Origin of the sequence: Streptomyces malaysiensis subsp. malaysiensis, assembly GCF_040653035.1 — a bacterium.
GTDB lineage: Bacteria > Actinomycetota > Actinomycetes > Streptomycetales > Streptomycetaceae > Streptomyces > Streptomyces malaysiensis.
In genome coordinates this window covers 224961-340303 of the sequence record NZ_JBEZNG010000009.1, presented here as the reverse complement: position 1 = coordinate 340303, position 115343 = coordinate 224961, and the positions used below count along the sequence as shown (strand labels likewise).

At 71.8% G+C, this 115343-nt stretch carries 87 protein-coding genes and 1 pseudogene (2 of these 88 cut by a window edge); 43 read left to right on the top strand and 45 right to left on the bottom strand.

All coding sequences use genetic code 11. The features are described 5' to 3' along the window. Positions 1-110, top strand: partial view of a tetracycline resistance ribosomal protection protein Otr(A) gene (otr(A), locus tag AB0E24_RS21190; protein ID WP_359378894.1) — the end only. Its footprint begins 1852 nt before the window's first position; only the last 110 of its 1962 coding nucleotides appear in the window; the start codon falls outside the window, past its left edge; it ends in the stop codon at positions 108-110. Here the strand turns inward: otr(A) and AB0E24_RS21185 are convergent. Beyond that, positions 107-331 (bottom strand): IPT/TIG domain-containing protein, encoded by a 225-nt coding sequence (locus tag AB0E24_RS21185; RefSeq protein ID WP_359378891.1) that lies wholly within the window; start codon positions 329-331, stop codon positions 107-109. The genes otr(A) and AB0E24_RS21185 overlap by 4 nt on opposite strands. 607 nt (positions 332-938) lie before the next feature. Here AB0E24_RS21185 and AB0E24_RS21180 point away from each other — a divergent pair. Genes AB0E24_RS21180 through AB0E24_RS21160 form a run of 5 tightly spaced genes read left to right on the top strand, consistent with a single transcriptional unit; the run spans position 939 to position 8864 of the window. Continuing rightward, positions 939-2642 carry a S1 family peptidase gene (locus tag AB0E24_RS21180; protein ID WP_079258642.1) on the top strand — a complete coding sequence of 568 codons (1704 nt, stop codon included), beginning with the start codon at positions 939-941 and terminating at the stop codon, positions 2640-2642. Next, positions 2639-5080 (top strand): serine/threonine-protein kinase, encoded by a 2442-nt coding sequence (locus tag AB0E24_RS21175; RefSeq protein ID WP_359378887.1) that lies wholly within the window; start codon positions 2639-2641, stop codon positions 5078-5080. The genes AB0E24_RS21180 and AB0E24_RS21175 overlap by 4 nt, the downstream gene beginning before the upstream one ends. A 12-nt stretch (positions 5081-5092) precedes the next feature. Then, positions 5093-6634 (top strand): vWA domain-containing protein, encoded by a 1542-nt coding sequence (locus tag AB0E24_RS21170; RefSeq protein WP_359378884.1) that lies wholly within the window; start codon positions 5093-5095, stop codon positions 6632-6634. After that, positions 6631-7581, top strand: a complete 951-nt coding sequence (locus tag AB0E24_RS21165; protein WP_232638528.1) for a GlnX family signal transduction membrane protein — start codon at positions 6631-6633, stop codon at positions 7579-7581. The genes AB0E24_RS21170 and AB0E24_RS21165 overlap by 4 nt, the downstream gene beginning before the upstream one ends. Next, the gene (locus tag AB0E24_RS21160) at positions 7578-8864 is read left to right on the top strand and encodes an ABC transporter substrate-binding protein (protein ID WP_359378880.1); all 1287 of its coding nucleotides are present in this window, start codon (positions 7578-7580) and stop codon (positions 8862-8864) included. The genes AB0E24_RS21165 and AB0E24_RS21160 overlap by 4 nt, the downstream gene beginning before the upstream one ends. A gap of 43 nt (positions 8865-8907) precedes the next feature. On the opposite strand, the gene AB0E24_RS21155 is transcribed toward AB0E24_RS21160, so the two are convergent. Together AB0E24_RS21155 and AB0E24_RS21150 are read right to left on the bottom strand one after the other, a co-directional pair. Then, positions 8908-10806 carry a DUF8823 domain-containing protein gene (locus tag AB0E24_RS21155; protein ID WP_069864998.1) on the bottom strand — a complete coding sequence of 633 codons (1899 nt, stop codon included), beginning with the start codon at positions 10804-10806 and terminating at the stop codon, positions 8908-8910. 200 nt (positions 10807-11006) lie between these two features. After that, complete coding sequence (locus tag AB0E24_RS21150; protein WP_347231691.1) at positions 11007-13511, bottom strand: D-alanyl-D-alanine carboxypeptidase family protein; 2505 nt, start codon at positions 13509-13511, stop codon at positions 11007-11009. 255 nt (positions 13512-13766) lie between these two features. Between AB0E24_RS21150 and AB0E24_RS21145 the strand changes: the two genes are divergently transcribed. The 3 genes from AB0E24_RS21145 to AB0E24_RS21135 all read left to right on the top strand — a co-directional run bounded on the left by AB0E24_RS21145 (position 13767) and on the right by AB0E24_RS21135 (position 16237). Continuing rightward, complete coding sequence (locus tag AB0E24_RS21145) at positions 13767-14516, top strand: GOLPH3/VPS74 family protein (RefSeq protein ID WP_069865002.1); 750 nt, start codon at positions 13767-13769, stop codon at positions 14514-14516. A 382-nt stretch (positions 14517-14898) separates the two neighbouring features. Beyond that, a complete protein-coding gene (locus AB0E24_RS21140; RefSeq protein WP_069865004.1) occupies positions 14899-15792 on the top strand; it encodes a helix-turn-helix domain-containing protein in 894 nt (297 codons plus the stop codon). Positions 15793-16027: 235 nt separating this feature from the next. Beyond that, a complete protein-coding gene (locus AB0E24_RS21135) occupies positions 16028-16237 on the top strand; it encodes a DUF397 domain-containing protein (RefSeq protein WP_069865006.1) in 210 nt (69 codons plus the stop codon). 133 nt (positions 16238-16370) lie between these two features. On the opposite strand, the gene AB0E24_RS21130 is transcribed toward AB0E24_RS21135, so the two are convergent. Beyond that, the gene (locus tag AB0E24_RS21130) at positions 16371-17198 is read right to left on the bottom strand and encodes a hypothetical protein (protein ID WP_359378875.1); all 828 of its coding nucleotides are present in this window, start codon (positions 17196-17198) and stop codon (positions 16371-16373) included. A 187-nt stretch (positions 17199-17385) separates the two neighbouring features. Here AB0E24_RS21130 and AB0E24_RS21125 point away from each other — a divergent pair, with 187 nt between their 5' ends. From AB0E24_RS21125 to AB0E24_RS21115, 3 genes and pseudogenes are all read left to right on the top strand, one after another. Next, positions 17386-18168, top strand: a complete 783-nt coding sequence (locus tag AB0E24_RS21125) for an SDR family oxidoreductase (RefSeq protein ID WP_069865010.1) — start codon at positions 17386-17388, stop codon at positions 18166-18168. Between the two features lie 325 nt (positions 18169-18493). Continuing rightward, positions 18494-20065: a sodium:solute symporter family protein gene (locus AB0E24_RS21120; RefSeq protein ID WP_069865012.1), complete on the top strand. Its 1572-nt coding sequence runs from the start codon at positions 18494-18496 to the stop codon at positions 20063-20065. Positions 20066-20354: 289 nt separating this feature from the next. Continuing rightward, positions 20355-21794 (top strand): annotated as a pseudogene (locus AB0E24_RS21115) (glycosyltransferase 87 family protein). 6 nt (positions 21795-21800) lie between these two features. Here the strand turns inward: AB0E24_RS21115 and AB0E24_RS21105 are convergent. From AB0E24_RS21105 to AB0E24_RS21095, 3 genes are all read right to left on the bottom strand, one after another. After that, positions 21801-22925, bottom strand: a complete 1125-nt coding sequence (locus tag AB0E24_RS21105; protein ID WP_069865016.1) for an ADP-ribosylglycohydrolase family protein — start codon at positions 22923-22925, stop codon at positions 21801-21803. Between the two features lie 214 nt (positions 22926-23139). Further along, positions 23140-26151 carry a tetratricopeptide repeat protein gene (locus tag AB0E24_RS21100; RefSeq protein WP_359378866.1) on the bottom strand — a complete coding sequence of 1004 codons (3012 nt, stop codon included), beginning with the start codon at positions 26149-26151 and terminating at the stop codon, positions 23140-23142. A gap of 67 nt (positions 26152-26218) precedes the next feature. Continuing rightward, positions 26219-28831, bottom strand: coding sequence for a bifunctional FO biosynthesis protein CofGH (locus AB0E24_RS21095; RefSeq protein ID WP_102937577.1), 2613 nt, complete (start codon positions 28829-28831; stop codon positions 26219-26221). A gap of 325 nt (positions 28832-29156) precedes the next feature. On the opposite strand from AB0E24_RS21095, the gene AB0E24_RS21090 reads away from it, so the two are divergent. Next, positions 29157-30677: a CehA/McbA family metallohydrolase gene (locus tag AB0E24_RS21090; RefSeq protein ID WP_359378864.1), complete on the top strand. Its 1521-nt coding sequence runs from the start codon at positions 29157-29159 to the stop codon at positions 30675-30677. A gap of 33 nt (positions 30678-30710) precedes the next feature. Here the strand turns inward: AB0E24_RS21090 and AB0E24_RS21085 are convergent, their stop codons facing one another. From AB0E24_RS21085 to AB0E24_RS21060, 6 genes are all read right to left on the bottom strand, one after another. Next, on the bottom strand, positions 30711-31370 hold the full coding sequence (locus tag AB0E24_RS21085; protein WP_359378862.1) for an O-methyltransferase: 660 nt from the start codon (positions 31368-31370) through the stop codon (positions 30711-30713). A 97-nt stretch (positions 31371-31467) separates the two neighbouring features. After that, complete coding sequence (locus AB0E24_RS21080) at positions 31468-32367, bottom strand: SDR family oxidoreductase (RefSeq protein WP_435865305.1); 900 nt, start codon at positions 32365-32367, stop codon at positions 31468-31470. 7 nt (positions 32368-32374) lie between these two features. Continuing rightward, positions 32375-34117 (bottom strand): N-acyl-D-amino-acid deacylase family protein, encoded by a 1743-nt coding sequence (locus tag AB0E24_RS21075; RefSeq protein ID WP_206333081.1) that lies wholly within the window; start codon positions 34115-34117, stop codon positions 32375-32377. Positions 34118-34143: 26 nt separating this feature from the next. Continuing rightward, complete coding sequence (locus tag AB0E24_RS21070) at positions 34144-35271, bottom strand: LLM class flavin-dependent oxidoreductase (RefSeq protein WP_099014611.1); 1128 nt, start codon at positions 35269-35271, stop codon at positions 34144-34146. Between the two features lie 149 nt (positions 35272-35420). Then, complete coding sequence (locus tag AB0E24_RS21065; RefSeq protein WP_069865027.1) at positions 35421-36203, bottom strand: SDR family NAD(P)-dependent oxidoreductase; 783 nt, start codon at positions 36201-36203, stop codon at positions 35421-35423. Positions 36204-36217: 14 nt separating this feature from the next. Continuing rightward, on the bottom strand, positions 36218-37171 hold the full coding sequence (locus AB0E24_RS21060) for a TIGR03619 family F420-dependent LLM class oxidoreductase (RefSeq protein ID WP_069865029.1): 954 nt from the start codon (positions 37169-37171) through the stop codon (positions 36218-36220). A 211-nt stretch (positions 37172-37382) separates the two neighbouring features. Between AB0E24_RS21060 and AB0E24_RS21055 the strand changes: the two genes are divergently transcribed. Then, entirely contained in the window at positions 37383-38432 is a 1050-nt protein-coding gene (locus tag AB0E24_RS21055) for an AraC family transcriptional regulator (protein WP_069865031.1), read from the top strand. Positions 38433-38637: 205 nt separating this feature from the next. On the opposite strand, the gene AB0E24_RS21050 is transcribed toward AB0E24_RS21055, so the two are convergent. Next, on the bottom strand, positions 38638-39867 hold the full coding sequence (locus AB0E24_RS21050) for an amidohydrolase family protein (RefSeq protein WP_069865033.1): 1230 nt from the start codon (positions 39865-39867) through the stop codon (positions 38638-38640). A gap of 156 nt (positions 39868-40023) precedes the next feature. Here AB0E24_RS21050 and AB0E24_RS21045 point away from each other — a divergent pair, with 156 nt between their 5' ends. From AB0E24_RS21045 to AB0E24_RS21035, 3 genes are all read left to right on the top strand, one after another. Next, entirely contained in the window at positions 40024-42483 is a 2460-nt protein-coding gene (locus tag AB0E24_RS21045) for an ATP-binding protein (RefSeq protein ID WP_359378856.1), read from the top strand. A gap of 77 nt (positions 42484-42560) precedes the next feature. Then, on the top strand, positions 42561-45536 hold the full coding sequence (gene afsR, locus AB0E24_RS21040; protein ID WP_473965394.1) for an SARP-family global regulator AfsR: 2976 nt from the start codon (positions 42561-42563) through the stop codon (positions 45534-45536). Between the two features lie 378 nt (positions 45537-45914). Beyond that, on the top strand, positions 45915-46319 hold the full coding sequence (locus tag AB0E24_RS21035; protein WP_141729788.1) for a DUF1631 domain-containing protein: 405 nt from the start codon (positions 45915-45917) through the stop codon (positions 46317-46319). Positions 46320-46970: 651 nt separating this feature from the next. Here AB0E24_RS21035 and AB0E24_RS21030 read toward each other — a convergent pair. Further along, positions 46971-48566, bottom strand: a complete 1596-nt coding sequence (locus AB0E24_RS21030; RefSeq protein ID WP_359378852.1) for a FadD3 family acyl-CoA ligase — start codon at positions 48564-48566, stop codon at positions 46971-46973. A 116-nt stretch (positions 48567-48682) separates the two neighbouring features. On the opposite strand from AB0E24_RS21030, the gene AB0E24_RS21025 reads away from it, so the two are divergent. Genes AB0E24_RS21025 through AB0E24_RS21015 form a run of 3 tightly spaced genes read left to right on the top strand, consistent with a single transcriptional unit; the run spans position 48683 to position 51119 of the window. Then, the gene (locus AB0E24_RS21025; RefSeq protein ID WP_359378849.1) at positions 48683-49849 is read left to right on the top strand and encodes a lipid-transfer protein; all 1167 of its coding nucleotides are present in this window, start codon (positions 48683-48685) and stop codon (positions 49847-49849) included. A gap of 8 nt (positions 49850-49857) precedes the next feature. Further along, the gene (locus AB0E24_RS21020; protein ID WP_359378846.1) at positions 49858-50355 is read left to right on the top strand and encodes a Zn-ribbon domain-containing OB-fold protein; all 498 of its coding nucleotides are present in this window, start codon (positions 49858-49860) and stop codon (positions 50353-50355) included. Next, positions 50352-51119, top strand: coding sequence for an enoyl-CoA hydratase/isomerase family protein (locus tag AB0E24_RS21015; RefSeq protein WP_069865046.1), 768 nt, complete (start codon positions 50352-50354; stop codon positions 51117-51119). Before AB0E24_RS21020 ends, AB0E24_RS21015 begins: the two co-directional genes overlap by 4 nt. 45 nt (positions 51120-51164) lie before the next feature. On the opposite strand, the gene AB0E24_RS21010 is transcribed toward AB0E24_RS21015, so the two are convergent. The 4 genes from AB0E24_RS21010 to AB0E24_RS20995 all read right to left on the bottom strand — a co-directional run bounded on the left by AB0E24_RS21010 (position 51165) and on the right by AB0E24_RS20995 (position 56451). Next, positions 51165-51704 carry a hypothetical protein gene (locus AB0E24_RS21010; protein ID WP_231981335.1) on the bottom strand — a complete coding sequence of 180 codons (540 nt, stop codon included), beginning with the start codon at positions 51702-51704 and terminating at the stop codon, positions 51165-51167. 135 nt (positions 51705-51839) lie between these two features. Further along, positions 51840-52394, bottom strand: coding sequence for a hypothetical protein (locus tag AB0E24_RS21005; RefSeq protein WP_079258623.1), 555 nt, complete (start codon positions 52392-52394; stop codon positions 51840-51842). Positions 52395-52769: 375 nt separating this feature from the next. Continuing rightward, positions 52770-55427, bottom strand: coding sequence for a protein serine/threonine kinase AfsK (afsK, locus tag AB0E24_RS21000; protein WP_351380220.1), 2658 nt, complete (start codon positions 55425-55427; stop codon positions 52770-52772). Positions 55428-55656: 229 nt separating this feature from the next. Further along, positions 55657-56451 carry a VOC family protein gene (locus AB0E24_RS20995; RefSeq protein ID WP_079258621.1) on the bottom strand — a complete coding sequence of 265 codons (795 nt, stop codon included), beginning with the start codon at positions 56449-56451 and terminating at the stop codon, positions 55657-55659. A gap of 535 nt (positions 56452-56986) precedes the next feature. Between AB0E24_RS20995 and AB0E24_RS20990 the strand changes: the two genes are divergently transcribed. Next, entirely contained in the window at positions 56987-57634 is a 648-nt protein-coding gene (locus tag AB0E24_RS20990) for a TetR family transcriptional regulator (RefSeq protein ID WP_351380217.1), read from the top strand. Between the two features lie 370 nt (positions 57635-58004). Here AB0E24_RS20990 and AB0E24_RS20985 read toward each other — a convergent pair whose 3' ends face one another. Continuing rightward, entirely contained in the window at positions 58005-58487 is a 483-nt protein-coding gene (locus AB0E24_RS20985) for a nitroreductase family deazaflavin-dependent oxidoreductase (RefSeq protein WP_069865058.1), read from the bottom strand. Further along, complete coding sequence (locus AB0E24_RS20980) at positions 58487-59950, bottom strand: acyl-CoA dehydrogenase family protein (RefSeq protein WP_359378839.1); 1464 nt, start codon at positions 59948-59950, stop codon at positions 58487-58489. The genes AB0E24_RS20985 and AB0E24_RS20980 overlap by 1 nt, the downstream gene beginning before the upstream one ends. Positions 59951-60203: 253 nt before the next feature. Here AB0E24_RS20980 and AB0E24_RS20975 point away from each other — a divergent pair, with 253 nt between their 5' ends. Together AB0E24_RS20975 and AB0E24_RS20970 are read left to right on the top strand one after the other, a co-directional pair. Then, positions 60204-61382 carry a thiolase C-terminal domain-containing protein gene (locus AB0E24_RS20975; protein WP_359378836.1) on the top strand — a complete coding sequence of 393 codons (1179 nt, stop codon included), beginning with the start codon at positions 60204-60206 and terminating at the stop codon, positions 61380-61382. A gap of 202 nt (positions 61383-61584) precedes the next feature. After that, on the top strand, positions 61585-62277 hold the full coding sequence (locus AB0E24_RS20970) for a pyridoxine/pyridoxamine 5'-phosphate oxidase (protein WP_359378834.1): 693 nt from the start codon (positions 61585-61587) through the stop codon (positions 62275-62277). A 126-nt stretch (positions 62278-62403) separates the two neighbouring features. Here AB0E24_RS20970 and AB0E24_RS20965 read toward each other — a convergent pair whose 3' ends face one another. Both AB0E24_RS20965 and AB0E24_RS20960 read right to left on the bottom strand, forming a co-directional pair. Beyond that, positions 62404-62883 carry a Zn-ribbon domain-containing OB-fold protein gene (locus AB0E24_RS20965; RefSeq protein ID WP_232640014.1) on the bottom strand — a complete coding sequence of 160 codons (480 nt, stop codon included), beginning with the start codon at positions 62881-62883 and terminating at the stop codon, positions 62404-62406. Then, positions 62880-63332, bottom strand: a complete 453-nt coding sequence (locus tag AB0E24_RS20960; protein WP_079258616.1) for a DoxX family protein — start codon at positions 63330-63332, stop codon at positions 62880-62882. The genes AB0E24_RS20965 and AB0E24_RS20960 overlap by 4 nt, the downstream gene beginning before the upstream one ends. 185 nt (positions 63333-63517) lie before the next feature. Here AB0E24_RS20960 and AB0E24_RS20955 point away from each other — a divergent pair, with 185 nt between their 5' ends. The 4 genes from AB0E24_RS20955 to AB0E24_RS20940 all read left to right on the top strand — a co-directional run bounded on the left by AB0E24_RS20955 (position 63518) and on the right by AB0E24_RS20940 (position 68709). Beyond that, entirely contained in the window at positions 63518-64672 is a 1155-nt protein-coding gene (locus AB0E24_RS20955) for a flavin-containing monooxygenase (RefSeq protein ID WP_093704767.1), read from the top strand. 216 nt (positions 64673-64888) lie between these two features. Next, positions 64889-67138 (top strand): acetate--CoA ligase family protein, encoded by a 2250-nt coding sequence (locus AB0E24_RS20950; protein WP_359378830.1) that lies wholly within the window; start codon positions 64889-64891, stop codon positions 67136-67138. A 16-nt stretch (positions 67139-67154) separates the two neighbouring features. Beyond that, the gene (locus AB0E24_RS20945; protein WP_359378827.1) at positions 67155-67970 is read left to right on the top strand and encodes an enoyl-CoA hydratase/isomerase family protein; all 816 of its coding nucleotides are present in this window, start codon (positions 67155-67157) and stop codon (positions 67968-67970) included. Between the two features lie 103 nt (positions 67971-68073). Beyond that, the gene (locus tag AB0E24_RS20940; protein WP_232564659.1) at positions 68074-68709 is read left to right on the top strand and encodes a flavin reductase family protein; all 636 of its coding nucleotides are present in this window, start codon (positions 68074-68076) and stop codon (positions 68707-68709) included. A 95-nt stretch (positions 68710-68804) separates the two neighbouring features. On the opposite strand, the gene AB0E24_RS20935 is transcribed toward AB0E24_RS20940, so the two are convergent. Beyond that, positions 68805-70139, bottom strand: coding sequence for an MFS transporter (locus tag AB0E24_RS20935; protein WP_435865304.1), 1335 nt, complete (start codon positions 70137-70139; stop codon positions 68805-68807). 112 nt (positions 70140-70251) lie between these two features. On the opposite strand from AB0E24_RS20935, the gene AB0E24_RS20930 reads away from it, so the two are divergent. Beyond that, positions 70252-71289, top strand: a complete 1038-nt coding sequence (locus AB0E24_RS20930) for a GlxA family transcriptional regulator (protein ID WP_359378821.1) — start codon at positions 70252-70254, stop codon at positions 71287-71289. 21 nt (positions 71290-71310) lie between these two features. Here AB0E24_RS20930 and AB0E24_RS20925 read toward each other — a convergent pair whose 3' ends face one another. The 4 genes from AB0E24_RS20925 to AB0E24_RS20910 form a co-directional block, all read right to left on the bottom strand. After that, complete coding sequence (locus tag AB0E24_RS20925; protein ID WP_359378820.1) at positions 71311-72360, bottom strand: Zn-dependent alcohol dehydrogenase; 1050 nt, start codon at positions 72358-72360, stop codon at positions 71311-71313. A 21-nt stretch (positions 72361-72381) separates the two neighbouring features. Beyond that, positions 72382-73848 carry an aldehyde dehydrogenase family protein gene (locus AB0E24_RS20920; RefSeq protein ID WP_147968163.1) on the bottom strand — a complete coding sequence of 489 codons (1467 nt, stop codon included), beginning with the start codon at positions 73846-73848 and terminating at the stop codon, positions 72382-72384. After that, positions 73845-75266 (bottom strand): acyl-CoA dehydrogenase family protein, encoded by a 1422-nt coding sequence (locus AB0E24_RS20915; protein ID WP_359378816.1) that lies wholly within the window; start codon positions 75264-75266, stop codon positions 73845-73847. The genes AB0E24_RS20920 and AB0E24_RS20915 overlap by 4 nt, the downstream gene beginning before the upstream one ends. A 64-nt stretch (positions 75267-75330) precedes the next feature. Beyond that, complete coding sequence (locus AB0E24_RS20910; protein WP_069865086.1) at positions 75331-76242, bottom strand: SDR family oxidoreductase; 912 nt, start codon at positions 76240-76242, stop codon at positions 75331-75333. A gap of 110 nt (positions 76243-76352) precedes the next feature. Between AB0E24_RS20910 and AB0E24_RS20905 the strand changes: the two genes are divergently transcribed. Next, entirely contained in the window at positions 76353-77279 is a 927-nt protein-coding gene (locus AB0E24_RS20905) for a cyclase family protein (RefSeq protein ID WP_174883567.1), read from the top strand. A gap of 289 nt (positions 77280-77568) precedes the next feature. Here the strand turns inward: AB0E24_RS20905 and AB0E24_RS20900 are convergent, their stop codons facing one another. From AB0E24_RS20900 to AB0E24_RS20890, 3 genes are all read right to left on the bottom strand, one after another. Further along, positions 77569-78126, bottom strand: coding sequence for an ATP-binding protein (locus tag AB0E24_RS20900; RefSeq protein ID WP_347237317.1), 558 nt, complete (start codon positions 78124-78126; stop codon positions 77569-77571). 471 nt (positions 78127-78597) lie between these two features. Continuing rightward, on the bottom strand, positions 78598-79671 hold the full coding sequence (locus tag AB0E24_RS20895; protein WP_359378810.1) for an acyl-CoA dehydrogenase family protein: 1074 nt from the start codon (positions 79669-79671) through the stop codon (positions 78598-78600). 8 nt (positions 79672-79679) lie between these two features. Then, positions 79680-80843, bottom strand: coding sequence for an acyl-CoA dehydrogenase family protein (locus AB0E24_RS20890; protein WP_079258606.1), 1164 nt, complete (start codon positions 80841-80843; stop codon positions 79680-79682). Positions 80844-81111: 268 nt separating this feature from the next. Here AB0E24_RS20890 and AB0E24_RS20885 point away from each other — a divergent pair, with 268 nt between their 5' ends. Further along, positions 81112-82650, top strand: a complete 1539-nt coding sequence (locus AB0E24_RS20885; RefSeq protein WP_359378808.1) for an AMP-binding protein — start codon at positions 81112-81114, stop codon at positions 82648-82650. Between the two features lie 57 nt (positions 82651-82707). Here AB0E24_RS20885 and AB0E24_RS20880 read toward each other — a convergent pair whose 3' ends face one another. Together AB0E24_RS20880 and AB0E24_RS20875 are read right to left on the bottom strand one after the other, a co-directional pair. Then, on the bottom strand, positions 82708-85512 hold the full coding sequence (locus tag AB0E24_RS20880) for a serine/threonine kinase C-terminal domain-containing protein (RefSeq protein ID WP_359378805.1): 2805 nt from the start codon (positions 85510-85512) through the stop codon (positions 82708-82710). A gap of 157 nt (positions 85513-85669) precedes the next feature. Next, entirely contained in the window at positions 85670-87694 is a 2025-nt protein-coding gene (locus AB0E24_RS20875; protein WP_359378803.1) for a serine/threonine-protein kinase, read from the bottom strand. A 200-nt stretch (positions 87695-87894) separates the two neighbouring features. Between AB0E24_RS20875 and AB0E24_RS20870 the strand changes: the two genes are divergently transcribed. Next, positions 87895-89058: a serine hydrolase domain-containing protein gene (locus AB0E24_RS20870; protein WP_359378800.1), complete on the top strand. Its 1164-nt coding sequence runs from the start codon at positions 87895-87897 to the stop codon at positions 89056-89058. A 24-nt stretch (positions 89059-89082) separates the two neighbouring features. Here AB0E24_RS20870 and AB0E24_RS20865 read toward each other — a convergent pair whose 3' ends face one another. Beyond that, the gene (locus AB0E24_RS20865) at positions 89083-90789 is read right to left on the bottom strand and encodes a glycerol-3-phosphate dehydrogenase/oxidase (protein ID WP_359378797.1); all 1707 of its coding nucleotides are present in this window, start codon (positions 90787-90789) and stop codon (positions 89083-89085) included. A gap of 205 nt (positions 90790-90994) precedes the next feature. On the opposite strand from AB0E24_RS20865, the gene AB0E24_RS20860 reads away from it, so the two are divergent. Continuing rightward, on the top strand, positions 90995-92266 hold the full coding sequence (locus tag AB0E24_RS20860) for a nucleotide sugar dehydrogenase (RefSeq protein WP_069865106.1): 1272 nt from the start codon (positions 90995-90997) through the stop codon (positions 92264-92266). A 147-nt stretch (positions 92267-92413) separates the two neighbouring features. Here AB0E24_RS20860 and AB0E24_RS20855 read toward each other — a convergent pair whose 3' ends face one another. Continuing rightward, positions 92414-95026, bottom strand: coding sequence for a DUF6049 family protein (locus AB0E24_RS20855; RefSeq protein ID WP_359378794.1), 2613 nt, complete (start codon positions 95024-95026; stop codon positions 92414-92416). A gap of 275 nt (positions 95027-95301) precedes the next feature. Beyond that, entirely contained in the window at positions 95302-96459 is a 1158-nt protein-coding gene (locus AB0E24_RS20850; protein WP_069865108.1) for a rod shape-determining protein, read from the bottom strand. 89 nt (positions 96460-96548) lie between these two features. On the opposite strand from AB0E24_RS20850, the gene AB0E24_RS20845 reads away from it, so the two are divergent. Together AB0E24_RS20845 and AB0E24_RS20840 are read left to right on the top strand one after the other, a co-directional pair. After that, a complete protein-coding gene (locus AB0E24_RS20845) occupies positions 96549-96992 on the top strand; it encodes a hypothetical protein (RefSeq protein WP_100806509.1) in 444 nt (147 codons plus the stop codon). A gap of 230 nt (positions 96993-97222) precedes the next feature. Further along, a complete protein-coding gene (locus AB0E24_RS20840) occupies positions 97223-97915 on the top strand; it encodes a hypothetical protein (RefSeq protein ID WP_359378791.1) in 693 nt (230 codons plus the stop codon). Positions 97916-98039: 124 nt separating this feature from the next. On the opposite strand, the gene AB0E24_RS20835 is transcribed toward AB0E24_RS20840, so the two are convergent. The 4 genes from AB0E24_RS20835 to AB0E24_RS20820 all read right to left on the bottom strand — a co-directional run bounded on the left by AB0E24_RS20835 (position 98040) and on the right by AB0E24_RS20820 (position 102487). After that, positions 98040-99167 carry a GuaB3 family IMP dehydrogenase-related protein gene (locus AB0E24_RS20835; protein WP_069865113.1) on the bottom strand — a complete coding sequence of 376 codons (1128 nt, stop codon included), beginning with the start codon at positions 99165-99167 and terminating at the stop codon, positions 98040-98042. A 110-nt stretch (positions 99168-99277) separates the two neighbouring features. Next, positions 99278-100780, bottom strand: a complete 1503-nt coding sequence (guaB, locus tag AB0E24_RS20830; RefSeq protein WP_069865115.1) for an IMP dehydrogenase — start codon at positions 100778-100780, stop codon at positions 99278-99280. Positions 100781-100973: 193 nt separating this feature from the next. Then, positions 100974-101585, bottom strand: a complete 612-nt coding sequence (locus AB0E24_RS20825; protein ID WP_069865117.1) for a sigma-70 family RNA polymerase sigma factor — start codon at positions 101583-101585, stop codon at positions 100974-100976. A gap of 290 nt (positions 101586-101875) precedes the next feature. Further along, positions 101876-102487 carry a response regulator transcription factor gene (locus AB0E24_RS20820; protein WP_003948568.1) on the bottom strand — a complete coding sequence of 204 codons (612 nt, stop codon included), beginning with the start codon at positions 102485-102487 and terminating at the stop codon, positions 101876-101878. A gap of 408 nt (positions 102488-102895) precedes the next feature. Between AB0E24_RS20820 and AB0E24_RS20815 the strand changes: the two genes are divergently transcribed. After that, the gene (locus AB0E24_RS20815; protein WP_037952995.1) at positions 102896-103210 is read left to right on the top strand and encodes a WhiB family transcriptional regulator; all 315 of its coding nucleotides are present in this window, start codon (positions 102896-102898) and stop codon (positions 103208-103210) included. Positions 103211-103313: 103 nt separating this feature from the next. On the opposite strand, the gene AB0E24_RS20810 is transcribed toward AB0E24_RS20815, so the two are convergent. Then, positions 103314-104234, bottom strand: coding sequence for a LysR family transcriptional regulator (locus AB0E24_RS20810; protein WP_069865119.1), 921 nt, complete (start codon positions 104232-104234; stop codon positions 103314-103316). A gap of 79 nt (positions 104235-104313) precedes the next feature. Here AB0E24_RS20810 and AB0E24_RS20805 point away from each other — a divergent pair, with 79 nt between their 5' ends. Beyond that, on the top strand, positions 104314-105000 hold the full coding sequence (locus tag AB0E24_RS20805) for an MOSC domain-containing protein (protein ID WP_359378785.1): 687 nt from the start codon (positions 104314-104316) through the stop codon (positions 104998-105000). A 97-nt stretch (positions 105001-105097) separates the two neighbouring features. Then, positions 105098-105871 (top strand): SDR family NAD(P)-dependent oxidoreductase, encoded by a 774-nt coding sequence (locus tag AB0E24_RS20800; protein ID WP_069865122.1) that lies wholly within the window; start codon positions 105098-105100, stop codon positions 105869-105871. A 256-nt stretch (positions 105872-106127) separates the two neighbouring features. On the opposite strand, the gene groL is transcribed toward AB0E24_RS20800, so the two are convergent. The 3 genes from groL to AB0E24_RS20785 all read right to left on the bottom strand — a co-directional run bounded on the left by groL (position 106128) and on the right by AB0E24_RS20785 (position 109417). Continuing rightward, positions 106128-107747, bottom strand: coding sequence for a chaperonin GroEL (groL, locus tag AB0E24_RS20795; RefSeq protein WP_069865124.1), 1620 nt, complete (start codon positions 107745-107747; stop codon positions 106128-106130). A gap of 94 nt (positions 107748-107841) precedes the next feature. Continuing rightward, on the bottom strand, positions 107842-108150 hold the full coding sequence (gene groES / locus AB0E24_RS20790) for a co-chaperone GroES (RefSeq protein WP_014054228.1): 309 nt from the start codon (positions 108148-108150) through the stop codon (positions 107842-107844). A 304-nt stretch (positions 108151-108454) separates the two neighbouring features. Continuing rightward, the gene (locus tag AB0E24_RS20785) at positions 108455-109417 is read right to left on the bottom strand and encodes a polysaccharide deacetylase family protein (protein WP_359378780.1); all 963 of its coding nucleotides are present in this window, start codon (positions 109415-109417) and stop codon (positions 108455-108457) included. Between the two features lie 80 nt (positions 109418-109497). On the opposite strand from AB0E24_RS20785, the gene AB0E24_RS20780 reads away from it, so the two are divergent. After that, positions 109498-110679: a class I SAM-dependent methyltransferase gene (locus tag AB0E24_RS20780; protein ID WP_069865127.1), complete on the top strand. Its 1182-nt coding sequence runs from the start codon at positions 109498-109500 to the stop codon at positions 110677-110679. Between the two features lie 167 nt (positions 110680-110846). Continuing rightward, positions 110847-112310, top strand: a complete 1464-nt coding sequence (locus AB0E24_RS20775) for an acyltransferase (RefSeq protein ID WP_359378777.1) — start codon at positions 110847-110849, stop codon at positions 112308-112310. A 99-nt stretch (positions 112311-112409) separates the two neighbouring features. On the opposite strand, the gene AB0E24_RS20770 is transcribed toward AB0E24_RS20775, so the two are convergent. Continuing rightward, positions 112410-112877, bottom strand: coding sequence for an ATP-binding protein (locus tag AB0E24_RS20770; protein WP_069865131.1), 468 nt, complete (start codon positions 112875-112877; stop codon positions 112410-112412). Positions 112878-113035: 158 nt separating this feature from the next. Here AB0E24_RS20770 and AB0E24_RS20765 point away from each other — a divergent pair, with 158 nt between their 5' ends. The 4 genes from AB0E24_RS20765 to AB0E24_RS20750 all read left to right on the top strand — a co-directional run. Further along, entirely contained in the window at positions 113036-113887 is an 852-nt protein-coding gene (locus tag AB0E24_RS20765; protein ID WP_069865133.1) for a helix-turn-helix domain-containing protein, read from the top strand. 10 nt (positions 113888-113897) lie between these two features. Continuing rightward, complete coding sequence (locus AB0E24_RS20760; protein WP_069865135.1) at positions 113898-114110, top strand: DUF397 domain-containing protein; 213 nt, start codon at positions 113898-113900, stop codon at positions 114108-114110. A gap of 81 nt (positions 114111-114191) precedes the next feature. Then, positions 114192-115022, top strand: a complete 831-nt coding sequence (locus tag AB0E24_RS20755; protein ID WP_359378771.1) for an arylamine N-acetyltransferase family protein — start codon at positions 114192-114194, stop codon at positions 115020-115022. Positions 115023-115123: 101 nt separating this feature from the next. Continuing rightward, positions 115124-115343, top strand: the 5' portion of a protein-coding gene (locus AB0E24_RS20750) for a hypothetical protein (RefSeq protein ID WP_069865631.1). The gene runs 98 nt beyond the window's last position; only the first 220 of its 318 coding nucleotides appear in the window; it begins with the start codon at positions 115124-115126; the stop codon falls past the right edge of the window.

Genomic DNA, 115343 nt, shown 5'->3' with positions numbered 1-115343 from the left:
TGCACGGTTTCGAGCAGGTCCTGCCCCGGCTGACGCACGGCGAGGGGGTGTGGTGGTCCCGGCCGTGCGCCGACCGGCCGCTGCGCGCCGGGGCGGCCCCCGGGGCCTAGATCTCGGGCGGCCCCAGGCGGTTGTGGACGAGGCCGTCGCTGGTGCCGCCGGGCATGGTGACCGTCACATTCACCGGCCCGGCGGACCCGGGCGGGGCGACGGCGGTGATCTGGGTGGCCGAGACGACGGTGAACGACAGGGCTGGTGTCGATCCGAAGGTGACGGCGGTGACGCCCGTAAGGCATGGCGCATTGCCTCCTGGGATAAGGGGTCCTTGCACTATGAGCGCCCGATGAGGTCGCGTGGTCTGGTGCGGGGGGCACCTCCCAGCGGTAGCTGGGGGAGCATCGCAAGGCGCCGGAGAGCCCTCGTAGCGGAGCTACTAGGGCTTTTCGGCAACGCGGCGAGGTGCGGTGCCAGGCCGCGCGACCCGGGCGGGCATAGTGCAAGGACCCCTAAGGGCGGAGCGCGGAGGTGGACGGGACCGGACGGGCTGGACCCGCTCGCGCTCACGGAATCCGGTGCGCGGCAGCGGGCTTTGGGGCACCCGCCCGGTCCTCCTCGCGGTACGCCTGGCGCCCGGCTCCGGCGAGGGTGCGGCGCCCCAGCGCCGAAGGAAACCGGCGGGGGTTCCACCACACACTTTCAGTAATCCATCCGACGTAGCGCGCCACAAGGCGGGTGACGCTACGTCACCCGAATGGCCGGGCGCGTGCGACGGGCGGCGCCGTGCACCGTACGCGCCGGGCCTGCCGTCCCGCTCCGTACCACTCCGGCACGCCCCTATGCGGCCCCGGGCCCGCCCCTCACCCGTTCCCGTGACCGAAAAGACGGACGGGTCGCTTCCGTACGTCCCGGGCGTATGCTCTTGCCACATGGAGGCGGAAATGGGCATTACCGCCAATGCGACCTCCAGCGGGGGCACATGGCGGGTGAGAATCCGTAGTTCGGCCGGTGACGTCCTGGGCGCCGGAGTCCTTCTGGGCAGCGACACGGTGCTCACGTGCGCCCATGTGATCCCCGACGACGGGCTTCCGGTGCCCGCCACCGAGGTGCTGGTCGACCTGGTCGAGGTGGCCGACGCCGAGCCCGTCCCCGCGCGCGTCGCCGACGGCTGCTGGGTGCCCCAGCGCTCCGACGGATGCGGCGATGTGGCGCTGCTGCGGCTCGGCCGGCCGCAGCCCGCCGAGCACGCCGCGCCGCTCTACCGGCTGCCGCCGGTGCTCGGCCGGCCGGTGTGGATGGGCGGCTTCCCGAAGGGGCTCGACAACGGCCACTATCTGCGCGCGAAGACCGCCGGGCGGGTCGGCCCCCGCGCGGAATGGGTGGGGCTCGACCCCAAGTCGCGCCGGGATGTGGTCCGTAGGGGCTTCAGCGGCGCCGGGGTGGAGGACGAGGCCACGCGGCATGTCATCGGCGTGGTCGTGAGCCGCTACGACGACCCCGTCGACATCCCCTCCGCCGAGCGCCTCAGCGTCTCGTACATGATCCCGGTCGAGACGATCGTGCGCCATCTGCCGGTGGTCCACCGGTGGGTGCGCGGGGACCCCGGGGTGGACCGGCCGCTGGTCTCCCGGCTGACCACCGGCGTCCAGGACATCGGCTTCGCCCAGCGGCTCGCCGTATGGCTGCGCCGGGAGCCCCTGACCGGGCGCGCGGGCATCACCGACGTGGAGACCGTGGTCATCGAGGACGACGACCACGCGCGGTACGAGGCGCTCAGCCGCGCCATCACACTCGCCGACCGCGAGCTGTCGGGCGGCGGCCCCGACGACGCGGTCTCCGCCGCGCCGCACGGCACCGTACCGCCGCTGGGCAGTGTGGACCTGGCCATCGACGTCACCGGGCGCACCGACACCGAGGTCGCGCTGCGGGTCGCGGACCGGATGGATCTGCGCTCCCCCGGCGACACCTCCCCGCTCAGCCGGGTCCGGGCCAACGCGGTGCCGCTCACCATCGTGGCCGTCGGCGTGGACCGCGCCCGTGACCCGCAGGCGCTGGTCGGCTTCATGAAGCTGCTCGCCGACCGGGGCGGCCGGCTGATGCTGGTCTTCCGCGACCCCCACTCCCGGGGGCTGCGGCTGGCCGAGCGGCTGTTCCGCCCCGAGGCGGCCCGGATCGACGCCTGGCTGGACGAGCTCGCCGGGCGGGTGGCCCTCGCCGCCGGCCGTGAGCACGAGGCGGCCGGGCGCGGGGCGCGCCGCTCGTCGTCATCGGACGCCGAGGACGCCACGGCCCTGCGGATCAATCTGACCCGGCTGCGCTCCGACCCCGAGCTGCGCTCCCACCGCATCGTCGCCAAGCTGGCCGCGTTCGAGCATTCGGTCCGTACGGTGGCCGAGCGGGCCGAGGAGACGCTGCGGGTGATCGACGCCCAGCAGCCGGCGGTCCAGGAGCTGAAGTGGCAGCTGGTGTCGTACACCGCGATGCTCGGCAGCAAGGCCGAATCCGAGCGGGCGGAGCTGATCCCGCTGCACCGCGCGGCGGTGCGGATGCTGGCCGAGGTGCCCTGTGATCTGCCGGAGGCCCGCCGCGCCGTCGACCGGTTCGTGGCCGCCGTGCACACCTCGCCGGAGGGGGAGGCGCCATGACGAGCTGTGTCCGCCCGGACTGCCGCGGCGAGGGCCTGGGCCGGATCAACGCCCGGGGGTTCTGCTCGGAGTGCGGCCGCCGGGCCCTGCCCACCGCCCCCACTCCCCCGCCCGCCGCGCCGCCCCCTTCCTCGGGCGCCCGGCCCGGCGCCGCTCTGCTGTCCGGGTCCACCGCGACCACGGCCCGTGCCCGCCGCCGCGATGTGGCGCGGAAGTTCACCGTGCGGCCGGCGGGCGAGGATCCGCTGGCCCTGCCCCGGGTCGAACTGCCCTCGCTGCGCGACCTGGTGATGGACGATCCGCGTCCCCCGTCGCGCGGCCAGACCTGCGGCCGTGAGGGGTGCGACGAAATCGTGGGCGCGCCCTATGCCGGGCAGCCCGCGCTCTCCCGGGGCTACTGCCCGCGCTGCCGCCATCCGTTCGACTTCACCCCGCGGCTGAGCCCCGGGGATCTGCTGGGCGATCAGTACCGGGTGGTCGGCTGCGTGGGGTACGGCGGGCTCGGCTGGGTCTATCTCGCCGAGGACACCCAGCTGGACGACCAGCCCGTGGCCATCAAGGGCCTGATCAACAACGAGGACGAGGCGGCCCTGCGGACGGCGGTCGAGGAGCGCCGCTATCTGACCGTGCTCGACCACCCCGGCATCGTCCGGATCATCAACTACGTCACCCAGCCCGACCCCCGGGACGGCGCGCTGACCGGCTACATCGTGATGGAGTTCGTCGACGGGATGACGCTCGCCCAGATCAAGGACCACATCGCGGACGCCGTGCGGCCGTACGACGGGCCGCGGCTGTACGAGCACATCCTGGCCTACGGCTGTCTGGTGCTGCGCGCGGTGGGCTATCTGCACGGCGAGAAGCTGCTGTACTGCGATCTCAAGCCGAGCAATGTGATGCACCACGAGGACCGGGTCAAGGTGATCGACCTCGGCGCGGTGCGGCGGCTGGGCCAGCGGGACGGCGGACCGCCGGTGATCACCGAGGCGTTCGCCGCCCCCGAGGTGCTCGCCCGGGGCGCCTCGGCCCTCACCGAGCGCCATGACCTCTTCGGGGTCGGCAGGACGCTCGAAGAGCTCTCGGAGAGCGCCACCCGGCAGGCCCAGCGGCCGCCGGGCCTGGGCGCCGAGTCCTACCGCCGGGTGCTGGCCCGCGCCACCGCGGCCGACCCGGAGCGGCGGTTCGGGTCGGCCGCGGAGATGTCCGAGCAGCTGTGGGGCGTCCTGCGGGAGATCCACTCGCTGCGGCTGAGCCGCGAACAGCCGCAGCCCTCCACGCTCTTCGCCCCGACCTCGGCGCTGCTCGACTCCTCGCTGGGCCGGATCCCGGACCTGGAGCGCTGGCTGGACGGAGAGCCGCGCCCGCCGCTCGCCTCCGGGCTGCCCCGCCCCGGGCAGGTGCCGCTCGGGCTGCCGGTGCCGTTCCCGGACACGGCCGACCCCGGCGCCGCGCTGCTGGGCGTCCCGACCGACAGCGGGCCGCGGCGGCTGATCGAGCAGCTGCACGCCTTCCCCCGCCCCTCCGCCGAGATCCGGCTGCGCACCTGCCGCGCCTATCTGGAGCTGGGTGAACGGGAGGCGGCGGCCCAGGAGCTGGCGGTCGCCGTGGAGCTGATCGGCTCCGCCGCCCCGTACGACTGGCGGCTGTCCTGGCACCGCGCCCTGCTGCGGCTCGCGGACGGCGCGGTGGCCGACGCCCGCCAGGAGTTCGACGAGGTCTACAGCGCCCTGCCCGGGGAGTACGCCCCCAAGCTGGCGCTGGGCTACTGCGCCGAGCACCTGGGCGACCACGAGGCCGCGAAGCGGTTCTACGACGCGGTGTGGCAGCGCAACCGCTCCCAGGGCAGCGCCGCCTTCGGGCTGGCCAGGCTCCGGCTCGCCGCGGGCGACCGGGGCGGCGCGGTGGACATCCTCGGCGGGGTGCCGAAGGTCTCCCGCCACTACGACGCCGCGCGGATCGCCATCGTGCGGGTGCTGTCGGGGCGTTTGGGCCGGGCCGAAGGCGGCGCCGCCCTGCCGACGGCCGAGGACCTGGCGGAGGTGCGCACCCGGCTGCCGCGGCTGTATCTGGACGAGGGAAGGGAGTCCGGCCCGGCCCGCGACCGGCTGACGGCGGAGTCACTGGAGGTGACGCTGGATTGGGCGGAGCGGCAGTCCGGCTCCGACCAGCTCCCTGACCGGGCCCGTTCAGGGAGCTGGAGCAGTTGGGGGAGACCACGACGCCGCGGCGGGGGGCACCTCCCAGCGGTAGCTGGGGGAGAACCGAGCGCCGGAAAAGGGCCCTTGCCCATTGTCTTCGGTGAATGGGAGGACGAGAGCGCGCTGCGCGCGGAGCTGGAGCAGACCCTGCGCCGGCTGGCCCGGCAGGCGGACAGCCCCGAGGCGCTCGGGACGCTGATCGACCGCGCGAATGCCATCAGGCCCATGACCCGCGTCTGACAGGGGGATCAGATGAGCGAGGACGACAGAAAGCAGTACGGCCCGGACGGCGCGGACGGCGGTCCGGCCCTCACCCTGCGGGTGCACCAGAACAAGTACCTGCCCGTCTCGGCGGGCCGCACCGAGATGCACGCCATCGTCAGTGTGCGGGCCCAGGGCCTGGGCCCGGCTGCGGCCCGTACCGCCGCGTCGGAGGTCATCGTCATCGACTGCTCGATGTCGATGAGCTGGCCGCCGACGAAGATCGCGGCGGCGCGGCGGGCCACCGCCACCGCGGTGGGCATACTCCGCGACGGCACCCGCTTCGCGATCGTCGAGGGCACCGAACACGCCCAGATCGTCTATCCGTTCACCGGCGGCATGGCGGTCGCGGGGCCGGACACCAAGGCGGCCGCCGCCCGGGTCGCGGCCCGGCTGCCCGCGATCGGCGGCACGGCGATCGGCTCATGGCTGGATCTCGCCCGCCGGCTCCATCTGCGGCAGCCCGCCGCGATCCGGCACACCCTGCTGCTCACCGACGGCCGTAACGAACACGATCCGCCCGGCTATCTGGACCAGGTGCTGGACGCCTGCGCCCCGCATTTCACCTGTGACGCGCGCGGTATCGGCGACGGCTGGGACGCCGCCGAGCTGAAGCGGATCGCGCGGCGGCTGCACGGCAGGGCCGACGCGGTCCTGGAGGACTCGGCGCTGGCCGCCGAGTTCGAGGAGATGGTCTCCAGCTCGATGGCCAAGGCGCTGGCCGGGGTGCGGATCCGGATCCGCACCCGGTCGGGCGGCCGGATCGGCTTCGTCAAGCAGGTGCACCCCACCCGGGCGGACCTCACCGAGGAGGGCGTCCGTCCCGATGAGCGCACCTGGGAGTGGACCACCAGGGCGTGGGGCGACGAGACCCGCGAGTACCAGGTGTCCGTGCTCGCCGATCCGCTCGGCGATCCGATGGGCGAGGACGTGGAGCTGGCCGCCGTGGAGCTGGTGGTGGAGGGCGACACCGCGCTGCCGCTGCCCGAGCCGGAGTCGGTGCTGGTCCAGTGGACGGACGATATGGTGCTTTCATCCCGTATCGATCCCCGGCTGGCGCACTACGACGCCGACTCCGAGCTGGGCCACGCCATCACCGCGGGCTGTGACGCATACGAGGCGGGTGACCGGGAGCGGGCCCGCCACCAGTGGGGGCGAGCCGTGCAGCTGGCCCATCAGCTGGGCAGCGAGAAGATGCTGACCCGGCTGGGCGGGCTGGTGCACATCCTCGACGCGGCCACCGGCGAGGTGCGGATCCGCGAGCCCATCCGGCCGCTGGACCTCAACTCGGCGATCGTCGTGTCGGAGGAGAGCGTCCACTTCGTGGGCGCGGAGCGCCCGGAGCCCGCCGCGCCGCCCGCCGAGGATGTCATCTGCCCGGCCTGTCTGCGCCGGGCGCCCGCCACCGCCGGGTTCTGCCAGCAGTGCAACGCCCCGCTGAGCGGCGAACCGGACGGCGGGAGCGGCGCGGAAAGCACGGAAGGCACGGACGGCAGGGGCGGCACGGGCGGCGGCACGGACGGCGCGATATGAGCGGCGCCCACGCCATCAGCGGCACCCGCGCCTTCCTGGTGCGCCGGCTGATCGCCCTGCTCGTGGTCACGGCGGTGGCCGTGACCACGCTGCTGGCCGCGTACTACGGCGTCAGCCGCAACTCCAGGGCGGTGACCGACCGCTCCACCCCGGCGATACTCCAGGTCGCCGCCGCCATCGACGCGCTGACCGCCTCCTACGACGAGGCGCGGCGCAGCATCGCGAGCCCCACCGCGGAGTTCGAGGGGCTCAGCGAGGAGTACCGCGACAAGCTGTCGACGGCCAGGCAGAGCCTGGCCCAGGTGTCCAAGAGCACCATCGGCGGCGAATCGGCGCGCGGGTCCCTTCGCACCTGCGCGGCGCTGGTGACGTCCTATGGCGACACCGTCGAGCAGGCGTACGCGAACCGCGACAACCCGACGCTCAGGGGTGCCTATCTGGGGTACGCGGGCTCCATACTGCGGCACGGCCACAGCGGCATCCTGGACCGGCTGAGGGCGGTGCAGGACCGGCAGTTCGATGTGCTCGACGACCAGACCTCCTTCGGCTGGCTGCTGTCGTTCGCCTGGTGGCTGCTGGTGCCGGGGCTGTTCCTGACGCTGGCGGCGCTGCTGGTGCACACCCAGCGCTTCCTGCGGCACCGCTTCCGGCGGCTGGTCAATCCCTGGCTGGCGGCGGCGACCGCGCTGCTCGTCGCCCTGCTGCCGCTGGCCGTCTTCACGTATCAGACCCAGGACCGGCTGGAGTCGGCGCGGGCCAGCCTGACCCGGTCCGACATCGGCCGCACCGGCGGCCCCACCGCCAGGGAGGTCGCGAGGACGATGCGGAACGCGCATTGGCAGGCCGGTGCGGTCGGCTGGATACCCGTTGGCGGGGCCGTGCTGGCCGTGCTGATCCTGGTGGGTCTCCAGCCGCGTATCGACGAGTACCGGTTCCAGCCCCGATGAGCGCGGCGAAGCGGTCCGGCCACGCCACGGCCACGGTCCTCGGGCTGTGGATGGTGCTGCTGTGCGTCGTGGGCGCTGGCGATACGAGCGGCTGGCAGTCGCGCGGCAGTGTGAGCGTGCTCGCGTCGTGGACCGGCGACGAGGGCGCGGCGTTCCGGCATCTGCTGGACACCTTCACCCGGCACACCGGCATCCATGTCGACTATCAGGGCACCACCGCGCTGCGCGAGGTGCTGGCCTCGGAGGTGAGCTCGGGAACGCCGCCCGACATCGCCGTGCTGCCCAGCTCGGGCGAGCTGGCCGCCTACGCCCATCAGCGCCAGCTGATCCCGCTGGACGCGGTGATCCCGAGCCGGGAGCGCACGGCCTACGGACGGCTGTGGACCCCTCGGCTGAACTCCGACGGGCCGGTCTACGGCATCGCGGTCAAGGCCGACCTGAAGAGCATCGTGTGGTACGACCACGGCCGCCGCCCGGACACGCTGCCCGCCCTGGCCGCCGACGGCCGCCGGTGGTGCGTCGGCATGGGGGACGACGCGGCCTCCGGCTGGCCCGGCACCGACTGGATCGAGGATCTGCTGCTCCAGCAGCAGGGCCGGGCCGTCTACCAGGACTGGGCGACCGGCGGGCTGCCGTGGACGGACCCCCGGGTGGCGCGGGCCTGGCGGAGCTGGGGGTCGCTCTTCGGCAAGGACACCGCGCGTACCGCGCTGATCACCGACTTCCGGACGGCGGGCACGAAGCTGTTCGGCGCGGATCCACCGTGCGCGCTGGAGCACCAGGGGTCGTTCATCCGCGGCGGCTACCCACGCCCCGCCGAGGCGGACTTCGCCTTCTCCTCCGGGCTGCTCCCCGATACCGACGGGCGGTCCACCGCCCGGGAGGTGTCGGGGGACTTCGCCGCGATGTTCCGCGACACACCGCAGGCACAGGAGCTGATGCGCTACCTGATCTCGGCCGACGCCCAGCGGGCCTGGGGAAGGACGACCGCGGGCAGCAGCACCCACCCGTTCTTCGCCAACCGCGACGTCCCGCTCGACGCCCAGGGCGACGACACCGTGGACCGGAGGATCGCGACGACCCTCCGGGACTCGGCCACGCTGTGCCTGGACGCCTCCGACGCCATGCCCACACGGATGCGGCTCGCCTTCCAGCGCGCCGCGCTCGGCTACCTCAGCGACACCAGCCGGCCGCCGGACGGGCTGCTGCGCAGCCTGGAGAAGATCCGCCAGAGCCTGCGCGGCGCCCCCGACCAGCCCTGGCTGTCCACGGTCTGCGGCTGAGCCGGCTCAGCCGAGCCGGCTCACGGTCTTCCGCGGGGCGGGCTCAGGGAGCCATCTCCTCCGGGCAGGGCGTGCCGCGCGGCAGCTGGTACTTGCCCGTTATCCGGTAGACGCCGGCCCGGGGGGCGTGCAGCACCGTCCACTCGTCCTCCGGCTGGCCCTCCTCACCGCCCTCGGTCTGCTTGGTGAGGCAGCCCTCGCGGTTGACCGGCAGCCGGTCGTCCTTGCCCTTCGGCGCGTGGACGCTGTGCCCGTCCTCGTCCACCAGGCCCAGCCACGGCGAGTACGGGACGCGGATCAGCACCGGGCCCTTGGAACGGACCGACACCACCAGCTGGTCGGCACCGGCGCGCTGCACGGTGGCGGGCGGGTCGGCGATCTGCGTCGGGTCCTTGACCTCGTACAGCTTCCAATTGGCGTCCGACCAGACCTCGCGCAGATACGGCAGGCCGGTGCCGAGCAGCTCGGCCTCCTGCTCCGCCGCGGTGTCCGGGTCGTCCGCGGGCAGCACCACATAGTGCACCGCCCAGCGCTTGAGCCATTCGTGGTAGCTGACCGGGGTGAGGGTGTCCTCGCCGTAGAAGATCGGGTTCCGGTCGAGGTCGCGCTGGCGGTTCCAGCCGCGCGCCAGATTGACGTAGGGGGCGAGCGCGGAGGACTCGCGGTGGCTGCGCACCGGAACCACCTCGACCCGGCCCCTGTCGGCCTTCTCCCGCTTGAGCCGGTCGACCAGCGGCGCCAGCTCACGGGCCCAGGACGCCGAGGGGGTGGTGTGGATGACATCGTCGGCGGTCTTGACCCCCTGCCACACCGTGACGGTCACGAGCGCCAGCACCAGGACCGTCCAGCGGCGGCCGGCCGGCGTCGAGCGCAGCTCGGCGCGCGGCGGCTTGCGCAGGGAGGGCAGCGCGGCGATCAGCACCACTCCGCCGAAGATCATGCCGAGGCGGGAGATATTGGTGCCGACCTGGGAGGGAATCACCCACGTGAGCACCACCCCGAGACAGTAGAGCCCCGCCCCGACCCGCACCGTCGACCACTCGCGCGGTACGCAGAACAGCACGGCGCCACCGGTGATGAACGGCAGGATCACCGACCCGATGCCCATCGGCTGCTCGCCGGAGAACGGGAACAGCCACGCCGACAGGCCGACCACCAGCACGGGCGTGATCCCGAGCGCGTACGCGGCGGGGCGCCGCTTGGTCAGCCACAGACCGGCGGCCACTATGCCCACGAACAGCCCGGCCACCGGGCTGGACATGGTCGACAGCGCCGACAGCAGAGCGGCCAGCACAAACCGTCCGGTCTTGTGGTGCCAGTGCCGGGACCGCCAACGGCGGGGCCAGGCGAAGATCACGGCCACCGCCGCGAGCCCGAACATCGCGCCGAGCCCGAAGGTCACCCGCCCCGAGATGGCGTTGCAGGTCAGCGCCAGGGCGCCGTAGAGGGCGGGCCACAGCGGCCGCCGCACGGCACGGCTGCGCACCAGCAGCAGCGCGAGCAGCCCGGCGCCCAGCGTCCCCGCGATCATCATCGTCGAGCGGACCCCGAGGACCGCCATCAGATATGGCGAGATCACGCTGTACGAGACCGGGTGCATCCCGCCGTACCAGGCCAGGTTGTACGCCGAGTCCGGATGCTGGAGGGCGAACTCCGCCCAGGCGTCCTGCGCGGCGAGGTCACCGCCGCTGTTCGCGAGCAGCGCCACCCACAGCAGATGCAGCAGCGCGGCGGCCATCAAAGCGGCGATAACAGGATGACGCAGGGCAATCCGGGCACGCCCGAGCAGCCCGCCCGAAGCCTCCCGGTCGCTCCCGCGCTCCGCCTCCGCCGGGGCCGCCGGCTCGGCCGGCCAGCGCTGCGTGGGTACGCGTATTCGCGCGGCGGTGCTCTCCTCCGAGCCCCCGCTTTCATCAGCCCGTGTCGGATCCACGGTGGTCACTGCGGCTCTCCCCGTCTTCCCCCGAGGTCTGCCCCATCGTCCTCAACCCTGTGCGAGGTCAATCCGGTTCGCGTGCGGGTCCAGGCCCGGGACCCTCGCGACGCTAGCACGCGAGGGCGGCCCCGAGCCGTGTCGGACCCCGGCGGCGTTTCGTGCCGGGGCCACTTCACACGTCCTCCTTAGCCCACTTCCCCAGTGGGTCAGCCGATACGGGTCAGTTTCGCGCCGAACGACGGCTCGGACAGATCCTCCTGAAGCGCCACCGGCGCCCTGAGCTGTCCGGGGCCCGTGCCCACGGTCACCTCGCCGACGACCGTGCCCGCCTTGGCGGAGTGCGGCACCTTCTCACCGCCGTCGCCGATCTTGATGTCGACCGCGAGACCGGACCAGCCGACCGCCTTCAGATCCTTGGTGGCGACGACCGGTGTGGTGCCGCCCAGCCCATCGTCCACCTGGCCGACGACATCGCCCTTCTTGATGACGGTGGCCAAGGTGAGCGCGTCCTGCACGGCGGTGATCAGCTTGTAGCTGTTGGTCTGCGCCAGCTGGAGGCTGGCGTCCAGCGTGGTGGTCGCGCGCTGCTCGAGGACGACACCGAGGATCCGCTGCTGCTTGCCGTCGATCGTCCGCACCGCACCCCACATCAGCGCACCGCCGGCCGGGGTGGACGAACCGGTCTTGATCCCGATCACCCCGGGCTTCACCAGCAGATTGTTGTTGTTGTAGATCCGGTCCTTGAGACCCGGGATATCGGTGTTGGGCGTCGCCACGACCGCCCGGAACGCCTCGGACTGCATCGCCGCCTTCGCCAGCTTCAGCTGGTCGGCCGCGGTGGACTTGGTGGACTCCTTCAGACCGCTGGGGTCGGTGTAGGTGGTCTGCTTCATCCCCAGGCTCTCGGCCGCGTCGTTCATCTTCTTGACGAACGCGTCCAGCGAACCGGCGTCCCAGCGGGCGAGCAGCCGGGCGATGTTGTTGCTGGAGTTGATCAGCAGCAGCTGGAGCAGCTGGTGCTGGGTGAAGGTCTGCCCCTCCTTGACCGCCGCCCGCGACTCGTCGGCGGACTTCGCCTCCTTGGCCGCCTGGGCGTCGATCTCTATCTTCGGGCCCTCCGCGTCACCCTTCAGCGGATGGTCCTTGAGCACCACATAGGCCGTCATGACCTTGGTGACGCTGGCGATCGGCACCGGCTTCTGCTCCCCGGAGGCGCCCAGGGTGCCCACGCCCTCGACCTCGGCGGCGGACTGCCCCTGGTCGGGCCACGGCATGGAGAGCTCACCGCCGCCGAAGCGGTAGGTGGGGTCCGAGGTGAGCTTCAGCGATGGCTCCGGCAGCGGCCGCAGCGCCTGGACGACACCCAGGATGATCACAAGCAGCACGGCCAGCGGCGTCCAGATCTTGACCCGGCGGACGACCGTCCGCAGCGGTGTCTCCGGCTTGGGCGGCGTGTTGGTCAGCTGCGCCAGCAGGTCGAGCGGCGCCGGCTGCTTGCCGTCCTCCGTCACCGGCGGCAGCGGCTGCTGCTTGGTCCGCTCGGCCTCGGGGACCGCCGGCGGGGCGGCGGAAGGGGCCGGCGCGGAGGGCTTCGGCGCGGAAGGCGCGGCGGAGGGCTTCGGCGGGGCCGGGTCGTCGGGGGACCGCAGCGGGACGAACTTGCTGGTCCGCTCGTTGTCCGACTCGCCGACGGGCTTCTTGCCGGATGTCTTGTCGGCGGTCTTGTCAGCGGTCTTGCCGTCGACCTTGTCGGCGGTCTTGCCGTCCGCCGGGGCCGGGGGGCTGACCGCCTTGAAGGCGGTGGTCGGCTGGTCGACGCCCTTCTTGCCGCCCTTTCCGGGCTTCTCCGGGAGTACGCCGAAGGCGGCCGTCGGGCGGTCGATCGGCTTGCCGGAGGCAGTGGCGTCCGCGCCGGAGGCGGTGGCCTTGCCGGACGCGCCCTTGGACTCGCCCTTCTCGGCCTCCCTGGCCCCTTCCTTCTTATCGGGCTCCTTGGCCTCTTCCTTCTCGGGCTCTTCCTTCTTGTCCTTGCCCTCGGCCTGGCCGTCCTCGGCGTCGCCCTTCGGCTTCACCGTACGGAAGACAGCCGTCCGCTGATCGACCGATGGCTTCGACGGCTTCGACGGCTCACCGCCGTCCTCGTCCGCTCCGGCTCCGGACGCGTCCTCAGCCTTCACATCGGCGTCGACAGCCTTCACATCGGCGTCGGCGTCCGCGTCATCGGCCTTCGCCGCGTCGGTCTTGACGTCCCCCCGGTCCGCGCCGCCGGAGCCATCGGAGTCGTCGGCGCCATCGGCGCCATCCGCTTCCGGCTCCGCGTCGGGCTCGGACGCCTCCCCCTTGGGCGATCCGTCCGACGCACCGGAATCCGCGTCCGGCTCGGCCGTCGCCTCCGACGTCCCGGAACCTTCGCCCTGTTCACTATCGCGAACACCAGAAACTTCAGCGTCGCCCTTATCGGCCGCCGGTGTCTCAGGTTCCGCTTCAGCCTCCGCTTCGGCCTTCGCCCCGGAGGTCACTTCGGGTTCACCGGGAGCCGATTCCGGCTCACCCGAACCCGACCGGAGGTCGTCGGACACGACGGCGACCGCCGTCGAGCCCTGGCCCGCCTCCGCCTCGCGCGAGATCGCGAGCCGCGGATCGCGCTCTCCCCTAGCCGTCTCCCCCGACGACTGCTGCTGATCCGACCTGCCGGGGGACTCGCCCGCCACCAATGCCTCCTCGATATGTGTCGCGGGACGCCGTACGCCCCATGGCGTCACGTCCCGCAGCCCAACCTCTACCAGTGTCCTGTGTGTCCGGCACGCGATCGCGCAACGCCACAGCCGGAGAGCGTCCTCAGGTGCCCGCCCACCTGCTAGACGAGAACGACATACCTACTGGTTCCCACCCAAACCCCCCAGGCACTCTCGACAGACCAATGTGAGAGGGGTCACCCTGTCATTCATCCACGCGGGGAGGCATGGATGGGCAGGAGCCGCAGAACAATTCCGGAGGAGCTTCTGCTGCTCGCTTTGGACCCGACCACGGGTACCACGGCGCAGCCGCAGTCGCTCGACCTCGGTCTTGCCGGGGCACAGCTAGTAGAGCTGGCCCTGGCCGGACGGATAGCCCCTGACGGGGATCGTATCGCCGTGGTGCTGCCACGGCCGACCGGAGATCCAACTCTGGACTCCGCGCTGGAGTTGCTGCGCCGACGCGGCAGTCCGGTGCGGGCCGTCCACTGGATCGGCGGGCCCCGGCTGGGGCTGCGCCAGACGTACCTCACGCACCTGGAGCGTTGCGGCATGGTGCATGCCGTGGCGGGCCAGATGTGTGGCGTATTGCCGACGACGCGCTACCAGGCGACGGACACGGCGATCAGCCGGGAGATCAGGGCCCGGCTGGACAGCGCGATCCGCACCGGCGTACCGCCGGACCCGCGGACCGCCGCGCTCGCCGCCCTGGCCCACGCGGTCGGGCTCGGCAAGCATCTGTACCCCGGGAACGAGGGGCGCTCCTCGCGCTCCAGGCTCCGGGATCTGATCCGGCACGACCCGATGGGCGGTCTCGTGGCGCACGCCGTGATGGACGTGCAGAACGGTGTCGCGGCGCAGCCACGGCGCGCACCGGCCGGAGGCCGACAGCCGGGGGCACGCGCCGCGGCGGAGCCCGCGGCCGGCGTTCCGGCGCAGCCGTCCCGCCGCGGGAGCATGGCCCGCGTCGGAGCGCGCTGAGGCGCCTTCGGGGCACCACCGCACCACGGCGCACCACCCGAGCCCGTCGAACGCACCAGCAGCCCGTCAGCGGGGCGGCGGAGCCCGTTCCCGGCACCATCCGGGGCGGAGCGCCACCGTCCGGCTCCGAGCAGCACCCAGCACCACCGACGCTCCACCGACCGCACCGCAGTCCCCACCGACCCGGTTCGGGAGCCGCTGAAGCGCGCGGGGTGGTGGGACGGCCGATTTGGACGACCGGCCGTCCCACCGCCCCGCGCGCGCGTTCGCCCACCGTTGTGCGGCCGTCTTTGTGCGGCCATTTCCCAGCGCGGTCCCGTCCGGTAGTGGCAGGCTGCTGAGCAGCAGAAATCAGCAGTACGAAGCCGGAGGTGCACGTCCTGTGACATCGAACGTCGGCCCCACTGTCCGGCGACGCCGGTTGGGCCAGGAACTGCGCAGGCTCCGCCAGGAGAAGGGCATGACGGCGGAGGAGGTGGCGGAGGAGCTGATGGTCTCCCAGTCGAAGATCAGCCGACTGGAGAACGGGCGCCGCAGCATCAGCCAGCGCGATGTGCGCGACCTCTGCCGCACATACAAGGTGGAGGACAAAGCACTCGTCGATTCCCTTATGCAAATGGCGAAGGAGTCGCGCCAGCAGGGTTGGTGGAACGCTTTCGGCGATGTGCCGTACAGCGTCTACATCGGCTTCGAGACGGACGCGGCATCGCTGCGGGTCTATGAACCCCAGGTGCTGCCCGGCCTCTTGCAGACGCCGGAGTACGCGGAGGCGGTGATCAGCGGCGCCCTGCCGGAGGCCCCGCAGGACCAGATCGCCCAGCGGGTCCAGGTCCGGCTCAGGCGCCAGGAGCGGATCACCGATCCGCTGACCCCGCTGCGACTGTGGGCGGTGGTGGACGAGGCGGCGATGCGGCGGGTGGTCGGCAATTCCAAGATCATGAGTGATCAGCTGGACTATCTGGTCCGGATGAGCCACGAGCCGCATGTGACGGTGCAGGCGCTTCCGTTCGACATGGGGTCGCATCCGGGAATGAGCGGGCAGTTCACCATCCTGGAGTTCTCGGACGAGTCGGACACCAGCGTCGTCTATCTCGAGGGCGTGACCAGCGACCTGTATCTGGAGAAGCTCAGCGATGTGCAGAGCTACAGCATGATGTACGAGCATCTGCGGGCCCAGGCGCTCAACGCGGACCAGAGCCGTCAGTTCATCACCGAGGTGGCCCAGGAGCACGCCCGCCGGCACCGGGAGCGGGGCGGGACGGCCCCGGCGGACTGAGCGGGAGCGGGGGGCGCACAGGGCACGGAAACACCCCGGGGAACGCCCCGGGAGACGCTCCGGCGCGAACGGCGAAGAGCGGAGGCTACACCTCCGCACCGAGCCGCGGAAGGGGCCACGGGAATATGCCACTCGGTCGAGTGAATGGCCCGCTTTCCAGACGATGTTGCCGAGTAACGTCGGTGACGCCTCCAATCGGGGGTTCGTCTCATCAACAAAACGCATCGGAGCAATCGTGTCCATTCAGCAGGGAAAGACGAGCATGTGGGTGAAATCCTCGTACTCGGCCGGAAACGGCGCTTGCGTGGAAATCTCCTCCCCGGTCACCAGCGAGGTCGCCGTGCGCGATTCCAAGGACCCCCAAGGACCGACGCTCAGCTTCGCCCCCGCAGCGTGGTCGGCCTTTGTGTCCGACGTCAGCCGGGGCGGCTTCGACCTCGACTGATCTCCGTGACACCCGGCCGCGGCAGCGCGGTCGGCAGCGTGGAGCCGCAAGCCTGTACCCGAGCCCTCTCGACCGGTCGCCGTCCCCGCCGAGAGGGCTCCAGGCATTTCCGGCGCTTTCCGGCATAGCCGCTTCAGCGGAGTTCCGCCACGTATTGGTCCGTACCGGGAATCGTCGGAATGAACGGCGCCATGAATTCCACCCGGCCGAGCCCGGCTTCGGCCACCTCACCGTCCAGACCGGTGAAACAGCGTTCCCAGCATTCCCGGGGATCGGACTGGAGGAACCAGAGCAGCGTCAGCCGGGTGCCGACCCCCTCGACCTGCTTCACATACGACATCCGGTCCAGGGGAAGCGGGGTCGGCCGGAAGACCGTGACCGTCGCGGCGGGCGAGCCCGCGAGCCGGCGCGGCAGATGTCTGGACCGGAGCCACTCGAGCAGCTCCTCCCGCCGCTCCGGGCCCTCGCTCTCGATCACCTCCAGCACCAGCCCGGCATAGGGGTGGTCCAGCGCGTGGTGATCGCGCGGACCGGCCGCCCCGTCCCGGTAGACGGTGGCCTCATGGTCCTGGAAGGCCGTGAAGACATGCGTACGGTCCTGGTAGACCCGGCCGTCCCGGAGCAGCCGCTTGTTGATCCCCACCGTCCATCGCATGTGGTCCGCGTAGCGCCCCTCGGTGAGCCAGTAGACGGAGAGGTAGCAGCCGGCGGTCACCGGCTGGGCGATGGCCGATTTCTCGGGGTAGCGCAGCAGCTGTAGCTCACGGGTGGCGACCCAGCGGCGGCCCGCGTAGATCCAGGGCATGGCCATCGCGCCCGCGATGAAGTGGTCGTCCTCGTACCAGCGGTTGTAGGCGTACTCATGGCCGGGGTGCGGTTCGACCATCGTGATCAGGGCGTGGCCAGGGCGCACCCCGTACGGGCCGACGGAGGCCAGTTCCGCGTACGCGTCGCTCGTCATGTCCCCCAGGTGTAGCTGACGTGACGTCAGTTGGGGAGGGGTCGGTCGGCATCAAGTGTGCCGATTCGGACGGTTGACGGGCCGGGGCGTCCCGTGGCGCCTTCCACCGGGGTCACCCCGCGGCGCTCTGGCCATCTGACGGCCGTCCCCCTAATCTGACGCGACGCCAGATACGGGAGGTGCCGCCATGCCGTTACAGGGCAAGACCATCGTCGTCTCCGGGGTGGGGCCAGGACTGGGGGCCCGGGTGGTCGCCGCATGCGTCCGGGACGGCGCCCGGGTGGTGATGGGGGCGCGGACAGAGGAGCGGCTGCCGAAGGTGGCGGACGAGGTCGATCCGGGCGGGGAGCGCACCGCCTGGCGGACCACCGACATCGCGGACGAGGCGCAGTGCGAGGCCCTCGCCGCGCTCGCCCTCGACCGCTTCGAACGGATCGACGCCGTGGTCCATGTGGCCGCGCTGGACAGCCATTTCGGCGGGCTGGAGGACGCCGACTTCGGGTCCTGGGCCCAGGTGGTGGACATCAATCTGTTCGGGACGCTCCGGATGACCCGCGCCTGTCTGCCCGCGCTCAAACGGAACGGCGGCTCGGTGGTGCTGATCGGCACCCAGTCGTCCTCCGCCGCCCCCACCAAGGTGCGTCAGACCGCGTATGCCGCCTCCAAGGGCGCGCTGACCTCGACCATGTACGCGCTCGCGCGCGAGCTGGGGCCGCACCGGATTCGCGTCAACACCGTCCAGCCGGGCTGGATGTGGGGGCCGCCGGTGCGGGCGTATGTGGCCTTCACCGCACAGGCCGAAGGCGTGAGCGAGGCCGAGGTGCTGACCCGGCTCACGGACGGAATGGCCCTGCCCGAGCTGGCGACGGACGGCGATGTGGCGGAGGCCGCGGCGTTCCTGGCCTCCGACCGGGCCCGGGCGATCACCGGGCAGTCGCTGCTGGTGAACGCCGGTGAACTGATGCGTTAGCGCGACTCCTGTCCGGCCCTTTCGGGATCCCGCTCCCGTATTGACCCATCGATAGGTGGGCATGCGTCTGACGGCGTCTCATGAAGTGCCCGCTCATCGTGGGTTCACCGGTATGCGGCAGACAACGCCCCGTCAGGTCAAGAAAGAGTAAATTGGTTCTGCTTCCTGATTTGTGTTCACACTCGTGACCCTTAGAACCCTTGACCGGTTACCCGAACGAGCGGTTCAATCCCGGAAGTACCCCGCTCCCGCTCGGGGGAACCGTCCATGACGAACGTCGCGGCGAAGTGCGCACCCGTTCATATGGCGGACCCTGGGAGGGGACATGAACAGTCTCGACTGGGCTGTACTGATCGGATACTTCGGTGTCATGGTCGCCATCGGCCTCTGGTCCCACAAGCGTGTGGACAATGTCAGCGACTTCTTCACCGCGGGCGGCAAGATGCCCTGGTGGCTGTCCGGGATCTCGCACCACATGTCCGGCTACAGCGCGGTGATGTTCACCGGATACGCGGCGATCGCCTATCAATACGGCATCACCTCCTATGTCACCTGGTCCTTCCCGATCGCCATCGGCATCGCGATCGGCGCGAACCTCTTCGCGCCGCGCCTCAACCGGGTGCGCAGCAAACTGCGTGTGGCCTCGCCGCTCGAATATCTGAAGAACCGCTACAACCTCCCCACCCAGCAGGCGCTGGCCTGGTCCGGGGTGCTGTTGAAGATCGTCGACGTGGGCGCCAAATGGGCGGCCATCGCGACCCTGCTGTCCGTCTTCACCGGTGTCTCGCTCAACCAGGGCATCCTGATCACGGGCGCGGTCACCGCCGTCTACTGCACGGTCGGCGGGCTGTGGGCCGACGCGCTCACCGAACTCGGCCAGTTCATCATCCAGTTCGTGGCGGGCATCGCGATGCTGATCGCGGTGCTCCATGAGCTGGACGGCTTCTCCACCCTGTGGAGCGTCTGGGACGACCTCCCCGACAGCCACCACCAGCCGACCGTCGGCCCGTACACCCTGATCTTCCTGCTCGCCTACCTCTTCATCAAGACGTTCGAGTACAACGGCGGCATGTGGAACCAGGCGCAGCGCTACATGGCGACCGACAGCGCCCACTCCGCCAAGCGCTCGGCCCGGCTCTCGGCCATTTTGTGGTTCGTCTGGCCGCTGGTGCTGTTCTTCCCCATGTGGGTCGCGCCGCTGATCATCAAGACGGACAAGCCCGACAACTCCTACGCCGAGATGGCCGAGCACCTGCTGCCGCACGGTCTGCTGGGCCTGGTGATCGTCGGCTTCTTCTCGCACACCATGGCGATGTGCTCCTCGGACGCCAACGCGATCGCGGCGGTGGTGACCCGGGACATCATGCCCGCCGTCTTCAAGTCCGTACGGGAATGGTCCACCCGCACCGGGCTGCTCGCGGCCCGCTACACCACACTGCTCTTCCTCGCCCTGTCGATGGCCATCGCCACCCAGGTCAACTCGGACTTCTTCGGCGACATCATCAGCGTCGTGATCAAGTGGGTCGCCGGGCTGATGGGGCCGATCGCGATCCCGCTGATGCTGGGCATGCTGCGCGCCTTCCGCAAGTCGGGCCCGACGGCGGCGCTGATCAGCTGGGCCATGGGGCTGATCGCCTTCTACCTGGTCAACTACCCGATCAACGACGCGATCGACGGAGGCGTGAACCTGGAGTACCAGATCTCCATCCCGCTCGCGGTCTCGCTCGTGCTCTTCATCGCCATCGGCTACATCAAGCCGGAGGACACCCCGGAGCGCGATGCCATCCTCGCCTCGCTCAACTCGGATGACGACGGGCCGGGTTCGGCGGGTGCCGCGCTGTCGGAGCCGGAGTCCGGCGCGTCCGGCCACAAGTCGGTGGCGGGCGCCACGGACTGACGCCTTCCGCTCGGCGGCCATGGACCGGGCCGTCGGTCACCACCCATCGCGGGGTGACCGGCGGCCCGGTCGCGTCTGGCCACAACTGGCCGAGCGGGGCATAAGCGGAATGCGATGACCAGGCGTCGTTCAGCGAACGTGGCAGTCCAGGCGATCTTTTCTTCACCTGAGGTCCACATCCGGAACGTACTATGGTCGGCCGTCCGCCACCCGCCACCGACCGCACCGCCCGGACCCGGCTCGCCCCGCCCCCACCGAGCCGCCGTCCACCGGGACCTCTGGAGCCCCCGTGACCGCCACCCAGACGATCACCGACTCCCGGATCCACCGGGCCCGTGCCGCCGTACTGCGCCGGCCGGTTCTGTGGGCGGCGGTGTTCTGCCTGCTCTCCTTCACCGGATTCTGGATCGCCCAGCGGGCCGCCCAGGTGTCGATGGTCGATCTGCTGGTCTACCGCGCCGAGGGATGGACGGTACGCGATGCGACGGATCTGTATGACATGCGGGCGACTCAGCACAATCTCCCCAATACCTATCCGCCGTTCGCGGCCCTGCTCTTCACCCCGCTGACCGTGATGGGCACGGGCGTCCTGCGGACCTTCGGGACGGCCCTCAATCTCGTCCTCATGGTCGCCGTGGCCCATCTGTCGCTGCGGCTGGTCGATCCGCCCGTCCGGGTGCCGCGGCCGGCCGCCGTCCTGGCCCTCGCCGCCGCCGGGGTGTGGTGCGAGCCGGTGTGGACGACACTGCGCTACGGGCAGATCAATCTGCTGGTCACGGCGCTGGTGCTAGGGGACCTGACCCGCCGGGCCGGCCACCGCTGGGCGGGGGTCGGGACCGGTATCGCCACCGGGATCAAGCTGACCCCGGGGCTCTTCGTGGTCTTCCTGGGCCTCGCCGGGCTGCTCCTCGGCCTCCGGCGGCTGCGGGCCCCCCGGGCGCCCGGGAGGCGGACCGGGCCCGCGGGCGGCCCGCTGTGGCGGGGCTTCGGGAACGACCATCTGCGGCGCGCCGCCGTCGCCACCGCCACCTTCGCCCTCACGGTCGGGTTCTCGGCCCTGGCGCTGCCGCATGACTCCCGGCGCTTCTGGACCGAGGTCGTCTTCGCCACCGACCGCCCCGGCGATGTCGAGGGCGCGGGCAACCAGAACCTCAAGGGCGCCCTCGCCCGGCTGCTGCACACCCCCGACCCGGGCATGTGGTGGCTCACGGCGGCCGTACTGGTCGGCTGTGCGGGCCTGGCCACGGCGGTCGCCGCCCAGCTGACCGACGACGGCCGTCTTCCGAACGCCCGCGCCTGGGCCGCCCTGGCCTGCGCCGTGACCGCCCTCATGGTCAGCCCGGTCTCCTGGTCGCACCACTAGGTGTGGGCCGTCCCGATGGTCCTGCTGCTCGCGGTGGAGGCGGTGCGACGGCGTACGGCGGGCTGGACGGCCTGGACGGTGGTGACCGGGCTGCTGTTCTGCTCCTTCATGGTCTGGTACGCGCCCCACAGCCGGCCGACCCGGGTGGAGCTCCACCAGAACCCCGCCCAGATGCTGCTCACCGCCGTCTATCCGCTGCTCGGCCTCGCCTTCCTGGGCGTGGCCGCGTATCTGACCGTGCGCGCCGTAAGGCGTCCATGGCGCCCAAGGCGTCCATGGGAGGGGAACGGGCCCGTACAGCGGCAGATGGCCACCGCCGGTGCGGGTGCGCGGCGGCGGCCGGAGCGGACTGACCCGCGTGGGTGAGCGGACCTACGCGCGCGGGTAGCGGGTGAGCCAGGCCGGGGAGGAGCTGCCCGGGCCGTGGAGGGCCGGGCCCTGGGTCATCTCCATGGCGAAGTCGTCGGCCAGCTCAAGGATCGTGCCGCGCCCCTCGACCTCCGCCAGCCAGGCGGGCGGCAGCGCGGTCTCGCCGTGCAGCGCGCCCAGCAGATTGCCGCAGACGGCCGCCGTGGAGTCGCTGTCCCCGCCGTGGTTGACCGCGAGCAGCAGCCCATGGCGGACGTCCTCGGCGACCAGGGCGCAGTACAGCCCCATCGCCAGGGCCTCCTCACCGGTCCAGCCCTCGCCCAGGGACGCCACCCGCTCGGAGGTCGGCAGGCCCTGCCGTACGGCGCCGAGAGCGCGCCGCAGCGCGTTGGTGGTCTCCTCGTGGCCGGGGCGGGTGGCCAGATGGGCGAGGGCGCGCTGGACGGCTCCGTCCAGCGCCTCGCCGCGTGCCAGGCCGTGCACGATGAGGGCGAAGGCGCCCGCGGAGAGATAGCCGGTGGGGTGGCCGTGAGTCTGGGCCGCGCATTCGATGGCCAGTTGGAAGACCAGCTGCGGCTCCCAGCCCACCAGCAGGCCGAAGGGCGCCGAGCGCATCACGGCGCCGCACCCCTTGGAGTCGGGGTTCTTGGGCGCCTCCAGGGTGCCCATGGTCTCGTCGGCGAGCGCGGTGATACAGGCCCGCCCCGGGGAGCGCTGGGCGTACAGCCACTCCTCGCGGGCCAGCCAGCCGGCGTCCTTACGGCGCTCATCGGGGCCCCAGTCGCGCTGGGTGGAGTACCAGCGGCGGTGTGCGGAGTGGATGTCGGTCGGCGGATGCCAGGCCCCGGTGTCGCGGCGCACCTGCGCCCGTATCAGTCCATCCACGGTGAACAGCGTCATCTGGGTGTCGTCGGTGACCCGTCCACGGCCGCCATAGGCGGGCAGGAAGTCCGTCACACCCTCGGGTCCGTGCGCCACCCTGATCTCTTCCAGCGAGGCGAACTCGACGGCCGCCCCCAGCGCGTCCCCGATGGCGCCGCCGAGCAGGCAGCCGCGCACCCGGCTGCGGAAGTCCTGCTGTTCGGCGCGGCCCCATACGCCGGTCGCTGCGCTGGCGGTTGCGGTCACGACCTTTGCCTCTTTTCTTCGTTGATTCTTCGTCGCGTGAATGGCCCTGGACTGTCTTTGAACTGTAATGGACATCGAATGATCGCCTCTTGGCCGCCGCGGTTTGTGAAGGCGTCATCACGGAGAAGACGACGGACGGCCGCATTCCGAGAATTGCGAATTCCCTCACCGAATGTCGTCTCCGCACCCCGAATGTCGTCTCCGCGCCGAATCCTTATCGAGCACTGTCCGGGCCGGGGCCCAGGGCCGTGCGGAGCTCGGCGAGCGGGGCCCGGAGGGCGGCGAGGAGCGCCCCGTCCGCCCCGGGACACTGTGCGAGGTCATCGAGGGCTCGTATGCTCTCGTCGGCGATCTCCCAGTACGGCCGGGTGGCGGAAAGCTCCGCCACGAAGCGCTGCGCCCCGGCCCCGTCCCCGAGGGCGGCTCTGCTGACGATCGGTGCGGCCACCCGGGCCTGTGGGTCCCACTGGCCGCCGTGCTCCTCCAGGAGCGCCTCGAAGGCGGCCCACCGCTCCCGCGCCCGGGGGAGACCGTCGCTGAGGCTCACCAGCAGCGCGTGTTCGAAGGCGATGTCGAGGTCCTTGTCGTCCAGGGCCGCCGCCCGTTCGATGTCCGCGGCGGCCTCGGCGTACCGGCCCGCCCCACGGTGGCATCTGGCTCTGCCCTCCAGCGCGAGCAGGTCGTCGGGGTCGAGCCCGAGCGCCCGGTCCAGGTCGGCGAGGGCGGCCGCCTCGTCGCCCAGGCGCAGCCGCAGGGCGCCCCGGACCGCCGGTGCCCAGGGGTCGTCGGAGTCGGCGGCCACGGCGGCGTCGAAGTCCGCCAGGGCCTCGGCGAGCCGGCCCGTGTGCTCATACGTCTGTCCCCGCCGGACCAGCGCGAAGACATACGAGGGCGCCAGCTCGACGGCCCGGCCGAAGTCCTCCAGCGCCTCCGGGAAGCGGTCCGTCATCCGGTACGACTCACCGCGCTCGGCCAGCACCGCCTGATCGTCCGGGTGGGACGCGAGATAACTGTCGGCCGCGCTGATCGCCTCCTCGTAGCGGTCCAGGTTGCGCAGCGCGTGGATACGGCTGAACCCGGCGTACTCGGAGCCGAGTTCGATGGACCGCTCGGCGTCCGCGAGGGCCTCCTCGTACCGCCCGAGCATCCGGTAGGCCGTGGCACGCTCCGCGTGGGCCCAGGCCCATTCGGGCCTGATCTCCAGCGCCCGGGTGAAATCCGCCAGCGCGCTGTCGTAGTCCCGGACGGCGGAGTGGACCAGACCGCGGGTGGACACGGTCCACGCGCTCGCGTCGTTCAGCTCGAGGGAGCGGGTGAGATCGGCCAGGGCGTCCTCGAACCGCCCCAGAAGGCTGTTCACCTCGCCGCGCTGGGACAGCACCCAGGCGAAGTCGGGATCGAGTTCGAGGGCGCGGTCGAGGCTTTCCCGCGCCTGCTCGTAACGCTTCATGCCGAGGTAGGCGTAGCCGCGGGCGGCGTGCGCGCGATCGCTGCCGGCGTCCAGCTCCAGCGCCCGCTCCGCGTCCGCCAGCGCCTCCTCCAGCTCCTCCATGTCCGCCCGGGCCATGCCACGGAGCGCGAAGGCCACGGCCGAGGCCCGCTCGTCCTGCTCGACCTCGCCGATCAGGAGCGTCATCGTCGTCGCCATGTCGCTCAGCGTGGACTCCGCCAGGAAGCGTTCGCCCCACGCCCGTACGGACTCCACTCCGCTGTCGCGGCCCGCCTCCAGCAGCGTCCGCATCCAGCGGCGCTCCCAGGACGGCGCCGTATGGTTCAGGTAGTCGCACAGATACGCGCGCAGCTCCCCGCGCAGCGCTTCCTCCGGGGTCGCGCACAGCCGGTGGTACGCCTCCTCCAGCCGGCAGTCCAGCCACCGCTCGTGCTCCCACTTCTCGTCGCCCCGCAGCGTCTCCTCGATCTGCCGCTGCCACCGCGCGAACGCCTCGGCCAGCCGGAGGTGGCGGGCGCGCCACGCCTGCGGGGACCGGTTGCGCTGGAGCCGCAGCATGGCCGTGCGGACGACGTCGTGGTAGTGGCAGCGGCCGGAACCGTCGTTGACGAACGGCAGCGAGCGCAGCCAGCCGTAGAGCTCGGCCGCCCCGTCCTCCACCGTGGCCGCGAAGACGTCCTCGTCCAGCCGCCGGGGCAGGGCCGCGGCCAGCGCGACCGAGCGGTGGGTCTCGTCGCTCACCCACTTCAGGAAGCGCTCGACGGCGGTGCCGGAGGGGTCGCCCACGGCCTCGGGGGTCGTGGGCCGCGCCTCGGCCAGCATGGACACCAGCACGGGCAGCCCGCCGGTGAGCCGGAGGACGACCTCGATCACCTGCTCGTCGACCACGCCCTTGGCCGTCAGGAGCTGCCGGGCCTCCGCCTCCGTGAAGGGCACCAGGGGGAGTTCGGCGACGAGGTCGGCGTAGTCGGCCCAGCAGCGCGGGGCGAGCGTGCCCTGTCCGGCCAGCGTCACGACCGCGTTGGCCGGGAGCGAGCCGTAGCGGCCCTCGAACATCACATCGCGCAGCCACAGGTCGAGCAGCGGCCCGGTGCGCTCATAGGTGTCGAAGAACCACGCCATCCAGGGCACGGAGGCGGCCACCTCGCCCACGTCCTTCAGGAACGCGGGGGTGAGGGCGTCCAGGGGCGAGATCACCAGGTCCACATCGTCATGGCTGCGGAAGCGGGCGCTGAGCTTGGCCCGCGCGCGGTCGGCCGCCTGTGCGACCCGGTCCGGCTCCGCCGCCCCGGCGAAGGCCCCGACGCCCGGCACCAGGCCCAGCCCGATCAGCCCGGCGCGGGCGGCGAAGGCGCTGGACGCGGAGGGCTGGGGGCCGACGGTCGCGTCCTCCTGCGGCGCGGGCTGCTGGGCCGCCGAATCGGCCTCGTGGCGCCGCTGCCGGTAGGTGGCCAGCAGCTTGTCGAAGGACTTCAGCGGATGGCCCTGCTCGGCGAACTGGGCGCTGATGGCCGCCATCACCTCGGGGACGCTGTGCACCGACTCGTCCACGGCGGCGGTGAGCGCCCGGTGCTCCCGCGCGGTGTTCTCCAGCTGCCGCAGGAGCGTCGTCTTGCCCACCCCGGCGTCGCCGCGCACATGGAACAGGAAGTGGTGCGAGGCGTCCTCGGGCGGCACGGCGAAGTTCTCCCGGAACGCGGCCAGCTCCTGCCGCCGCCCCACGAACCGGCGCCGCTGCCGGATCAGCTCCCGAATCGTCGGACGCTCCGCTGCCATGGGTGCCCCTCCCCCTCTTCCCATGGCAGCGTATCCACGCGGCGTGCCCTCGAACCGCGAGCCGGGCTCAGTCCTCCAGCACCGGGAGCAGCTCCGGCAGATGGCCGTCCGAGGCGAGGGCGGCGGCCCGGCGCTCCTCGGGGACGGGGCCGTAGGTGGTGGTGCGGGGGCGGGCGGGGCGGCCGGCCAGTTCGGCGATGCCCACCAGGTCCTGGATGGAGCGGTAGGAGCCGTAGGAGGAGCCCGCCATGCGGGAGATGGTCTCCTCCATGAGGGTGCCGCCCAGGTCGTTGGCGCCGGAGCGGAGCATCTCGGCGGCACCCTCCGTGCCCAGCTTCACCCAGCTGGTCTGGATATTGGTGATATGCGGGTGGAGCAGGATCCTCGCCATGGCCGTCACCGCGCGGTTGTCGCGGCCGGTGGGGCCGGGACGGGCGATACCGGCGAGGTAGACGGGGGCGTTGGTGTGGATGAAGGGGAGGGTGACGAATTCGGTGAAGCCGCCCGTCTCCTGCTGGATCCCGGCGAGCAGCCGCAGATGGGCCAGCCAGTGGCGGGGCTGGTCCACATGGCCGTACATCATCGTGGAGGAGGACCGGATGCCCAGCTCATGCGCCGTTTTGACGACCTCGATCCAGGTGGCCGTCGGCAGCTTGCCCTTGGTGAGCACCCAGCGGACCTCGTCGTCCAGGATCTCGGCGGCCGTGCCGGGGATGCTGTCCAGGCCCGCCTCGCGCGCCGCCGTGAGCCATTCGCGGATGGACATCCCGGTGCGGGTCGCGCCGTTGACGACCTCCATCGGGGAGAAGGCGTGAACATGCATCCCGGGCACCCGCTCCTTGACGGCGCGTGCGATGTCGAAGTACGCGGTGCCGGGCAGATCGGGGTGGATGCCGCCCTGCATGCAGACCTCCACCGCGCCCACCTCCCACGCCTGCTGGGCGCGGTCGGCGACCTGGTCCAGGGAGAGGGTGTAGGCGTCGGCGTCCGTACGGCGCTGGGCGAAGGCGCAGAAGCGGCAGCCGGTGTAACAGACATTGGTGAAGTTGATGTTCCGGGTGACGATATAGGTGACATCGTCCCCGACCGTCGCCCGGCGCAGATCGTCGGCGATACGGCACAGGGCGTCGAGCGCCGGGCCCTCGGCGTGCAGCAGGGCCAGCGCCTCGGGGTCGGTCAGCCGGGTCGGGTCGTCGGCGGCCCGTGACAGCGCGGCCTTGACGTCGGCGTCGATACGGGACGGGACCATCCCGGGGGCGGCGGCCTCGCGCAGCGCCTCCCAGTCGCCGTAGACCTCGTCGAAGTCCTCACGGCGGTCACCGGTGCGGCCCTCGGTGTCGATGGTGCGGTGCAGATCGGTGCGGCCAGAGGCGCTGAACGCCTCGTCAGGCTCCTGCCAGGGCAGCCCGGTGGGGATCGCGTCCTCGCGGGCCAGGCCGGTCCCGGGGTCGGCGAGCGCGGTCACATGCGGCAGCAGCCGGGGGTCCAGCCAGGGCTCGCCGCGCTGGATGTACTCGGGGTAGACCGCGAGCCGTTCGCGCAGCCGGAAGCCGGCGGCGGCGGAGCGCTCGGCCAGCTCGTCCACCTGGGGCCAGGGGCGCTCGGGGTTGACATGGTCCGGGGTGAGCGGGGAGACGCCGCCCCAGTCGTCGATACCGGCGCCGATGAGCTGCTCGTACTCCGCGTCGACCAGGTTGGGCGGGGCCTGGACGCAGGCGGTCGGGCCCAGGATGTGGCGGGCGACGGCCACGGTGGCGACCAGGTCGTCCAGCTCCGCGTCCGGCATCCCCCGCATGGCGGTGTCCGGTTTGGCGCGGAAGTTCTGGACGATGACCTCCTGGATGCCGTGGTACGAGCGGGAGACGCGGCGCAGCGCGAACAGCGACTCCGCCCGCTCCTCATACGTCTCGCCGATCCCGATCAGCAGCCCGCTGGTGAACGGCACGGAGCTGCGCCCGGCGTCCTCCAGCACGCGCAGCCGCACCGCGGGCTCCTTGTCGGGCGAGCCGTAGTGGGGGCCGCCGGGCTCGCTCCACAGCCGCTCGGCCGTGGTCTCCAGCATCATGCCCATGGAGGGGGCGACCGGCTTGAGCCGCTGGAAGTCGGTCCAGGTCAGGACGCCGGGGTTGAGGTGGGGCAGCAGCCCGGTCTCCTCCAGGATGCGGATCGCCATGGCCCGTACGTACGCGATGGTGTCGTCGTAGCCCTCGGCCTCCAGCCATGCGCGCGCCTCGGGCCAGCGGTCCTCGGGGCGGTCGCCGAGGGTGATCAGCGCTTCCTTGCAGCCCATTTCGGCGCCGCGGCGGGCGATGGCGAGGACCTCGTCGGGCGACATGAACATCCCATGGCCCGCACGGCGCAGCTTGCCGGGGACGGTCGCGAAGGTGCAGTAGTGACACTTGTCCCGGCACAGCCGGGTGAGCGGGATGAAGACGCTGCGCGAGTAGGTGATGACCCCGGGGCGGCCGGCCGCCTCCAGGCCCGCGTCGCGGACCCGGGCGGCGGAGGCCATCAGCTCTTCGAGGTCGTCACCGCGCGCCTGGAGCAGCACCGCCGCCTCGGCGGTGTCCAGCGCCACGCCGTCGCGGGCGCGCTTGAGCGCACGGCGCATCGCGTTCGCTGTGGGGGCGGCGGAGCCAGTCGGGGCAGCCGGTTCGTTTCCCTGCGCGCTCGTGGTCATCCTCCGAGGATACGAGCGGTGCGGGACACCGCCAGACGGCCCGGGCCTGCGGTTTTGTGGGTCTGATCACGGCGGCCGCGGGCCGTGGGCGGGAATACGGCGCGGTGAAACGTGCGGGCTGCCCGCAGGGGGCGCCGACGGCCGCTGTCCGGGCGGGACTTGGCGGGGCGCGGACCGCCGCGCGACGCCGACCGGACCCGGGGGCGGAGCCGCGCGTTCCCTCGCCGCCATGGAGTTATCCACAGGGCTTTCCGCGCGTGTCACCCACGCGTACAACGGTGTCACGCGGGTGTCGGACGGCACTCTCGACTCTGGGGGGCACCTCATGCAGCGACGCGATGTACTCAGGCTCTCCGCGCTTGCGGGCGCGGCAGGCGTGCTGACACTCGATCCCATGACCTTCGACCAGGCCGACGCGGCGGGCACGGCCGGCGGCCCCGAGCAGACGAAAACCCTCAGCGGCCATCTGCCCACCGGCGCGCCGGACTTCGTCTACGTGCCGGTGGAGGTTCCGCGCGGGGTGCGCGAGATCGCCGTGTCGTATACGTACGACAGACCGACCGTCCCGGCCGGCACGCAGGGCAACGCATGCGACATCGGCATCTTCGACGAGCGCGGCACCGAGCTGGGCGGGCGCGGCTTCCGCGGCTGGTCCGGCGGGGCCCGTACGGAGTTCGCCATCAGCGCCGAGGAGGCGACGCCCGGCTATCTGGCGGGGCCGGTGAAGGCGGGCACCTGGCATGTGGTCCTGGGGCCGTACACGGTCGCCCCCCAGGGCCTGGACTACAAGGTCACCGTCACACTGCGGTACGGCGCGCCCGGCACCACCCCGAAGCCGGCGTACCCGCCGCAGCGGGCGAAGGGCCGGGGCCGCGCCTGGTACCGGGGCGACTCGCATCTGCACACCGTGCACTCCGACGGCAAGCGCACCCCGGCCGAGCTGGTCGCCGCCGCCCGCGCCGCGGGGCTGGACTTCATCACCACCACCGAGCACAACACCACCTCGGCGCATGGCGCGTTCGAGGGTCTGTGGGGCGATGACCTGCTGATCCTCACCGGTGAGGAGATCACCACACGCAATGGCCATGTGGTGGCCCTCGGCACCGACCCCGGCGTCTTCATCGACTGGCGCTACCGCGCCCGGGACAACCGCTTCGGCCAGTTCGCCCGCAAGGTCCGGCAGGCCGGCGGCCTGGTGATCCCGGCCCATCCGCACGGCACCTGTGTCGGCTGCAACTGGAAGTTCGGCTTCAACGAGGCCGACGCCGTCGAGGTGTGGAACGCGGACTTCACCCCGGACGACGAGATCACCATCTCCGAGTGGGACAACACCCTGGTCGCCGCCGCCCGCGGCGACGGCCGCTGGCTGCCCGCCGTCGGCCACAGCGACGCCCACCGCGAGCCCAATGTGGTGGGCCTGCCGCAGACGGTGGTGCTCGCGGACGACCTCTCCCGCACCGCCCTCCAGGACGGCATCCGGGCCGGCCGCAGCTGGATCGCCGAGTCCTCGAAGATCGACCTCACCTTCGAGGCGGTCGGCGGCCGCGGCAGGCACGCCGGTATCGGCGAGCGTCTGAAGGTGGGCTCCGCGGAGGAGGTGACGGTCCGCCTGAAGGTCTCCGGCGTGGGGCCGGGCTGCTCGGTGCGGATCATCACCGACCAGGGCCAGCTGTACGGCACCGCGGTCCCCGACTCCGGCGAGAGCTCGGCCGAGTGGAAGACGACCCCCTCCTACGCGGCGTATGTGCGCGCCGAGGTGCGCCACGCCCCGGCGGACGGCGGCGCGTCGGGCATACCGGGCCCGATGGCGGCGATGACGAACCCGATCTGGCTCGGCGAGCGCTGACGGCTGCCCGGCCGGGCGGCGCGGCGGGCGGCGTCAGAGGCGGCAGCTGATCTCCATACCGTCCTCGATGGGGAAGCTGACGTTCTGGTAGCCGTTCGCCGGGTCGCGGACATAGTCGAGGTACGGCCGCATGGGGCCCTCGAACTGGTCGATGTCGTCGGCCACCACGAGGGCGCCCGGCCGCAGCCTCGGTTCGAGCATCCGCAGCACCGGCAGGCACAGGTCCTTCCAGCCGTCGAGCAGCACCAGCTCCAGGGGACCCTCGAGGTCGGCGAGGGTCTCCCGGGCGTCCCCCTCCAGCACGGTGATCAGGTCGTCAAGACCGGTCTCGGCGAAGGTGCCGCGGGCCGCGGCGATCTTCTCCTTGCTCAGCTCCGTGGTGATGACGCGCCCGGTGCCGTTGTCCCGCACGGCGGCGGCCAGATGGAGCGTGGAGATCCCGTAGGACATGCCGAACTCGACCACGGTGGCCGGGCGGATGGCGCGCACCAGGTTGTAGAGCAGCTTTCCGCCGTCGGCGGAGATCGGCATATAGATCCCGGCGGCGGCGTCGGCGAGCTCCTGCGGGGCCATCGATTCCAGCGCACCGGGCGGCAGCTGCGCCTGGGCGGTCTCGTCCTGCGCGGACAGTTCGAACATCCGGCTGATGGCGGTCTCGACCCGGGGGTCGGCAAGGGTGTGAGTGTGTGTCATGGGCGCTAGCGTAGACGCTACGTTGCGTCTCGTCTAGCTGATGCGGAGGGGCGGCACCGGGCCGCCTCCCCGGTCCGGATGCGGGGTCCTTGTCCGGTCAGCCGATGCGCCGCGCCGCGCGGACCCGGCGGCCGCCGTCGACCACCAGGTCCGCGCCGGTGATCCAGGACGCCTCGGCCGAGACCAGCCAGCGGACCGCGTGCGCCACGTCCTCCGGTTCGCCGATACGGGCCAGCGGGAGCGTCGCGGCGATCTCGCGCTCGTCCGGCTCCCAGACGAAGCGGGCCATCTCGGTGCGGACCAGGCCCGGGGAGACGGCGTTGACCCGGACGGAGGGGGCCAGTTCGGCGGCGAGCTGGCGGGTGAGGCGCAGCAGGGCGGTCTTCGCGGTGCCGTAGGCGCCGATGCCCGGGCCCACGCCGTCCGTGCCCTCGGTGCAGATGTTGACGACCGCGCCGCCGTGGTCGCGCATCCAGGCCCGCCAGGCCGCCTGGGTCAGCCGCAGCGGGGCCTCCACATTGACCGTGAACGCCGAGCGCCAGGCGAGCGGGTCCACGGTCATCAGCGGGCCGAGCGGGGCGTTGGTGGCGGCGTTGTTGACCAGGATGTCGAGGCGGCCGAACTCGGCCAGGGCGCGGGCCACCGCCGCCTCCGGATGGGCCGGGTCCGCCACGTCCCCCGGGCAGCCGATGGCGCGCGGACCGAGGCGGCGTACGGCATCCGCCAGCCCCTTCGGGTCCCGCGCCGTGACACACACCGCCGCGCCGTCCGCCGTCAGCGCCTCCGCCACGGCGAGCCCGATCCCGCGCGAGGCGCCCGTGATCAGCGCGGCCCGGCCGCTGAGGGAGCCGGGGCCACCGCCGGGATCACCGCCTGACCCGGCACCGGGCCCGCCGCCCGCACCAGGCCCGCCACCCGCACCAGCGCCGCCACCCGCGTCAGGCCCGGCCCCCGCACCAGACCCAGCACCCGCGTCAGACCCGGCGCCCGTCGTCACCGCCGTCTCAGCCCCTCGTGCTCACCGTCTCGGTGTCACGGCCCGACCGCAGTACCCGCCCCGGCACCGCGCCGGTGATCTCGTCGTCCCGGATGGTCTCGGTGCCGCCCACCCGGACGCTCACGATGCCCATGGCCCGTGAGTCCAGCCGGGGGCTGTCGCCGGGCAGGTCGTGGACCAGCCGCGCCTGGCCCGCGTCGATCCGCTCGGGGTCGAAGAGGACGAGGTCGGCGTGGTAGCCCTCGGCGATCCGGCCGCGTTCACGCAGCCCGAGCAGGCGCGCCGGATCGTCCGTCAGCATCCGTACCGCGCGCTCCAGGCCGACCAGCTTCCGTCCGCGCAGACAGTCGCCGATGAAGCGGGTGGTGTACGGGGCGCCGCACATCCGGTCCAGATGGGCCCCGGCGTCGGAGCCGCCGAGCATGACGTCCTCGTGCTCCCAGGTCCGGCGCCGCAGCTCCCAGCTGGCCGGGTCGTTGTCGGTCGGCATGGGCCACAGCACCGTGCGCATCTGGTCGGCCGCGCAGATCTCCACCAGGCAGTGGAAGGCGTCCTGTCCGCGCTCGGCGGCGATGTCCTGGACGACGCGCCCGGTCAGCCCGGCGTTGGCCGCGCTATAGGTGTCGCCGATGACGTATCGCCCGAAGTGGGTGAGCCGCCGGAAGACCCCGGCCTCGGGGCTGTTGGCGCGGCGCAGCATCTCGTCCCGTACGGCCGGGTCCCGGAGTTTCGCGATCCGGTCCGGGATGGGCAGTCCGAGGATGTCGCCCCAGCCCGGGATGAGGTTCAGCGCGCAGAAGGTGCCGAGCGACATGTTCATCGGGGTGAGGATCGGCATGGTGAGCGCCACGATCCTGCCGCCCGCCGCACGGGCGCGTTCGCTGGCCTGGAGCTGGCGCGGCACCCGTTCGGGGACGGCCGCGTCGATGGTCAGGACGTTCCAGTTGAGCGGGCGGCCGGCGGCCGCGCTCATCTCCACCAGCAGATCGATCTCCGCGTCGGCGAACTGGTCCAGACAGCCCGCCACGATGGCCTCGATCTGGGTGCCCTCGTGTTCCCCGACGGCCCGGGAGAGCGCCAGGAGTTCCCCGGGCTCCGCATGACGGGAGGCGACGGGCTGTCCGTCCCCGTCGGAGTGGGTCGAGGACTGGGTGGTGGACAGCCCCCACGCCCCCGCGTCCATCGCCTCGTGGAAGAGCCGCAGCATCTCCTCCAGCTGCGCGGGCGTGGGCTGTCCGCCGATCGCGTCCTCGCCCATCACATGGCGGCGCAGCGCGCAGTGCCCCACCATGAAGCCCGCGTTGACGGCGGTCCGGCCCTCCAGCGCGTCCAGGTACTCGCCGAAGCCGTGCCAGTTCCAGGGCGCGCCCCGCTCCAGCGCCACCAGCGACATGCCCTCGACCCGGCTCATCATCCGCCGGGTGTAGTCGGCGTCGCCGGGCCGGTCGGGGTTGAGCGGGGCGAGGGTGAAACCGCAGTTGCCGCCGGCCACGGTGGTCACGCCGTGGTTCATGGAGGGGGTGGCGTACGGGTCCCAGAACAGCTGGGCGTCGTAGTGGGTGTGCGGGTCGACGAACCCCGGCGCGAGGACGAGTCCGGTGGCGTCCTCGGCGGACCGCGCCGGTTCGGTGACGGTCCCGGGCTCGGCGATGGCCACGATCCGGCCGTCCCGGATGCCGACGTCGGCGACGTACGAGGGCGCGCCGGTGCCGTCCGCCACGGTGGCGCCCTTGATCAGGTGGTCGAGCACGGGTGGGTCCCTTCTCGCGGCTGCGGCTACGGGGTCTCGGCGTGGCGGAAGCGGGTCGTACGGTGCACCGGATCGGTGTCGATCTTCGGGATGATGTGTTCGCCGATGAGCTTGATCGTGTTCATGGTGTCCTCGTAGCCGATCCCGATCGGCAGCCCGAACGACAGCTGGTCGGCCCCGGCCTGCTCCCACCGCTTGCACTGGCGGAAGACCTCGTCCGGGTCGCCGCAGATCATCAGCTCCTCGGCGATGAGGAGTTCGATGATCTCCTCGGTGTACTCCGGCAGCAGCTCGGGCCACTCCGGGATGCCGTCCGGGCGCGGGAAGGTGTCGTGGTAGCGGAAGAGCAGCGACTGGAGGTAGTTGAGCCCGCCGCCGACCGCGATCTCGACGGCCTTGGCATGGGTCTCCGCGCAGATCGCGGTCGAGGTGACCATCACGTTGTCGTTGACGAAACCGCCGACCGGCTCGGCCTCCTTGATCGCGTTCTTGTAGGAGTCGAGGACCCACTCCATGTCGGAGACCTTCTGGATGGAGAAGCCGAGCACGCCGAGGCCCTTCTTGCCGGCCATCGCGTACGAGGGCGGCGATCCGGCCGCGTACCACATCGCCGGGTGGGCGCCCCCGTACGGCTTGGGCAGCACCTTGCGCGGCGGCAGCGACCAGTGCTTGCCCTTGAAGCCCTGGTACTCGTCCTGGAGCCACATCTTGGGGAACTCGGCGATCGTCTCCTCCCAGATCTCCTTGGTGGCGTTCATGTCGGTCACGCCCGGGAGGAAGCCGAGGATCTCGTGGCTGCCCGCGCCCCGGCCGGAGCCGAACTCGAACCGGCCGCCGGAGAGGTGGTCCAGCATCGCGACCTTCTCGGCGACCTTGACCGGGTGGTTGACCGGTGGCAGCGGGTTGAAGATGCCGGAGCCGAGGTGGATGCGCTCGGTGGCGTGGGCGAGATAGCCGAGGTAGACGTCGTTCGCGGAGAGGTGGGAGTACTCGTCCAGGAAGTGGTGCTCGGAGGCCCATGCGTACTTGAAGCCGGACCGGTCGGCCTGGATGACGTACTCGGTCTCCTCTACAAGCGCGTGGTGCTCGGCCTCGGGGTCGGTTCGGCGTCGGCTTTCGGGGACGTATCCCTGCACAAAGAGTCCGAATTCCATGGAGGTTCACCGCCTCAGACGAGGTCATCTGACGCATCGTCAGATTTTGATTGACTCTGGCACCGCGGACACGGACCGTCAAGGGCCATGAAAGGCCGCACGGGGCCAGGGGGCTTGCGGGGGCGCGGCGCGATCCGCCGGACGCTCGTCTAGAAGACCGAGACGCCGGTCAGCCAGCCGCCGTCGACGACGAACGGCTGGCCCGTCACATACGAGGAGTCCTCCGAGGACAGGAAGACCGCCAGCCGCGCCACCTCCTCCGGGCGGCCGATCCGGCCCAGCGGCACCACCTTGCGGTAGAGCTCGTCCACCGCCGCCGACGCCTCTTCGGTGTCGGCGAGCGGGTCGAGATGGGCCGGGTTGGTCATGGGGGTGTCGATCGCGCCCGGGCAGATCGCGTTGACCCGGATGCCCTTGTCCGCGAGCTCCATCGCGGCCACCCGCGTCATCCCCACCACCGCCGCCTTCGTCGCGGCGTACGAGGTGAGGAAGGGCATACCGGACAGGGCGACGTAGGAGGCGGTGTTCACGATCGTCCCGCCGCCCGCCGCCGCCAGCTCCGGCGCGAGCGTCCGCATCCCCAGGAACGCGCCGACCTGATTGACCTGGACCACTTCCAGATACTCCGCCAGCGGGGTGTTGACCAGCTCGTTGAAGCGGAGGATCCCGGCGTTGTTGACCAGGCCGTCCACCGAGCCGAAGGCGTCCTTGGCGGCCGCGACGGCGGCGGTCCAGTCGTCCTCCCGGCTCACGTCCAGATGGACGAAGCGGGCGCGCTCCCCCAGCTCCTTGGCCAGCGCCTCGCCCGGCTCGTCCAGCACGTCGCCGAGGACCACGCGCGCGCCCTCCGCCGCGAACAGCCGCGCCTCCTGCTCACCCTGTCCGCGCGCCGCCCCGGTGATGATGACGACCCGCCCGTCCAGCTTGCCCATTCCGATCTCCTTAGTCATCCCTGATCGCCGAGGTGCGGAGCGACATCGGCGGCGAAGGCCGCCATCTGGTCGGTCAGTTCGATGTGGTCCCGGCAGCGGAACCGCACCTGGATCTGGTCCACCCCCATCGCGGCGTACGCGCGCAGGCTCTCGGCCAGCCGCTCCGGCTCCCCGGTCAGGGTCCGGCGCCCCACGTCCCGGCCGGGCTCGCCCACGTACAGCGGCTCGGTGATCGCGCCGATCTCGGCGGGCTCCTCGATCCCGGCCTCCTCCCGCAGCGCGCGCAGCCGGGCGATCTGGCCGGGCAGCCGGTCCCGTGGATCGCCCTGCGGCAGCCAGCCGTCGCCCCGGACCGCCGCCCGGCGCACCGCAGCCGGCGAGGAGCCGCCGACCCACAGCGGGGGCCGCGGCGTCCGGACGGGGCGCGGAGCCTGCCCCAGACCGCTGAAGGCGAACCGCTCCCCGTGGAAGTCGGGGAACTCCTCCGGTCCCAGCGCCGCCTTCAGCGCGTCGACCGTCTCGTCCAGCAGCGCCCCGCGCCGGGCGAAGTCCACCCCGAGCGCCTCGAACTCCTCCCGGACGTGCCCGGCCCCGACCCCGAGGATCAGCCGGCCGCCGGAGAGGTGGTCCAGCGTCGCGTACTGCTTGGCGGTCAGCAGCGGATGCCGCAGCGCGGCGACGGCCACATGGCTGAGCAGCAGCACCCGCTCGGTGGCCGCGGCGAGCCAGCCGAGCGTCGCCACCGGGTCGTACCAGACGGTGCCCATCGCGGCGGCCAGCCGCCGCGGGATCGCGACATGGTCGCAGACGGCCAGGTAGGCGAAGCCGAGCCGGTCGGCGGCGCGGGCGACCGCGAGCAGCTCGGCCGGGCCCGCCGCCGCCTCCCATGACTCGGCGTAGAGAGTGGACTGCGACTGGATCGGCAACTGCATGCCGTAGTTCAACCGGCCCCGGGGCAGGACGCGCATGCCGGGCCTCCTCGTCGGTGGACCGCCATCGTCGGATCTGACGTCGGCCATGGTGATATCTGACGGTCCATCAGACAAGAGGTGTGGCGACCTCGTCACAGCCTGCAACCCCCTGCTAGCGTACGGACGTTCGGACCTCGGGGCCCACGCCCGCCTCCCCGCCCAGGGGCCGTCACGGGGGCACGGCGAGGGGCTCACGGAGGGGCACTTGATGATCGAGACGGTCTTCCGCTGCGAGGATCTGCCCAGAGCGGATCGGTTCGACTTCTGGCGCGAGCAGATGGCACAGCTCATGGCGCCGATGGAGATGACCACCGACCACATCCGTGACTTCCGGGGCGAGGTGCGCATCCTCCAGTTCGGCGCCGCCTCGGTATGGCCCACGAAGTTCCGTGAGATGAACTTCCGGCGGACCCCCAAGCTCATCCGGCAGTCGGACCCCGAGCTGTACCACTTCTCGTTCATCCAGCAGGGAAACCTCCAAGTCTCCCAGTCCCGCCAGGAATCCGCGCACAGGGCGGAGGGCCTCTACGTCGTCGACACCTCACGGCCCTTCGACTGCGTGGCCTTCGGCGGCCCGCCCGGAGGCGTGGGTCTGGAGGTCCCGAAGGCCCTGATCCCGGTCCCCCACGACCGGATCGACCGGCTGCTCGCCCGGCCCATCCCGGTGCACGAAGGGGTGGGCGCCCTGCTGACCGGGTTCCTCGCCCGGCTCGCCACGGACCGCTCCTTGAGCCCCTCCGACGGGCCGCGCCTGGGGACCGTGCTGATCGACCTGGCGGCGGCGCTGCTGGCCCATGCCGTCGAGGCCGACGACGCGCTGCCGCCCGAGACCCGCCGGCACGCCCTGGCCCTGCGGGTGCAGAGTTTCATCCAGCGGAACCTGTCCGACCCGGAGCTGTCACCGGCCACCATCGCCGCAGCGCACCACATCTCCGTCGGCCATCTGCACCGCCTCTTCCGGGCCCGCGACACCACGGTCTCCGGATGGATCCGGCAGCAGCGGCTGGACCGCGTGCGGCGCGATCTCACCGACCCCGGCTTGCGTACGGTCCCCATCCACGAGCTCGCCGCCCGCTGGGGCTTCGCCCACCCCGCCGTCTTCAGCCGCGCCTTCCGCGCCGCGTACGGGATGCCGCCCAGCGACTACCGCCACCTCGCACTTGTGTCCTGCGCGCCGGGCGCTACCCCGCGACGCCCGGTGCGCACGGACACTCACACTCGGCCCTCCGCGCCGCCCCAGGCCCCTGTCACGTCATAGGGGTGGGTGACCGGCGTAGGGGGCGGGAGGCCGATATGCCCCCACAGACTGCCGGAGCGCCCGGAGGATGTCATTGACCGTCAGTGACGCCTTTCTTGCTCCTCCGTGACCACGGCGCCGCCATGGTCGGCGCGCCACGGCGGCAAACGGGCACCGCGCCCCACGCACCACGGCCCACGCGCCGCACGGGCGTGCCCGCGCGGCGCTACGCCCCCGGCGCCCCCGCCCAGAGCCCGTCCGCCGTGAGTCCCAGCAGCTCGATCGCGTTGCCGCGTACGATCCGATCCACCACATCCGGTGCCAGATGGCCCATCTGCGCCTCGCCGACCTCCCGGGACTTGGGCCAGGTGGAGTCGGAGTGCGGATAGTCCGTCTCGTACAGCACGTTGCCCACCCCGATCGCGTCGAGGTTGCGCAGCCCGAAGGCGTCGTCGAAGAAGCATCCGTAGACGTGCTCGGCGAACAGCTCGGACGGCGGGCGCAGCACCTTGTCGGCCACTCCGCCCCAGCCCCGGTTCTCCTCCCACACCACGTCGGCGCGTTCGAGGATGTAGGGGATCCAGCCGATCTGGCCCTCGGCGTACATCACCTTGAGGTTCGGGAAGCGTTCGAACTTCCCGCTCATCAGCCAGTCGACCATGGAGAAGCAGCAGTTGGCGAAGGTGATCGTGGAGCCGACGGCGGGGGGCGCGTCCGCGGAGGTCGAGGGCATCCGGGAGGAGGAGCCGATGTGCATCGCGATGACCGTGCCGGTCTCGTCGCACGCGGCGAGGAGTGGGTCCCAGTCGTCGGTGTGGATGGACGGCAGCCCCAGGTTCGGCGGGATCTCCGAGAAGCAGACGGCGCGCACGCCACGGGCCGCGTTCCGCCGCACCTCGGCGGCGGCCAGCTCGGCGTCCCACAGCGGGATGATGATCAGCGGGATCAGTCTGCCCCGGGCCTCGGGGCCGCACCACTCCTCCACCATCCAGTCGTTGTACGCCCGGACCCCGAGCAGCCCCAGCTCTCGGTCGGCGGCCTCGGTGAAGGTCTGCCCGCAGAAGCGGGGGAAGGTCGGGAAGCAGAGCGCCGACTGGACGTGGTTGACGTCCATGTCCGCGAGCCGGTCCGGCACCGAGAAGGAGCCGGGCCGCATCTGCTCGTAGGTGATGGCCTCCAGCTTGACCTCGTCCCGGTCGTAGCCGACGGCGGTGTCCAGGCGGGTGAGCGGCCGGTGCAGCTCCTCGTAGATCCACCAGTCGGCGAGCGGTCCTTCGTCCCCGGGCGCGCCCATCTTCGGGGCGAACCGGCCGCCGACGAAGGTCATCTCCTTCAGCGGCGCCCGGACGATGCGCGGCCCGGTGTCGCGGTACTTCGACGGGAGGCGGTCCCGCCAGACGTGAGGGGGCTCAACCGTGTGGTCGTCCACCGAGATTATCTTCGGGAAGCTCTCCATGACTGCACGGTAGCGCCGATCTGACGGATCGTCAGCTAGCTGGTCGTCTCCCGGTACTTCGACGGATGCCACGGACACGTCGCGCTCTTTACTGACGTACGTGCCACGAGCACGGCAGACTGGCCGTACAGCGAGGAAGCACGTGCGGGGGGCACCATGGCCGGCGACGAGCGCCTGGGGCGGCAGGAAGGTTCCACCGGATCCGTATCGGACCGGTCCTGGCACGGTGACGAGGCACGGTCACCCCTCGGTCAGGACCCGGACCCCGGCCTCGGCCGGACCCGGCTCGAACTGGAGCTGGAGAGCGGCTACCCCGCCGATGTCGTCCCCGAGCTCCGGTCGCGTCTCGGCCCGCGGCCCGCCGCGTACTCCCGGCCCACCGCCGCCAGCCGCCCCCAGCGCCCCCTGGCCGAAACCGCCCCCGTCGTCCGCCCCGCGCAGCTGCCCGCGGCGGTGGCGGACTTCACCGGCCGCGAGCACCTCGTACGGGAGCTGAACGAGCGGCTCGCGGCCCCCGCCGACCGGCCGGCCGCCATCGCCATCGCCGGTGTCGGAGGCATCGGCAAGACCGCCCTGGCCGTCCATCTCGCGCACACCGCCCGCCACCGCTACCCCGACGGCCAGCTCTACATCGACCTCGGCGGCGCGGGCTCCTCCCCCGCCGACCCCGAAACCGCCCTCGGCGCCTTCCTGCGCTCGCTCGGCACCCCCGACGCCGCCATCCCGGACGGCACCGAGGAGCGTGCCGCGCTCTACCGCGCGCGCCTCGAGGGCCGCCGGGTGCTCGTCCTCCTGGACAACGCCCGCGACGCCGCCCAGGTCCGGCCGCTGCTCCCGGGCGACGGCGCACCGGACTGCGTCGCGCTGATCACCAGCCGCGCCCATATGACCGGCCTGGACCGCACCCACCCGGTGGACCTGGACGCGATGAGCCCGGCGGAGGCGTTCGCCCTCTTCGCGCTGATCGTGGGCGAGGAGCGGGCGGCCGTCGAACGCGCCGAGGTGATGAACGTGGTGGCGTCCTGCTCCTACCTGCCGCTCGCGATCCGCATAGCGGCCTGCCGGCTCGCCTCCCGCCGCACCTGGACCGTCTCCGTCCTCGCCCGCAAACTCGCCGATGAGCGACGGCGGCTGGACGAGCTGCGGGCCGGGGATCTGGCGGTCAAGGCGACCTTCGAGCTCGGCTACGGACAGCTCGACCCGGCCCAGGCCCGCGCCTTCCGGCTGCTCGGCCTGGTCGGCGGCCCGGACATCTCCCTGCCGGCCGCGGGCGCCGTGCTCGGCCTGGACGTCGCGGAGACCGGCCGCCTCCTCACCTCCCTGGTGGACATCTCGCTGCTGGAGTCCGCAGTACCGGGCCGCTACCGCTTCCATGACCTCGTACGGCTCTACGCACGGGCCTGCTCGGAGCGCGAGACGCGGGCCCCGGCGGAGCGCGAGGAGGCGCTGTCGCGGCTGCTGGACTTCTACCTCGCCACGGCCGCGCGGGTGTACGCCATGGAGCGGCCCGGGGACCGCATGGTCGACCACCTGGAGTCCACCGGCCATCCCGGACTTCTCTTCGAGACCTCGAAAGCCGCCCTGGACTGGCTCTTCGCGGAGGCCGACTGCCTGCTCGCCTGTGTGCCCAGATGCACCGGGGAGTGCACCCGCCGCCGCGCCGGGGATCTGCTGCTCGGCGCCCTCGACCTCGCCGAGTCCGGTGCCCGGCCGCGGCAGTACGAAACGGTGGCGCGCGCCGTCGGCGACGCGGCCCACGCCGCCGGGGACTCCCGTACGGAGGCCCGCGCCCGCTCGGCGCTGGGGCATCTGTACAGCTTCACGGGCCGGTACAGCCACGCCGAGCGAGAGCTGCGCCGCGCGCTGGAGCTGGACGGCGAGGATCCCGTGGTCGCCAGCCGCGCCTCCAACCAGCTCGGCATCGTCACCAACGGACTGGGCCGGTACGAGGACGCCGAGAGATACCTGGGACAGGCGCTCGAGGCGTTCCGCGCCGATGCCAACGAGGCCGGTGAGGCGAGCGCCCTGGCCAATCTCTCCCGGCTCCATGTGAGCCGGGGCCGCACCAGGACCGGTGTGGAGCTGGCCGAGCAGGGGCTGGCCATCTACCGCAGGCTCGGCGCCCCCTTGCGGCTCGCCAACGGGATGTACACACTCGGCATCGCGCTGACGCGTGCCCATCGGCTGGAGGAGGCGTCCGTTCATCTCGCCGAGGCGCTCGACCTCTTCCACGACGCGCGTCAGCCGCTGTGGGAAGGCATGGCCCATTTCCGGCTGGCCGAAATTCAGCTGATGGCGAATCGCCCCGATCAGGCGGTGGCACATGCCCAGCAGTCCCTCGCGCTGGGCGGCCTCGGCGGTGAGTGGCGCCGCTTCTCCTTTCTCACCGTACTGGCAAAGGCCCTGATGGCGGCCGGACAGCGGGGCCAGGCCGAGGACTGCTGGAGGCAGGCGCGGGCCCTGCGGGAGCGGCTGGGCTCACCCGAGCCCGAGGAGGTGCGTCAGCTGCTGTCGGCCTCGGCACCGGACCTCCCGGCGGCCCAGGATCCATTTCCCGGCCATCGGGACGCCTATGGAGTCGGCCCCCCGGTGACCGAAAGCGACCCCTGGATCTGACGGGCCGTCGGCTGTCGGGGGCCCGGAAGTCTTGCGGGCCTTGTGGAGAGGTCCGGCCCCTACTGACGTGAGGGGTATTGGCAAGGCAAACTGGCCCGTGCAACTGGGAGCAGAGGCAGGGGGAGACCATGGCCGGCGAGAAGGAGCGGGCACAGGAGCAGCCCTTGCGCTTCACCGTGCTCGGACCCGTACGGGCCTGGCGGGGCGAAGAACTGCTGAGCACCGGATCACCACAGCAAAGAGCCCTGCTCGCCGCCCTGTTGCTGCGCGGCGGGCGCACCGCCACCGCCCCCGAGCTCATCGACGCCCTATGGGGTGACGATCCGCCGGACGCCGCCATCGCGGCGCTGCGCACCTACGCCTCCCGACTGCGCAAGGCGTTCACCCCGCACTCCGACGTCCTGGTCAGCGAATCGGGCGGCTACGCGGTCCAGGTGGGCCTCGGGGCCCTGGACACCGACGTGGCCGAGCGCCTGGTGGCGGAGGCGGAGAAGGCACGGCACTCGGGCGACCGGCTGCGCGCCCATGAACTCATCGGCCGGGCGCTGGACCTCTGGGACGGCGAAGCCCTGGCCGGGGTGCCGGGGCCCTACGCCACGAACCAGCGCGCCCGGCTCTCGGAGTGGCAGCTCGTCCTCACCGAGACCAGGCTCGATCTCGACCTGGAGCTGGGCCACCACACCGAGGTGGTCTCCGAGCTCACCGCGCTCACCGCCGCCCATCCGCTCCGGGAGCGGCTGCGCGAGCTGCTGATGCTGGCGCTGTACCGCAGCGGCCGGCAGGCCGAGGCGCTGGCCGTCTACAACGACACCCGGCGGCTGCTCGCCGAGGACCTCGGTGTGGACCCCTGCCCGGAGCTGTCCGAGCTGCACCGGCGCATTCTCCAGGCGGACGCCGATCTGGCGGCCCCGGTGGACGACCGCGCACACGCGGGCCCCGGCTTCGTGCGGCCGGCCCAGCTGCCCGCCACGGTCGCGGACTTCACCGGCCGGGTCGCCTTTGTCGACGAGCTGAGCGATCAGCTCGCCACCGCCGAGGGGCGTGTCATGGCCGTGTCAGCGGTGGCCGGAATCGGCGGGGTCGGCAAGACGACGCTCGCCGTGCACGTCGCCCACGCGGCCCGCGTCCACTTCCCCGACGGCCAGCTCTACGTGGACCTCCAGGGGGCGGGCCCGGTCCCGGCGGAGCCCAACGCGATCCTGGGCGCCTTCCTGCGCGCCCTCGGCACCCCTGACAACGCGATCCCCGAGGGCGTCCAGGAGCGTGCCGCGCTCTACCGCTCGATGCTGGACGGCCGCCGGGTGCTCACCCTGCTGGACAACGCGCGCGACGCCGCACAGGTCAGGCCGCTGCTGCCCGGCACCGAGGGCTGCGCCGCGCTGATCACCAGCCGGACCCGGATGGTCGACCTGGAGGGCGCCCACCTGGTCGACCTGGATGTGATGACGCCCCAGGAGGCGCTGGTCCTCTTCACCCGCATAGTGGGCACCGAGCGGGTCAGTTCGGAGCGCGACGCGGCCATGGACGTCGTGGCGGCGTGCGGCTTCCTGCCGCTGGCCATCCGGATCGCCGCCTCCCGGCTGGCCTCCCGCCGCACCTGGACCGTCTCCACACTGGCGCGCAAGCTGGCCAACCAGCGCCGCAGGCTGGACGAGCTGCGCGCGGGCGACCTGGCCGTACGGGCCACCTTCGAGCTGGGCTACGGCCAATTGGAGCCGCAGCAGGCGCGGGCGTTCCGGCTGCTGGGTCTTGCGGACGGCCCCGACATCTCGCTCGCCGCGGCGGCCGTCGTCCTGGACCTCGACACCTTCGACGCCGAGGAGCTCCTGGAGTCCCTGGTCGACGCCTCCCTCCTGGAGTCCGCGGCACCGGGCCGCTACCGCTATCACGACCTCGTGCGGCTCTACGCACGTGACTGCGCCGAACGGCACCAGTCGGCCGCGGACCGCGAGGCGGCGCTCTCCCGGCTGCTGGACTTCTACCTCGCCACCGCGGCGCGGGTGTACGCCATGGAGCGGCCGGGCGACCGGCTGGGCGAGCACCTGGCCCCCGCCGACCACCCCGGCCTGGCCTTTCCGCATCAGGACGCCGCCCTGGACTGGCTGTTCACCGAGGCGGACTGCCTGCTGGCCTGCGCCCAGCAGGCCGCCTCGGGCACCGCCCTGGGCGGGGCGGCGGATCTGCTGCTCGCCGCCATGGACCTCGCCGAGTCCGGCGCCAACGCCCCGCGCTACGAGGCCGTCTCCCACATCGTCAGCGAACGGGCGCACACCGTCGGCGACACCCGTGCCGAGGGCCGGGCGCGCACCTGCCTGGCCAAGGTGCGCAACCTCACCGGCCGGCTCGAGGAGGCCGACGCGGAGGCCGAGCGCGCCCTGGCCCTGGGCTCCGCGGTCGAGGACCACGTGACCATGGGGCGCGCCCTCACCGAGCGCGGCATCATCGCCCACCTCAGCCGCACCCGCTGGGACGACGCGGAGCGGCACTTCCTCCGCGCCATCGACGCCTACCGGGCCGTGGACGACCAGCCCGGCGAGGCCAGCGCGCTGTGCAACCTCTCCCGTGCGTATGTGGAGATGGGCCGCATCGACAGCGCGGTGGAACTGGCCCGGCAGGGCGTGCGGATCTACGGCAGCCTGGGGCGCACCCTGCGCCTGGCCAACGGCAAGTACGCGCTCGGCATCGCCCTGACCGGGGCCGGAAGCCTGGCGCACGCGCTCGAGCAGCTCACCGAGGCCCTCGGCCTCTTCCGTGAGCACCGCCAGCCGCTCTGGGAGGGCATGACCCACCAGCGGCTGGCCGAGGCCCACCTGTCCATCGGGCGCCCCGCGGAGGCCGCCACCCACGCCGAACAGTCCCTCGCCCTGCGGGGCATCGGAGGCGAGTGGCGCCGGGCCATCGTGCTGACGCTGCTCGGCAAGGCCCTGCTGGAGCTCGGCCAGAACGAGCGGGCGGACGCCTGCTGGCGCGAGGCGCTGTCCATTCACGAGCGGCTGGGAGCGCCGGAGGCGGATGACGTCCGGGGGCTCCTGACCCCCGCGACCGCGGCGTAACGGCCCGCCAGGCCCCGCGCGGCAGGAACGTAACAACTCGTCCGGTCCCTACGGCCGGGGTGTGACAGCCCCCGTCCCACCCAGGCGAACCGCGGCACCGGAGGCCGCCCGACCCGCGCGAACCGCGCTGCAAGAGGCCGGCTGACCCCGGCGAGCGGGGCATAACGGCCCGCCTCGCGGACCGTTCATCAATCGTTTATCGCCATCCGGGAGTCTTAGTAGCGGTCGACCCGTCCCCGCGGGGGGCAGACGGGTCGGTTGCGAGGTCACACCGTAAGGTGGACGGCCCTTTTGAGACACCCGCCCGGCGACCCACGGGGGAGTCGCCGGACGGGTGTCAACGGCCTATACCGACCAAAGCATCCGATGGAGTTGATCGTGACAAATACGGACAAGAAGCCTGAGTCCGACGTCTACCGGCCGCTGGAGGCCGACCCGGCGCCCTTTACTCCACAGGACGAGGGCCACACCCCAGCGCCTCCACAGGTGACCACCCAGGGCGAGGGCCATACGCCGGCCCCGCCCCAGCTGATCACCCAGGGCGAAGGGCACACGCCCGCACCGCCGCAGCTGATCACCCAGGGCGAGGGGCATACGCCCGCGCCTCCGCAGTCGCTCACGCAGGGCGAGGGCCACACACCGGCTCCGCCGCAGCTGAGCCCCGAGGGCGAAGGGCACACGCCCGCGCCGACCACACTGAGCACCAAGGGCGAGGGCCACACTCCGGCACCGCCGCAGCTGAGTGCCGAGGGGGAGGGCCACACACCCTCGGCACCCCAGTAGGCGCGCACCCAACGTCGCTCATATCCATGAGGTAACACCGCGGGGCCGATGTCGATGACTCGGAGGGGAAGTCATCGGCATCGGCCCCTTTGCGCGGGCGCACCCTCGGACGAGCAACCCTCCCGCACCACCGGCGCGCCCCCTTTCCGCCAAGGTTCGACCACTTCCGGCCAGATGGCCGAACATACGTACCCCTCATTGTTAATTTGCAGTACAAAACAGTTAATCACCCCCCGTAACGGAGGAACCGGAATGACTCGTGCCACAAAGGGCGTCGCGACCTTGATTATCGCGATAGGTGCCGCGGTCGGAGCCGCCAGCCAGGCAACCGCATTCGCGGTTGCAAGCGATAGTCACACTCCTATCGTCGGCGTGAACAGTGGTGAATACACCACTGCTGCCGTCCCGGGCCCGCAGGGCGAGGGTCATGCCCCCACCAGCCCGCAGTAGGCGCCACGAGACACCTCGTGCGTGCCGAAGGGGCCGGGCGAAATCGCCCGGCCCCTTGTTGATGCCCCGCCGGCAGCGCCTTGACCCCGGCAAGTCGGCTGGCGGAAAAGTGCCTTCGCGGACGAGGGTCTTCTGGGATGAGGGTCTTCCCGGATGAGGGCCTTCTGAGGTGAGGGACTTCCCATGCGGTGGACGCGGGGCCTACGCCCCTGACCGCCCCGCCCGGAGCCTGGCCTTGAGGACCTTGCCGCTGGCGTTGCGCGGCAGCTCGGACAGGAACTCCACCTGCCGGGGCACCTTGTAGTTGGCCATCTCCCGGCGTGACCAGGCGATCAGGTCGTCCGCCGTGAGCGTCGACTCCGGGCGGCGGACCGCGTACGCCTTGGCCACCTCGCCCAGGCGCGCGTCCGGGATGCCGACCACGGCGACGTCGGCCACATCGGGGTGGCGGGCGATGAGTTGCTCGATTTCGGCGGGGTAGGCGTTGAAGCCGCCGACGATGAACATGTCCTTGATCCGGTCGGTGATGCGCAGATTCCCCTGCTCGTCCATCACCCCGACATCGCCCGTCCGCAGCCACCCGTCGGGGGTGATGGCGCGGGACGTGGCGATCGGGTCCTCGAAGTAGCCGGGGGTGATGTGGTAGCCGCGGACCCAGATCTCGCCCGCCCGGCCCGGCGGGAGCTCGCGTCCGGTGGAGTGAGCGATCCTGATCTCGGTGTGCGGGATCGCGCGGCCCGACGTGCCCGCGATGACCTCGGGCGGATCGCCGCGGCGGCACATCGTGACGGTGCCGGACGCCTCCGTCAGGCCGTACGCCGTCAGAACGGTGGCGACCCCGAGCTCCGAGCGCAGGCGTTCCACCAGTTCCAGCGGGACGACGGCGGCGCCCGTGACCACCAGGCGCAGAGTGGACAGATCGTGGGCGGCGCGGGACGGATGGTCGAGCAGGGACTGGTGGAGCGTGGGCGGACCGGGCAGGACGGTGATGCGCTCGGCGGCGATATTGGCCAGCGCGGTCTCCACGCTGAAGACCGGCTGCGGCACCATCGTGGCACCGCGGCTCAGACAGGCGATGATGCCCGCCTTGTAGCCGAAGGTGTGGAAGAACGGGTTCACGATCAGATAGCGGTCGCCCGCCGCCAGCCCCGCGATCTCGCTCCAGGTGTCGAAGACGCGCACGGTCTGGGAGTGGGTGGTCACCACGCCCTTGGGGTGGCCGGTGGTGCCGGAGGTGAAGGTGATGTCCGAAGGGTCCGTGGGGCGCACCGCCTCCGCCCGTGCCCGGACCTTCTCCGGCGGCACGGCGTCGCCCGGCGCCAGGAAGTCGTGCCAGGTGCGGAAGTCCTCCGGGCCGTTGTCGGCGAGGACGACCACCTCCCGCAGATAGGGCAGGCCCGGCAGGGGGCCACGGCCCGTCCCCTCCCCCGCCGCCCGGCGCAGCGAGGCCACATAGGAGGTGCCCAGGAAGGTGCCGGTGATGAACAGGTGCGTGGCCCGGGTGCGGCGCAGCACATACGCCGCCTCGGCGCCCTTGAAACGGGTGTTGACCGGGACCAGCACCCCGCCCGCGGTGACCACGCCGAGCGCCGCCACGATCCAGTCGGTGGTGTTGGGCGCCCAGATCGCGGCGCGGTCGCCCGGTTCGAGGCCCGAGGCGACGCATGCGGCCGCGGCGCGTTCGATCCGGGCGCCGAGCTCCGCGTAGGAGATCCGGGCGCGGCCCTCGACGACGGCCTCGGCCGGGCCGTGCCGCTCGACGGCCGCCCGGATCAGGGCCGGGATGGTGTTTCTCATCGGACCGCTCCCCTCCCCGGAACCCGGGACGGACGACCCCAGTAGCTGACTGTCCGTCAGATTAGCGGTAGCCTTCCCCGCTGTCAGCACCGGTGAACGCGACGATGGAGGCGGCCATGGGGGCGGCAAGTGCGACGGCGACCTTGAAGGACGCGACGGCGATAGCCGGTATCGGGCAGACGCCCTTCGCCAAACGCCTCCCCGAGTCCGAGAAGGCCCTGGCCTGCCGGGCGATCCTCGCCGCGCTCGACGACGCGGGCATCGCCCCGTCCGAGGTGGACGCCTTCGCCTCGTACACCATGGAGGAGACCGACGAGGTCGAGATCGCCAAGGCCATCGGCGCCGGGGATGTGACCTTCTTCGGCAAGGTCGGCTACGGGGGCGGCGGCTCCTGTGCGACCGTCGCACATCTGGCCGCCGCGATCGCCACCGGACAGGCGAGCGTCGGGGTGGCCTGGCGGTCGCGCAAACGCGGCAGCGGGCGGCGCCCCTGGACCAACACCCGGGTGCAGCTGCCCACCCCGGCCCAGTGGACCCGGCCGTACGGGCTGCTGCGCCCGGCCGATGAGATCGGGCTGCTGGCCCGGCGCTATATGCATGAGTTCGGCGCGACCCGCGATCACTTCTTCAATGTGGCGCTGGCCTGCCGCAACCGGGCCAATCAGAACCCCGCCGCGATGATGTACGACCGACCGCTGACCCGCGAGATGTATATGACCGCGCGCTGGATCAGCGAACCGCTCTGCCTCTTCGACAACTGCCTGGAGACCGATGGCGCGCTGGCCTGTGTGCTGGTGTCGGCCGAGCGGGCGCGCGACTGCCGGCGACGACCCGTGTACGTCCACTCCGCCGCCCAGGGGCTGCCCGCCCAGCACCACGGGATGGTCAACTACTGGAACGACGATCCGCTCACCGGCCCCTCCTGGACCGCCGCCCGACGGCTGTGGAAAACCGCCGACTTCGGACCGCAGGATGTGGATGTCGCGCAGATCTACGACGCGTTCACCCCGCTGATCCCGCTCTCCCTGGAGGGCTACGGCTTCTGCGCCCGCGGCGAGGGCGCCGCCTTCACCGAGGGGGGCGCCCTGGAGATCGGCGGACGGCTGCCGCTCAACACCGGCGGAGGCGGGCTGAGCGAGGCGTACGTCCATGGCTTCAACCTCATCACCGAGGGGGTCAGACAGCTGCGCGGCACCGGCACCGCCCAGGTCCCCGGCGCCACGACCTGCCTGGTCACGGCGGGTGAGGGGGTTCCCACATCGGCCCTGCTGCTGAGGAGTTGACCGACGCCATGACAGAGACGGACACGACGAGGGACACGACGACGACCACAGGCGGCGGGGACGAGCGGGCCGACGGGCTGCTTGCCCCCGTACCCGACGACGACGGGGCACCGTTCTTCGCCTACGCGGCACGCGGCCAACTGCGCGTCCAGTGCTGTGCCGGCTGCGGTGAAACCCGCTTTCCGCCCCGGCCCTGCTGCCCCCACTGCCAGTCCTTCGAGAGCCTGTGGAAAAAGTTCAGCGGCCGTGGCCGGATCTGGTCGTACGTTCTGCCCCATCCACCGCTGTTGCCCGCCTACGCGGCGCAGGCGCCGTACAACGTCGTCCTCGTGGAGCTCGTGGACGCCCCGCGCATCCGGCTGGTGGGCAATCTGGTCGCCTCCGCGGACGCCGCGCTGAACTCGGTCCCGCCCGAGCGGATCCGCATCGGCGCGCCCGTGAAGGCCGCCTTCCATGAGACGGACGGCGGGCTCACGGTGGTGCGCTGGCTGCTGGAGCGGCCATGACCGTCCGTACGGAGGTGGAGCAGAGCGGGGTCGCGGTCGTCACCCTCGACCGGCCGGAGCGGCACAACGCCATCGACCTGGAGACGGCCGCGGAACTGACCGCCGTATGGCGGCGCTTCCGCCAGGACGACACGGTCCGGGCCGTCGTCCTCACCGGCGCGGGCGGCCGGGCCTTCAGCACCGGTATCGACCGCTCGGTGGAGGTAGCGCAGCCGCCGTCACCCTACGCGATGGACGATCCGCTGCGCACCGTGGGGCCCAAGGCGAACGACCTGTGGAAGCCGGTGGTCGCGGCGGTGGCCGGGATGGCGTGCGGCGGGGCGTTCTATCTGCTGGGCGAGGCCGAGTTCATCGTCGCCGACGAGACCGCGACCTTCTTCGATCCGCACACCAGCTATGGGATGGTCAGCGCCTACGAGGCCATCCATATGGCGCGGCGGATGCCCATGGGCGAGGTCGCGCGGATGGCGCTGATGGGGACGGCGGAGCGGCTCTCGGCCCAACGGGCGTATGAGACGGGCCTGGTCAGCGAGGTGGCCCCGGCCGGTGAAGCCCTTACGGCGGCCATGCGCGCGGCGTCGGTCATCGCGTCGTATCCGACGGAGGCGGTGCAGGGGACCGTAAGAGCGCTGTGGGCGGCGAAGGAGGCGGCGCTGGCCCAGGCGCTCGCACAGGCCCCGCAGTTGATCGCGCTGGGCAATCTGCCGCCGGGGCGCCAGGCCGCGCTCTTCGCGGCCCGTACGCCCGGCTTCCGTACGCGGTGAGGGCTGCTCAGCAACCGATGACCGCCGGGGGCAGCCGGTCCCCGGTCAGCTCGGGTACTTGAGCGCCGAGGTGACCTTGCAGGTGAAGGACGTCTGCTGGCTGAGGTAGCGGTAGGAGGTGGCGTTCACCGTCTGGCTGCTGCCGGAGGACACCGTGATGGACTGGTAGTCGGAGCCCAGCAGACCGCTGCCGTCCTGGTTGTCCCACTGGATGGTGATCGAGTAGCGCATGGACTGCGTCTCGGGGTTCCTGACGTTGAGGGTGTACTCGAACGAGTGGGTCGACTCGTCGTAGTCGCAGCCGCTGGCGGTGATGTCGTTCGTGCCGTCCGAGTTGTAGGTGGGCGGCGCCGAGTAGGTGTACGACGGCGTCGGGGCGTCGTAGGACGGCAGATCGGAAGGTGCGCCGCTGGGCAGGTCGGTGGGCAGACCGCTGGGGAGGTCGGTGGGGCCGGACGCCGGGTTCTCGCCGCCGCTCCCGCCCGAGACGAACCCCCCGAGGCCACCGTCGTGGCTTCCGCCCTTCTTCTTTCCGCAGCCGGTCAGCGCGATGAGCCCGACCAGGGCGACGGCGCATATGCGCATGGAGCGGCGTTGCATGGTATTACCCCCGTTGAAAATGCACTTTCAAGCCAAACATGGCCTGTTGACAAGTGCACGCCACCCTAGCAACGGGCTTTCGTACCCCAAAGTCACATGGAAGCGCGCCTGTCCTGGCTCTCAGAGGACGGAGACGACCTCACAGCGCACCACGGTTCCCGCGAGCGAGGGATCGTCGAGCGGCACCCGTACGGTCCTCGACCGCCCCGCGGGGACCCGCACATCGGCGCGGCCGGAGGTGAGGGTCGAGCCCTGCCGGTCCTTGAAGCTCATGTCGACGAGGTAGCTCTCGGCCGTGCCGGAGCGGTTGCGCACCTTCACCGTCGCCGCCGGACGGCCGCTCTTGTCCTTGCCCGCGCAGGTGACGACGGTCGCCTCGGGCTCGGATGACGACGCGGAGCCGCCCGAGGAGCCGCTGGACGCGCTGTCGCCGTAGTCGTCATCGTCGTAGTCGCGGTAGCGGGAACCGCCGGAGCCCGAACCGGTGGTGGAGCTCTCGTCGTCGGAGTCCGAGTAGCCGCCGGAGCCGGAACCGGAACCCGACCCCGAGTGGTGCGAGGAGGAGCTGGAACAGCCGCCTCCGCCACCCCCATGGCCATGCCCGCGGCCCTTGAACCCGGTCAGCGCCACCAGCACCGCGATGAGCACGGCCGCCAGCCGTAGACCACGCCGCATCCCAGACCCCCGTCCCCCGAAGACCGCGCAGAGTTACCCATCGACCTCCCGGCTCCCAGGAGGTCGATGAACGCCCGCAACCGTAGCAGGAATTGTCAGGGACACGGCCCCGACCGGCCGGGACACGGGCTGGGGCTCGGACCCACGATCAGCCGGGACTCGGCCTACGACAGACCGAGGCACGGCCTACAACAGGCCGGGACTCGGAGCGGCCTACGACAGACCGAGGCACGGCCCACGAGCGGCCGGGCGCGGCCCAGGGCAGGCCGGGACGCGGAGGGGCCTACGACAGGCCGGGGCGCAGCCCACGGCAGGTCGGGGCACGGCCTACGCCGAGTCGTCCCCAGCGCGTCGCCGCGCCGCCCTGAAGCCCGGTCAGGCCCGGCCGCCCGACGGCCGGGACTGGCCCGTGCCCTTGACCGCGTCCAGCGCGTACACACAGCGGTCCTTGCTGCACGCGTACACCACGCCCGCGGCGGCCACCGGGGATCCGGTGATCTCACCGCCGGTCGCCAGCTTCCAGCGCAGCTGTCCGCCCGCCGCGTCCACCGTGTAGAGGCAGTGGTCGGCCGAGCCGAAGTGGACCCGCCCGTCGGCGACCACCGGCGAGCCGATGACCTCGCCGCCCGCCGCGAACCGCCACTTGGGCGTGCCGGTGACCGCGTCGAGCGTGTAGAGCGCGCCGCCGCTGCCCAGATGGACCGAGCCATCGGCCACCAGCACCGGCTCGATCGACTGCCGGGCCTCGGTCGCGATACGCCAGCGGTCGCGGCCGTTCGCCGCGTCCAGCGCGTACACCGTGCCCAGATAGTCGGCGATGTAGATACCGCCGCCGGTCACCGCGGGCCCCGGCGCGTACGCGGGGGCGCACAGGAAGACGGCGGGCGCCTCGAAACGCCACCGCACATCCCCTCGCGCGGCATCGAGCGCCAGCACCCGCGTCCCCGCCGAGACATAGACCGCCCCGTCGGGCGCCGCCAGCAGCCGCAGCGGCACCCCGCCGCACGACGCCGCGTCGCCCACCGGATACGACCAGCGCTCCGCGCCGGTGCGCGCCTCGAGGGCGCGCAGCCGCGCGTCCGCCCACACATACACCGTGCCGTCGTGGACGACCGGGCCGGATTCGGGCGTCTCGAAGTCGGTCTGGAGGCCCTGCATCTCCCACAGCAGCTCGCCGTTGGCCGCCTCCCACGCCTGGACGCCACCGCCGCGGGTCCCGGTGACGACCGTGCCGCGGTCGACCTTGAGGGAGTAGACCCAGCCGTCGGTCGACAGCCGCCAGCGCTCGGCGCCGTCCTCCGCGTCCAGCGCGTACAGCGTGGGGCCGTCGGAGGCGTGGATCCGGCCGTCCGCGACGGCCATCGCCCACGCCACGTCGCGCGTCTTGAACTGGCGCCTGCCGGTGGCCACATCCAGCGCGTGCACCTCGAACGAGGTCACGTACAGCAGATCCCCGGCGACCGCCGGGGTGCCCCAGACATCGTTGGACATGCGGAACCGCCACGGGCGCCAGCGGCCGTGCCCGGCCGCCCCGGCCGGCGGCTCGGGCGGCGCGGCGGACGGGGAGTGGGTCGGCGGCGGGACGGCGGCCATGCCGTCGCCCCCGTTCAGCCCTCCGCTCGTCACCCCGTCCGGCGGGCGCACCCAGCCGGTGGCCGGCCCGGTGCCGTGCTGCGGCGGTACGTCCCGCGCGTCGGCGGCCCGGAGCCCCGGGCCGATCGGCACCTGCGAACCGGGCAGCCGCACCGCCCCGTCGGTCCCGGCGGGTGCCGGAGCGGGCGCGGCGGCGGACGGGGCGGCGTGCCGCCCGGGCCCGATGGAACCCAGCGCGCTCGGCGGGCTCGCGGCCTCCGGCGCGCGCAGGCCCCCGCGCGGATCGCCCACGCCCACGGGCTCCCAGCCGCCCGGGGCGGCGGGCCCGGAAGCGGCGGCGCTGTGCCGCCCGCCATGGCCCTCAGCGGCGGCTCCCGCGGCCGGGGCGTACGAGGGCGGCGGTGTGGACGGGCGCTCGGGCGGCAGCGGCCCGGAGGGGCGGCTGCCCGCGCCCGCGGCGTTCCCCGCGTTTCCCGCGTCCGCGGCGCTCCCGGCCGGACGGCCGCCCCCGGCCGCGGGCCGGGAGGAGCCGCGCACCTGGTTGCGGCCGCTGCGCTTGCGCTCGATGAGCGCGACGGCGCCGGGCGGCAGCCAGGCCGAGGCCGTACCGCTGTCGTCGGCGTTGGAGGCGAACAGATGCGGGGCCAGCTGGGACTGGAGATCGGCCGGGGAGGGCCGCCGCTCGGGCTCCATCTGCATGAGCGACTCGATGAGCGGCCGCAGCTCGTCGGGCAGCCCGGCCAGGTCGGGGCCCTCGCGCAGCAGCATGAACACGGTCTCCACCGGGTTGGCGCCGTGGAAGGGCGCATGCCCGGTGGCCGCGAAGGTCAGGGTCGAGCCGAGCGAGAAGATATCGCTCGCGCCCGTCACACTGCGCGAGTCGCGCGCCTGTTCGGGCGACATATAAGCGGGGGTGCCGACCGCGACGTTGGTCATCGTCAGCCGGGTGTTCGAGACACCGGAGGCGATACCGAAGTCGATCACGCGCGGGCCGTCCTCGACCACCAGCACATTGGACGGCTTCAGATCCCGGTGGACCAGCCCCGCGCCATGGATGGACTGAAGCGCCTCGGCGACCCCGGCCGCCAGCCAGCGCACCGCCTGGGCCGGCATCGGCCCGCACTCGTTGACGATCTCCTCGAGGGAGGGAGCCGGCACATAGGCCGTGGCCAGCCATGGCACCGCGGCGCGCGGATCGGCGTCCACGACGGCGGCCGTATAGAAGCCGCTGACCGCGCGGGCCGCCTCCACCTCACGGGTGAAACGGACACGGAACAGCTGGTCCTCGGCGAGCTCGGTCCGGACCGTCTTGATCGCGACCCGTCGGCCCGATGCCGAGCGGGCCAGATAGACCAGCCCCATGCCGCCCGCGCCGAGACGTCCGAGCACCTCGAAAGGGCCGATGCGCCTCGGATCGTGCTGCGTCAGCTGCTCCACCACTTGCCTGCCACCTCCCCGTGGGGGCTTGAAAAAATACAGCCCCGTGCAGCGTCTCACCGACAAACCAACCGGCGGCACGCATCCTGCATTCTCTCTGGCGAAGGCGGCGGTTGCGAACCCGGGGGCGAATCGTCGTGTCATCGGGCGATACGGAGCCGGGGCCCGCGCGGTTCGACCGAGGATCATCCGAGTGCCCTCAGACCCGTATACCCCAGTCTCCACCCAGGGTTCAGCCCACCGTCGAGTTATCGATGACAGCGAAGGCCGCGCCCTGATTGTCCACAAGGACCGCGAAACGCCCGTACGGCGTATCTTCGGCGGTCTTGAGAACCCGCCCGCCCAGCCTGTGGACCGTGCGCAGCGTCTGATCGCAATCCGCCACCACAAAGTACGTCAGGAAGTGGGCGGGCAGAACGGCCGGGTACTCCTCACCCATCACCACGCGTCCGCCGATCGCGTGACGGGGATCCGGGGGCTCTCCGCGCGGTGTCCACAGGACCACCTCGGCCGGCGCGCCCTCGGCCGAGGGCTCCATGGGTCCCATCCCGTACCCGAAGACCGCCCGGTAGAAGGCGTCCACGGCGCGCGGCTGACGGGTGTGGACCTCGGTCCAGCCGTATGAGCCGGGGGCGCCGCGGCGCGCGAAGCCGGTGTGGCTGCCCGCCTGCCAGATCCCGAAGACGGCGCCGCCCGGGTCGGCGGCCGTCGCCATGACGCAGAACTCGTCGATCCACACGGGTGGCGTGATCACCCGGCCACCGGCCTCCCGGATCCGGACGGCGGTCGCGGCGGCGTCCCGGGCGGCGAAGTAGATGTTCCAGACGGTGGGCATCCGGCCGTCCGGTTTGGGAACCAGCCCCGCGACGTCCTTACCGCCGAGGAGGGCCCGGGTGTACGAGCCGTAGTCCGTGACGATCTGCTCGAAGGTCCAGCCGAACAGCTCGCCGTAGAAGCGCCGGCCCGCCGCGAGGTCGGACAGCAGCACATCCGCCCAACAGGGCACGCCTTCCGCGAATGCCGCCATGGCCCGGGTCCTCTCGCGTCCCTCGCCTCGGTCCTCGGTTCTCGGTTACTGGTCCTCGGTTTCTGATCCTCGGCTGTCGGCTCCCGCTGTCGGTTCCCGCTGTCGGTTCTTGGTGCTTGGCCCTCGGCTCCTGGTCCTTCGTTCGCGATCCTCCGGCCCGCGGCCCCGCGGGTTTGCTCACAGCCCGTTTGGAGACGCTTGGCACGTATTTGAGGTCACTTGGTTCATTCACCTCACTTGCCACGCTAACGGGGTATCGCCCGGTCTGCCCGTCCCAGAACTCGAAATATTTGGCCAATCCTTTCCGCGCCGAGGCGGATCCGACCCCGTCATCCACCGTTGTTATCCACAGGCTGTTGATAACACGATTCACACGTGTGGGTGAGCGGTGATTGAGGGCTTGACGACTGTGGACAGGGATCGGAATCAGCCATTCCAGCCTGCTCGGCGAGGCTCGCAAACCCTCCCATCCCGCCCTAACCCCATTTGCACGCAGCCGAATCGCGCTCCGATCACCCCTCGGTAAGCTGACGGCATGACAGGACAAGTACGCACAGTCGACGGGCGGGTGGCCGGTCGTCGCGGGCAGGCGACGCGGCAGAAGCTGCTCGACTGCCTCGGCGAGATGCTCAGCACATCCCCGTATCGAGACGTCAAGGTCATCGATGTCGCACGTAAGGCAGGGACCTCGCCTGCGACGTTCTACCAGTACTTCCCCGATGTGGAGGGCGCCGTCCTCGAGCTCGCCGAGGAGATGGCGAAGGAGGGCGCGACCCTGACCGATCTGGTCGCCGACCGCTCATGGGCCGGCAAGTCCGGCGCGGCCGCGGCGGAGGACCTGGTCGAGGGGTTCCTCTCCTTCTGGCGCAAACATGACGCCATCCTGAGGGTGGTCGACCTGGGCGCCGCCGAGGGTGACAAGCGGTTCTACAAGATCCGCATGAAAATCCTCAATTCCGTCACCAACTCCCTGACGGAGGCCGTCAAGGAGCAGCAGGCCAAGGGCCGGATCGACGAGGACCTCAACCCGGGCGCCATCGCGGGCTCGCTGGTCGCCATGCTGGCCGCGGTCGCGGCGCACCAGAAGGGCTTCCAGAGCTGGGGCGTCAAGCAGGCCGACCTCAAGCCGAGCCTGACCTGGCTGGTCCACCTCGGCATCACCGGGCGCAAACCCCCGAAGTAACGAATCCGCACCCTTCCCCGGCCCTCTCCTGCCCCTTCCCCGGCCGCTCCACGCCGGCCCCCGGCCGGGCCCGCACGTCCTGTCACGCCGCGGCGGATCACTCCCCAGTGATCCGCCGCGGCCGTTTGCGCCCACCGGCCACGGTTGGCCGCGGGCACGCCTGGGGGCTGGGGAGTCGGGTGCCGGATGCCGGAGCCAGGAGCCGGGTGCTGGGGGCTGGGGAGGTGAGGGGCCGATGGTCCGGCGAGGCCCTGGGCGCGTACCTCCGGGGCCTGCCGCTGGGCACCGCACCCGGGTCAGCGGCCATCGCGGACCGGCTCAGCCCCTCCCCGTCCGATGGACCGGTTCCTCCCCCGTCCGATGGACCGGTTCAGTCCTCCCCGACGCGCTGGAGGCGGAAGAGGCGGATCTCGCGCTCCACCCGCGACTGGTAGGCCGCGTACGGCGGCCAGAAGGCGAGCACGGCCGCCCAGGCCGCCTCGCGCTCGGCGCCCTCCAGCAGCCGCGCCCGGACGGCGATGTCCCGGCCCCGCCAGCTGATCTCCGCGTCCGGGTGCTTCAGGAGGTTCGCGGTCCAGGCCGGATGGCCCGGACGGCCGAAGTTGCTCCCGATCAGGATCCAGGTGCCGCCGTCCTCCGGCATGCAGGCCAGCGGCGTACGGCGGGGAAGCCCCGACCTCGCGCCGCGCACGGTAAGGATCACACCCGGCAGCATCCGCGCGCTCGGCAGCACCTTGCCCCGGGTCAGCCGGTGGACGGTGCGGTCGAAGGCGGGGATGACATGGGGCGCGACCTTGGCGAAGGCGCGGGTCGAGGACACCTTCCGGACCAGCCTCACGCCGTAACCGGCCATCAGACCGCCACCGCCTTCCTCGGCCCGTCAGGCCCGTCCCGCCCATCAGGCCCATCAGGCCCATCAGGCCCATCAGGCCCATCAGGCCGACCCTGCCCGGCGTGCGCCCCTTGTACCCCTTGGGCATCGCGCCCACCGTTGGCATCGCGCCCGCGGTGGACATCGTTCCCGCCGCGCCCGTCATGGCCGCCGTAAGGAGCGCGATCGGCCGCGCCGAAGAGTCCCTCCCGTTCCGCGGCCCGTGCCCGCAGCCGGTGGACGGGGCCGAAGAGCAGCTCGTCGGAGGCGGCCCGCTTGAAGTAGAGATGCGCCTCATGCTCCCAGGTGAAGCCGATACCGCCATGCAGCTGTACCGCCTCGGCCGCCGCCGTGCGCTGCGCCTCCAGCGCCTGGGCGAGCGCGAGCCCGCCCGCGACCGCGGCCTCCGTGTTCTCCGCACCGCCGCCCTGGGCCGCCGCCCAGGCCGCGTAGTACGCCGCCGAACGGGCCGCCTGAACCGCGACGTACACATCCGCCAGCCGGTGCTTGACCGCCTGGAACGAGCCGATCGGACGGCCGAACTGCTCGCGCGCCCGCACATAGTCGACCGTCCGCGCGAGGGCCGCGTCCGCCGCCCCCACGGCCTCGGCGGCGAGCACGGCCGCGGCCGCCGTCCCCACGGCCGCCAGCGCTTCCGCCGCCTCGTCCCCGCTCCCGCTCCCGCCGCCGTCCACGCCCAGCAGCTCGGCCGGGACGTCCCGCAACTCGACGCGGGCCTGCGGCCGCGTCGCGTCGAGCGCGGTCAGCCGGGTGCGGACCAGCCCGTCCGCCTCGGCCGGAACCAGGAACAGCAGTGTCCGCCCGCGCGCATAGCCCCCGGCGCGGGCGGCGACCAGCAGCAGTTCGGCGCTGTGCCCGCCCAGCACCTGCTCCACCTGCCCGTACAACCGCCACCCCGTGCCCTCGTCCCTGTCCGGGCGCGCCTGGACACCTCCGGCGCGCCCCCCACCGGCCCACGAACCGGCCTGCGCGCCGTCCCACACGTCGTCCCGCGCGCCGTCCCGTGCTCCTACGAGCCCGAGCGCCTCGGGCAGCGCGCGCCCCGGCACCGCGAGCGCCGCCGTAAGGGCGCCCTCCGCGATACGCGGCAGCAACTCGGCGCGCTGCTCCTCCGTCCCGAGCGCGGCGACCAGGGGCGCGGCGAACACGGCGGTGGCCAGGAGCGGCGAGGGGAGCAGCACGCGCCCGGTCTCCTCACAGGCCAGCGCCAGCTCGGTGACCCCGCAGCCGACGCCCCCGTACGCCGCCGGGAGGGCGAGGCCGGGCAGCCCGAGCGTCCGGGCGAGCTGCCGCCACAGGGCCTCGTCGTAGCCGGGCGCGGCATGGACCGCCGCCTTGACCTCGTCCGGCCCGCAGCGCTCCCGCAGCAGTGTGCGCAGCGTACGGCGGATCTCGTCCTGTTCCTCGGTGAACGCGGCATCCATCGGCGAGCACCTCCGTTTCTGACGGACCGTCATACTAGGGATGGCCTCCGGACTTTCCCACCCCCGCGCCCCATCCACGGCCAAACTCCCGGCACCCCGCCACGTTCCTCCCCGTTCGCTCCGCCGGAGCACGGACCGGCGGGACCCTGCCCTCCGGGTCCTGCCGGAGGAGCGACCCCCTGCCTACGCGCCCCGCGCCCGCTCGGCCATACGCCCCCTTCCACTCCCTCAGATCTGATGTACCGTCAGATTCATGCCGTCCGCAGCGCAGCGCACCCGTAAGGTCGCCGTCGTCGGCGTCTCCCTCTCCGACTGCGGCCGCGTCGACACGGCCACCCCCTACGCCCTCCACGCCCAGGCCGCCCGCCGGGCCCTCGCCGACTCCGGTCTCGACCGGTCGGTCGTCGACGGCTTCGCCTCGGCGGGGCTCGGCACCCTCGCACCGGTCGAGGTGGCCGAGTATCTGGGGCTGCGGCCGACCTGGCTCGACTCGACGGCCGTGGGCGGCTCCACCTGGGAGGTCATGGCGGCGCACGCGGCGGACGCGATCGCCGCCGGGCACGCCCGCGCCGTCCTGCTCGTCTATGGCTCGACCGCACGCGCCGACATCCGCGCGGGCCGCCGCACCTCGAACCTCTCCTTCGGGGCGCGCGGACCGCTTCAGTTCGAGGTGCCGTACGGTCATACGCTGGTCGCCAAGTACGCGATGGCCGCGCGCCGCCATATGCATGAGTACGGCACCACACTTGAGCAGCTGGCGGACATCGCCGTTCAGGCGCGTATCAATGCCGGGCACAATCCGGATGCGATGTTTCGCGAGCCGATCACGATCGATGACGTCCTGAGCGGCCCGATGATCGCCGACCCCTTCACCAAGCTGCACTGCTGCATCCGCTCGGACGGCGGCTGCGCGGTGCTGCTCGCGGCCGAGGAGTACGTACCGGACACGGCGAAGCCCCCGGTGTGGGTGCTGGGTTCGGGCACGGCCGTCTCGCACACCACCATGTCCGAATGGGAGGACTTCACGGTCTCCCCGGCCTCGGCCTCGGGGCGGGCGGCCTTCGCACGGGCGGGCGTCCGGCCGTCGGACATCGATGTGGCCGAGCTCTATGACGCCTTCACCTATATGACCCTGGTGACCCTCGAGGACCTCGGCTTCTGCGCCAAGGGCGAGGGCGGGGCGTTCGTGGCGAAGGGGCGGCTGACACGGGACGGTGAGCTGCCGACCAACACCGACGGCGGCGGTCTCTCCGCCTGCCACCCGGGGATGCGCGGACTGTTCCTGCTGGTCGAGGCGGTACGGCAGCTGCGCGGCGAGGCCGGGGAGCGACAGGTGCGCAAGGCGGGCGGACGGCTGCCGGAGCTGGCCGTGGCGTCGGGGACGGGTGGCTGGTTCTGCTCGGCGGGCACGGTCGTCCTGGGCCGCGGCTGACGGGGCCACGCGGCTGACGGGGCCCATGCGGGCGCCGGGACAGACTCGGCAGCCGGGAACGGCCCGGCCCGCCCCAGCCGTGCGTACTCGCCTGCCCCCGCCGTGCGTACTCGACCGCCCCCGCCTTACGTACTCGCCCGCACCGCCCCTCCATACACCTCCGCTTGCCCCGGCCCCTCGTGGGTGATCGGATGGGGAGCCGATGAGCGACGACCAGGATGAGGCCGAGGCATTCCGCGCACTGTTGCGCGGCCTGCGCGTACCGCATGCGGGCGATCTGCCCGTCTTCGACCCGGACACGGCCCCGGACGCACCGCTACCGCTCTTCCGGCGATGGCTGCGGGAGGCCGCCGAGTCGGGGGAACCCGGCCCGCACACCATGACCCTGGCCACCGCGGGCGCCGATGGCCGCCCGTCCCAGCGCACGGTGATGCTGCACGACGCCGATGAGCGCGGCTGGCACTTCGGTACGCATCGCACCAGCCGTAAGGGCCGGGAGCTGACCGAGAACCCGTACGCCTCGCTCGCGTTCCACTGGATGCGGCCGGGCCGTCAGGTGCGCGTCAGCGGGCGGGTTCGCGAGGCCGGGCCGGAAGCCAGCGCCGCCGATCTGCGCGGCCGGTCCCCCGCGGCGCTCGCGGCGGCGCTGGCCGGGAGCGGACGGCAGAGCGAGACGCTCGGCTCGTACGACGAGCTGCTACGGGCCTTCGAGGCGGCGTACGAGCGGGCCGGACGCGAACCGGACGCGACCGCACCCACCTGGACCCTGTACGTCCTGGAGGCGGACGAGGTCGAGTTCTACCAGGAGGAGGCGCGGCGGCGGCATGTACGCGTCCGCTACCTCCGTGCCCCCGAGGAGCCCGGCGGCTGGCGGCGCGAGCTGCTGTGGCCATGACGGCGGTACATGGCCGTATGACGCCTGCCATAAGACGACGACCGTAAGGCGGTGCGACGGAAGGCGACGCGACCGTAAGGCGTGCACCGTTGAAGGACGCGACCGTAAGGCGCCCACGCCGCAAGCCTAAGCAGGCAGCGGCCGGAAGACGGGAAGGGCCGGAGCCTCCCCCTCGGCGGGCCCGGCGGCATCGGCGGCCTCCGCCGCCCGGAACGCCACCCGGAGCCGCATCCCGACCCGCGGGCCGCTCGCCGGGACCTCGATGAGCTCGGTCATCATCCGCGGCCCCTCGGCGAGGTCGACCACGGCCGCGGTGTACGGGACGCGGGCGCCGAACGGCGGCAGGTCATTGCGGTGCACCACGGACCATGTGTAGAGCGTCGCGGCGCCGCTCGCCTCCTCCCAGACGACGTCCTCGCCCCAGCAGTACGGGCAGAATTCGCGCGGATAGTGGTGGGCCCGGCCGCAGTCGGCGCAGCGCCGGATCAGCAGCCGGCCCTCGGCGGCGGCGTCCCAATAGGGGCGGGTGAAGGCGTCGATCTCGGGCAGGTCGAAGCGCGGGGCGCCCGTGGGGCGCGTAGGGGGCGTGGAGGGCGTGGGGCTCACAGGAACAGCCCCCAAGCCTCGTCCAGCGACCAGGTCTGCCAGCTCATGCCGAAGAGCCCGACCACGGAGATCAGCACCATCATCGAGTTCTGCCCCTGCTCCGCCCAGTCATGGATCATGAGGAGGAAATAGAGCAGATTGAGCACGATCGCGCCGATCAGGGCGATGGGGGTCAGAAAGCCGAGCGTCAGGCCGAGGCCGAGGGCGAGTTCGGCGTAGACGACGACATACGCCATGGCCTTGGGACGGGGGGTGACCACCGCGTCGAAGCCGCCACGGACGAACGCCCAGCGGTGCTTGGCGGCCACACCCACCGCCCAGCCGATACCGGTGCCGCGTTCGAACCAGTCCTTCTTGTTCTTGTGCCGCCAGCTTTCGAGCCACCACAGGCCGAGTCCGATGCGCAGTACGGCGAGCCATTCGGCCCCGCTGAGCCCGATCGTCCGCATCGTCCCCCACCTCTCCCAGCCCGGCGAATCTGACGGTACGTCAGTTTCACGGGCCGAGCGCGGTACGCGCAAGGGGTAGGGCGCGGGCCCGCCGGACCCGCCGTGACCTGTCCGCAACGCATTCGGAATCACTTTGACCGGATCTTTGACGGAAACCCGTCAAATCCCCGACTACGCTCACCCGCATGGCCGACAGCTCCCCCGAGAAGTCCTCACCCGTCTATGTGATCGGCGGTGGACCGGGCGGACTCGCCACCGCCGCCGCGCTCGGCCAACACGGGATCCGCGCCGTCGTCCTGGAGAAGTCCGACTCGGTCGCCGCGTCCTGGCGGAACCACTACGAGCGGCTGCATCTGCACACCACGCGCAGGCTGTCCGCGCTCCCCGGGTTACCGATCCCCCGCTCCTATGGACGGTGGGTCGGGCGCGACAACGTGGTGCGCTATCTGGAGCGCTACGCCGAGCACCACCGGCTGGAGGTCGTCACGGGGGTCGAGGTCTCCCGTATCGAACGGTCGCCCGACGACACGGCATGGGTGCTGCGCGCCACGGGCGGCCGTGCGCCGTCCTCGCCCGTGGTCGTCGTCGCGACGGGCTTCAACCACACCCCGCGACTGCCGGACTGGCCGGGGCGCACCGGCTACACCGGTGAGCTGCTGCACGCCGCCCACTACCGCAACCCCCGCCCCTACGAGGGCCGGGACGTACTGGTGGTCGGCGTCGGCAACACGGGCGCGGAGATCGCGGTCGACCTGATCGAGGGCGGTGCGGCCCGGGTGCGGCTGGCGATCCGTACCGTGCCGCATATCCTGCGCCGCTCGACGGCCGGCTGGCCCGCCCAGGCGACCGGCATCATGGTGCGCAGGCTGCCGCGGCGCGCGGTGGACCGGGCGGCGCGGGTGATGTGCCGGGTGAGCATGCCGGATCTGACCGAGCACGGTCTGCCCCGGCCCGACACCGGGCTCTACACCCGCGTACGGCAGGGCGCGATCCCGGTCCAGGACGTGGGGCTGGTCGACGCGGTGCGGACAGGTCGGGTGGAGGTGGTCTCGGCGGTCGACTCCTTCGATCTGGACAAGGTGGTCCTGGCCGACGGCTCGCGGATCGGCCCCGACGTGGTGATCGCCGCTACCGGCTACCGGCGCGGCCTCGAGGAACTGGTCGGCCATCTGGACGTGCTCGACGAACGCGGCCGTCCGCTCACCCACGGCCGGCGGACCCTGAAGTCCGCACCGGGACTGCACTTCACGGGCTATACGAACCCGATCAGCGGAATGCTGCGCGAGCTGGCCATCGACGCCCGGAAGATCGCCAAGACCATCGCCCGCACGACGGCATGACCCGGCGCCAGGACGGCATGACCCTCGGCGAGCGGCCGGGCGCGATTCCGCCACTCCCGCCGTCACCCTGCGTGTTCCCCCCGCACCGAGCATTCCTGACAGGCCGTCAGTTCAGTAACCTGACTACTGGGTAATGTGACTTGGCGTCAGTTCTGCCGCCGAACCACCCGTTCACGTACCCGGCTATTGGCCAACGAGCAGGAGTGGCGGATACCGATGCTTGGATCGACCTACGGCACCCTGACCACCAACTCCCGTCATGCCCGCGCCGTCGCCTGCGGGCAGGCCCCCGGCCCGGCCGTGCACATCCAGAGCGGGCAGGCGGCGGGCGGGACCGCCGACGACGCGGAGGACATGGACGTCAGCGGGCGCCCGCTGCACTCCGCCGTCCCCGATCTGGACCGCTTCTTCCATCCCGAATCGGTGGCCCTCATCGGCGCCTCCGACGCGGACGGCCGCCCCAACACCGGTATCACCCGCCAGCTCCTGGCCTGGGCCGAACGCGTCGGCGCCCGGCTGCACCCCGTGCATCCCTCCCGTCCCACCGTCTTCGGCATCCCATGCGTACCCTCCGTGGCCGCGCTGCCCGAACCCGTCGACCTCGCCGTCCTCCTCATCCGCGACCCGCTCCCGGTCATCGAGGAACTCGACGGGAGCAAGGTGAAGTTCGCCGTCGTCTTCGCCTCCGGCTTCGCCGAGACCGGCCCCGAGGGCGCCGCCGCCCAGGCCCGGCTGGCCGCCGCGGCCCGCGGCGCCGGGCTGCGGCTGCTCGGCCCCAACACCAACCTCAACGCCTTCGAGGAGTTCCGCGACGATCTCGACGGGCCCGCCATCGCCCTCATCACCCAGTCAGGCCACCAGGGCCGCCCGGTCTTCACCCTCCAGGAACTCGGCATCCGGCTCAGCCACTGGGCCCCCACCGGCAACGAGGCCGACCTGGAGACCGCCGACTTCATCTCCTACTTCGCCACCCGGCCCGAGGTCGGCGCCATCGCCCTGTACGCGGAGGGGCTGAAGGACGGCCGCGGCTTCCTCCTCGCCGCCGACCGGGCCGCCCGCGCCAAGGTGCCCGTCGTCGCTGTGAAGGTCGGCCGCACCGAGACCGGCGCCCGCACCGCCGCCTCCCACACCGGCAAGCTGACCGGCTCGGACGCGGTGGTGGACGCGGCCATGCGGCAGTTCGGCGTGATCCGCGTGGACGGCCTGGACGAGCTTCAGGACACGGCGGCGCTGCTCGCCCGCGCCCGCCCGCCGCTCGCCGAGGGCGTCGTGGTGTATTCGATCTCCGGGGGTACCGGGGCCCACTTCTCCGACCTCGCCACGGCAGCGGGACTTCCCCTGCCCACCCTCTCCCCCGAGAAGCAGACCGAGCTCCACCAGTGGATACCGGGCGATCTCAGCGTGGCCAATCCGGTCGACAACGGCGGCCATCCGGTCGGCGACTGGCGCGGCCGCAAGATCATCGACGCCATCCTGGCCGATCCCGCCGTGGGCGTGCTGATCTGCCCGATCACCGGCCCCTTCCCGCCCATGAGCGACAAGCTGGCGCAGGATCTGGTGGACGCGGCGGAGCAGACGGACAAGCTGGTGTGCGTGGTGTGGGGCTCGCCGGTCGGCACCGAGGACGCCTACCGCACCACGCTGCTGGGCTCCTCCCGTGTGGCCACCTTCCGTACGTTCGCCAACTGCGTCACCGCCGTGCGCGCCTATCTGGGCCACCACCGCTTCACGGCCTCCTACCGCTCCCCCTTCGAGGACGCCCCGCGCACCCCGTCCCCCTCCCTGCGCAAGGTGCGCGACCTGCTGCGCCCAGGAGACCAACTGAGCGAGCACGCGGCGAAACAACTGCTGCGGGCGTACGGCATCAGGGTGCCCCGCGAGCAGTTGGTGACCAGCGCGGCCGCGGCCGTCCGCGCCGCCGGTCTGGTGGGCTACCCCGTCGTCATGAAGGCGTCCGCGCCGCAGCTCGCCCACAAGACCGAGCTGGGGCTGGTCCGGCTGGGCCTGACCTCGGCCAGCCAGGTCCGCGACACCTATCGGGAGCTCACCGACATCGCCCGCTACGAAGGCGTCGAGCTGGACGGGGTACTGGTCTGCCAGATGGTCGAGCGCGGGGTGGAGATGGTCGTCGGCATGAGCCAGGACGCCCTCTTCGGCCCGACCGTGACCGTGGGAATAGGGGGTGTGCTCGTCGAGGTGTTGCGGGACGCCGCCGTACGCGTCCCCCCGTTCGGCGAGGACCAGGCGCGCGCGATGCTCGCCGAGCTGCGCGGCCGTGCCCTCCTCGACGGTGTGCGCGGGGCTCCCCCGGCCGATGTGGACGCGCTCGTGGAGGTCATCTTGCGCGTCCAGCGCATGGCCCTGGAGCTCGGGGACCACCTCGCCGAACTCGACGTCAATCCGCTGATGGTGCTGGAACGCGGCCAAGGCGCCGTGGCGCTGGACGCGCTGGCGATCTGCCGCTGACCCATGGAGCGTTCCCATGACCTCTTCCCCCGTTGAAGAACCACGTGACTCCGTTCTACGGCACACCACTGACAACGGCGTCTCGTGGATCACGCTCAACCGTCCCGCGGCGATGAACGCCATCACCCCCGACCAGCGAGAACACCTGATTTCACTGCTGGACCACGCCTCCGCGGACCCGGCCGTCCGGGCCGTCGTGCTGACCGCCACCGGCAAGGGCTTCTGCGCGGGAGCGGATCTGCGTTCCGCACCGGCCGGGGCGGAACGCGTCGCGGGCGATGTCGCCCGGCTGATCCGGAGCGGGGCGCAGCGGCTCATCAGCGCCGTCCTCGACTGCGAGAAGCCGGTGATCGCCGCCGTCAACGGCACCGCGGCCGGGCTCGGCGCCCATCTCGCCCTCGCCTGCGATCTGGTGCTGGCCGCCGAATCCGCCGTCTTCATCGAGGTGTTCATCCGCCGCGGTCTGGTCCCCGACGGGGCCGGTGCGTATCTCCTCCCCCGGCTGACCGGGCCGCAGCGCGCGAAGGAGCTGATGTTCTTCGGCGATGCGCTGCCCGCCTCCGAGGCCGAGCGGCTGGGCCTGGTCAACCGGGTCGTCCCGGACGACGACCTGGCCAAGACCGCCCGCGCCTGGGCCGAGCGCCTCGCCGCCGGCCCCACCCGCGCCCTCGCCCTCACCAAGGCGCTGGTGAACGCCTCCCTGGAGGCAGGCCGCCCGGACGCGTTCGCCGCCGAGGCGGCGGCACAGGAGATCAACATGACCACGGCCGACGCGCAGGAGGGCGTCCGCGCCTTCGTCGAGCGCCGGCCCCCGGTGTACCGGGGCCGTTGAGGACCGGATCCACTCCGTCAGGGAAGCCAAGCCGGAAAGCCGAGAGCAGAGCAGGAAGAGAAAACCGAGAAAACCGAGAAAGCCGAGAAAGGGGGACGGGGCCATGATGGGACACGCCGGGATGGCCGCCACCGCCGTCCGTTACCTCCGGGCGGTCGGCTCGCCGACCACCTCCGTACGACCGGTCGACCCACTGCCCCCGCCCGAGCTGCGCTGTGTGCGCGACGATGAACGGCCCCCGGTCGACCCCGCCGAATTCCGTCACGTGCTGGGCCACTTCGCAAGCGGCGTCACGGTGATCACCACCGTCGACGGGACCGGGCCGACCGGCTTCGCCTGCCAGTCCTTCGCCTCGCTGTCCCTGGACCCGCCGCTGATCGCCTTCATGGTCGCCCGTACCTCCACGACCTGGCCGCGCATCGCCCGCGCGGGCGTCTTCTGCGTCAATGTCCTGGGCGCGCACCAGGGCGAGCTGTGCCGTTCCTTCGCGGTCAGCGGCTCCCGGCGGCCCGACAAGTTCGCGGGCGTCCGCTACGAACCGGCCCCCGTCACCGGCTCACCGCGTCTCGCGGACGTCCCGGCGTGGATCGACTGCGCGATCCACACCGTGCACACCGGTGGCGACCATCTGGTCGTGGTGGGCCGCGTCCGGGCCCTGGACACGGACGAGTCGGCGGCGCGATCGGGGCCGCTGCTCTTCCACCGCGGCTCCTTCGGGGAGTTCACGGCGTCCCCGTAAGGCCACGCGGCCCATTTCGCGGGCGATCGACGGCGTGCCAGGGCTCTTCCGCATTCCGGGCTCTTCCGCACGTCAGGGCCCTTCCAGCGGAGCGCTCAGGCCGTCGCCGCCGTGGGCTGCGCGTCCGAGCCCCGCCGGATCACCAGCGACATCAGCGCGGCGATCGCGCACAGCGCCCCCGCGCCGTACCAGACCAGGTCGTACGAGCCGAAGGCGTCCCGCACCACGCCCCCCACGAAGGCCACGAGCCCGGCTCCCACCTGGTGGGCGGCCAGCACCCAGCCGAAGACGATCGCGCTGTCCTCCCCGTACTGCTCCCGGCACAGGGCCATCGTCGGCGGCACGGTGGCGACCCAGTCGAGGCCGTAGAAGACGATGAAGAAGATCATCGGCGGGTGGACCGTATCGGCCAGCAGGATCGGCAGGAACATCAGGGAGAGCCCGCGCAGCGCGTAGTACACGGCCAGCAGCCGTCGTGCGTCGAAGCGGTCGGTGAACCAGCCGGAGGCCACCGTTCCGAGGATGTCGAAGATGCCGATGACGGCGAGCAGGCTCGCGGCGGCCGTCACCGGCATGCCGTGGTCATGCGCGGCGGGCACGAAGTGGGTCTTGACCAGGCCGTTCGTCGAAGCACCGCAGATCGCGAAGGCGCCCGCGAGCAGCCAGAAGGAGCTGGTGCGCGAGGCCGAGGTGAGGGCCTTGAGGGCCCGCCGGGCGGCGCCGCGCCGGGGTGCGGGTCGCAGGGTGGGCGGCCCGTCGGCGCCGTACGGGGCGAGGCCCACATCCGAGGGGTAGTCGCGCAGCAGCAGCCAGACCAGGGGGACGATGGCCAGCGCGGCGACCGTGACGGTCATCGCGGCGGGCCGCCAGTCGTACCGTTCGACGATCCAGGAGAGCAGCGGCAGAAAGATCAGCTGTCCGGAGGCCCCGCCCGCGGTGAGGAGGCCGGTGACCAGGCCGCGCCGGGCGACGAACCACCGGTTGGTCACGGTCGCGGCGAAGGCGAGCGCCATGGAGCCGCTGCCGAGGCCGACCAGCACGCCCCAGCACAGGATGAGCTGCCAGGGCTCGGTCATGAAGACCGTAAGGCCGCCACCGGCCGCGATGACGGTGAGCGCGGCAGCGATGACCGTACGGATGCCGAAACGGTCCATCAGGGCGGCGGCGAAGGGCGCGGTGAGCCCGTAGAGGGCGAGGTTCACGGAGACCGCGAACCCGATCGTGCCGCGCCCCCAGCCGAACTCCTCGTGGAGCGGATCGATGAGCAGACCCGGCAGGGAGGCGAATCCGGCCGCGCCGATGATCGTCACAAAGGCGATGGCGGCGACCGTCCAGGCGCGGTGCGGTAGGCGTGGGAGGGTCCGCCGCGGCGGCCGGTCGGGCTGTTCGTCCTGTTCGGAGGGTCCGGAGAGCTCGGTCGTCTGCGTCACCGGACCAGCATTGAGCAGCGGGTCGGTACGGACGAGTGGCCCATGGGACATCATTCGCTAGGATCGGGCCATGCCCCTTTCGGGCCATGTTCGAACGACGGGAGGCCGAAAAGTGTCCCCATCCCCGCCCGAGGCATCCCCGCCCGAGGCCGCCGACGATCGCCATCGCGTCGTCGTCCTCGCCCTCCCCGGCGTGATCCCCTTCGAGCTGGGCATTCCGTACCGGATCTTCGGCAAGGCCCGCTCCGCCGACCGCCGTCGGCTGTACAAGGTGGTCACCTGCACCGTCGAGCCCGGTCTGGTGTCCACGGACGCCGATTTCCCGATCGCCGTGGAGCGCGGCCCGGAGGCCCTCGCCGAGGCCGACACCATCGTGGTGCCGGCCTCGTACGAACTCGGCCCGGTCCACGACGAGGGCCGGATGACCGAACCGCTCGGCGCCGCGCTCGCCCATGCCCGGCCGGGCGTGCGCTGGGTGTCCATCTGCACCGGGTCGTTCGTGCTCGCCGCCGCCGGTCTTCTCGACGGCCGCCCGGCCACCACCCATTGGTCCAGCGTCGACCATTTCCAGCGGCTCTTCCCGACGGTCGAGGTCGATCAGAATGTGCTATTCGTGGACGACGGCGATGTGCTCACCTCGGCCGGTGTCGCCTCGGGGATCGACCTGTGCCTGCATCTGGTGCGGCGCGACCACGGCACGGCCGTCGCCAATGACGTCGCCCGGCGCAGTCTGGTGCCGCCCCACCGCGACGGCGGGCAGGCCCAGTACATCCCGCGCCCGCTGCCCGAGCCGCAGCAGGCCACCACGACGACGGCGCGCGCCTGGGCGCTCGGCCGGCTGGACCGGCCCATCACGCTGCGGGAGCTGGCCGCCCAGGAGTCGATGAGCGTACGGACGTTCACCCGCCGCTTCCGCGAGGAGGTCGGCGTCAGCCCTGGTCAGTGGCTGACCCGGCAGCGGGTGGAGCGGGCCCGTCATCTCCTGGAGGACACCGATCTGTCGGTGGACCAGGTGACCCGCGAGGCGGGTTTCGGCTCTCCCGCATCCCTGCGCCAGCACTTCCAGGCGGCCGTTGGCGTCACCCCCACCACCTACCGGCGCACCTTCCGCGCGGGCTCCGAGGTCCTGGGCGGTGAACCCGTGCGGTGACCGGAGACGGACCGCGGCCCGTCAGAAGGTGAGCACGGCGCGCGCCACCCGGCCGTGGTGGGCGTCGTCGGCGGCCTTGGCAAAGTCCTCCAGCGGGTAGGTCCTGCTGACGAGTTCGTCCAAAAGCAGCAGCCCCCGCCGGTAGAGGTCGGCGTACAGGGCGATATCGGCCTGTGGCCGCGAGGAGCCGTAGCGGCAGCCCAGGATGGACTTGTCCAGATACATGGAGGAGACGCGGAAGGCCGCCTCGGCGTCGGCGGGCGGCACGCCGAGCAGCACCGCCTGGCCGTGCCGGTCCAGCAGATCGACGGCCTGACGGATGAGCCGGGTCGAGCCGACGCATTCGAAGGCGTGATCCGCGCCGGTCGGCAGGATCTCCCGTACGGCGTCGGCGGAGGGGAGGAAGTGGGTCGCGCCGAAGCGCCGGGCCATCGGTTCCTTGGCGGGGTTGGAGTCGACGGCGACGACGGGGGACGCCCCGGCGATCCGGGCCCCTTGCAGCACATTGAGCCCGATGCCGCCGCTGCCGATGACGACGACCGACTCACCGCGGTCCACCTTGGCGCGGTTGAGCACGGCGCCGACGCCGGTGAGGACGGCACAGCCGATGAGCGCGGCGGAGACCAGCGGAATCTCCTCGGGGAGCGGCACCACCTGGACGGCGGTGACGAGGGTCCGCTCGGCGAAGGCGGAGTTCGAGGCGAAGTTGTACAGCCGCTCGTCGCCACGGCGGAAGAGCCGGGCCGGCCGGCCGATCGCCGAGCGGCACATGGTGGGGCGGCCCCGGGCACAGTCGGCGCAGGTCCCGCAGTTGGCGAGGGTGGAGAGCGCCACATGATCACCGGGGGCGACATGGGTGACGCCCGGCCCGACCTCCTCGACCACACCCGCGCCCTCATGGCCGAGGACGACGGGGAGGGGGAAGGGGATGGTGCCGTCGACGACCGACAGATCGCTGTGGCACAGCCCGGCGGCGGCGATGCGTACCAGCACCTCGCCCGGGCCGGGGTCGCGCACTTCCAGGTCCTCGACCACACGCGGCGCCGTGCCGTCGAAGATGACGCCTCTCATCCTCATCACCCTTCCGGTGCCTCAGGCGACCCAGACCAGGGACTGGAGTTCGCTGTACGCGTGCAGGCCGAACGAGCCACCGTCGCGGCCGACTCCGCTTTCCTTGAAGCCGCCGAACGGGGTCTCGGGGTGGCGCTGGGCGGTGTTGATGCCCACGTTTCCGCTGCGCAGACGGGCGGCGAGGGTCCAGGCGCGGCCCGCGTCGGCGCCGAAGACATAGTCGTAGAGCCCGTAGGGGGTGGCGTCGGCGATCCGCACCGCCTCGTCCTCGTCGTCGAAGGGCAGAGCCACGACGACCGGGCCGAACAGCTCCTCCCTCGCGACGGTCATCGCGGGGTCGGCATCGGCGATGAGGGTGGGGGCGACGTAGAACCCGGGCTTGTGCGCGGGGCGTTCGCCGCCGACGACGATCCGGGCGCCCTGCTCACGGGCGCCGGAGACATACGCCTCGACGCGATCGCGCTGCGCGGCGGAGATCAACGGACCGACGACCGTGGAGTTATCCACAGGGTCCCCGATCTTCAGTGACTCTGCGTAATGTGTGAGTGCGGCGATGACCTTCTCGTACAGCGATCGATGTACGAGGACGCGAGTCGGAGCCGTGCAGATCTGTCCGCTGTGAAAGGAGAAGGTCGAACCGACCGCCCCGACCGCCGACGCGATCACTCGCTCGTCGGCGTCCCCCAGGACGATGGCCGCGCCCTTGCCCCCCAGCTCCATCAGGGTGCGCTTCATCGACCTCCCCGCGGATTCGGCGATCTTCTTACCCACGGCGGTGGATCCGGTGAAGCTGACCATGTCGACACCGGGGTGCGCGACCAGCGCCTCGCCGGCGGCCGCGCGCGAGCCGGTGACGACATTGAAGGCACCGTCCGGGAGCCCGGCCTCCTTGAGCAGGGGGCCGAGTTCGAGACAGCACAGCGGGTCCTGCGGCGCCGGTTTGGCCACGACCGTATTGCCCATGGCCAGGGCCGGGGCGACCTTGCCCGCGAGATTCGTGAGAGGGAAGTTGTAGGAGGTGATGCAGCAGACGACACCCATGGGACGGCGCACCGCCGCCGCTCCGATCAGCCCGCCGGGCGCCAGCGGGGTGGCGGCCACGGGCAGCGGGGCGAGCGGCACGGTGTCCGGTTCGAGGGCGCCGCGCGCATAGCGGCGGAAGCGGTCGATCGCCGGGGGCACCTGGAGGGACGAGGTGACGCGTAGCGTCGCCCCGGTCTCCGCCTGGACGAGGGGCACCAGGTCCGGGGCGTGCTCGGCGAGCAGATCGGCGGCCCTGTCGAGTACGGCGGCGCGCTCCCGGGGGGCGGTGCGCGACCAGCCGTCGTACGCGGCACGGGCGGCCCGGACTGCGGCGTCCACATCGGCCTGGTCGGCCTCGGGGGCGTGGCCGACGGTGTCCTCGGTGGCGGGGTTGATGACGGGGTAGTGCCCGTTCCCGGGAGCCCGCCACGAGCCGCCGATCCAGTGCGCATAGGTCTTCGTCATCGGCGTGATTCCTTGGGGAGGTGAAGTACGCGCTCGGCGATGATGGTGCGCTGGATCTCGTCCGAGCCGCCGTAGATGGTGTCGGCGCGGGAGAAGAGGAAGAGACGCTGGAAGGCGTCGAGTTCGTACGGCCGGCCGGCGGTCCAGCGCGCCGGGCCGAGTGCGGCGGCGGCGCCTCTCACCTGCACGGCCAGCTCGCCGAGCCGCTGGTGCCAGCCGCCCCACAGCAGCTTGGCGACGCTGGGCGCGCCGGGGTCCTGCGGGCCGGGATCGCGTGAGCCGGGGGCCTGGGGGTCCTCGCTCCCCGGGGGCGGGTCATGGGGGACGGCCTTCCGTGAAGCGGGGCTCCGGGCGGGGTTCTGAGCGGAATCCCGGGACGGGTTCTGTGCCGGGTTCCGTACGGAATTCTGTGCGGGATTCCGTGCGGGATTCCGTGCGGGATTCCGTGCGGGATTCCGTGCGGGACTCTGTACGGCGCCCAGGGTGCGCAGGGCGTTCCAGCGCATGGTCCTGAGCTCGGCCCACTGCCGTATGAGCCGGTCACGCAGGACGGGCTCCTCTGCGGCGCCGGTCTCCAGCGCCAGCCGCACCACCCGGCTCAGCTCCTGGGCGAAGCCGATCTGCTGGACCAGAGTGGAGACCCCGCGCTCCACCGCGAGCAGGCTCATGGCCACGCGCCAGCCGTGGCCCGCGCCGCCGATGAGGTGTTCAGCGCGGGCCACGGCCCCGTCGAAGAACACCTCGTTGAACTCCGCGGTCCCGGTCAACTGCCGGATCGGCCGCACCTCGATCCGTCCCGGCTGGTCCATCGGCACCAGCAGAAAGGAGAGTCCATGATGACGCTGTGAGCCCTCCTCGGTGCGCGCCAGCACAAAGCACCAGTCGGCCTCATGGGCGAGGGAGGTCCAGATCTTCTGCCCGGTGATGCGATAGGTGCCCTCGCCCGGGTCGCGGACGGCGCGGGTCCGCAGCCCGGCGAGGTCCGAACCGGCGTCGGGTTCGCTATAGCCCTGGCACCACACCTCCTCGCCACGGGCGATGGGCGGCAGAAAGCGGGCGCGCTGTGCGGAGTCGCCATGGGCGAGCAGAGTGGGCCCGAGGAGGTTCTCGCCGATATGGCCCAGTCGGCCGGGTCCCCCGGCGTGGGCGTACTCCTCGGCCCAGACCACCTGTTGGGTCAGCGTCGCGGCGCGGTTGCCGTACGCCCCGTCCGTACGGTCCCAGCCCAGGCCGATCCAGCCGCCGGTGCCGAGTTCGCGCTCCCAGGCGCGCCGGGCGGCCATGTCACCGTGCCCCTCCCCGGGATGGCCGCCGGGCTCCTGCTTGAGGGCGGCGAACGGTCCGGTGAAGTGCTCGGTCAGCCAGTCGCGCGCCTCGGTACGGAACCGCTCGTCCTCCGGTCCGAAAGCGAAGTCCACAGCCTCTCCCCTCGTCGGCCCTGGTCGGTGTGGTCGTTCCCGGTAAGCCCTGCCGTTGCCGGGGTCAGGCGTTGGGGCGTCGGCCGGTGGCGGCCGCCTGGGCCATTGCCTCCAGCTGGGCCAGCATCGGCATGGGGTCGGTGCCGACCGTGCCCGGGAGGAAGTCGGCGATCCTCTCCGGGGTCCAGGCGCCCTCGGCATATCCGGCGCGCAGCTCACGGGGCTGGGCCCAGACCGCGATCTTGGGGCCCGCGATCGTATAGACCTGGCCGGTGATCCGCTCCGCGCGGGCGCGTTCGCTCAGCAGATAGACGACCAGGGCCGCCACATCCTCCGGTTCGCCGATCTCCTTGAGCTCCATCGGCACATTGGCGGACATCCGGGTGCGGGCGACCGGTGCCACACAGTTCGCCGTGACCCCGTACTTGTGCAGTCCCAGCGCGGCGCTGCGCACCAGGGAGATGATCCCGCCCTTGGCGGAGGCGTAGTTGGCCTGGGACACGCTGCCCTGGTGGTTGCCGCTGGTGAAGCCGATGAGGGTGCCGGAGCGCTGGCGGCGCATCACGGCAGACGCCGCCCGGAAGACCGTGAACGTGCCCTTGAGATGGGTGGCGACGACCGGGTCCCACTCCTCCTCGGACATGTTGAAGAGCATGCGCTCGCGCAGGATCCCGGCCACGCAGACGACCCCGTCCAGCCGTCCGTACCGTTCGAGCGCGGTGTCCACGATCCGCTGGCCACCGGACATGGCCGAGACGTCGTCGGCGACCGCGACCGCGGCACCGCCCGCCGCCACGATCTCCTTGACCACGGCCTCGGCGACCTCGCTGCTCGGTTCGCCGCCCTCGATCGAGACCCCGTAGTCGTTGACGACGACCTGTGCCCCTTCGGCCGCGCAGGCGAGGGCCACCGCTCGTCCGATACCGCGTCCGGCCCCGGTGACGGCGACCACCTTGCCGTCCAAGAAGTTGCCCACGTCGTGTCCCCTCCCGGAGTTTCTGACGGTCCGTTAGATTTTTGAGCAGACGCGGCCCGAGTACAAGCCCTTGCACACAAACGTCGACCGGTCACGACGAAGGAGATGCCATGCCGCTGCCAGCCGAGTTCCACGAGATCGCCAAACGTGTCAACAACTGGGGCCGCTGGGGGACGGCGGACGAGATCGGCACGCTCAACCTGATCACCGAGGCCGTGGTCCGGGAGGCCGCCGCGACGGTACGGACCGGCCGACGCGTCCCGCTCGCGGTGCCGCTGCGGCAGGACGGCGTCCAGACCGGAATGATCCCCGGGCGGATCAACCCGCTGCATACGATGGTCGCGGTCAACTTCGAGATGTTCGGCCCGGACACCGTGGCGACCAGCGACGACGCCGTGACGATGGGACTCCAGGCCGGTACCCACTGGGACGGGCTGGCCCATGTCTCGCACTCCGGCCGGATCTACAACGGCCGCCCCGCCGACTCCATCACCAGCCATGAGCGCGCCGCCTTCAGCGGTATCGAGAAGGCAGGGCCCCTTGTCTCGCGCGGGGTGCTCCTCGATGTGGCGCGGGCCCGGGGCACCGAGCGGCTGCCCGAGGGGCACGCGGTCACCCCCGAAGACCTCGATGCCGCCGAGGAACTGGCCGGTACGACGGTGCGCCCCGGCGATATCGCGCTTGTTCGCACCGGGCAGATCCAGCGGTATCTGGCGGGCGAGAAGGAGGCGTACGCCTTCCCCTCACCGGGGTTGTCCCTGCGCACACCGGAGTGGTTCCACGCCCGCGATGTGGCGGCGGTCGCCAATGACACCTTGACCTTCGAGGTTTTCCCTCCGGAGATCGAGGACCTCTGGATGCCGGTCCATGCCCTCGATCTGGTCGAAATGGGGATGCTCCAGGGCCAGAACTGGAATCTGGAGGAGCTCTCCGGCGTCTGCGCCGAGGAGGGGCGTTACGCCTTTCTGCTGTCGGCCCCGCCAGAGCCGTTCGTCGGCGGGACGGGCGCACCGGTCGCACCCGTGGCGATCCTCTGAGACTTGGCTCCGATGCCTTGGCTCCCCTGAGGCGCGCATCGCGCGGCATATGTCACCACGGAGGGGACGGCGGGTCGATCTCTCTCGGGCGGCGGTGCGCTCATGCGCGCCCCGAGCACGGCACCGCGCACCGCCGCCCGGCTCCCGACGCTGAGCCCCGTTCAGCAGCGGGGGCGCGACCCGCACTCGCCAAGGAACGTCCCCATGAACACAGGGTCCACAGAGACACCACAGCCCTCGGCGTCCCCTCGCGACGAATCGCTGATCCTAGAGTGATCAACCGAACACGTCACGTCAACACCTGGTCTGGACTTTGCCTGTTTCGCCCCATGTGTGACGGCGCATGTGAGGCCGTTCGCCTCCTGGAAAGCGACTCCTCGCCCTTCGCGCGGTCGATTTCACACCAGATCCGCTTTCCGGAGCCCTCCGGCTGCCAGCCCCAGCGATCGGCGAGACCGTCGACCAGCTCCAGACCGCGCCCATGAGTGTCCGCCTCATCGGCGCAGCGCTGGCGCGGCGCACGGTCACTGGCGTCGGCGACCTCGACCCGGACCGTTCCCAACCCCGCACCCCGGCTCACGAACGGCCCGGAGGCCCCGCCCCCGGCACCGCCACCGCTCCCGCCGCCCATCGACTGGGCGGGGAAGAGCATCCGCAGCACGGCGGGGCAGCCGGTGTGCACCACGGCGTTGGTGACGAGTTCGGAGATGAGCAGGATCAATGTCTCAGCGAGTGGCTCGTCGGCTCCGATCCCGGATCCGACAAGCCGTGAACGGGCCCATCGACGGGCCCGACTCACCTCCGCCGGGTCGGGCCTGACCTCCATCTGCACCTGAAGCACCTGCACCGCTCACACCATCCGAACTGGCAGACACATCGCCTTGAACCTCCAAGAGGTCACAGACCGCGACTTTCCCCCGACTACCGCCGGGAGATATCCCCTTGCGTAAAAGCATGGTTGACGTACAGTCACCCCAACAAGCGCTTCGGGCATATTCCAGCGCCAAGGAGTATGCGTGCGGCATACTGTGCGACACACGTCCTGAGGACTCGAACACCGAGGCTGGGGCGTCGCACACCCCGGGCGAGCGGGGCATGTCGGCGTGCCCGGAATCGCCCCATGGGCAACGCCGGGCTTAACGCACCCCTTAAGCGCTCGCACCCCACGGAGAGTACCCGAGCCCGGGCCCGACTCCACCCTGTGACGAGTCACGCCTAGGAAACAACCTGGTATCAACGCACGGTCACCTCAGTAGCCCTGGGGATCTCCCCAGAGAATGCGACATCCCAACAATTCTGGCGTATCCACAGAGCTCGGCTACAAACATGTTTCAACGGTCGACACGAGCCCGGCCGCCAGTTCCTCCTCCGCCGCCGCCGCGGACTGCCACTGACCTGCCCGCACCCAGGCACGCTTGAGATGCAGATGGACATCCGCCTCCCAGGTGAAGCCCATTCCGCCGTGGACTTGTAGACAATCGCGGGCATTGTGGACAGCGGCCTCATCGGCGAGCAGCTTGGCGGCCGCGATATCACCCGGGTCTTCTGTGACCGCCGCGGCATACACCACACTTCTGGCTGATTCGGCGCGTACCAGCATCTGGGCGCACAGATGCTGTACGGCCTGGAACGCGCCGATCGGCCGACCGAACTGGGTTCGCCGCTTGGCATGGTCCACCGCGAGCTCGACCGTGCGGCAGGCACTGCCCAGCTGTTGCGCCGCGGTCAGCAGCGCCGCCTCGCGGCGCAGCCGGGCGGCGATCCCCGAATGCCCCGGCCCCGCCTGTTCGGGCCGGGTTCGGCTCGGCGCCCTGCGGTGCAGCGGGGTGGCCGGGTCGACGGACCGCATCGGCTCCGTCGAACGCGCCACCTCCTCCGCCGGAATCAGCTCGACCGCCGTCGGCCCCAGCGCCAGCACCGCGTCGGCGGAGGCCAGATGCTCGACCGGCACGCCGCCCCCGTCCAGCGCCGTCACCACCGCCTCGCCCTGGGCAACACCCGCCGCCAACGATCCCGCGCGCACCGACTCGAACGGCCCCATCGCGCAAAGCCCCGTCGTGCAAAGCCCGGCCGCCAGTTCCGTCGCGACCAGCGGGCCCGGCAGCAAGGCCCGGCCCGCCTCCTCGAAGGCCAACACCGCCTCCGGCAGCCCCAGCCCCACCCCGCCCGCCGACTCCGGGACGCGCAGCGCGAAAAGACCCGCCTCGCCCAGCTCCCGCCACAACCCCCGGTCCAGCCCTCCGCCACCGTTGCCGCGTTCCCCGCTCCCGTCGTCCCGCTCCGCGTCGCCGTCGATCACCGTCCGCAGCCGGGTTCGTGGGAAGCGCCGTTCCAGGAGTTCGCGCATGCCGGCTCGAAGTGCCCGCTGGTCGTCCGTGAGCTGGAAGTCCATGGCCCCGCTCACCGTCCCTTCGGCAGGCCGAGGATCCGCTCGGCCACGATGTTCCGCTGGATCTGCGAGGTCCCCGCCGCGATGGTGTACGAGAGCGAGGAGAGCCGGTCCGCGACCCACTCCTGACCGGCGTCCAGCGCGTCCGGACCCAGCACCTCGGCGGCCGCGTCGTACAGCTCCTGCCGCACCTGTGAGTAGCGGAGTTTGAAGACCGAGCCGCCGACGCCCGGCACCCCGCCGGTGCGCTGCGCCTCGCTCACATTCCACTGGGTGAGCCGCCACAGCGCCGCGCACTCCGCCGCGAGCCGCCCCAAGCGGCGCCGCAGCACCGCGTCGTCCCAGCGTCCATTGGCCTTCGCCCTCCGGGCCAGCGCCTCCAGCACCCGCCTGCACGCGACCACCTCGCCCACGAAGGCCGTACCGCGCTCGAAGGAGAGGGTCACCATGGTCACGCGCCAGCCGTCGTTCTCCTCCCCGACCCGGTGGGTGACCGGCACCCGCACCTCATCCAGGAACACCTCGGCGAACTCCGCCGTCCCGGCGAGGGTCCGCAGCGGCCGCACGGTCACCCCGGGCGCGTCCATGGGCATCGCGAGCCAGGTGATGCCCCGGTGCTTCGGCGTGTCGGCGTTTACCGGCGCGGTGCGCACCAATAGTTCGCACCAGTCGGCGATCTCGGCGTGCGAGGTCCAGATCTTGCTTCCGCTGATGACATAGGTATCGCCGTCCCGTACCGCACGGGTGCGCAGCGATGCCAGGTCGGAGCCGGCGTCCGGTTCGGAGAACCCCTGGCACCAGACCTCGTCGCCGCGCAGGATCGGCGGCAGCCAGCGCGCCCGCTGTTCGGGGGTGCCCTCGGCGGCGATGGTGGGGCCCGCGTGCAGCAGTCCGACAAAGCCCGCGCCCACATAGGGCGCCCCGGCCCGTTCGGTCTCCTCCAGGAAGATCAGGTGCTGGGTGGGGGTCGCGCCCCGGCCGCCCGCGTCCTCGGGCCAGTGCAGCCCGGCGTAACCCGCGTCGTGGAGCATGCGCTGCCAGCCACAGTCATAGGCGCGGCGGCCGGGCCAGTCGGCCGGGTGCGGGCGGTCCGGGAGCTTGGGCAGGGCGTCGGCGAGCCAGGCGCGCAGCCGGTGCCGGAAGTCCTCCTCGTCCTCCGTGAAGGCGAGATCCATCGTCGGCCGACCTCCCTTTCTGATGGTCCGTCAGACAAGGTGGGCATCCGCAGGCTAAACCGCACCCCCTGGACCGACAAGGCGCGCGCCCTTACGCTTCCAGCACTATCTGATGGATCGTCAGCTATTGGTCCGAGACCGGGCGCACGGCGCGCATGCGCGGTGCGGCCGTGCCGCGCGGTGCGGGCGCGCGGTGCGGGCGCGGCTCCCGGTCCACGATCAGGCGATCGCCTCGAGCGACTCCGGAAGAGTTCCACGGGAGGCCGGGATGACCGATATCGCGTATGAGCTCGGCAGATCGGCGACGCTGTGGGAACTGCTCGAACGGCGCGCCGCGCTCACCCCCGACGCCCCCGCCCTGCTCCAGGCCGGCGCCTCCGCCCGCCAGGACCGGCGGCTGACCTTCGGCGCCCTGCGCACCCGCGCCGAGCGGACCGCCGCCGGGCTGTACCGGCTGGGGATACGCCCCGGCAGCCGGGTCGCCTGGCAGTTGCCCACCCGGATCGAGACGGTCGTGCTGACCATGGCGCTCGCCCGCCTCGGCGCCGTGCAGACCCCGCTGATCCCGTACTACCGCGACCGCGAGGTGCGGTTCGCGCTCCGCGAGTCCGGGGCGCGGTTCCTCGCCGTGCCCGGCCGGTGGCGCGGTTTCGACCACACTGCGATGGCGCGCCGCCTGGCCGCCGAACTGCCCGTGCCGCCACTGGTCTTCGAGGCGTACGACACCCTGCCGGTGGCCGACCCCAAGGCCCTGCGGCTGCCGCCGCCGCCCACCGACGGCCGGGCCGTCCGGTGGATCTACTGGACCTCGGGCACCACCTCCGACCCCAAGGGCGTGCTGCACACCGACCGCAGCCTCATCGCCGCCGGGTCCTGCCTCGCCCACGCGCTGCGGCTCGGCCCGGACGACGTCGGGTCCATGGCCTTTCCGTACGCCCATGTCGGCGGGCCGGACTACACCGTGATGCTGCTGCTGTACGGCTTCCCCGCCGTGCTGCTCGAGCACTTCTCCCTGCCGGAGTCGCTGCCCGCCTATCGGCGGCACGGGGTGACGGTCGCGGGCGGCAGCACCGCCTTCTACTCGATGTTCCTGGCCGAACAGCGCAAGGACCCCGGGCACAGGCTCATCCCCACCCTGCGGCTGCTCGCGGGCGGCGGCGCGCCCAAGCCGCCCGAGCTCTATCACGAGGTCGTACGGGAGCTGGGCTGCACGCTCACCCACGGCTACGGGATGACCGAAGTCCCCATGATCACCATGGGTGCCCCGGACGACACCGACGAGAACCTCGCCACCACCGAGGGGCGCCCGCCCCCGGAGATGGAGGTCCGGGTGGTGGACGGCCAGGTGCGGCTGCGCGGCGAGGCGGTCTGCTCCGGATATCTGGACGAGGCGGAGACGAGGAAGTCGTTCGACGCGGACGGCTTCTTCCTCACCGGCGATCTCGGCCATGTCACGGAGAGCGGTCACCTGGTCCTGACCGGCCGCGTCAAGGACATCATCATCCGCAAGGGCGAGAACATCTCGGCCAAGGAGATCGAGCAGCTGCTGTACCAGCACCCGGATGTGGGCGATGTGGCGGTGGTCGGCCTGCCCGACCGGGACCGGGGCGAGCTGGTCTGCGCCGTCGTGGAACAGCCGCCGGGGGCCGGGGCGCTGACGCTCGGCCAGGTCGTGTCGTTTCTGCGCGAGGCGGGGCTGTCGGTGTACAAACTGCCGGAGCGGCTCGAGGTGGTGGACGCCCTGCCCCGCAACGAGACCCTGCGGAAGGTGCTGAAGTACCAACTGCGGGAGCGGTTCGCGGAATGAGGCGCCGGGGCCCGCCCGGTCCCGAGCCCGCCCCGACGGAACGGCCCCCAGGCCGCCCTAGCCGTTGGTCGTGCTGTATGTGGCCGTGGCCTGCTCGAAGTAGCGGTTGACCGCGCTGCGCTCATCGGACGGGCCGATGACCAGGACCACGTGGTAGCGGCCGTCGATCAGCATCGCGAGATTGCGCGCGTACACGTTCCGCCCGCTGCTGTCGCGCCAGTTGAAGGCGCCCTCCGCCATCGCCGTCCGGCCCACGTCGATCCGCCGCAGCCCCGAGGACGAGGCCCAGGAGGAGGAGCGGAAGGCGGACAGTTCGGCCTCGCGGTCCTGCTGGTACACCATCGGGTCACCGCCGAACTCGGACATCTTGTCCCGCCCGGCCACGACCACCAGCTCGAAGTCGCCGCCGATGTAGCGGATCTGGCCGCGGCCGTTCTCGCCCCGGCGGGTCCAGTCCTCGTGGACGGCGACCTTGAAGCCCTTGGGGTCCTTGCGGACCGCGAAGCCCTTCTCCAGCCCGGCCGGGTCGGTGGACTGCGGCTCCTGGTCGCCGGGGTCGCCGGGGTCGGCGGGCTTTCCGGCCTCGCCCCTGTGGTCGCCACCGGCCGCGGGGGCGCTCGGCGTACCGGCCGAACCCGTACGGCCCTGGCCGCCGTCGTCCTTGGCGCGCGGCATGAACATCGTCGCGTAGAGCACCGCGGCCGCGAGCGCCAGGAGGATCAGCAGCAACAGCATCCGCCCCAGCCTGCGCGGTTTGCGCTGGGTGGGCGCGGACGCGGGTGCGGGTGCGGGCGCCTGCCGGGGCTGCCGGTTGTCTCTCTTCTCCCGTTTGTCCCGTCGGTGCCGCGCATGCCCGGGCGGCGCTTCCGCCTGGGCGGCGGCCGGTCTGCGGCCCTTGCCCCTGCGCACCAGCCAGCCCCGCCTGCGGACGATCGGCAGCCGCCGGGGGTCGGAGGCGCCGCCCGAGCCGAGCGAGGGCACCGTGACGGTGCTACTGCCGACGTCCGGCTCGGGCGCCGAGCGGATCAGGGACCGCAGCCAGCCGCGCAGCTCCTCGAAGTCCGGGCGCTCGGTGGGGTCCTGCCGCATCAGCGACTCGACGACGGGGCGCAGCGGACCGCACTCCTCCGCGTACGCGGGCGCCTCCGCGCAGACCATCTGCACCAGTTCGGCGGCGTTCTCCTCCGGGTACGGGGCATGGCCCTGCACCGCGCGGAACAGCAGCGCGCCGAGCGCCCACAGATCGGCGGCGGGGCCGACCGGCGGCGCCAGCCGCCAGTTCGCATGGACCGGGCCCCCCTGCTCGGGCGCCCAGCGCTCGGTGACGGCGCCGACCACGACGATACGGGCCTGGCGGGCGCGTTCGGCGGCGAGCGCGGTGGCCGGGCCGCCACCGGTGGCTCCGCCGGAGTCCCAGGAGCCGCCGCCCTCGGAGGCGGCCGGCCCGGCGCTCTCCTCCGGCTGACCGGGCCATCGGGCGCCGCCGGACACCGGCTCCGGATCGGGCTCGGGTGCGGGCGTGGGGGCGGGCTCGGGAGCGTGCGGGGAGCGGGTGGCCGCGTCGACATTGGCCCGCGCGGCGGCCCGCGCGCCCGCCGCGTAGGCGGCGATGGCGCTGGCCCGCGCCGCCCGCGCGGCCGCGCTCGGCGCATCGGCGCCGCCGCCGCCCCGTTCGCCCTCCCGCCGTTCGCTCTCCCGCCGTTCGCCCTCCCGGCGCGGCCCGGGGAGCCCACCGGCGGCCCCCTGGTCCCGGTAGGGAGCCATGGGCCCGCCGGTCCCCGGACCGAACGTCATCTGATCCCGGTACACCGGACCGCCGGTGCCGGGCTCCGAACTCGTCTCCGCCGCCCCGTGGTCGCCGTAAGGCTCGCGTGGTTCGGGCAGACCCGTCGCCGCGCCCTGGCGGCCGTGCCCGTGCTCCCGGTCGTCGGGGTCGGGCCGGGACCCCGTCCCCGCCGGTTCATGGCCACCGTAAGGGCGGCCCGGCGGCGGAAAGCCTCCCGGGGCGCCCTGGTCGCGGTAGCGCGGGCCGCCGTGCGGACGCGCCTCGCCGTCCTCGGGCGTACGGGCCCCGGGGATGGAGGCGCGCCGCTCGTCTTCCGGCCCGGTCCGGCCCGGGGCCTGCGACGGGTGGTCGCCGGAACCCGCCGGGCCCTGCGGCAGGGAGGCCGGGGCATCGGCCGACCCGGGCTCCTCGACGGGCGGATCGGCGGGAGCGGCGGGAGCGGCGGGGGATGACGTGGGCGCCGGTACGGGGTCGTAGCCGCACAGCGCCTCCTCCGCCGCGCCCGCCGCGAGTCCCGTGAGCATCGCGCGGCCGTCGTCGCACAGCAGCACCGTACGGGCGGTGACGTTGCGGTGGACCCAGCCATGGGCGTGCAGGGCGCCGAGCGCCGTAAGGACGTCGTTGGCGACCTCGGCGGCGCGGTGCGGGGACAGCGTGCCCTCCGCGAGCAGCGCGGCCAGCGGGCGTCCGGCGACCAGTTCGCTGACGATCCACAGGCTTCCGGCCTCCGCGAAGACATGGAAGACCTGGCCGAGCCGGGGATGGTCGGGGATCTGCGCGGCGGATGTCGCCGCCTTGATGGCGCGCTGGACGGCCGGATCACCGCTGCCCCGGGCCGTACGCCCCGCGCCGGTGAACGTGCCGTTCCGCCCCGACGGCCCACCGGCCCCGCCCCACCGCGCGTCCTCGTCGACGACTTCGGCGTCGACGACCTCCGGCAGCGGTATCTGCCGCAGATGGACTTCCTGTCCGCTATAGGTGTCGAAGGCGTGGGTCTCGACGAGTTCGTACTCGTCGGCGGGCGGCAGGGGCAGGCGATAGCGGTCGGCCAGCACCCGGCCCGCGTACTCCTCCACGACGCCTCCCCAAGCGCGCGACCAACGCCGCCCTCATTCAGCGATCAGCGCAGCGCGAAACCGTCAAATGTGGTCGTTTTGGCGGGTTCCTGCGGCTGCGCACAGTCTAGGGCCTCTCACGATACGTGCCCGAACGACGCTTCGCCGACAAAGGTGTTCAGTCCGTAATCTTGAACGTATCGAAGGCGGTCTGGCGGAGAGTGGTGCACTCCTTGTCGTTCCACTTGCTCGCCTCGCAGGTGATCAGTATGGCGAAGCCATGGCTGCCGTCCGCCTTGAAACCACGGTTGATCGCCCGGACCCGCTTGCCGTCCTGGTTGCGCTCGAACTCCCAGTCCGCGACGGTCGGATAGCCGTTCCAGTCGATCGACTTGATACCGAGGCCCTTGTAGCCGGACATGGTGCGCCGGGCGTTCTCCTCGCCCTTGCGCCAGTCCGCCGCCGCGTCGGAACGCGGCGAGTTGGTGAAGTCGATCTGAATACGCGGAATGCTGGACCCGCCGTAGTACTTACGGCTTCCGGAATAGCTCCCGGAGTGGACCGACCAGCCCTCCGGCATGGCCATGCTGAACGGGAAGTCGGAGCTCTTCACGGTGCGGTAGCCGTCGGGCAGACCGCCCTTACCGCCGTCCTCCTTGCCCTTACCGCCACCGCCGTCGTCGCCGCTTCCGCCGCCGCCCTTGCCGGAGTTGTCGTCCGCCGCCTCGGAGGCGTCCTTGCCCGGCTGCTCGCCCGACTTCCCGCCGGAGTTCCCCGCCTTCGGCGACTCACCGGCCGACTGGCCCGACTTGTCGGTGCCCTGGTCGTCCTTGGTGTCGCCCGAGGCCCCGGCGGAGGTGGACTTGTCGCCTCCGGAGCCGCCCTTGGCGCTGCCGCCGCCGTCCCCGCCGTCGCTCAGGACGATGGCGAGCACGGTGCCCAGGATGGCGAGTGCCACGACCACCGCGATGATGATCAGCGTGCGCTTGGGGACGACATCGGTGATCGAGGCGCGCGGCGGCACGGCGGACCGCGGAGCGGGCGCGCCCTCCGGGCTCCCGGCGGCCGGCTCGGCCTTCGCCTCGGACCCGGAGCCCGCCGACCCGGCCTTGGCCGCACCGGACTTCGCCGCACCGGACTTCGTGCCGGACTTCGCGACGGACCCCTGCGAATCCGCCCCGCTCCCGGCCCCCGGCTTCTTCGCGGTCGCGGCGGCCGCCGCGTTGCGCACCGACTTCAGCGCGCCGCGCCTGCGCTCCGAGACCGCCGTCTCCTTGGCCTTGGCGGCGGCCTCGTCCTCCTCGGACGGGGCGGGCGGCAGGCTCATGGTGCGGGTCGCGTCGGCGGGAACCTTCGTCTCCTCGGGCCCGTTCACCACATGTTCCAGCAGCGTTCGCGCCCCCGCGTCGTCGAGCCGCCGGTCGGGGTTCTTGGCGAGCAGACCGTAGATGACCTCCTCCAGCGGGCCCGCGTTCTTCGGCGGCTCCACGGGCTCGGTCATCACGGCGGTCAGTGTCGCTATGGCCGTGCTCTTGTCGTACGGCGGCACGCCCTCCACCGCCGCGTACAGCAGCCCGCCCAGCGACCACAGGTCGGACGGCGGGCCCGGCTTCTGGCCGCGGGCCCGCTCCGGGGAGATGTAGGAGGGCGCGCCGACGAGCATGCCGGTGGAGGTCACCGACGGGTCGCCCTCGACCTGCGCGATGCCGAAGTCGGTGAGGACGACGCGGCCGTCGTCGGAGATCAGTACGTTGGAGGGCTTCACATCGCGGTGCAGGATGCCCGCCTGGTGGGCGGCGCGCAGCACATCGAGGACGGCGAGCCCGACCTCGGCGGCGCGCTTCGGGGTCAGCGGGCCGTCGTCGCGGACGACATCGGCGAGCGAACGCCCCTCGATGAGCTCCATGACGATCCACGGGCGGTCGTCCTCGTCGACCACGTCATAGACGGTGACGGCGCCGTTGCTGCGGATCCGGGCGATCGCCTTCGCCTCGCGCAGCGTGCGGGTGATGAGCCGTCTCTTCTCGTCCTCCTCCACGCTGGACGGGAAGCGCAGCTCCTTGACCGCGACCGTCCGGCCGAGGGTCTGGTCACTCGCACGCCATACCGTGCCCATGCCACCCTGACCGAGAATCTCCCCGAGCCGGTATCGCCCGGCGAGGAGGCGCCCAGTCGAACCCTGCGTCTTCTCAGCCTCCGACATGCGACCCCTCTGCAAATCTACCCACCCTGAACCCACCCTGGGAGAGCTTCCATTGTCTCTCATCCGCGGACCCGGAACGGCCCCGGGTCCGGGGCGCGGCGTGGCGGCCACCGTGGTACCTGCCACCATCTGGAAGTACGCAGGAAACGGAGGTCCGTGTCATGCCCATCTCCGCCATACGATGGCACAGGCGGAGTCGTATGCCGACCGCCGCGGCGCTCATCGCCGCCCTCGGACTCACGCTGTCCGGCTGCGGGACGACGGCCGCGGAGCCGGGCCGGGACCCGGACCCGCGGGCGAGCGGGGGCACGGGCGCCAGGGGCGGCCATGACGGTGTTCTGCGCGCCGCCGTACGCCGGTTGGCGGCCCAGGGCGACGCGCCGGGGGCCGCGGTGCTCATCCGCCGGGAGGGCGGGGGCACACGGTTCATCGCGTCGGGGGTCGCGGACGTCCGCACCGGACGCCGGATCCACCGGAACGACCACTTCCGAGCGGGCAGCCTCACCAAGACCGTCATCGCGGCGGTGGCGCTGCGGCTGGCCGCGCGGGGGCGGCTCGGCCTCGACGACCCGGTGGAGGAGCACCTTCCGGGGCTGGTGCGCGGCCATGGCAACGACGGCCGGAGCATCACCCTCCGTCAGCTGCTGAACCAGACCAGCGGGCTGTACGACTACACCGCGGACCCGGTGCTGGCACGTCAGCTCTCCGCCGCGGCCGACCGCGCCCGCTCCCCCGCCTCCCTGGTGCGGACCGCCGTCGGGCACCGTCCGTACTTCGCGCCCGGGGCCGGGTATCGCTACTCCAACACCAACTACGTCCTGCTGGGCATGGTCGTCCAGCGGATCACCGGCCGCTCCTACGCGACCGAGGCCCGCCGCGACGTACTCGCCCCCCTGCGGCTGCACGGCACCTCCTTCCCCGGCACCCGCACCACCCTCCCGGACCCGCACGGCCGCGCGTACACACAGGACGGCGGGGCGCCCGAGGGCGGCGCCCGGCGCGATGTCACCGAGCTCAACCCCTCCTCGGCGGGGGCCGCCGGGGAGCTGATCTCCACCCTCGGCGATCTGACCCGCCTGGTCTCCGGGGTGCTGCGGGGCAGGGTCGTGCCCCGGGCGGAGCTGCGCCAGATGCGGGACACCTCCGCCTCCGACGGCCGGTACGGCATGGGTCTCTTCCCGGTGCGGCTGCCGTGCGGGGTGACGCTGTGGGGCCACAACGGCGAGATCAACGGCTCGTACACGCTGACCGTGACCACCCCCGACGGCCGCCACAGCCTCGCCTACCGGCTCAACAGCACGGCCGCTTCCGGTATGACCGCCGAAACATCCCTGCTCGAGGCCGAGTTCTGTGCCCGCCGATAAGACCCGCATACAGGACACGCGTCCCTAGAGCGGGATGATGTCGGGCGCGCCCAGCCGGGCCGCGTCCGCGGTCAGATCGTCCGGCTGGCGCTGGGACTCGCGCTCGGCCTCCACCCGCTTCTCGTAGTGCTGGACCTCCCGGTCGAGCTGGTCATCGCCCCAGCCCAGCACGGGCGCCATCAGCCCCGCCACCTCGCGGGCGCAGCGCGTACCGCGGTCGAAGGTCTCGATCGAGATGCGGGTGCGGCGGGTGAGGACATCGTCCAGATGGCGGGCCCCCTCGTGCGAGGCGGCGTAGGAGACCTCGGCGCGCAGATAGTCCTCCGCCCCGGCGAGCGGCTTCCCCAGCGACGGGTCGTCCGCGATCAGGTCCAGCACCTCCTGGGCCGCCGAGCCGTAGCGGTTGAGCAGATGCTCGATCCGCGCCACATGCAGTCCGGCCTGCTTGCCGATGCGCTCCCGGGCGTTCCACAGCGCCTTGTAGCCGACGGCGCCGACCAGCGGGATCTCCTCGGTGACACAGGGCCCGACCCGGCGGTCGAGGCCGTGCACCGCCTCGTCCACGGCGTCCTTGGCCATCACCCGGTACGTGGTGTACTTGCCGCCCGCGACCACCACCAGGCCCGGCGCCGGATGGGCGACCGTGTGCTCGCGCGAGAGCTTGCTGGTGGCGTCCGACTCCCCGGCCAGCAGCGGGCGCAGCCCGGCGTAGACGCCCTCCACGTCGTCGCGGGTCAGCGGCACCGCGAGGACCTCGTTGACATGCTCCAGCAGATAGTCGATATCGGCGCTCGAGGCGGCCGGATGGGCCTTGTCCAGGTCCCAGTCGGTGTCCGTGGTGCCGATGATCCAGTGCCTGCCCCAGGGGATCACGAACAGCACGCTCTTCTCGGTGCGCAGGATCAGCCCGGTCGTGGAGTGGATGCGGTCCTTGGGGACGACCAGGTGGATGCCCTTGGAGGCGCGGACGTGGAACTGCCCGCGCTCCCCGATCAGCGCCTGCGTCTCATCGGTCCACACCCCGGTGGCGTTGACCACCTGCCGGGCGCGGACCTCGAACTCGCCGCCCTGCTCCAGGTCGTGCACCCGGGCGCCGACCACGCGCTCGCCCTCCCGCAGGAAGCCGACCACCCGCGCGCGGTTGGTCACCTGTGCGCCGTATTTCGCCGCCGTGCGCACGAGCGTGGCGACATAGCGCGCGTCGTCCATCTGGGCGTCGTAGTACTGCAAGGCCCCGACCAGCGCGTCCTTCTTGAGGCAGGGGGCGACCAGCAGCGCCCGCCCCCGGCTCAGATGGCGGTGGCCGGGCAGTCCGCGGCCGTGCCCGGAGGAGAGCGACATGGCGTCGTAGAGCGCGACGCCCGATCCGGCGTAGAACCGCTCCCAGACCCGGTGCTGGAGCGGATACAGGAACGGCACCGGCTTGACCAGATGCGGTGCGATCCGCCCCAGCAGCAGCCCGCGCTCCTTCAGCGCCTCGCGCACCAGTGCGAAGTCGAGCATCTCCAGATAGCGCAGTCCGCCGTGGATCAGCTTGCTGGACCGGCTGGAGGTCCCGGAGGCCCAGTCCCGCGACTCGACCAGGCCCGTCTCCAGGCCCCGTGTCGCGGCGTCGAGCGCGGTACCCGCGCCGACCACTCCGCCGCCCACGACCAGCACATCGAGCTCACGGTCCGCCATCCGGGCCAGCGCCTCGCCGCGCTCGGCCGGTCCCAGTGCCGGTGTTCTCACCGCTGCCTCCCGTTGTGATCGACGTCACGCCGCCCTGTCGATTTTCCTGGCTTTCTCCCCCGCGTGCCATGCCGCTGCTCCACCCACTGCCGCGACACCTGGTCAACACCCCTCACCAATACTGAATACGAGTCATATTTCCGCTTAGTCTGTTTTGGGGGGTTTACTCCATCCGACCTCGTCCCGGGAAGGACGACACGACGTCATGCCCGCAGATCTCGCCGTCATCGGACTCGGTCATCTCGGTATTCCTCTCGCCCAGGCCGCCACCGCCGCCGGCGTCCGCACCGTCGGCTACGACCCCGATCCGCGCGCCGCTGCCGACCTCCGGGCCGGACGGCCGCCCGCCGGCTCGGGCGAGGGCCTGGTGTCCCCCGCCGAGCTGCGCCGGATGGCCGCCCGGGGCTTCCGGATCACCGCCGACTCCGCCGAGCTCGGCCGCGTCCGCACCGCCGTGATCTGCGCCCCGACCCCGCTCGGGGACGACCGCAGACTGGATCTGTCGGCGGTCGGCGAGGCGGCCCGTACACTCGCGGCGCGGCTGCGTCCGCACACCACCGTTCTGCTGGAATCGACCGTGTACCCCGGCACCACCGAGGAATTCCTCCGTCCGCTCCTCGAAGAGGGATCCGGGCTGCGGGCCGGGCGCGACTTCCACCTCGCCTACTCCCCCTGCCGCCACGACCCGGGCAACCGCGCCCACGGCCCCGCCAACACCCCCAAGGTCATCGGCGGCCTCACCCCCGCCTGCACCGAGGCGGCCGCCGCCTTCTACGGCCGCTTCACCGAGAAGGTCGTCCGGGCCCGCGGCACGCGCGAGGCGGAGACCGTCAAGGTCCTGGAGACCAATTACCGGCACGTCAACATCGCCCTGGTCAATGAGATGGCGGTGTACTGCCATGACCTCGGCGTCGATGTGTGGGACGTGATCCGCTGCGCCGAGACCAAGCCGTTCGGCTTCCAGTCCTTCCGCCCGGGACCCGGCGTCGGCGGCCACGGCGTACCGGTCGACCACGGCCACATGGCCGACCAGCAGCGCGGCCTCGGCCTCCCGCTGCGCATGGTGGAGCTCGCGCAGACGGTCAACGGGCGGATGCCGGGCTATGTCACCCGCCGCTGCACGGCCCTGCTCAACGAGTACGGCAAGTCGGCGCGCGGCGCGCATGTGCTGCTGCTGGGCGTGGGCTACAAGGCCGACGTCGCCGACGCGGAGGGCTCGCCCGCGCGGGAGATCGCCTCCCGGCTGATCGAACTGGGCGCCCGGCTCAGCTACCACGACCCGTATGTCACGCGCTGGCGGGTGCTGGGGCGCGAGGTGCGGCGCGCCGACTCGGTGTACGAGGCCGCAGCCGACGCCGATCTCACCGTCCTGCTCCAGCCCCACCGCACGTACGACCTGCAAGGGCTCTCGGTGAAGGCCCAGCTGCTGCTGGACACGCGGGGGGTCGGGCCCGCGGGGACCGCGCACCGGCTCTGAGCACCCCCTCACCCGCTCCGTTTCACCCCGCCGTGCTCGCGCCCGTCATCGCCGGCCGTCCTCACCTGCCGTCCTCGCCCCCCGTCACCACCGCCTCCTTCATCGCCGCGCGCGTCATCGCCGCCTCCTTCATGGCCCCTGTCACCGTCACCGCCTCCGCGCGCGCCGCAGCCGGAACGCGACCGCCAGCACGATCAGCCCCGTCCCGCCCAGCACGAAGAGCACCGCTCCCGACGGCACCGACCGCACATCCGCCGTGAACGTCATCGGCGCGCCCCAGGGCCTGCCGTCGGCCGTGGTGTAGAGCCGGGCGGTGAGCAGCACCGGGCCGTTGGCGTACGCCTCCACCCGGATCCGCACCGTACGGCTCACCGCCCGCGACGCCTGGACCGGCACCGCGCGGTCCCGGGCGGTCAGCCGTTCGGGGCGGCTGGAGAGGACCCGGAGCTCCACCCCGGTGAGGTCCTGCTGGAGACCGTTGTCGACGGTGACCGGAATGGTCGCCGAGCCCCCGGCCACCACCACCGTGGACTTCGGCACCAGCCGCACCGACGCGATCGAGGCGGTCAGATAGCGGGACACCCCCCGCTGGTACGCGGCCGCGCCCGCCGAGTCGGCGCGCCAGGCGGTCGCGACGGAGCGGGCCAGCGCGGCCCGGACGGACGCGGCGGTGGCCCGCGCGTCCGACAGCACCTTGGCCAGGGCGCGCATCCGGCGGCGGTCCCGCACCACCGCCGCGAGCCGGTCGGGCGGCAGCTCGGCGGCGTGCCGTGCGAGCGGATAGCCGTCGAAGCCTCGCAGCCGCCCCGCCGTGGGCTTGCGCAGCGCGGCCGCGAACCCGGCCGGCGCCAGCCAGCCCGCCTTACGGCCCTCGGCCACCACCGTGAGCAGCACCCGGGCGACCGCGAGCGGCATCCGGCGCGGGGGCACCATCACCAGCTCGCGGCGGGCGTTCGGCAGCTCCCGCGCGGCCGTCAGCGTCTCGGCGAGCAGCCGCTGCCGCAGCAGCAGCCGGGCGGGCGCTCCCGAGGCGCCCGCGGCCGGGTGGCTCGCGAAGAGCAGCGACGCGATCGCCGCGTCGTAGCGCAGCGCGGTCGTGCCGCCCTCGAGCGAGACGGCGCCGTCGTCGGTGGCTCCTTCGGAGACCAGCTCACCGGCGGTGGCCACCCCGGCGCCGGAGGCGAGCACCGTGTCCAAGCCGAGCTTCTTGGCGTAGCGGGCGATCCTGTCGTCCAGCTCGCCGCCCGCGGGCCAGCCCACACCGGCGCGCGCGTGGACGCCCAGCGCCCTGTCCACCACGCTCCGGCCGGTGCGGGAGGCCCGGCGCAGCAGTCCGGTGAGCGGGGCGCCGCCGCCGCGGGCCAGCGAGGTCAGATCCGGGTCCGCGTACGGCAGCGCGATCACCTCCCGGCCCCTGACCGCCGTACGGAGCGCGGCCAGCCAGTCCGCCGCCGCCTCGCCGCCCTCCCCCTCGGCGGCCTGCCGCGGATCGCTGTCACCGGGCGTACGGGCCACCCGGTAGCCATCGGCCATGGCCTGTGCCTGGACGATCAGATCCGGATCGAGGACCCAGGTGACCGGCTGCCCCTTGCCCATCTCGACCAGCCGCCGCAGCCGCCCGCCGGGGCCGAAGGCGGCGGTCAGCTCGTCGTCGCGGAAGACCGGCAGCACGCTGTCCTGGGTGCGCAGGGTCAGCGCCTCCATCCGCGGGGCGTCCAGGACCGGCCACAGCACAGTGGTACGCAGCGGCTCCAGCCGGGTGGCGTCGGGGTACGCGGACAGATGGGTACGGGTCAGCCCGAGCACGGTCCCGGCGCGGGCGCCGTCCGCGCGGACCACGTTCACGGTGAGCGCGTACGCCCCGGCGCCGTCCAGCTCCAGATCGGGCACGGGCACGGTGAGCCGGAAGCCACGCTCGGCGCCGGTCGCCAGCGGGGCGAGACGGGCCGTGCGGTTGGCCACCTCGGGGCCGTCGGCCCTGGTCAGGGGGGTACGGCGGGCCACGGCCGAGAGCTCGCCACGGGTGTCGATCGCGCCGGAGGCGCCGATCCGCACCCCGATGCGTACGGCGCCCAGACGCCGCCCGGAGGTATTGGTGACCCGCCCACTGATCCTCAGCTCACCGCCCTGCCGAACCACCGCGGGGGTGAGGGATGCCAACTCGACGGAAACGGGATACCGCCGCGAGGGGGCACCATGCGCCGTACTGGCGCCGTGTGCGGTGGCGCCGTGGGCGGTGCCGACGCCATGTGCCGCACTGGGGCCGTGCGCCTCGCGGCCGGAAGCGGTGACGGCGCCGGAAGCCCCGGGGCCGTACGCCACGGACCCCCCGGAAGACCCGCGGCCGTACGACGTGCCCGCGCCGCGCACCTCGCGGTCGGACGCCGCAGTGCCCGAGGAAGGCCCACGGCCGGACGCCACGGACCCGCCGGAAGACCCCCGACCGTACGACGTGCCCGCGCCGTGAACCCCACAGCCGGACGCCGTGGTGCCCCCAGAAGACCCACGGCCGGACGCCACGGACCCGCCGCGGGACTCGCGGCCGTACGCCGTCGCGCCGCCGTGAACCGCACAGCCGTATGCCATCGCGCCGCCGTGGACCCCACGGCCCTGCGCCGAGCCCACGGCCTCGGCGGGCCCGGCGGGGGTCCATAGCGCGGAGGTGATCGCGACCAGGATCGTGGTGACGGTCGCGACGACCGTCCGTCCGTACGTCCCGCCGCGCCCCACGACCACCACCTCGACGCCCGCGCCTGCCATCCGCTCGCGCCGCACGGGACCGACGCGGTGTCACCAGCCCACCACGCCGGGAGCGCTGCCGCACGCTCAGGGCCGCCACCCCGGGGAGCCCCGGCCCCGGGACCGCCCCGACGCGGCCTCGGCGGATCGCGGAAGTCGGCCGCGGTTCGAACGGCACCCCGAAGAGGCACGGGCTGTGTCGATGTGCGGCTGTGCCACGTGGGCGACCGGCCACGACGGCACCGCAAGACAAACGACGGCATCTCAGGCGGCCTGCCCAGCGGAGCGCTTACGCGTCACACCCGCACGGTGTCCGGCCTGCGGGGCCGTGCGTCCATCGCGGTGCGCAGCGAGGCGAAGTCCTCCACACAGCGGCCGGTGCCGATGGCCACGCAGTCCAGCGGGTCGTCGGCCACCAGCACCGGAATGTCCAGCTCACGCCCCAGCCGTACGTCCAGACCGCGCAGCAGGGCTCCACCGCCGGTCAGCACGATGCCGCGGTCCATGATGTCGCCCGCGAGCTCCGGCGGGGTCTCGTCGAGCGTGGCCCGCACCGCCGCGACGATACTGTCCACCGGTTCGGCGAGGGCGTGCCGCACCTCGTCCGCGGTCAGTTCGAGCACCTTGGGCAGCCCGGTCGCCTGGTCGCGGCCGCGGATGGTGCAGCGGTCCGGTGGCAGCAGCGTCTGGGTGTCCTCGGAGTCCTCGCTCTGGCCCGGAATGAACACCTCGACATTCCGCTCGGGCCGCCGGGCGGAATCCGACACCCGGGGGACGGACAGCGGCCCGGCGGGCGAGGCGGATCCGATGGAGACCTTGATCTCCTCGGCGGTCCGCTCACCGATCGCCAGCGCGTACTGCTTCTTCACATAGGAGGTGATCGCCACGTCCATGGCGTCGCCCGCGGTACGCACCGACCGCGCGGTGACGATGCCGCCCAGCGAGACCACGGCGACCTCCGTCGTACCGCCACCGATGTCGACGACCATGCAGCCGGTCGGCTCGCTCACCGGCAGCCCCGCGCCGATCGCCGCCGCGATGGGCTCCTCGACCAGATGCACCTGACGCGCCCCGGCCTGGGTGGCGGCCTCCATCACCGCCCGCCGCTCGACGCCCGTGATCCCGGAGGGCACACAGACCACCACGCGGGGACGGGCCAGCCGGCGGCTGCCCATGATCTTCTTGATGAAGTACCGCAGCATGCGCTCGGCGATCTCGAAATCGGCGATCACACCATCGCGCAGCGGCCGCACGGCGACGATGTTCGTCGGCGTGCGCCCCATGGTCTCCTTGGCCGCCGATCCCACCGACAGCACACTGCCGTCGACTGTGTTGACGGCCACAACCGACGGCTCGTTGAGAACGATGCCCCTGCCCCGGACGTACACCAGTGTGTTGGCGGTACCGAGGTCGATACCCATGTCACGCCCATTGAACGACTTGTTCTGCGCCATAAGTTGACATTATTGCTTATGCCGGATTCTGTCCCGGCACTGCCGTCATTCGCACCACCGTGCGGCCATGCCACTGCTACCTTGCGGTCATGATCGCGTCCGCATCCTCCGCAGCTCAGGCCCCTCGACCGGCCCGAGGACTCGCGGCGGGCATCGCGGCGGCCCTGCTCGGGGCCCTGGTCTTCGGCTTCATCCAGGGCAAAATCGGCCACCGCGGCCAGGAGGTCGGCTACTGGGCGCTGTGCATCGGCCTGTTGACCGGCGCCGCGCTGGGCAAACTGGGCGGGCGCGCGCCGCTGCTGGCGCTCATCGGCATACCGCTTGCGGTGATCAGCGTCTCGCTGGCACAACTGCTCGGCGCCGCGGTGCTGATGGGGGACGAGAGCTCCTGGCCCACCACGGACACCCTGATCGAGCACTTCGGCCTGGTGGTGGACTACTGGCGCGATCACATCCTGGGGCGCAACGACATCACCTTCTACGCCGTGGCGGGAGCGGAAAGTTACCTCGTCGCGAGGCGGGTCACCGAGTAGCGGAGGCGGGTCGCCGAGCAGCACCGGCGAAATCCCCATATGCCGGGTCAGCGTGTCTCCGTCCGGTCCCAGCCATGTCACGGACTTCGGACACGACTTGTCTGATTGTCATGCCCGCCTGTTAGTTTTATGGCTCGAAAGTTTCGTTCCGCGTTCCCAGTCCACAGCCGCTCATCAGCTGAGCTGTCCCCGGAACGCGGTCTCAACACCTTCATCCCCGGGGGAATTCCATGAGCCAGAACTGGCAGCAGCCACAGCAGCCAGGCGGGTACCCGCAGCAGCCGGGCGGCTATCCCCAGCAGCCCGCCCCGCCCCAGCAAGCCGGTGGATACGGCTCCCCGCAGCAGCCCGGCTACGGCTACCCGCAGGGGCAGCCGGCCCAGCCGCCGCAGGCGCCCCAGCCGCAGTACGGCGGCGGTTTCCCGCCGCCCGCGCCGCCGGCCGGCCGGCCGGGCAACCCGCTGCTGGCCGTGGGCGCCGCCATCGTGGCCACGCTCGTCGGCGCGTTCCTCTACGCGTTCCTGCTGAGCGCCATGGCGGACACGGACAAGACCCCGCCGGAGGTCACGCAGTTCGCCTACGCCGGTGTGGTCGTCGGTGCGCTCATCGGTCTGGCGGTCGCCAAGCTGGGCGGCCGTAACACGGGGCTGTGGGTGGTCGGCGCGGTGCTGGCCCTGGCCGCGGTGTTCCTCGGCGAGCTCTACGGCTACGCCATGATCCTGCACGATGTGATGAGCAACTACGCCGACAAGCTCGGCGGCGGCGCCAGCAGCCAGGTGCTCTCCTCGAACGACATCTTCTTCGACCACTTCAGCGACCTGTGGAAGTCGTGGAAGGAAGACTCGGACGCGCTGACCTACATCTTCATGGCGCTCGCGCCGGTCGCCGCGGTCAGCACCGCCTATCGGATGAGCAACCGCTGACCCCACGGGCGACGCACAAACGCAAGACAGCGCAGAGAAGGCCCCGACCGCGATGCGGTCGGGGCCTTCCCCTTGGTGAAGAACGCTCAGCCGAAGAACGCTCAGCGCTCGGGCCGAAGAACGCTCAGCGCTTGTCGCGAGCCGACGGGGCGACCGTGACCTCGACCCGCTGGAACTCCTTCAGTTCCGAATAGCCGGTCGTGGCCATCGCGCGGCGCAGCGCGCCGAAGAAGTTCATCGAACCGTCGGGGGTGTGCGAGGGGCCGAGGAGGATCTCCTCGGTGGAGCCCACCGTGCCCAGGTTCATCCGCTTGCCACGCGGCACCTCGTCGTGCACGGCCTCCATGCCCCAGTGGTGACCGCGGCCGGGCGCGTCCGTGGCGCGGGCCAGCGGGGAGCCGATCATCACCGCGTCCGCACCGCAGGCGACGGCCTTCGGCAGATCGCCGCTCCAGCCGACGCCACCGTCCGCGATCACATGCACATAGCGGCCGCCGGACTCGTCCATGTAGTCCCGGCGGGCGGCGGCGACATCGGCGACCGCCGTGGCCATCGGCACCTGGATGCCCAGCACATTGCGGGTGGTGTGCGCGGCGCCGCCGCCGAAGCCCACCAGCACACCGGCGGCGCCGGTGCGCATCAGGTGCAGCGCGGCGGTGTATGTGGCGCAGCCGCCCACGATCACCGGAACGTCCAGCTCATAGATGAACTGCTTGAGGTTGAGCGGCTCGGCGGCACCGGAGACATGCTCGGCGGAGACCGTGGTCCCGCGGATCACGAAGATGTCGACGCCCGCGTCCACCACGGCCTTGGAGAACTGCGCCGTGCGCTGCGGGGACAGGGCGGCGGCGGTCACCACGCCCGCGTCCCGCACCTCCTTCAGACGCCGGCCGATCAGCTCCTCCTTGATCGGCTCGGCGTAGATCTCCTGCATCCGGGTGGTCGCGGCCTGCTCGTCCAGCTCGGCGATCTCCGCCAGCAGCGGCTCCGGGTCCTCGTAACGGGTCCAGAGCCCCTCGAGGTTGAGCACTCCGAGGCCGCCGAGCTCACCGATGCGGATCGCGGTACGGGGCGAGACCACCGAGTCCATCGGCGCGGCCAGGAACGGCAGCTCGAAGCGGTAGGCGTCGATCTGCCAGGCGATCGAGACCTCCTTGGGGTCCCGGGTGCGACGACTCGGCACAACGGCGATGTCGTCGAACGCGTACGCCCTGCGGCCGCGCTTACCGCGCCCGATCTCGATCTCAGTCACGTGGGTGCCTTTCCCTGTTCATGAACAGCCGTCGCAAGTATCCCCGCCCACAACGAGCCCCAGTATCCCCGCCCGCGCCTTCGCGGGGGCGCCCGGGTGAACGGCGCGGGTCAACGGCCGGAATAGTTCGGCGCCTCGGTGGTCATCTGGATGTCATGCGGGTGGCTCTCCTTGAGGCCCGCACCGGTGATCCGCACAAAGCGGCCCTTCTCCTTCAGCTCCGCCACATTGGCCGAACCGACATAGCCCATCGACGCCCGCAGGCCCCCCACCAGCTGGTGCGCGACCGAGGACAGCGGGCCGCGGTAGGGCACCTGGCCCTCGATGCCCTCGGGGACCAGCTTGTCCTCGGAGAGGACGTTGTCCTGGAAGTAGCGGTCCTTGGAGTACGAGCGGCCCTGGCCGCGCGACTGCATCGCGCCCAGCGAGCCCATGCCCCGGTAGGACTTGAACTGCTTGCCGTTGATGAAGACCATCTCGCCCGGCGACTCCTCGCAGCCGGCCAGCAGGCTGCCCAGCATCACCGTGTCCGCACCGGCCGCGATCGCCTTGGCGATATCGCCCGAGTACTGGAGACCGCCGTCGCCGATCAGCGGCACCCCGGCGGCGTGACAGGCGCGCGCCGCCTCGTAGATCGCCGTCACCTGCGGTACGCCGATGCCCGCGACCACGCGCGTGGTGCAGATGGAGCCCGGGCCGACGCCGACCTTCACTCCGTCCACCCCCGCGTCGATCAGCGCCTGGGCGCCGTCCCTGGTGGCGACATTGCCGCCCACCACATCGACCGCGATATTGGACTTGACCTTGGCGATCATGTCGAGGATGCCCCGGCTGTGGCCGTGCGCGCTGTCCACCACCAGGAAGTCGGCACCGGCCTCGACCAGCGCCTGCGCCCGCTCGTACGCCTCGTCGCCGACACCGACGGCGGCACCGACGACCAGCCGGCCGCCCGAGTCCTTCGCCGCGTGGGGGTACTGCTCGGCCTTCACGAAGTCCTTGACCGTGATCAGGCCCTTGAGCACGCCCGCGTCGTCGACCAGCGGCAGCTTCTCGATCTTGTGGCGGCGCAGCAGCTGCATGGCGTCCTCGCCGGAGATCCCCACCTTGCCGGTGACCAGCGGCATCGGGGTCATGACCTCGCGGACCTGGCGGCCCCGGTCGACCTCGAAGGCCATGTCGCGGTTGGTGACGATGCCGAGCAGCTTGCCCACCGCGTCCGTGACCGGGACACCGCTGATGCGGAACTTGGCGCACAGCGCGTCCGCCTCGTGCAGCGTGGCGTCCGGGCGGACCGTGATCGGGTCGGTGACCATGCCGGACTCGGAGCGCTTGACCAGGTCGACCTGGTTGGCCTGGTCCTCGATGGACAGATTGCGGTGGAGCACGCCCACCCCGCCCTGCCGGGCCATGGCGATGGCCATCCGGGACTCGGTGACCTTGTCCATGGCGGCGGACAGCAGGGGCACATTCACCCGGACGTTTCGAGAGACCCTGGACGAGGTGTCGACCGCGTTCGGCAGCACCTCGGAGGCGCCCGGCAGCAGCAGCACATCGTCGTACGTCAACCCGAGCATGGCGAACTTCTCAGGCACTCCGTCGACGTTGTCAGTCATGACACCCTTCCAATGGTCTTGCCCCAGCGCGGACTCCCATGCTAACGGGCTTCCCGAGTGCCTCATTCCGCCTGTGGACAACCTCTCAGCGACGCGCTCATCGCGGAAGGCACGAAGGCGTAACGACGCCGGGCAATCCCCTCTCACCACTGATTACGGCTCGGCGCGCGCCTCGGTTCACCGTGCGCTCGGCTCACTGCTCGGCGAGCGCGCGCAGCCTGCTCAGCGCGCGGTGCTGGGCGACCCGCACCGCTCCGGGGGACATCCCGAGCATCTGCCCGGTCTCCTCCGCCGTCAGCCCGACCGCGACCCTCAGCAGCACCAGCTCGCGTTGGTTCTCCGGAAGGTTGGCCAGCAGCTTCTTGGCCCATTCCGCGTCGCTGCTGAGCAGCGCCCGCTCCTCGGGCCCCAGCGAATTGTCCGGCTGCTCCGGCATCTCGTCCGAGGGGAAGGCCGTGGAGCCCGGGTGGCGCATGGCGGCCCGCTGAAGGTCGGCGACCTTGTGCGAGGCGATGGCCACGACGAACGCCTCGAAGGGCTTTCCGGTGTCGCGGTAGCGCGGCAGCGCGCACAGCACCGCGAGGCAGACCTCCTGCGCCAGGTCGTCCACGAAGTGGCGGGCGTCACCAGGAAGTCGGGCCAGTCTCGTACGGCAGTAGCGCAGGGCGAGCGGATGGACCAGGGCCAGCAGATCGTGGGTGGCCTGTTCATCCCCTTCGACGGCGCGCCCGACGAGGGCGCCGATCGCCCCGGTGCCCCCGGGAGCGCCCTTGGCGGCTCCTGGGCTCTCGTCGTCGCGCGGCATCCATCCATGGTGCCTCGGGCCCGGTGGCTCCGTGGCATCGCGTCCGTAGTTGTGCGCTGAAGCGTTATGAGCAGGTGCGCCGGCTGTCGTCATGTCCTGCGCTCTCCCCTCACGCCCGACCGACTCGTCCCCGAGGAACTCCACATCTTCAAGGATGCGGCATAGCGCGGGGAACGGATACAGGCCACCACCACAGGGCCCGCCGCGCACGCTCTCGCCCCGCCCGCCACCAGACGGGCGGGGACCGTCGCGCCCCCGCTGCGCAGCACGTCAGTACGGTCGTGGCCGGATCAGCGGACCAGACCCCAGCGGAACCCGAGGGCCACCGCATGCGCCCGGTCGGACGCGCCGAGCTTCTTGAACAACCGGCGTGCGTGTGTCTTGACCGTGTCCTCGGACAGGAACAGCTCACGGCCGATCTCCGCATTGGACCGGCCGTGGCTCATGCCCTCGAGCACCTGGATCTCCCGCGCGGTGAGGGTGGGCGCGGCGCCCATCTCGGCCGAGCGGAGGCGGCGCGGGGCCAGCCGCCAGGTGGGGTCGGCGAGCGCCTGCGTCACGGTGGCGCGCAACTCGGCGCGCGAGGCGTCCTTGTGCAGATAGCCACGGGCGCCGGCGGCCACGGCCAGCGCCACACCGTCGAGGTCCTCGGCGACCGTGAGCATGATGATCCGGGCACCCGGGTCGGCGGAGAGCAGCCGCCGCACGGTCTCGACTCCGCCGAGACCGGGCATCCGTACGTCCATCAGAATCAGATCCGAGCGGTCGGCACCCCAGCGGCGGAGGACTTCCTCGCCGTTGGCCGCCGTCGTCACGCGCTCGACGCCGGGCACGGTCGCCACCGCACGGCGCAGCGCCTCTCGGGCAAGCGGGGAGTCGTCGCAGACGAGGACGGATGTCATGGCCGTCCTCCGCAGCTGATGCGGGTCACCTTGAGCCTCCAGGCTGGTACATATCGTCACCTGAGCGATTGACAGCCCCGGATGTCTGTCCGAGAGCTTTACCCATCAACCGCCTCCGCACTCTCAACGACGGTCACCCGAAAGAGTTACGGGGTTCGGCGGCCACCTTCGACACTCTACGTGAGGGGGTGGACACGGAGCAGCTTCGTCGCGCCGGTCGCGTCCTTCGCGCCTCCCCCATAGGGCAGCCCCCGAGGCAGTCCCTTCGGTGGCATTTGACGACCTTGCTTCCAATTTGCCCGCCTGTGTGGCTAGATTCGCAATGAGTCATATTTACATCTACTTACACCGTAGGTGTACGACCCAGGACACAGCGTCCGCAGCCGATCGCTTCGAGGAGATAAGGCAATGGCAGATTTCTCCCGTCTTCCCGGCCCGAATGCCGATCTGTGGGACTGGCAGCTCCTGGCCGCGTGTCGCGGGGTCGACAGCTCGCTCTTCTTCCACCCGGAGGGGGAGCGCGGCGCTGCCCGGAGCGCACGCGAGATGTCGGCGAAAGAGGTGTGCATGCGCTGCCCGGTACGGGCGCAGTGCGCGGCGCACGCCCTTGCCGTACGCGAGCCCTACGGGGTGTGGGGCGGGCTGACCGAGGACGAGCGCGAGGAGCTCATGGGGCGGGCCCGCCATCGCGCGGTCGCCAGTACGGGAGCCCCGGGCTCCTGAGCCGATCCTGATCCCACCAACTGAAGAAACGTTCCTTCTCTCACCGCCCACCGGCCACCGCCCACCAAGGGCGCGGACGGCCCCGAGGTGGTGTGCGCGCCGCTCATCTGCGGGCGGCCCGCTCCAGCCGGTCCAGCGTCGCCGCCACCGCCGGGACCCGGGCGAGGTCGGGCAGGGTCAGCGCCACCACTTCCCGGCGCACCGCCGGTTCCACCTCCAGCGTCGTGGCGCCCTTGGTCCGTACGGACTCCAGCGCGAGCTCGGGCAGCACCGCGACGCCCAGCCCCGCCCCGACCAGGCCGACGACCGTCGGGTAGTCGTCCGTCGCGAAGTCGATCCGCGGGGTGAAGCCCGCGGACTCGCACACCTCCACCAGATGGCCCCGGCAGCGCGGGCAGCCCGCGATCCACGGCTCCCCGGCCAGTTCGGCGATCCCGACCGCCCCGGCGCCCGCCAGCTCGTGACCCTCCGGCACCACGCCCACCAGCCGGTCGTTCAGCAGCGGCCGCAGCACCAGGTCGTCCCATTCGCCGCCGCCTCCCGAGGCCGCCTCCGCGTCCGCGCCCATCTGCGGATACCGGAAGGCCAGCGCGATCTCGCAGTCGCCCGAGCGCAGCATCTCCACCGAGCCCGGCGGCTCGGCCTCCACGAGCGAGACCCGGGTGCCGGGGTGTGCCGCGCGCATCTCGGCGAGCGCCATGGGCACCAGGGTCGAGCTGCCGCTGGGGAACGACACCAGCCGCACCCGGCCCGAGCGCAGCCCGGCGATCGCCGCGACCTCCTCCTCGGCGGCGGTCAGCCCGGCCAGGATCCCGGTGGCGTGCCGCACCAGCGCCCGGCCCGCCTCGGTCAGCCGCATCTCCCGCCCGCTGCGGATCAGCAGCGGGGTGCCCGCGGCGCCCTCCAGGGCCTTCATCTGCTGGCTGACGGCGGGCTGGGTGCAGCCCAGCTCGCGGGCGGCGGCGGAGAAGGAGCCGGTGGCGGCCACCGCGCGCAACACCCTGAGATGGCGGGCCTCGATCATGCCTTGAGCATAAGGGACCCTTGGGTACGGCCCCGGATATTACGTCGACGCTTTGATGACGCTGTTCTACGGTGCGGTCATGGCGCACACTCCACGCCCCTCAGTCGTTCTCACCGTGAATCGCGGCCGCGCGATGCCGAGCGATCACACCGACTGGCCGGGCGGCACCGGGATCGACAAGCGGCCGACCGACAGCCCGGTACGGGTCACGGCCCCGGGACCGAAGGGCCGGGCCGGCAGCGGTCTGGCCGGTGACACCGTCTGCGACACCCGCCACCACGGCGGTGACGACCAGGCCGTCTACGCCTACGCCCGGGAGGACCTCGACGTCTGGGAGCGGGAGCTGGGCCGCGAACTGGCCAACGGCGCCTTCGGCGAGAACCTCACCACCAGCGGCATCGATGTCAACGGCGCCCTGGTCGGCGAGCGCTGGCGGGTGGGGGGCGAGTTGCTGCTCGAGGTGACCTCGCCGCGCATCCCGTGCCGTACGTTCGCGGGGTGGCTGGGCGAGCGGGGGTGGGTCAAGCGGTTCACCCGGGCCGCCGTTCCGGGGGCGTATCTGCGGGTGCTCGTGCCCGGCGAGATCCGCTCCGGCGACCCCGTCGAGATCGTGCACCGGCCCGACCACGAGGTGACGGTCGCCTTCCTCTTCCGCGCCGAGACCATGGAGCGGGAGTTGCTGCCGAGGGTGCTGGCGGCCGGTGACGCGCTGCACCCGGAGGCGCGGGATGCCGCCCTGAAGTACCGGGCCATGAAGTCGGGCTGATGGGGACGCACTGACGGAAGTGTTCATTCCGGCTCAGATCGCTCGCGGTCCCGCTCGGCGGTCCGCCGGGGCCTGCCATGGCCGATAACGTGCGCGTATGACGACTGCATTGATCACCGGAACCACGGCGGGCATCGGTGCCGCCTTCGCGGGCCGGCTCGCCGCCGACGGGCACAATCTGGTGCTCGTCGCACGTGACGAGAAGCGGCTGCGGGAGCAGGCGGCGGATCTGCACGACCGGCACGGCGTGGAGGCGGACGTGCTGGTGGCGGACCTGTCCGAGGACGACGGGATCGCCGCGGTCGAGGACCGGCTGAGGGACCGCACCCACCCGGTCGATCTGCTCGTCAACAACGCCGGATTCGGCAACCGCGACCGCTTCCTGGAAGTGCCGATCACCGATGAGCTGCGGATGCTGAAGCTGCACTGCGAGGCGGTGCTCCGGCTGACCAGCGCGGGGGCCGACACGATGCGCGACCGGGGGCGCGGCGGGGTGATCAACGTGGCGTCGATCGCGGCCTTCTTCCCGCGCGGCACCTACGGGGCGAGCAAGGCGTGGGTCGTGCAGTTCACCCAGGGCGCGGCGAAGGATCTGGCGCGGTCGGGCGTGCGGCTGATGGCGCTGTGCCCGGGGTTCGTCCGCACCGAGTTCCACGCGCGGGCGGGGATCAAGCCGGAGAGTGTGCCGAGCTGGATGTGGCTGGACGCGGACCGGCTGGTCACGGCGGCCCTGAAGGATTTCGCCCGGGGCAAGTCGCTGTCCATCCCGGATCCGCGCTACAAGGCGATGTCGGGCCTGGCGAAGCTGGCCCCGCGCTCGGCGCTCTCCTCCGTCTCCTCCAAGGTCGGCCGCCCGCCGGCGAAGGCATAGCCCTTCGGGGGGCGGATTCGGCCCCGCCCCGCCCCGGCGCGGGTGAAGCCGCCGGTGGCGCGGCCCCGGCGAGGGGCCAGGGCGCGGCCCCGGGAAAGCCGGGGCCGGGAAAAACTGGAGCGAGGCCCGGCGCGGGCTCCGGGCGCCGCCACGGCGGAGTCAGTCCGGGACGGCCCCGGGGCGGGGCCCCCGGGAACGCGAAGGCGCGGCCACCCCGCGGGGGCGGCCGCGCCTTCGCGCTGCGTACGGTGGAGCGTCAGTGCGCGTGGCCGTGGCCGGCGGCCTCGGGCTCTTCCTCGGCCGGCTTCTCGACCACCAGGGTCTCGGTGGTGAGCAGCAGCGAGGCGATCGACGCCGCGTTCTCCAGCGCGGAGCGGGTGACCTTGACCGGGTCGATGACACCGGCCTTCACCAGGTCGCCGTACTCCTCGGTGGCGGCGTTGTAGCCGTGGCCCTTCTCGAGCTCGGCGACCTTCGAGGTGATGACGTAGCCCTCGAGACCGGCGTTCTCGGCGATCCAGCGCAGCGGCTCGACCGCGGCGCGGCGGACCACCGCGACACCGGTGGCCTCGTCGCCCGCCAGGCCCAGGCCGTTCTCCAGCACCTTCGCGGCGTGGACCAGCGCGGAGCCACCACCGGAGACGATGCCCTCCTCGACCGCGGCGCGGGTCGCGGAGATGGCGTCCTCCAGACGGTGCTTCTTCTCCTTGAGCTCGACCTCGGTGGCCGCGCCCACGCGGATCACGCACACGCCGCCGGCCAGCTTCGCGAGGCGCTCCTGGAGCTTCTCGCGGTCCCAGTCGGAGTCGGTGGTGTCGATCTCGGCCTTGATCTGGGCGACGCGGCCGGTGACCTCGTCCGCCTTGCCGCCGCCGTCGACGATCGTGGTGTCGTCCTTGGTGACGGTCACGCGGCGGGCGGTGCCCAGCACGTCCAGGCCGACCTGGTCGATCTTGAGGCCGACCTCCTCGGCGATGACGGTGCCGCCCGTAAGGGTGGCGATGTCGCCGAGCATGGCCTTACGGCGGTCACCGAAGCCCGGGGCCTTCACCGCGACGGCGTTGAAGGTGCCGCGGATCTTGTTCACGACGAGAGTGGAGAGGGCCTCGCCCTCGACGTCCTCGGCGATGATCAGCAGCGGCTTGCTGGCGTTGGCCTGGATGATCTTCTCCAGGAGCGGCAGCAGGTCCTGGATGGAGGAGATCTTGCCCTGGTGGATCAGGATGTACGGGTCGTCGAGGACGGCCTCCATCCGCTCCTGGTCGGTGACCATGTACGGCGAGAGGTAGCCCTTGTCGAAGGCCATGCCCTCGGTGAAGTCGAGCTCCAGGCCGAAGGTGTTGGACTCCTCGACGGTGATGACACCGTCCTTGCCGACCTTGTCCATCGCCTCGGCGATCAGCTCGCCGACCTGCTTGTCCTGCGCGGACAGCCCGGCCACGGCGGCGATGTCGGACTTCTCGTCGATCGGGCGGGCGGTGGCCAGCAGATCGTCCGAGATGGCCTTGACCGCCGCGTCGATGCCCTTCTTGAGGGCGGCCGGGGAGGCACCCGCGGCCACGTTCTTCAGACCCTCGCGGACCAGCGCCTGGGCCAGCACGGTCGCGGTGGTGGTGCCGTCACCCGCGATGTCGTTGGTCTTGGTCGCCACCTCCTTGACGAGCTGGGCGCCCAGGTTCTCGTACGGGTCCTCGACCTCGACCTCACGGGCGATGGTCACACCGTCGTTGGTGATGGTCGGGGCACCGAACTTCTTGTCGATGACGACATTGCGGCCACGGGGGCCGATGGTCACCTTGACGGTGTCCGCGAGCTTGTTGACGCCGCGCTCGAGGGCGCGACGGGCGTCCTCGTCGAACTTCAGGATCTTCGCCATGAGTTGCGTATGTCCTCTCAAACAAACCGTGCCCCGACCCCGGTTTCAGATGACACGGGCACCGGGGCACGGCTCATAGGCAAAACTTCGGTGATTACTTCTCGACGATCGCGAGAACGTCGCGAGCCGAGAGGACGAGGTACTCCTCGCCGCTGTACTTCACCTCGGTGCCGCCGTACTTGCTGTAGAGCACGACGTCACCGACGGAGACGTCGAGCGGAAGGCGCTTGCCGTCCTCGAAGCGGCCCGGGCCCACGGCCAGGACGACGCCCTCCTGGGGCTTCTCCTTGGCGGTGTCCGGAATGACCAGGCCCGATGCCGTGGTCTGCTCGGCGTCGAGCGGCTGGACCACAATGCGGTCCTCGAGCGGCTTGATGGCAACCTTGGAGCTGGTGGTCGTCACGATCCGACCTCCCCCTTCGGAGATCTCACGGGGTCAACTGTCTGAGGTGGCGACCAGGTGGATCCGTCGTCGCGGGTGCCGGACCTGCCCGTCGCTGTATACCTGGCACTCATTGGTGCCGAGTGCCAGCCTCGACATTATGACGCGGTTAGCACTCAGTCAACTAGAGTGCCAAGCGACGCGGTGGTGGCCCCCGCTCGGCGCCTCGCCGCCACCTCATCACCGCCTTACGGCCGCCGCGGCCCTGGTCGGGGGTGCCCGAGTCGACCCGGCGGCCCCGGGGCCGCCGTCCCGGGCGGCGCCGTCATACGTAGTCCTCCAGCCGCCCGATCGTGAACCCCTGGGCCTGGATCGCCCGCACCAGCTCCGTGATCATGTCGGTCATCGACTTCCCCTCCAGCTGCTCCGGCCCCCGGAAGTGCGCGAGCACGATGTCCCCCGGCAGCAGATGGCCGCCGGAGCGGTAGGCCAGTCCGTGGGTCTCCATCTCGGCGCGCCACAGCACCACCGTCCGCACCCCGCAGAAGGCGGCCGCCCGCAGCATCGAGTCGTCGTACTCCCCGAACGGGGGACGGAAGAGCCTCGGCTGTTGACCGAAGTGGTTCCACACGTTGTCGCGCTGCCCGCAGATCTCCCGCACCTGGTCGTCGTAGGCCATACCGGCCAGGTTGGGATGGGTGAGGGTGTGGTTCTCCATGGAGTTGCCGAGCCGGCGCAGCCGGTCGAAGTAGTCGTAGTGGGTCCCGATCACGTTGTCGGTCAGAAAGCCGGTGAACGGCAGTCCGAGGTCCCGGGCCTGCTCCACGAAGCGCGGGTCCTTCTCGATCCCGTCGTCGATCGTCACGAAGACCACCCGCTGGTCGGTCGGCACCCGGCGCACGATCGGCGGCAGCCCCCACGGCCCCGACCGCTCGAGCGAGGGCTTGACGGCGGGCGGGGCCGGAGGCCGCTCCAGCGGCCGGTCCAGCCCCCAGCGGCGGTAGGCGCCGGACGCGCCCTGGCCCCCGTCGGACGCCGAGGCGCCACCGGAGGGCAGCACGCCCTCTAAGCCGCCGCCCTGGGCCCCTCCTCCGTGCCCCGGCCCGGACGACGCCGATTCCCCTCCGGACGGCGGGTCGTCCAGCCGCGAGGCGAGGGAGGCCGGTGGCATGGGAGCGCCATGGCGGGAGCCGGAGTGCTCGGGGGCGGCGGCGAGGGAGCCGCAGGCCGTGAGCACGGCCGCCGCGCCGACGAGAACCAGACAGCGGGGAAAACGAGTCTTGATCATCATCATAAATGTGATCTTCAGTCCGGAGCCGTGCATATGCGCGCCGTAGGGAGGCGAATGCGCTCGCGGGAGCGGGGAGAATGGGCCATGTGGACGTTGACGCCTTCGACTCACTGCTCGGCGACGAGGGGCAGGCGCTGCTCTCCGGGCTCCGCGACTACGACCCGGCGAAGGAGCTCGCCACCGCGACGCGGCTGCGCCGCGACCACCCTCCGGCGCTGGTCTCGGCGGCCCTGACCCAGGCCGCGCTGCGGCAGCGGGCAGTGGCCAAATTCGGCCCCGAGGACGCGCATCGCATGTACTTCACGCCGAACGGCGTCGAGCAGTCCACCCGCACCTCCGTCGCCGAGTACCGCGCCTCCCGCTTCACGGAGTTCGGCGTCCGCCGCATGGCCGATCTGTGCTGTGGGATCGGCGGCGACGCGATCGCCCTCGCCCGCGCCGGAATCTCCGTGCTCGCCGTCGATCGCGACCCGCTGACCTGCGCCGTCGCCCGCGCCAACGCCGAGGCGCTGGGCCTGGCCGAGCTCATCGAGGTCCGCCGCGCCGATGTCACCGAGGTGGACACCCGGCCCTTCGACGCGGTCTTCGTCGATCCGGCCCGGCGCGGCGGCCGGGGCCGCGTGTTCGACCCCGAGGCGTACTCCCCTCCGCTCTCCTGGGCCGTCGAGGCCGCCCGCACCACCCCGCGCGCCGCCCTCAAGATCGCCCCCGGCGTGCCGCACGAGGTGGTCCCCGAGGACGCGGAGGCCGAGTGGATCTCGGACCACGGCCAGGTGAAGGAGGCCGTCCTGTGGTTCGGCACCGCCCGCCCCGGGCTGCGCCGCGCCACCCTGCTGCCGAGCGGCCACTCCCTCCTCGGCACCCCGCTGCTGCCCGCCCCCGAGCCCGGCCCGGTCGGCCGCTGGCTCTACGAACCGGACGGCGCCGTCATCCGCGCCCATCTCGTCGCCGATGTCGCGGCCCGCGTCGGCGGCCGCCTGATCGACCCGACGATCGCCTACATCACGACGGACGAGCTGCGCCCGACGCCGTTCGCCACCGCGTACGAGATCACCGATGTGCTGCCGTTCAACCTGAAGAGGCTCAAGGCGCTGCTGCGGGAGCGGGAGGTCGGCATCGCGACCATCAAGAAGCGCGGTTCGGCGGTCGAGCCGGAGCAGCTCCGCAAGAAGCTCCGGCTCGAAGGCGGGAACGCCTGCACCATCGTGCTCACCCGCTCGGCGGGCTCCCCCACGATGCTCCTGGGACATCCGGCCTGACCCGGTCCAACACGACGGCGAACGCCGGAAAAGATCAAGACCGGAGGGAAGTTGGCGAATTTCCCTAAACCCGGATCGACTCCATGAACCCGCTCACGACCAACGGGGTAGAGTCAACCGCGTCGACGCAAAAGCGCGTTGAGCCCGACGAGAGAGCGTGTTGAGTTATGACGGCATCCCGCACTGCCGGCGAGAGCGGCGCCAAGCGATCGTTCACTGTGCGTGCCGGCGAGGCGAGCGGCGACCGCATACGGCTCAGCGTCTACGACCTGCTCATCGGCACGGTGTATACGCCCCGCGTCTTTTTCTACCGGGAGACACTCGACGGCGAGGCGCTCCGCGCCTCCCTCGGCCGGACATTGCGCAACTTCCCGATACTTTCGGGCCGTATGAAGCGGGATCCCGACGGCGGCCTCAGTGTGCTCTGCGATGACTCCGGGGTGCGCTTCGTCGAGGCCCGGGCATCCGAGCCCATGCCGGACTACGGGCCTCGGCATACGGCGAAAAAGGTGCTGGAGCAGCGGTATCTCAGCCACGCCATGCCGTTCTGGGTGGTTGACCGCGATACACCGCTTTTCACGGTGAAACTCACCCATATGAAGGATGGCGGTTCCATCCTCGGCGTCACGATGAACCACGCCGTGGCCGATGGGTCCAGCTATATGAGCTTCCTGGAGAGCTGGTCGAACGAGCACCGGGGCCTCGGATACCCCAAACCCAACCACGACCGCGGCATCATCGAGGCGCTCGGCGCCACGGGTGACGGGGGCACGGGCGACGGGGGCACGGGCGACGGGGGCACGGGCGACGCGGGCGCGGGCGGCGCCCATCTCACGGTCACCGAGCGGGGCCAGACATCCGCCTTCATGGGCCGCATCCTGCTGGGCCGCTTCGGCAAGACGACCACGGTGACCACCCGTTTCACGGCCGCCGAACTGGCCGCCATGAAGGACGCCGCGATGAGCGACCTCGCGGGCACGGAGCGATGGGTGTCGACCAATGACGCGCTGACCGCCCATCTATGGAAAGTGCTCGGCGAATTGCGGGACCGCCCCGACGCGAGCGAGGAAAGGCTCGGCCTGATCGCCGACTTCCGTTCCTTCGCCAGCGAGGCCGTACCGAATGACTACTGGGGCAATGCCGTCTCCAACACCCGGCCCGGAATGACCGCGGCCGAACTGCGCTCCCGCTCGCTCGGCGACATCGCCGCGGCGGTCCGCTCCGGCTATGCCGAGAACTCGGAGAAGCGAATCCGCGAGGAAACGGCGTTCCTCCAAGCCGAACACGAGGCGGGACGCTTCAAGCGCGTCATCCCCACCATGGCCCTGGGCGCGTTCGACAGCACCATCGCGCTCAACAACTGGTCGAAACTCCCCTTCTACGAGATCGACTTCGGGCAGGGCGCGCCCTTCTGGTACGACTTCTCCCCCATCCCCATTCCCTGGACCGTGCATATCGCGCCGACCCCGGCCACGGATGGCCAAAAGGGCGGCCGGGATGTGCATATCGCCCTGCCGCGCACCCATGCCCGGGCCCTTCAGGAGCCGTCCTGGGTCGGCCGGTTCCACCGTTACGCGGAATCCGGCGAGACATTTCCGCTGACCTCTCTGGCGGCCGAAGCCAAGCGGTGAGGAAAACGGGGCGAGGAGCGGGGCGAAGAGCGGGGCGGCAATCGGGGAACGCGGTGGGGATAGCGGTTCGGGAAGCCGTCACACCGTGAAACGCCGGGGCTAGCCCGCGTCCTCCTCCTTGCCCGCGAGCTCGAACCAGACCCCCTTCGCGTACAGCCCGGTCGCGTCCCCCTCCGCGGTCCCCCACGCGTCGGTCAGGGCCGCCACCAGTCCGAGGCCGCGGCCGCGCAGCCGATCGCCCTCGGGGAGACTGACGGCGGCGGGGAGTTCGGCCGAGGCGTCGTAGAGCAGGACCCGGAAGCGGGGAGGCTCGATCACCACGCGCAGCATCACGGAGTCGCCCTCGGCGTGCAGAAAGGCGTTGGTGGCCAGCTCCGAGGTGCACAGCGCCGCCGTGTCGGCCAGCTCCCACTGCCCCACGGAGTTCAAAACGCAGGCCACAAAGTCCCGGCACACCTTGGCGGAGGACGCGTGGCGGCTGCTCTGAAGGGTGTAGACGTACGGGTCCTTGGAAGGGGAGGGCGGGCGACGTGGGGGACGGTCGTCGGACTCGTGATCGGAATCCATGGGGCAACTCCCTGCGAAGGGGCCGACAGCACGCGTACCGTTACGGCGATCAACGCGCGGTAGCGGCAACGGCACCTACGGTAGAGCAACGATACAAACAACTGCTACGGTCCCGTTGAATTTCCCCGACAATTACTCCTTGAGGGTTACGGAGGGCCATGCCACCCAGGAGCGTCCCGACCGCGCGTCAAGTCCGGCTCGGCACAGAACTCAGGAGGATGCGCGAAGGCGCGGGTCTCAGCATCCAGGAGGCCGCTGACCGGCTGGGCATCAACCGGACCCACATCACCAACCTGGAGCTCGCCCGCTTCGGCGTGAGCGAGGAGCGGGTCCGGGCCCTCGCCGCCATCTACGCCTGCCCCGACAGCGCGTACGTCGAGGCACTCGTCGCCATGACCCGGGAGCGCAAGGGCGGTTGGTGGGAGGAGTACCGGGGCCATATCGCCACCGGCGGACTCGATCTCGCCGAGTTGGAGTACTACGCCTCCAGCCTGCGTGTGCTCGAAATCATGCATATGCCCGGCCTGTTGCAGACGGAGGAGTACGCGCGGGCGGTGCTCGGCTACACCGTGCCGCAGTGGTCCGACACGGACCTCAGGCGCAGGCTCTCCCACCGCATGAAGCGCCGCGACATCCTGGACCGGGACGATCCGCCGCAGTGCACCTTCGTCATCCATGAGGCGGCGCTGCGCATGCGGTTCGGACCGGCGCGCGTCCTGCGCGCGCAGCTGGACAATCTACTGGAGTCCGCCGAACGGAAGAGCGTCACCGTGCGTGTACTGACCTTCGAGGCCGGAGGGTTCCATGTGCCCGGACTCTCGGTCACCTACGCCCTCGGAGCGGTGCCCCAGCTGGACACCGCACAGTTCGACACCGCCCACGGCCCCGTCTTCCTGGACGCGCGGTCCCAACTCATGAACTACCGAGCGGTCCTGGACCGGACCGAAGAGCTGGCGTTGCCTGAGAAGGAGTCACGTGACTTCATCCGCAAGACCGTTCAACAGATGTGAGGGCGAACGAATGTCCGAGGCCAACTGGCGCAAGTCGTCCTACTCCGGCGCCGGGGACGGAAACGCCTGCATAGAACTCGCCTTCATGGGCCGGGCCGTCGCCCTGCGCGAGAGCGACGACCCTCGTATCGTCCTCACCACCACCCCGGCGAAGCTGGGCTCCCTGCTGCGGTCCATCAAGGCGGGCGAGCTCGATCACCTCGCGGCGGTGCCGGAGGCGTAAAAGCCCTACGTCCCAAGGACCATATGGGGCCCCACCATGAGCGGAGGCCGGGGTCAGCGTTTCGGCGCTACGGTCGGCGGTATGGAACCGGTCCGTATCGATCTCGACGCCTATCTGACCCGTATCGGCTGGACGGGCGACCGGCCGCCCGCCCCCACCGTGGAGACATTGCGGGCGGTGCATCTGGCGCACCTCACCTCCATCCCGTTCGAGAACCTCGAGCCCCTGCTCGGCTCGGCCCCCTCCCTCGCCCTCCCCGACCTCGAGGCCAAGCTGGTCCGCGACCGGCGCGGTGGTTACTGCTTCGAGCACAACGGGCTGCTGTCCGCCGCCCTCACCGCCCTCGGCTTCGGCGTCACCGGCCTCGCCGCCCGCGTCCGGGTCGGGGCGGCCCCGGGGACGGTCCGACCGCGTACGCATACGCTGACGCTGGTCGAGGTCCCGGGCGAGGAGCGGCGTTACGCGGCCGATGTGGGCTTCGGCAGCATCGGCAGTCTGCTGGAGGCCGTGCCGCTCGTGGCCGGGACCGAGTTCCACGACGGCACCCGCCGCCATCGCTACGTCCGCGAGCCGCACCCCGGCGGGCCGGAGGACCTGTGGGTGCTCCAGGCGTTCCTCGACGGCTCCTGGGAGGACCAGTACGCCTTCACCCTGGAGCCCCACGACGCGTCCGACTACCGGGTCGCCAACTGGTACGTCGCCACCAACCCGCGCTCGCCCTTCCACAACGCCCTCTACGCCCAGCGCACCACCCTCGACCGCCATCTCCACCTGTCCGGGCGGACCCTTGTCGAGACCGGTTCCGACGGCACCCGTAAGGAGCGCCAACTCGCGGACAACGGCGAGGTGCTGCGCGTTCTCGCCGCCGACTTCGGCATCGAACTCCCCCCGGGAACGGTCCTTCCGGACTGACCGCACAGGAGATACTCCGGGTGACTCTCCACAACGGCCCCGGTCATGGCACGATCATCCCGCTGATGGGCCGATTGGAGGGTGGCAGGGACGGATGCACCATGAGTAATGACAAGCTGTCCATATCGGACCAGGATCTGTCGGATCTCATCAAGGACCTTGAGGAGATGCTCAGTTACCTCGAGGAACAGATCGAGCGTCTCGGCCATCTGAGGCAGTCGATGGACCCCGACGATCACAAGGGGCCCGCCGTCGCCGCGTACAAGAAGCTGGAGCGCGACGCCTATGCGGGCGCCGTGCGGGTCAGGCAGCTGCTGACCC

Coding starts and splice junctions, on each gene's coding strand:
- AB0E24_RS21180 (WP_079258642.1), top strand. CDS start 939: ATGGGCATTACCGCCAATGCGACCTCCAGCGGGGGCACATGGCGGGTG.
- AB0E24_RS21175 (WP_359378887.1), top strand. CDS start 2,639: ATGACGAGCTGTGTCCGCCCGGACTGCCGCGGCGAGGGCCTGGGCCGG.
- AB0E24_RS21170 (WP_359378884.1), top strand. CDS start 5,093: ATGAGCGAGGACGACAGAAAGCAGTACGGCCCGGACGGCGCGGACGGC.
- AB0E24_RS21165 (WP_232638528.1), top strand. CDS start 6,631: ATGAGCGGCGCCCACGCCATCAGCGGCACCCGCGCCTTCCTGGTGCGC.
- AB0E24_RS21160 (WP_359378880.1), top strand. CDS start 7,578: ATGAGCGCGGCGAAGCGGTCCGGCCACGCCACGGCCACGGTCCTCGGG.
- AB0E24_RS21145 (WP_069865002.1), top strand. CDS start 13,767: ATGGGCAGGAGCCGCAGAACAATTCCGGAGGAGCTTCTGCTGCTCGCT.
- AB0E24_RS21130 (WP_359378875.1), bottom strand. CDS start 17,198: ATGACGAGCGACGCGTACGCGGAACTGGCCTCCGTCGGCCCGTACGGG.
- AB0E24_RS21125 (WP_069865010.1), top strand. CDS start 17,386: ATGCCGTTACAGGGCAAGACCATCGTCGTCTCCGGGGTGGGGCCAGGA.
- AB0E24_RS21120 (WP_069865012.1), top strand. CDS start 18,494: ATGAACAGTCTCGACTGGGCTGTACTGATCGGATACTTCGGTGTCATG.
- AB0E24_RS21100 (WP_359378866.1), bottom strand. CDS start 26,151: ATGGCAGCGGAGCGTCCGACGATTCGGGAGCTGATCCGGCAGCGGCGC.
- AB0E24_RS21095 (WP_102937577.1), bottom strand. CDS start 28,831: ATGACCACGAGCGCGCAGGGAAACGAACCGGCTGCCCCGACTGGCTCC.
- AB0E24_RS21090 (WP_359378864.1), top strand. CDS start 29,157: ATGCAGCGACGCGATGTACTCAGGCTCTCCGCGCTTGCGGGCGCGGCA.
- AB0E24_RS21085 (WP_359378862.1), bottom strand. CDS start 31,370: ATGACACACACTCACACCCTTGCCGACCCCCGGGTCGAGACCGCCATC.
- AB0E24_RS21070 (WP_099014611.1), bottom strand. CDS start 35,271: ATGGAATTCGGACTCTTTGTGCAGGGATACGTCCCCGAAAGCCGACGC.
- AB0E24_RS21065 (WP_069865027.1), bottom strand. CDS start 36,203: ATGGGCAAGCTGGACGGGCGGGTCGTCATCATCACCGGGGCGGCGCGC.
- AB0E24_RS21060 (WP_069865029.1), bottom strand. CDS start 37,171: ATGCGCGTCCTGCCCCGGGGCCGGTTGAACTACGGCATGCAGTTGCCG.
- AB0E24_RS21055 (WP_069865031.1), top strand. CDS start 37,383: ATGATCGAGACGGTCTTCCGCTGCGAGGATCTGCCCAGAGCGGATCGG.
- AB0E24_RS21050 (WP_069865033.1), bottom strand. CDS start 39,867: ATGGAGAGCTTCCCGAAGATAATCTCGGTGGACGACCACACGGTTGAG.
- AB0E24_RS21045 (WP_359378856.1), top strand. CDS start 40,024: ATGGCCGGCGACGAGCGCCTGGGGCGGCAGGAAGGTTCCACCGGATCC.
- AB0E24_RS21030 (WP_359378852.1), bottom strand. CDS start 48,566: ATGAGAAACACCATCCCGGCCCTGATCCGGGCGGCCGTCGAGCGGCAC.
- AB0E24_RS21025 (WP_359378849.1), top strand. CDS start 48,683: ATGGGGGCGGCAAGTGCGACGGCGACCTTGAAGGACGCGACGGCGATA.
- AB0E24_RS21020 (WP_359378846.1), top strand. CDS start 49,858: ATGACAGAGACGGACACGACGAGGGACACGACGACGACCACAGGCGGC.
- AB0E24_RS21015 (WP_069865046.1), top strand. CDS start 50,352: ATGACCGTCCGTACGGAGGTGGAGCAGAGCGGGGTCGCGGTCGTCACC.
- AB0E24_RS21010 (WP_231981335.1), bottom strand. CDS start 51,704: ATGCGCATATGCGCCGTCGCCCTGGTCGGGCTCATCGCGCTGACCGGC.
- AB0E24_RS21005 (WP_079258623.1), bottom strand. CDS start 52,394: ATGCGGCGTGGTCTACGGCTGGCGGCCGTGCTCATCGCGGTGCTGGTG.
- AB0E24_RS20995 (WP_079258621.1), bottom strand. CDS start 56,451: ATGGCGGCATTCGCGGAAGGCGTGCCCTGTTGGGCGGATGTGCTGCTG.
- AB0E24_RS20990 (WP_351380217.1), top strand. CDS start 56,987: ATGACAGGACAAGTACGCACAGTCGACGGGCGGGTGGCCGGTCGTCGC.
- AB0E24_RS20985 (WP_069865058.1), bottom strand. CDS start 58,487: ATGGCCGGTTACGGCGTGAGGCTGGTCCGGAAGGTGTCCTCGACCCGC.
- AB0E24_RS20980 (WP_359378839.1), bottom strand. CDS start 59,950: ATGGATGCCGCGTTCACCGAGGAACAGGACGAGATCCGCCGTACGCTG.
- AB0E24_RS20975 (WP_359378836.1), top strand. CDS start 60,204: ATGCCGTCCGCAGCGCAGCGCACCCGTAAGGTCGCCGTCGTCGGCGTC.
- AB0E24_RS20970 (WP_359378834.1), top strand. CDS start 61,585: ATGAGCGACGACCAGGATGAGGCCGAGGCATTCCGCGCACTGTTGCGC.
- AB0E24_RS20960 (WP_079258616.1), bottom strand. CDS start 63,332: ATGCGGACGATCGGGCTCAGCGGGGCCGAATGGCTCGCCGTACTGCGC.
- AB0E24_RS20955 (WP_093704767.1), top strand. CDS start 63,518: ATGGCCGACAGCTCCCCCGAGAAGTCCTCACCCGTCTATGTGATCGGC.
- AB0E24_RS20950 (WP_359378830.1), top strand. CDS start 64,889: ATGCTTGGATCGACCTACGGCACCCTGACCACCAACTCCCGTCATGCC.
- AB0E24_RS20945 (WP_359378827.1), top strand. CDS start 67,155: ATGACCTCTTCCCCCGTTGAAGAACCACGTGACTCCGTTCTACGGCAC.
- AB0E24_RS20940 (WP_232564659.1), top strand. CDS start 68,074: ATGATGGGACACGCCGGGATGGCCGCCACCGCCGTCCGTTACCTCCGG.
- AB0E24_RS20925 (WP_359378820.1), bottom strand. CDS start 72,360: ATGAGAGGCGTCATCTTCGACGGCACGGCGCCGCGTGTGGTCGAGGAC.
- AB0E24_RS20920 (WP_147968163.1), bottom strand. CDS start 73,848: ATGACGAAGACCTATGCGCACTGGATCGGCGGCTCGTGGCGGGCTCCC.
- AB0E24_RS20905 (WP_174883567.1), top strand. CDS start 76,353: ATGCCGCTGCCAGCCGAGTTCCACGAGATCGCCAAACGTGTCAACAAC.
- AB0E24_RS20895 (WP_359378810.1), bottom strand. CDS start 79,671: ATGGACTTCCAGCTCACGGACGACCAGCGGGCACTTCGAGCCGGCATG.
- AB0E24_RS20890 (WP_079258606.1), bottom strand. CDS start 80,843: ATGGATCTCGCCTTCACGGAGGACGAGGAGGACTTCCGGCACCGGCTG.
- AB0E24_RS20885 (WP_359378808.1), top strand. CDS start 81,112: ATGACCGATATCGCGTATGAGCTCGGCAGATCGGCGACGCTGTGGGAA.
- AB0E24_RS20875 (WP_359378803.1), bottom strand. CDS start 87,694: ATGTCGGAGGCTGAGAAGACGCAGGGTTCGACTGGGCGCCTCCTCGCC.
- AB0E24_RS20870 (WP_359378800.1), top strand. CDS start 87,895: ATGCCGACCGCCGCGGCGCTCATCGCCGCCCTCGGACTCACGCTGTCC.
- AB0E24_RS20860 (WP_069865106.1), top strand. CDS start 90,995: ATGCCCGCAGATCTCGCCGTCATCGGACTCGGTCATCTCGGTATTCCT.
- AB0E24_RS20855 (WP_359378794.1), bottom strand. CDS start 95,026: ATGGCAGGCGCGGGCGTCGAGGTGGTGGTCGTGGGGCGCGGCGGGACG.
- AB0E24_RS20850 (WP_069865108.1), bottom strand. CDS start 96,459: ATGGCGCAGAACAAGTCGTTCAATGGGCGTGACATGGGTATCGACCTC.
- AB0E24_RS20845 (WP_100806509.1), top strand. CDS start 96,549: ATGATCGCGTCCGCATCCTCCGCAGCTCAGGCCCCTCGACCGGCCCGA.
- AB0E24_RS20840 (WP_359378791.1), top strand. CDS start 97,223: ATGAGCCAGAACTGGCAGCAGCCACAGCAGCCAGGCGGGTACCCGCAG.
- guaB (WP_069865115.1), bottom strand. CDS start 100,780: ATGACTGACAACGTCGACGGAGTGCCTGAGAAGTTCGCCATGCTCGGG.
- AB0E24_RS20825 (WP_069865117.1), bottom strand. CDS start 101,585: ATGCCGCGCGACGACGAGAGCCCAGGAGCCGCCAAGGGCGCTCCCGGG.
- AB0E24_RS20820 (WP_003948568.1), bottom strand. CDS start 102,487: ATGACATCCGTCCTCGTCTGCGACGACTCCCCGCTTGCCCGAGAGGCG.
- AB0E24_RS20815 (WP_037952995.1), top strand. CDS start 102,896: ATGGCAGATTTCTCCCGTCTTCCCGGCCCGAATGCCGATCTGTGGGAC.
- AB0E24_RS20810 (WP_069865119.1), bottom strand. CDS start 104,234: ATGATCGAGGCCCGCCATCTCAGGGTGTTGCGCGCGGTGGCCGCCACC.
- AB0E24_RS20805 (WP_359378785.1), top strand. CDS start 104,314: ATGGCGCACACTCCACGCCCCTCAGTCGTTCTCACCGTGAATCGCGGC.
- AB0E24_RS20800 (WP_069865122.1), top strand. CDS start 105,098: ATGACGACTGCATTGATCACCGGAACCACGGCGGGCATCGGTGCCGCC.
- groL (WP_069865124.1), bottom strand. CDS start 107,747: ATGGCGAAGATCCTGAAGTTCGACGAGGACGCCCGTCGCGCCCTCGAG.
- AB0E24_RS20785 (WP_359378780.1), bottom strand. CDS start 109,417: ATGATCAAGACTCGTTTTCCCCGCTGTCTGGTTCTCGTCGGCGCGGCG.
- AB0E24_RS20780 (WP_069865127.1), top strand. CDS start 109,498: ATGGGCCATGTGGACGTTGACGCCTTCGACTCACTGCTCGGCGACGAG.
- AB0E24_RS20775 (WP_359378777.1), top strand. CDS start 110,847: ATGACGGCATCCCGCACTGCCGGCGAGAGCGGCGCCAAGCGATCGTTC.
- AB0E24_RS20770 (WP_069865131.1), bottom strand. CDS start 112,877: ATGGATTCCGATCACGAGTCCGACGACCGTCCCCCACGTCGCCCGCCC.
- AB0E24_RS20765 (WP_069865133.1), top strand. CDS start 113,036: ATGCCACCCAGGAGCGTCCCGACCGCGCGTCAAGTCCGGCTCGGCACA.
- AB0E24_RS20760 (WP_069865135.1), top strand. CDS start 113,898: ATGTCCGAGGCCAACTGGCGCAAGTCGTCCTACTCCGGCGCCGGGGAC.
- AB0E24_RS20755 (WP_359378771.1), top strand. CDS start 114,192: ATGGAACCGGTCCGTATCGATCTCGACGCCTATCTGACCCGTATCGGC.